This is a genomic window from Streptomyces sp. NPDC046985, assembly GCF_040644415.1.
Classification (GTDB): Bacteria; Actinomycetota; Actinomycetes; order Streptomycetales; family Streptomycetaceae; genus Streptomyces.
In genome coordinates, this window is the sequence record NZ_JBEYWK010000022.1 from 57,672 (window position 1) to 144,403 (window position 86,732).

The window sequence follows — 86,732 nt, forward strand, 5'->3', positions numbered from 1 at the left end:
TGGAACCGCTGGTTTCCCAGCGCGGACGACAGCGCCTGAGCGGCCTCGGGGGTTACGGCGCCGCCCGGGAACGACATGCTGGCATGCCACCAGTCCGGCTGCGCGGTGATCGGAAGGTTCTCGTCGTCGACGTCCATGATCGTGGGCACTCCTCGTCAGTAGGGGAGGACTGGGCTCGGGGGACTGGCGCGGTCAGGTGATCAACAGGGCTCTGGCCCAGCCCGTGGTGTTCGTGCCGTCCAGCGCCAGTCGCGCGCCGGTACGGCCTTCCATGAGGCCGGGCTTCGTCAGCCGCTCCAGGTCGGCGGCAAGGCGCTTGTTCATGTCTCTGATCAGCGGTGTGAACCGGTCAGGTGTGGGGCTGTCGTCGGCAACGGCGTGGGCCACGGTCACAAGGCCGGCCCAGCCGTGGCACAGCGAGGCGTCGGTGATCCGCCTCAGCAGGGCCGGGTCGGCGAGCGTGTGCGCGACGGTGTCCTCTGCCGCGAGCCTGCGGGCAGGGTCGTTCAGGGCGAGCGCGGCCAATTGCTGGGTACGGGCGATGCCGACTTGGCCGTAACACCAGGACGGGCGCGCGGTCTCCGGCTCGGGCGACTCCGGGGCCGACAACTGGTCGCGGGTGATCCAGTAGCGGGAGCCGTAGGTGTCCAGCCAGCGCGCGAACACCTCGATGGCCTCGTGCTGCCCCGGCACCCGGACGCCGTGCCTCACGGCGAGCGAGAGCGCCGCCAATGCCCCGGCGATGCCGTGTGCAACACCGTTGTTGGCGTGTCCGCCCGGCATCTCCTCGCCGGCGGGCCCGGCCGTGGACCACCATCCCGGCACCTGTCGGCCCTCGACGCGGACCGGCCGCGACAGGGAGATCAGGTAGGCCAGCACCCTCTCCAGCCGTGGCGAAGCCTCGCCGCGAGTCAGCAGCAGCGCGGCCAGCCCGGCAAGGCCCCGGATCAGGTCGAACTCAGCGAGATGCGGCAGCGCCCCGGAGGTCTGCCGCCGAGATGCTGCGGCCAGCCGGGTGTCCACGACACGGTCGACGGCGTCGCGGACATCCCGGCCGGCACTCCCGGCACAGTTGAGCACGAACTCCAGGGCCGGGGCGCCGTGAAACAGGGACGCATTGCCCCCGGCGCTGACGCCGCCCGCAACCGCCTGCGCGAGGTTGCTTCGCGTGGCGGCGAGGTCACCGCGCTCGATGTGCAGCAGCGCCATCCCGAGCGCGCCCTCGGAGAGGTCCTGCGTCCTGGGCATGGGCGTTGTCGCCGTCATGAGCGTGCCCGCAGCGGAACGACGAGGTCATGGGCCCGTCCGCCGATCCACCCGTCGGCGTCCGGCGGCGGCGCGTCGTGCAGGGTCGCGACTCCTGTCGGGCTGGCATCAAGATGGGCGCGCAAAAGGTCCAGGTGCATGTCCTGGCACAGGTCGAGGGGAAGGTGCTGGTCATCCTCGGCCAGGAGCACGCGGTCCGGCACGCGGAAGCGGCTCATCCAGGCCCGCAGTTGCCCAGCCCAATCATCCAGCGTCGCGGTACGGTCGGGCAGATCGCGAGCACGCACCTTCCATCGCGCGGACACCAGGATCGAACGGCGGTAGTGCAACGCCGGAGTGAACGGGAGGGTCCAGGCCGCACCCCAGTCGAACCACGTCACCTGCGGCGTGGCGGCCCGGCTGATTTCAGCCAGGAACCGGGCCAGTGGCGGGGTGTAGTTGTTCCACAGGAAGTTGAGCGCGGTCGGCGCGAGCAGTTCCAGGCGTGTGCCGGTGGCGGCCTCGGTGAGGTAGAGGCGGCCGTCGTGGATGCCGACGGCCAGGTCGGACGGGAACAGCACCCCTTTCCCGGGGTGGCGGAACTCGCCGACGCTGACCAGCCGGGGCAGCACGTGCGGGGCACGGGTGAGCAGGTCGGCCGGGACCCGGCCGGCGTGGAAGGAGAGCTGGGCCAGCTCCGCGCCGGGCTCGACCGTGGGCAGATCCGCGTACGTTGCACCGGCGTTGGGGAAGAGGTGCCAGAACCGGCCCGTCATCGAGCCGGCCGCGCGGGAGACGGTGGAGATGTGAAGGCGGAAGTTCCCGCCGCCCAGAGCACGCGTCGAGCGAGCGTGGATGCGCACGCCCAGTTCGAGGTGGGGCGCGAGGAGCGTGGGCGTGCCCGCAGCGGCCTCCAGCCCCTCGATCATCGCGCCGGTCAGGGCCACCGACCTGTTGCCCTCGACCGCCGCGGTACCGGCCAGCTCCAGCAGCAGCCGGTCGCGTCGGATCATCGGGCGGGGCGGCTCGGACACGTGGCCGAACCCGTCCGGAAAGCCCAAGCCCCTCTCGGGGTCCGTCACCACCTCCAGCGGCACCTCGACGTTCTCACCGAAACGGTCGGCGAACTTCTCGGCGTACCGGCGCCATACCGCGGTCCCCGTCGGATGCGCGGTGAGCCGGCTCAGGACCGTCGCCGCGGTCTCCGCCTCCGTCAGCACCGCCTGCGGCAGCCACACCGCGGCGTCCAGCCGCAGATCCGGCGCCGCCGAATTCCTCCGCGCGTCATCTCGCAGAGTGGGGGGCAAGGAGCTGGCTGGATCGATGACGGTGGCCGGAGCACGCAGTGAGGACCGCAGCAACCGCACCCGCAGCAGCTGAGCGAGCAGCCGGGATCGGCGGTGTGTGGCGGTGTCCGGGAACTCGGCGGCGAGCTTGTCCGCCAGCACCGAGTAGCGAATCGGTGAGCGTGCCACGTCGAGGACCAGCGCGACTGCGGGCGTCAGCGCGAGGGAGAACTCCGAGGCGCCATCGGAGGGAACGCATACGCGCTCGCCCCGCTGCCGTGCCAGGTTGTTGACGCAGACCTCGACGTCGGCCATCCGCTCGGCGTCGTCCTCCCAGTCGCTGATCGCCGCGTCCAGCGCCATCGGGTCCGGCCGAGCAACTGCCTCGTGGCGGTCCCCGACGCGGGCCTCAGTCCTGTCGCCGAACCCGATCAGCGCGACGCCCGCGAACATGCCGAACGGTGTGGAGCGGCGCGTGTATCTGATCGCGTACCGGGCGGTGGCCAGGGCCGCCCGCCTCACCCGGCGTACCTTCGGTGATCGCCCGTCGATGATCGCCCCGACCTGGCGGGCCAGGTCGGGGCTGGCGCTGGAGACAGCCTGCCGAAAGGTGTCATCGGCCCACACCGCAGTCAGCCACGAACGCCAGTGTTCGAGCGGAGCTGCGGGCCCCGGCCAAGGCGGCATGTCAGGCCCGGTGAGATTCACCGCGGCACGCAGCATCCCTTCACCAGCACCCCAGTACAGGCTGTGTCGTAAGCGCGTCATCGCCCACACTCCGTTCTTGGCAGAAAGGGCGCGGGCCGGACGGACAACTCCGTCCGGCCCGCGCCGCCGGACTGGCTTGGGCTACGAGGTGGTGCAGGCGCTCGGGCAGGAGCTCCCGCAGTTGTCGCCGGTGCTGCACATCAGCACCGTCTCGGTCGCCGGCGTGTTCTCGATGAACGTGATGTCGAGCTGGAACGGGTCGTCGGCCTTGTCGACGACGTCGGCGGTCGGCTGCGCGGGGGCAACCGGCTGCTCCAGGTGGACGGCGGTCATACGTACCTCCTTGACGGATGGTGCAGGGTTCCGGGGCCCGGTCGGGTCCCGGCGCTTTGGTGCCCGGTGGAGGGCCGTGTCGGCAGCCTGGGGCACGTGCCGGAAGGTCGAGGTGCGGTCGTGAGGGCGCCTGGCCGATTGGTCGGCTGTGACGCTAGCCAGGCCACCGCCCTTCCGGGGCGGCTATGCGCCAGTGGGCGGGATCGCTGTCGGGGTTCGGCTGGAACTGCACGCTCTTCCCTTCGCTCGCTCCGGTCGGGCGTGTGGGGAGGGCCAGTGGGAGGGGGACTCCTCCCCACACGCTTCCTCCGGCACCGAGCCTTGCTCCAGGCCCGGCTGCCGGGTCGTGCACCCGCCCGCCGTCCGGGACCGTCACGCACCGGACAGCGGGCAGGCGGTACAGCTTCCGGTCGGGGGCGGCGGGTTCCGGCCGGTCGCTGAGGAACTTCGTCGAGGGTGCCGATCAGGTCATCGCCGATGCCTTCGTCAGCCAGGGAGCGTGACAGAAGGCGGGCGATCCGGCGCTTCAGCTCGTCCTCAGCGTCGACCGGCCGGCCCGGCAGCCCGGCGGCGGTCACGTCGTCGACGGCCACCATCATGGCCTCCCTGAGGGAACACGGAAGGTGGCCCAGGTGGTGCGGCCGTCGTTGGTGACGCCCCATTTCCGCGCGAGCACCGTGACGAGCAGCAGTCCGCGCCCCGATTCGTCGTCGTCGCCAGCAGAGCGCATCCTGGCCGGAGCCGGGTTACCGTCGGTGACCTCGATGCGGATTTCGTCGTCGGGGTACTGGACGCGCAGCCCGACATCGCCTGCTCCGTGCTCGACGCCATTGCTCACCAGCTCGGAGACGACGAGCGCGATGTTGTCGGCCAGCGGCCCGCGCACGTGCCACAGCCCGAGAAAGGCCAGAGTGATCCGCCGTGCGTGGCCGACACACACCGGCTCCGGTTCGAAGGCCGCCTCGAAAGCGCGCGACGTCTGCGGCAGCCGCTTCGCAGCAACCGGTGCGACGGCTGTGGCGGGCCACATCAGCGGCCTCCCCGGTGAGCTGCGTGCCGACCCGGCTTCACGACGCCGCTCCCGCGGTCTCCGGGGTCACGAGCGCGACGAACCCGCCGCTCTCCTCGACCAGGGCGAGCTTGAGTTCGTACTCGTCCACGTGCGGGCTGATTACCGAGTACGTGAGCGCCACGACCCCGTCGACGAACCCGGCCCGGATCTGGTGCCGCACGGCGGACCAGCCGGGCCGCAGCAGCGGATCGGTCACACCGAAGCGGTCCGTGAACACCTGCAGCGTGCTGGTCTGCCAGCCCTCCTGAAGGGCGTAGTCCCGTGCCGCGTCGCAGGAGTGCGCGGGCTCGCAGCCGCGCGCCGCGAGCAGGTACAGGCACACTCGCGGGACGCGCCCGGCTGCCTCTATACGCGTCAGGCACCGGTCGAGCACATCGCGACGGTCGTTCATCAGACGGACCAGCGGGTCCGTCCCAACACGGATCTCGTCGGGACGGAACCGTGCGAGCCACGCTCCCGGTCCATCCAGTCCCTGCCCTTGTTAAGGGCAGTGATGCTCTGGCGCATTGCTGGCCTCGGCTCGTCAGGGGGCAGTATGGGGATGTCGGCCCGGTCCCAGAGGGCCTTGGTCGGGCCCTCACAGAGGCCGGGATCGCGCACGAATCCGGGGGCACACGCCCTCATCGGGCCGACGGAGACAGGCTCCGGTTCGGCCGCCGCAACCAGCTTGATGCGCCCGCTAGTTAACATTCAAGGGAATGCCCAGACGGGCACGAATTGGCAAGTGCCATCGAGTGGACAGAGGGTGTTGCAGAGAGGACGGACCGTGCCAAACTCTCGACGTAACCCTCTTCCTGACGGGCAGACACCTCGGTCCGGAGGACAGAGGCTCCGATCTGGCGAACAGCACACCGAAGTGAGGGGACAGTTGGCGGCACGACGGGGACCGACGTACCTGCGGGTCATGCTCGGCAAGGAGCTGCGCGAACTGCGCGAGCGGAAGAAGAAGCACGCTGAGGAGACAGCCGGGCCGGATGATGAGGTGGGCTCCTACACCGCCGAGGCCGTCTCCACGAAGCTGGGCTTCTCCCGATCGAAGCTGAGCCGCGTAGAGGCCGGCGAGATCCCGCTGCCCAAGCTGGCGGACCTCGAAGCGCTGATGGACGAGTACGACGTCATAGAGCCCGGCGACCGCGATGTCCTGCTGCAGATGCAGCGCGATTCCCTCAAGAGCGAGCCGCTGACGACCTTCAGGAACGTGCTCCCCTCCGGGATGCCGCGGTACCTGGGTCTGGAACGTGAGTCCGTGCGCATCCGGGGCTTCGAGAACAACGTGGTGCACGGGCTGCTCCAGGACGAGCAGTACGCGAACGCCCTCATGGGTTCAGCCAAGATCGTGGAGGAGAGAACGACCGACGCCGTCGAGCGCAGCGTCCAGGCCCGCATGGAACGCAAGACTCTGCTGGACGGCGCCCGAGAGGTCCACATCATCCTGACTGAGAGCACGCTGCGCACGAAGATCGGCAGCCCTGAGGTGATGCGCGCCCAGTACGCGGAGATCATCCGCCTCTGCGAGCAGGACAACGTAGAGGTGCAGGTCATCCCCGATGACCTGTCTACCTACCGTGCGGGGTTCTGCTTCACGGTGCTCGAGTTCGACGAGCTGGACCCGGTGGTTCAGAGCGACGGCTACCGATCCATCACCATGTGGTCGAAGCCCTCCGATGTTGGGCAGTACCAGCGGCAGTTCGATGCCATGGTAAAGGCGGCGCCAGGGCCCTCCCAGACGCCGTCATTCCTGATGGAACTCGAAGAGAAACTGTGGAAATGACTGATCACACGAAGCCCGTTCCCTCCACCGAGTTCGCGCCGGAAGGGTCGTGGTTCAAGTCGTCATACAGCGACCAGGGTGGCGGCAACTGCGTCGAGGTCGCCATCCGGCAGGCCCAGGTCGGCATCCGTGACTCCAAGGAGAAGAACGGCCCGGCTCTGGCCCTGCCCCGGTCCACCTACATCACGTTCATCGACACGGTGAAGTCCGGCGCCGTCGACTTCGGCGTACTCGACTGATCACCTGCGCAACAGATTGTGGCGTGGTCCTCCCCAGGGGATGTGGGGAGGACCACGCCACAATCTTTGTTCATCGTGCACCCCTGGTCGCGCAACCACCAGGAAGCGACTCCCGAGCGCACGTGCGAGAGGTGATGCTGTCCCGGCTCCCAGCGCGGTGTGTGAGCCATCGGCGTCTGAACAAACGGCGCCATACTTGCGCAGATAGAACCCGCCACACCTGCACCCGGCGGATCTGTCAGCGGGCTGCCGTAGCTTGGAGCGCATGGCCTTGAGTACCGATGAACGTGACCTGCTGCAGATGATCGCCGACTCGCCCAAGCCGGTGGCGATGTCCGACTACTTCCCCGTCCTCAACCCCGCCGAGCCGGGAATGGACGAGAACCACCCCGGCCACGAGGCGTGGACCGAGCGACAGATCGCCTGGCACGGCGTCTCGCTTCAGCTGTGGAAGCAGAGCCTCGTGCGTGTGGTGGTGCCCGCTGACGGCAGCCAAGGCGACCTCGTCGAGGTCACCGACGCCGGACGCCAAGCCCTCCGGGCCGCGGCGGCGCACGCGTGACGTCGCCCGAGCCGCGGGCGCTGCCCGGACCCGTCAGTGCGATCCGCCTCACCTACACCTGCGAGCAGGGGTGGTGGGACACCGGCGAGGACGAGCCGGAGATCTGGCACGTGGCCGCTGACCTGTACGACTCGGAAGCTGAACGCAGCGTCGAGCGCGTCGGCTACTTCGAGTTCTACCGCGCCGACCCCTATGCCACCCGTGACCTGTTCGGCGTCCTCGACGGCTATGACGGCGACGTCGGCGTGATAGCCGAGTCGATCCTGAACCCGGCCACCGGGCACTTCCGTGACGACCTGGACGAGTACGCCGAGCCGTTCGGGTCGGGCATGCTCCTGCTCAACTCCGCACAGCTGGCCCGCCCGTGGCGCGGGTTCGGTGTCGGAGCGGTGCTGGCAGGCAAGGCCATTGCCCGCCTGGGGTTTGGTGCCCGCGGGGCCGCCTGCTACCCGTCCCCGCTGGACCGCACCGGACTTGGGGACGACGACGCCCGCGACCGCGCTGTCAGCGCCCTGCAACGCACCTGGTCCAGCTTGGGGTTCCGCCCCTACCGCGACGGAGGCGTCTACGTCCTGAACCTCGCCACCACGGCCCTGAGCGAGGCCCTGTCGGCGCTGACCGACCGTATCGAGGCGCTGCCGCAGCCCGACCGTGAGGAGTGGGAGGCAAGAGTCGACCGGGGAGTATCCGGGGTATGACGCTGGTCGGTCCGCCGATGCAAACAGGTGCGGACCAGCGCCGAGCCGGTCAGTTGCAGGAGCCGAACGGCGCGTTTGGTCACCGGTGCCGCTAGCGGGGGTGAATGACTACCAGGTCCTGACCGTAGCGGGCGGTGAGCCGGTCGAGGACGGCTTTGACCGCGTGTGGCCAGGGCCAGCGCCCGCTTCCGCACACCAGCCCCCTTGGCTCACCCGCTCCAGCATCGCCCTCACCGCCTCTCTCCCCGCCAGCGTGTGACTGGATCCGGACATCACGCCGGAAGATCTCTGTTCGTCCGGCGAGGTTCGCAGGCGGCCGGTAGCGTCGCTCTGCGCCGAAGGGGTAGCCCTTGTATCGCCACAACGGACACGGGAGGGGAGATCGGTGGTCGACCGGATCTGGCTGGATGTTCCGTACGCGGAGAAGGACCAGGCGAAGGCGGCCGGGGCCCGGTGGGATCCGGCCGCCAAGCGCTGGTACGCACCCCGCAAGGGCATGACCGCCCTTGAGCTGTGGGCGGCGGCCCCTGACGTGCCGGACCTGCTGCCGGGCGAGGACCGCACGCTGGGCGAGGGCCTGTTCGTCGACCTGGTGCCCTCCAGCTGCTGGTTCACCAACGTCCGCTCCTGTGTCAGTCCGCGGGACTGGGAACGGCTCCGCCGGATGATCACCCGCCGGGCCGGGATGCGGTGCGAGGCATGCGGCGCCGCGGAGAACCGTGACGCCAAGCGGTGGCTGGAGGCCCACGAGCGGTGGGTGTACGACGACGCCGCCCGCGTTCAGCGTCTCAAAAGGCTGATCTGCCTTTGCACCGAATGCCACACCGTCACCCACTACGGATACGCCCAGGTCCGCGGCCTGGAGTCGAAAGCGTTCGCGCATCTGGTCAAGGTCACGGGGATGAGCCATGCCGAGGCCCGCAGCCACATCCGCTACGCGTTCAACGTGTGGGAGGCGCGTTCGGTCAGGGCCTGGACGCTGGATCTGAGCATTCTCACCGACGCCGGGGTCACCCTCCAGCGTCCGCCTCGCGCGGGCGAGCGGGGAGGCTTCGCCGCAGCGACGCTCGCTACGGAACGCGGCATCCCGCAGCCTGCCACCGCTGATGCGGGGGAGATCGTGGCGCGGATCGCCGTTGAACGCGGCATCGCGCTGCCCGCCGACACCCCTACCGCTACTCCGTCGGCGGCAGAACCGGCCCCGCACCGTACCCCGGCTGTGCCGGGTCCGCGGGAGGCGGCGGAGCCGTCGCTGTTGCGGCGGATCTTCCGCCGCGGTCGCTGAACTCACCTTCCCTGCCGATACTGCACTATCGTTCATGGCTATCTCTTCAGTGCGCCTGCTGGCATCACGAGGTGCCTCACAACGCTCCCCATCCACGACTGCAGGCTTTCGGTTTCGCGGTCCGTGACGCCCGGGAGAGCTGCGGGATGAGCATCGAGGCGCTTGCCGAGGCCGCCGATCTGTCCGCCCGCATGGTCATCGGCATCGAGCATGGCAAGCGGAACCCCTCACTGCTGACCATCCTGGCCCTGGCTCAGGGGCTGGGCGTCGCTCCGGGCCGTCTGCTCGAACCCGCGACGCCGCGGCGGGAGCCTGGGACATGAGTCCGCGCCGGCTCGCGCTCGTACCCGATCCCTATCCCGGTGAGTCTCTGATGAGCTGGGGGGACGCGCTCGCGCGGCTCAACCAGGTCTCCCGGACCGAGGCGCTACGCATGGCGGGTCTGATCAGTTCCAGCACGGTGTCGGCCGTGTTCGGCTACCGCGTCAGCGACGCCGTCGTGCATGCGGTGAACCAGAGCACCGGGGTGACAGGGCAGCGACTGCGGAGCATGACGCTCGCCTACTACGCGGGCAGCGCGCTGGAGCCGCTGCCGCCGGACGACGCGAAGGAGTACGGGGCCTGGGCCACGTGGCGGTACCGGCAGCGGACGGTGCTGCCCAAGCACTCCAACGCCTGTCCTTCGTGCCTGCGGGAGAACGGTGGCCGCTGGCTCCTGAAATGGCGGCTCGTCTGGTCGTTCGCGTGCGTGCGGCACCAGAGGTATTTGATTTCGCAGTGCTCCGGCTGCGGTTCCGCCCTGCACCGGGTGTGGCCCGGGGATCCGCAGTCCTGGATCTGTCCCGGGGCCTCCCGTGGGCTGGGGCTGCGTACGCCGGCACAGCCGTGCGGGCGCGACATCCGCCGCATGCGGGGCAGGCCGGTCCGCGACCTCCGGATCCTGGCCTGCCAGCGAGACATCGACCGTCTGCTCGGCGGCCCGCACATCACGACGCCGGAGGAGGCATGGGAAGTCCTCGGGGCGCTGTACCGCTCGATGCAGGACGCGTGGTCGCCGGTGCGGCCCCTTCGGCTGCCCGCGACGGACGAGGCGGTCCACGGGGCCTGGGACCGTCATCTCGCGCCTGGCGGGAGCGGCGAGCGGAACCGCCCTCTGCTCGTGGCCGCCGCTGTGAAGATCGCCACCGAGGCCGGCCCCGACGCCGCCGATGACGAGACGGCGGGAAGCGGACACGCACGGCCGAACTGGGGCGCCAGGAAGTTCGGGCAGCGCGGTGAGGTCGAACTGGCAGCGAACCGGTTCGGCGGCCGCTGCCGTCACAGCGGCTGCTCCGCCTGGGTGCCGGCCGGGCACGGCGTCGTGTTGGGCGACACCGACGGCTGGGACACCTACTGCCCGCGGCACGCTCAGGCGTTCACTCGGCGGGCGCGGTCGCGCGAGCACACCGGTGTGGACGCCTTCACCGAGCCGTGTCTGGGGTTCCTCGACGCGCGCCTCCGTGAGGAGGAACAGCGCCTGGGCGAGGAGGAAGACGATCTGCTCCGGCAGCGGATCGAGGCCCAGCGGCTGATCCTGGACGCCTGCGCGGCCACCGCTGCCCGTACACGCGAGGGCAGGTCCCTGCGGTACGCCGTACGGTGCCTGCTGCTGCCCTACGCGGGGCATCCGGACTTCCGTACGACGTGGCTGCCCCGCCAGGGCGAGAACCCGGCGAGCCCCCTCGTCGAGAGCGCGGCCGGGGAAGAGGGACGGGGAGGGACGGGCCGTGGCTGAGGAGGAGCCGGTCCGGCGGCTTGGGGTGGTTCCGGCCCCGTTTCCGGGGGAGGCGTTCGTCAGCTGGGTCGACACCGTCGCGGCGAGTCTGCGGGTGTCGCGGGCGGCGGCCCTGCGGACCCTGGGACTGCCGGGCAGCGCGAGTTTCAGCACCCACCAGTTCCATCTGAGCCCGGAGCAGTTGGAAGGACTGTGGCGGCGTACGGGTCTGAGGCCGGCGCAGGTGGAGCGGATGCTGTTCGGCTTCTACGCGCCGACGGTGCTGCCGCAGCTCGCTGAGGACAACGGGCGCGTCGGTCAGGGTGCGCGCGTGAGCCAGCCGTGGCTGCGCCGCGATCACTCGGCCGCGTGCCCGCTGTGCGTCGAGGCGTCGGGCGGCCGGTGGCTGCTCGGCTGGCGGCTGAAGTGGACCTTCCTGTGCGCGGACCATCTGGTGTATCTGGTGGACCGTTGTTCGCGCTGCGGCCTCAGGTTGTACTGGCGTCTGGAGGCGACCGGCGCCGGACAGCGGACGCACTGCATGCGTCCGGAGGCGCGGAACGGCCGCGGCGCACGGCGCCTTGGGGCGACGGTGTGCGGGTTCCCGGTGGCGGAGATGCCGGCGCTACCGGTGGGCGATGAGGAGGCCGTTCACGTCCAGCGCCGCGTCCAGGAGCTGTTGACCCCCGCCGACGTCGCGCACAACGAGACCTCGCGCCGCCTGCTGCAGCAGCTCGTCCTGATCATCCGCGATGTCACGCACCGCAAGACGTTGGCCGGTCTGCTCGACCGGATGGAGAGCACGGTCATCGACGCCGTGCACGAGACACAGGGGCAGCCGTGGCAGCCGCCGCTGTCGTGGACTTTGGAGAACGGGACGCCCGCCGCGGTGTCCGCCCTCGTGCGTATCGCCGCCCGGTCCGTACTGTGGGACACGTCCGGGGCGGGGCCGCCTGGCTGACGGATCGCTCACAACCACGAAGGCTACGTGGCCCGTTCCGCTGGGCCACGGCTTCGTCATCGAGCGGTGCTCAGGCGAAGCGCCGGGCGATGAGGTCTATGGCGCCTGGCGTTATGACGTGATCCGCGTGTACGGGGCACAGGACCTGTGTCTTCACCACGTGTCCCTGGCCGGGCGGTACCCAGGCCGCGCAGGCGATCGCGCGGCACGTGCCGCCGAAGCGGTTGGCCGGCGGTGCGCCGGTGCCCGGGGGAAGGAGGCCGTCGGCCGACCACGAGGCCATGTCGGCCTGTGTCCAGGGTTCCTGGGAGGCGCTGAGACCGCCCGCCGTCGCGATCTTGATGAGAGCGGCCGTCAGCAGTGGATCGTTCTGGTACCACAGGGCCCCGCCATGGCCGTGCCAGCGCCGGTGGAGGACGACGTCGGTGTCCGGAAGCGGCGGGACGTCGTCGTAGCCGATGCGGATGCCCTCCAGCGCTGTATGCAAAGAGCGGAGGATGTCCCGGCCGCCGTCACCGTGCGGGTTGTCGACGAGACGGTCGAGACGACGCTGGCACTGGAGCAGATGCGGGTCGGACAGCCGGGGAGGACGCATACGGGAGATGACCCGGAGACAGACGTGTCCCTGGCGGCTTCGGTCGTACTGGCCGCACACGACCGCGTCCGCCGGGCCGGGGCCGACCCGGTGTAGACCGTTGCCGCAGCCGCGGCAGGCGCCGAGGAGATAGACGCGGTGGCGAACGCAGGCGAAGGACCAGACAAGACGCCAGCGCAGCAGCCAGCGCCCGCCGCTCTCGCGCAGACACGCCGGGCACGCGCGCGACCGCACGGACAGGGCGAGATGAAGGCGGGCCAACCAGATGGCGGCGGTCCGCCAGTGTGGGGGAGAGGGAAACGAGGGCAGGACGCCACCGGTGTAGTGCGCGAGCGTCATCGCCTGCTGCCGGGCGGCGGACAGTCCGGTGGCGGCCTGCACGCGCGCTGTCGTCTCGCCGGTGATAGACGGCACCGAAGTGCACGGTAAGCCGGTACCCGGAGACATCGGGGCGGGCGAAGCCCGCGAGGCGAAGGGCTTGCAGGCGGCCGACACGGTTCAGGCGGGCCAGCGCGTCGACCCAGCTCAGGAGGGACTCACCGGGGTACGGCTCGGGCACCAGGGCGAGACGGCGCAGTGATGGGACTTGGAGCCGATCCTGCATGCGCGCATCGGGCCGTGTTCTGCCGGTCGCCTTACGCACTTCCGTCAGCCGCGGTCCGCTTACCGTTCTGCTTCTGCTTCGCTTGCCTCGCGTTCTGACGGTATTTCAGTTCCGTGACCTTGGCGTAGGCGCGTTCGTGGGCGTACGACAGGACGATGGAGTCCATGACCTCGCGTGTGATGGCCTCGGTGCCCCGCTGGACGGCGCGTACGGCGCTGCGGCGGATGAGGGCGTGCAGGCCGGCGATGCTGCCGTCGGTGCGTTCGTGCAGGTAGCGCCAGTGCCGACGGGTCAGGCTCTCCTCCTCGTGCCGGTACAGGGCGAGCGACCTCTCCAGGGAGCGGATGACGCCGACCCACTGGAGGATGCCGTCGTCGCTGTCGAGGGCGAAGGGCGCGAGTTCCTGACGGCTGAAGCGGCCGGCGGTCTGGGTCCGGACGTCGCCGACAGCAGCCGGAGCCGGGATCCTGGTGCGGCCGGAGCGTCTGCGGGGGATGGCGGGGCCGCCCTCGCTGAGCAGCGGGCTGTTCTCGAGGTCGACGCCGGTGCCGATGATGGTGCACGGGGCGTGGTTGGCGAGGAACTTGATGTGGTCGTTGGAGGCCCGGCCCTCCTTGAAGGAGCAGTCCAGGAAGTGCAGGTCGTCGAAGATGATCAGCTGGGTGCCGCACGCCGTGAGTGCTGTCAGGACGCGGTCGTCGATGGTGTCCTTGGTGCCGCTGGTGGGGACGTTGAGGTAGCGGGCGATCGCGAGGGAGATCTGTTTGGGGGTGACCTGGTCGGTGAGCGAGATGTAGACGACGGGGACGTAGTCGCCGAGCCGGTCGGGGTCGAACCGTTCGGGGAAGTCCTCCCGCAGTTCCTGCTCGAACTTCCGGGCGATCATCTTGACCAGGGTGGACTTGCCGACCGTCGGCGGACCGTCGATGAGCAGGCCGAGCCGGGCGCCGGGCGGCGCCATCTCGTTGGCGGCCAGCAGTTCCGTGATCTCGGTCTCGAAGTGCCGCACGGCCGGTGTCCAGGCCAGCACCAGGGCACTGTGGTAGCGGTTACGACTGCGGTTCAGGCGACGCCGTTCAGCATCATCCTCGTCCCTCGTCAGGAAGACCTCGTACGGCGGCAGCAGTGGCCGCGAAGGCGGCTCGTAGAACACGTAGCCGAACCAGTCCTCCTTGGTCCGGGGTTCGGCCAGCCCGGGATGCAGACCGTCGCCCGCTCCGGCGGGCGGCGGGGCCGTCACGGTGTGCCGTCCTTCTCCGGGCGGCCGCCCCACACCTCGTACGAGGGCAGGGCGTCGAAGTCGATCGTGACCTCTTCCTCGTCCTGGGAAGGCAGTGGTGGCACGGCCCGCAGGCGGGGCTCTGTGACGGGGGTGTCGGCGGCGGAGTCGACGAGTTCGGTGCGGGCCCTGTCCCGGGCCGCGGCTCTGGCGCGTTCGGCGTCGCGGGCGCGTGCCCGGCGGGAGCGGGCGGTGGACGCCTCGGCGGCGTCCGTGCGGTTCTGCAGGTCCAACAAAGCGTCCAGGACGGCTTCCTGGTCCTGCGGGTCGCGGCCACGCGCGCGCAGTTCCTGCTTGACCTGGCGCAGGGTGATGTCGGTGAACGGCTCCAGACCGGTCAGCGCGTGGCTCCAGCGCAGTGTGTGCCAGATGCCGGTGTAGGGATCGTGGAAGTAGACCTGGGTGACGTCCCGCGGGTCGTAGCGGATCGGCCAGGTGCCGTTTGCCTGCGGGTAGGGGGACTTGGTGCCGTTGTGGGCGCGCAAGACGGGCGCGCTGTAGTGCAGGTAGTCCTTCTGAATGCGTCGGTTGGTGATCGTGCACCAGTGGATCGGCAGGAGTTCCAGGAACAGGTTGGCGTCGCGCGGGGCGGCGATGTAGCCGCAACGGTGCACGGCCAGCCGGTAGGCGTCGTTCGGCGACAGGTTGATCTCCGGGAAGCCCGGCAGCACCAGCCCCTTGTGCCAGCGGCTCTGGTAGACCGCGACGACGTACTCGGCGAAGAACTCCTCCAGTTCCTCGATCGTCCAGCGGGCCACCGCGTCCACGTCCCGGCCGCGGTGCACCACGTGATTGCCCTTGTAGCCGGCGATGTGCTGGGAGAACTGGCTCCTGATCGTCTTGAACGCGGCCTCGACCTGCGGTTTGTCGGTGGGCCGGTACTTGCGGGTGTCCTGGATGGTGATCCCGTAGCGGCGGCACACGTTCTTCACCGCCTGCGAGGCGAACGCCTTGCCGTGGTCGATCACGATCTTCTCGGGAAACACCACCGGGCGGGCCGCGGCGGCGGCGAACCGCTCGTCCCGTGCGAGCAGCGGCTCGCACGGCAGCCGCAGCATCCGGTGCCGCAGCCCGTCGGGCCAGCCCGGACGCATGGGTTCCGGCATCATCGCGTCCGCGATCACCAGGCCCGCGTCCACCGCCTTCGTGCCCTTGGGCACCAGACGCCACCCCAGCAGGCTGCGGGTGCACACGTCGATGGCGATCGTCAGGTCCACCGAGATGACGACGTCCTCGACCGGATCGTAGGCACGCACGTCCAGCCAGCTGGTGTCGATCATCACCAGCTCGCCGGGACGGCTGGCGGTGATCGGCTGATAGTGCCCGTCCGGCCGGTTCGCCACCGACTGGCGTGTCGTGGCCTGTCCGGTGGTGTAGAGGCCGGGCAGAAGAGCGGCCACGTACCGGTTGAACGACTCTGCGACGGCATCTTCACGACGTCCGGGCCGTGGACGTCGGCCAGGCGGCGCTCCACCCGGCGCCGCAGCCGGTTCAGGCTGCCGGTCGAGTCATCGGCCTCCGTCACATGGTGCTGGGTGAGAACCGCGTCGATCAGCCGGGGATCCACACCCGCCAGCGGATCCGACGGGCGGTGGCTGCGCCTGTCCACCAACCCCCACGGACCCTCCTCCCGCCACCGGCGCAGCCGCCGCCAGATCTGCTGCTCGCTGTAGCCCAACCCCCGCGCCTTGCTCCGTACCCGCTGGACCAGTGGCACGTCCGGGGCGTACTCCGGCCTCGGCTCGCCGGGTTGCGCGTTCTCCGGACCCCCGCCGCGATAACCGGTGGTCATCTCCAGGATGTGCTCCTGGGCACTCTGGAGATCCTCCAGCTGTTTGTCGGTCAACTTGTCGAAAAGCGCGGCGGCATCCAACGACATTTTCCGCTCAGCAGAGTCGCTGTCACCGCCGGGTTCAGCCTCTGGGAGCTCGCTGTCGTCGCAGAGACGGAAGCCGGGGTCAGCGAGCAAGTGCCCCACGCCGATCACGGTCCACGCCCCGCTCTCCGAACGCAGCCGCACCCCATCGTCGGTCACCCCGGTCACGGTGTGCACCTCGTCGTCCAGCCACAGCCGCGTTCCCTGTCGCAGTCGCACAGCACCGCCAGCCGTCATGCCCCCACCTCCGCCGCGGTCTTCACCAGCGTTGCATCCCGCAGCGGACGATCCAGATCCGTGACGATCCGCTGATGCCACATCAAGTGGTACAGGACCCCGCGAGCCAGATCCGGGAACTCCATGAACCGCATCAGCTCCCCGATCTCCACCGGCTCACGAGCCAGCTCCAGCAGACGCGGCACCAGATCCGCACCCAGATGCAGCGGACGCCGGGCACTGGACAACAGGTCGACGTTCACCCACAGCTGCCCGCTCGGCTCCGACACCATCGCGTACTCCCAGCCCAGCCGCTCACACACACGGCGAGTGCGCTCCTCCTGCAGCAGCACCTTCGGGTCATTCCGCAGCTCGGGGTTCTTCACGTCCAGCAACAGCACGCTCCCGTCATGGCGGCGCGCGAAGACATCCGGCGTGTGCCGCCACGATCCCCGGGCGTCGATGGCATCGAACTCCAAAGGCTGAGTGACGAAGGCCGACACCCGCGGATCGAAGTCCAGCAGCGTCAGCCACCTCGACTCCAGCACGCTCTCGTACTCGACGAAGTCACCCCACTTCGCCACCCAGTACTGACCCGGCATGTGCCCCTGGTCCCGGTGGCTGGGAATGACCCGCGCCATCCGGCCGTCCTCGAACCGTACGCAGGCCGCTTCCTCTAACCGCACCAGACGCTCGACCCCCTCGGCATCGACGTACCGCACCCGCACCAGGTCGATATCCCGGACCAACGCCTCCGACGATTCCGGCAACTCCGCATCCCCGCTCACCGTGAACTCCCCTGCTGCCACGGACTCCTGGCCAAACGCCCCGCCGGCACCTGCGCCGCCACCGCCTCCGCGTACACATCTGGTACCACGAGCCGTGCCAACGGCCGAGCCGCCAGACCCCCTTCGTCCGCCGCTGTCCGTACCAGCGGCGCAAGCCGCCGCGACAACTCCCGCATGTTCTCCGCCGCCAGCAGGGGCATCACCACTGTGAGAAAGGCCGCTGCAGCCCCCGCCGAAGCGGGCCCCCATCCGAACTGACCCCGGTGAACTCCGCGCTCGCCGCGCTCCTCCAGCAGAGCCCGTGCGCACCAGGCAGGCACATCCGGTAGACGCCCCAAAACCCTCGGCAGCCCCAACCGCAACAAGATCACACACGCGCGAAACGCCGCGAACCACTCGCCCCTCGACACCTCCGCCTCTCCAAGAACCGGACGTGCCTGCCCGAAAGCGATGTCCAGCCATCGCCGCTGTGCGTCGACCGTCTCTCTATGCGCCTGGTTCACGCGAACTGTCGGTAGCCACTGCGAACAGGGCCTCCCGCGAATGGAGTTCGCGCAACAAGTCGGGGGCCTGACCCACAGCGCCGACACGACCCGGGGCCGGTTTCCACCCCACCGGAGCACCCCACCGCACGACGGACAACGATCCAGTAGCAGCACCTGGTGCTCGGGGCATACCGCCGCGCACGACAGCTTCCACCACAGCCGCCACACCCCACCCGAAACCAACAGACAACTTGGGCACGTACGGCTGCCGTACACCTCCGCCCACTCACGGCCCGCCGAGGGTCGATGCGATTTGCCTGCCGAGAGCACCGCCGACACGTTCAGCGGTCCGCCTTCGAAAACGGACAGATGCATGCCGTCCACCAGGCTGCCGGGAATACCCGTCGTCGCGTACAAGGTCCGCCGTAGTGATTCGTCCGATCGCACGCCGAAGACCGGCGGTCGCACATCCGCGGACGCCCCGCGCAGCCGCAGACCCAGCAGATCCGCCACCTCCGCGGGCGGGCAGCGGTTCAGCCGCGCCATCCGGTCCACCCACGACCCTAAGGCTTCTCCCGAACGCGGGGCCGTGACCAGTGCCAATCGTCGCGGCAGCACTGACCCCACCCCCAAGAAGCGATGCAGACCGCTCTCATGTAGGGGTACACGCTATCAAGTGCACTATCACGTTGGCGTTCACACTCTCATTTCCGTCCTCCGCCCTCACGCGCGGCGGCACTTGGCGCATCTCTTGCTCGTTCTGTATGACCTCATGCAGAGTTCTTGATGTCTGAATAGGAACTGGTCGGGGAGTACTCTCCCGGGGCGTCGACGACTTCTGGAGGGGGAGCACGTCATGAGCGTGACCGACAGCCCTGCCGCACGGCTTCAGGCGCTCTTCGAGGGGCACCGGCTCACGCCGACCCAGCGGCGCATCGCGCACAGCATGGTCCGGCGGGCCGCCGACGTGCCCTTCCTGTCCAGCGTCGAGCTGGCCGAGCTGGCCGGGGTCAGCCAGCCCTCGGTGACCCGGTTCGCGGTCGCCCTGGGCTTCGACGGCTATCCGGCGCTCCGCCGCCACCTGCGCGAGGTCGCGCCGGGCGAACCGGCCGCGCAGCCGGCGTCGTACAACGAGTACCAGGAGGCCGTCGAGGCCGAGATCGAGAACCTGCGGCACCTGGCGGAGGCGCTGGCCGACCCGGGTCCGGTGCGGGAGGCGGGCCGGGTCCTCGCCGCCTCGCGTCCGCTGCCGGTGCTCGGCCTGCGGGCCGCGGCGGCGCAGGCGTACGGGTTCGCCTACTTCGCGGGCAAGGTGCACCCGGACGTCCGGCTGCTCGACGAGGGCGGCACGATGATCCAGGACCGCATCGACGGCGCCGTGCGGGCGGGCGCCTCGGCGCTGCTGTGCTTCGCGCTGCCGCGCCATCCGCGCGAGGTGGTGGACACCCTCGCCTACGCCAAGGAGGCGGGGCTGACCGTCGTCACGGTCGCCGACTCGCCCTTCGCGCCCGTCGCCCGGCACTGCGACCTGCTGCTGCCCGGCGCCGTGGGCACCGGGCTCGCCTTCGACACCGCGTGCGCGCCGATGCTGCTCGGGCGGGTGCTGCTGGAGGCCATGTGCGACTGCCTGCCGGACGCCCAGGCCCGGCTGGAGGAGTTCGACGGCCGGGCGGCGGCCCGCGGGCTGTTCGTGGACTGACCCGGCGACGGCCGCCGTGCGGCACCCGCTGTCGCCGTGCGGCACCCGCTGTCGCCGTGCGGCACCGGCTGCCGCCGGGTGACGCCTGCTGCCGCGGAGGGGAGCCGGGCCGTCCCCCGGCGGTCCGGCTCCCCTGGGCGGGACAGTCCGCTCAGACCTCCAAGTCCTCCTCGATCCTGCGGAGCTGATGGCGGGCCATGGCGAGGTTGGCCCGCTTGGCGTCCAGGGCGAGATAGAGGAACAGCCCGTTGCCCCCGCGCCCGCCGATCAGGCGGATCAGGTGGTACTGGTCGCTCAGGGTGATCAGGATGTCCTCGATCTCGCTCTTGAGGCCGAGGTGCTCCATGGTGCGCATCTTGGCCCGTACGACGTCGGTGTTGCCCGCGGCGGCGACGTTCAGGTCGAACGTCTTGCTGCCGCCCATCGTGCCCAGCGCCATGCCGCTGGTGTAGTCGACGAGTGCGACGCCGGTCGCGCCCTCGATGGAGGCGAGGGCTTCCTTCAGGCAGGTCTCGGTGTTGGCCATGGCCGGTCTCCTTGTTCGGTCAACTCTCGGTGGTAGTGGGCGTACTGGCGCCCGTGGCGCGCGGCGTGCGAGCGGTCCTGGCGCGGTGGGCGGGGGGCCGGGCGGGCGGGCCCGGCTTCGGGTCCTTCGCCGGGGTGACCCGGCCCAGGCCGCGGGCCGCGGTCTCGGCGTCGACCAGCTCGCCGACGCGGGCGCCCGCCCTGCGGCCCTCCAGGTGGAGGCGGCCGACGTTGACGCGGTCCTGCGCGAGCAGCGTCAGGACGGCGGTGCGGCCCGCCGCGTAGACGGCGACGTAGCCGTGGACGCCCCGCACGAGGAGTTCGCGCAGTTCGCCCTGGCCGGTCGCGTCCGCCATGCGCACGGCGACGCCGAGCGCGGTCGCGGTCAGGGCCGCCACCCCCTCCGGCTCCACGCCCGGGGTGTCCTGGGCCAGGACCAGGCCGTCGACGCTGGCGGCGAGGGCGCCGGTGAGCTGGGGGACGCGGGCTCGCAGTCGGCGCAGTTCCTCCAGGATCTCTGGCTCGGCTGCCATCCGGTGTCTCCTCTCAAAGGGCCTCCAGCGCATCCCTGAGCCTCTTCAGCAAGGTGATGTGGGGGTCGGTGGTGCGGGCCAGCCGCTCGGCGGCGCCCGCCGCCGGGTCCGCGCCGGGGTCAGGCGGGGCGGGCTGCGGCGGCGCGGGCGCCGGGCGCGGGGCGATGAGTCCCGCCGACGCCAGCCGCCGCACGTCCACCAGGGTGTGGAACGCCTGGCGCCCCAGCTCGTGCGCCAGGTCGGTGGCCGTGCGGGCGCCGTCGACCCGGTCCAGGAGTCGCCGCTGACGGCTGGTCAGCTTCGGCGCCGCGCTGGCGTGGGTGCGCACCAGCGGGGCGCCGTCCGGGCCCGCGTGCGGCCAGATGCGGTCCAGCAGGTCGCGGCGGCGCAGCGTCTCGCGCTCCAGGGCGGCGACCGGGACCGGCAGGATCGGCCCGAGCCGGTGGGCGACGCCGTAGCGGAAGCGGCCGGGGGCGCTGCTCGGGGCGAGCGCGAAGTAGGCGGCGTCGTATAAGGCGCCCAGGTGGCACAGTTGCAGCGCTCCCTCGGTCAGACGGCCGTCGGCGAGCAGCAGGTGCGCGGCGCCGCGCCGGTCGTCGGCCCGGGACAGCGCGTCCCGCCAGACGTCGGCGGTGAGCGTGCCGTGCGCGGTGAGCAGGGCGTCCAGGCTCGGTGCCAGCGGGCTCTCGGCGTGCACCACGCGTCCCTCGGCGAGGTAGAGGGCGCCGCGCTCGCGGACGAGGACTCCGCTGGCGCGCTCGGCGGCGAGCCGGGTCAGCATCGGGGAGAGGCCGCCCCAGGCGCGGTCGGCGGCGGCTGCGCGGTCGCGCACCGGGAGCCGGGGCGGGGGAGGGGCGGGAGTGTGGACCACGGTCATCCCAGGACCAGCCGCTCGGCCATCTCGCCCAGGCGGATGCGCGCCAAGGCGAGGTTGCCCTCCGCCCGGGTCAGCCACAGGTGCAGGAACACGCTGCTGTCGAAGGAGGTGTCCACGAACCGCAGCAGGTGGTAGCTGTCCCGGTTGCTGACGATCACGTCCTCGACCGGGGGGCGGTCGCCGCCGTGGTCGTCGTCGGCGGCGAACGCGCCGTGCTCGGCGGCCAGCCGGGCCAGCTCGGCGGCCTCCGTCGCGGAGGTCTCGTGGTCGCCGCCCGGGGAGTCCCCGACGGCGCCCAGGGCCAGGCCGCTCGTCCAGTCGACCAGCGCGGCGCCGCGCGCGCCGGGCAGCCGCATGGCCTCCAGTAAGCACTCGTCGATTCCGGGCACCGCTGCTCCCCTCCTGCCTGGATCCCGCCTGATTCCGCCGGTGACTTCGGCTCGGTGACGCCGACGCTACTCACCGTGTGCGGAGGCGGAGGGGGTTCTGGCATTTTCCAGTGGAACATGCGGTCGAGGAGCTAGTGTGGGTCGGCTGTCCCGCATCCTCCCCCGTCGCCCGGCCGTCGTCCGGTGCGCGTCAGGCGCGTCCGGGAGCGTTCAGGGTGGTGAGAGCCGCGGCGTGCGCCCCGCCGGCCTCGGCCACGATCTCGTCCACCGTCTGCGCCGCGCGCACGGTCGCGAAGGCCACCGCGCCGGCGCCGTCCGGCGCGAAGCCGTGGATGCCGGGACGGGGCAGCGAGTTGTAGGCGTAGTGGTGGGCGAAGTAGTACGCGCCGGTGTCCAGCGCCGCCACCAGGTCGCCCGGCTCCAGGCGGGGGAGCGCGCGGGCCTCGGCGAGCAGATCGCCCGCGAAACAGGCCGGTCCGGCGACGTCCTGCACCAGTTCGGGGCCCGTCTTCGGCCGCCCCTCGGCGTCGTAGACGGCCAGCCGCAGCGGCCAGGCGCCCGGCGCGTACACCGTCCGGGTGGCCACCTGCACGCCCGCGTGCGTCACGGCGACGGGCCGCCCGCCGGCGCTCTTGGTGTACTCCACCCGCGCCACCACCAGGCCCTGCTTGGCCAGCAGCGACCGCCCGAACTCGGTCACCAGGCCATACCGCCCGCCCAGCAGCCCCGGCGCCGCCTCGCCCAGCAGCCGCGCGTACTGGGCGTACGTCGGCGCGGTCGTCTCCGAGCCGAAGTTGACCGGCAGGCCGCCGCCGATGTCCAGGGTGTCGATCTGCCGCCGCCCGGCCCGCGCGTTGACCTCCTCGGCCAGCGCGTACGCCTCCGCCACCCCGCGCGCCATCAGCGAGAGCGGAACGCCCTGCGAACCGGTGTGCGTGTGCAGCCGGGTCAGCCACGGCCGCTCCAGGTACGCCCGCACGACCCACTCGCGCGCCCCCGCGTCGCGCAGCGCCACCCCGAACTTCGAGGTCGCCGTCGCCGTCGACAGCGCCCCGATGGATCCGCCGCCCACCTGCGGATTCACCCGGATTCCGAGCGGCGAGCGGACGGCGCCGGGCCCGGCCGCGCCCACCAGGGCGTCGATGCGGTCCAGCTCCTGCGGGTTGTCCGCGTTGACGGCGATGCCCGCCTCCAGCGCGTCGCGCAGCTCGGCCGGGCTCTTGGCGGGCGAGTCCAGGACGGTGCGGGCGGGCGGCACCCCGGCGGCGCGCGCGAGGGCCAGCTCGCCCGGACTGGCCGCCTCCGCGCCGATGCCCTCCTCGCTGAGCAGCCGCAGCACGGGCACGAGCGGGGCCGCCTTCACCGCGAAGGCGTGCAGCACCGGCGTCCCCGGCGCCGTGGCCGCGGCGAAGGCGCCTGTCAGCTCCGCCGCCGCCTCTCTGATGCCGGTGACGTCGAGCAGGCAGACGAGCGGCGAGCCGGGGCCTAGCAGCCCCTGCCGCACGGCGGCCCGTACCGCCTCGTCCCGCCGCGCGGCCCGCCCGCCGTCCGCACGGCCCGCCCGTCCCTCGTGACCGTCTCCGTGTCCCATGCCCACGCCCCCCGTGTCGTTCAGGTCTTTCAGGTCTTTCAGATCCCTGTGGTCATGCACGTCGTGCGGGTCGTCCGTGTCGTATCCGTCGCCTGCGTCGCGTGCATCGCCTATGTCATCGATGCCGTCCGTGTCCTCTATGTCGTCGCTGTCGTCACTGTCGTCCATGGCGTCCCTGTCGCTCAGCCGCGCGTGCGCCCCTGCTCGTGCAGCTCGTCCGGCGCGTCCGGCGCGTTTGACTCGTCCGGCCCGTCCAGCCATACACCCCGGACGTGCCCCGTGTCGGCACACCGACGTATTGACTAGCTCTATTCAGAGGTTCAGGATGTGAATAGAGTCAGCAACAGTCCGCCGGGAGCAACCGCCAGGAGGCACACCATGTCAGGACCCCGCCCCGTTCGTTCCCCACACGGCACGGAACTGAGCGCCCTGGGATGGCAGCAGGAGGCCGCGCTGCGGATGCTCCAGAACAACCTGGACCCCGAGGTCGCCGAGCACCCCGACAAGCTCGTGGTCTACGGCGGCACCGGCAAGGCCGCCCGCGACTGGCGCTCCTTCGACGCCATGGTCCGCACCCTGAAGACCCTCAAGGCCGACGAGACGATGCTCGTCCAGTCCGGCCGCCCCGTCGGCGTCATGCAGACCCACGAGTGGGCCCCGCGCGTGCTGCTGGCCAACTCCAACCTCGTCGGCGACTGGGCCACCTGGGAGGAGTTCCGCCGCCTGGAGGCCCTCGGCCTGACCATGTACGGCCAGATGACCGCGGGCTCCTGGATCTACATCGGCACCCAGGGCATCCTCCAGGGCACCTACGAGACCTTCGCCGCCGTCGCCGCGAAGAAGTTCGGCGGCACCCTCGCCGGGACGATCACCCTCACCGCCGGCCTCGGCGGCATGGGCGGCGCCCAGCCGCTCGCCGTCACCATGAACGACGGCGTGGTCATCTGCGTCGACTGCGACCCGCGCGCCATCGAACGCCGCATCGAGCACCGCTACCTGGACGTGAAGGCCGACTCCCTCGACCACGCCCTGGCGCTGGCCGCCGAGGCGCGCGACCAGCGCAGGCCGCTGTCCATCGGCGTGCTCGGCAACGCCGCCGAAGCGGTCCCGCGACTGCTCGCCATGGGCGCGCCCATCGACATCGTCACCGACCAGACCTCCGCCCACGACCCGCTGTCCTACCTGCCGGTCGGCGTGGCCTTCGAGGACATGGCCGAGGAGGCGGCCAAGGACCCGGCGGGCTTCACCGTCCGCGCCCGCGAGTCCATGGCCCGGCACGTCGAGGCCATGGTCGGCTTCCAGGACGCCGGCGCCGAGGTCTTCGACTACGGCAACTCCCTCCGCGGCGAAGCGCGACTGGCCGGGTACGAGCGGGCCTTCGCCTTCCCCGGGTTCGTCCCCGCCTACATCCGGCCGCTGTTCTGCGAGGGCAAGGGGCCCTTCCGCTGGGCCGCCCTGTCCGGCGAGGCGTCCGACATCGCCAAGACCGACAAGGCGATCCTGGAGCTGTTCCCCGAGAACGAGTCGCTGGCCCGCTGGATCAAGCTGGCCGGTGAGCGCGTCCACTTCCAGGGCCTGCCCGCGCGCATCTGCTGGCTCGGCCACGGGGAGCGCGACAAGGCGGGCGAGCGGTTCAACGACATGGTCGCCGGCGGCGAGCTGAAGGCCCCGGTCGTCATCGGCCGCGACCACCTGGACTGCGGCTCCGTCGCCTCCCCGTACCGGGAGACCGAGGCCATGCTCGACGGCTCCGACGCCATCGCCGACTGGCCGCTGCTCAACGCCATGGTGAACGTGGCCTCGGGCGCCTCCTGGGTGTCGATCCACCACGGCGGCGGCGTCGGCATGGGCCGGTCCCTGCACGCCGGACAGGTCACGGTCGCCGACGGCACGGCGCTGGCCGGTGAGAAGATCCGCCGGGTGCTGACCAACGACCCGGGCATGGGCGTCATCCGGCACGTGGACGCCGGGTACGACATCGCGGAGCGGGTCGCCGCGGAGCGCGGGGTGCGGGTGCCGATGCGCGAGGGTGACCAGGCGTGAACGAGCCGAACGCCGATCACCGGGCGCGGGTTGCGGACGCGGGGGCCTGGGCGCGAAGCGGGGTCCCGAGTGTGGGCACCGACGCGGGTACGGGTGCGGGCGCCAACGTGGGCGCGGATTCCGGTGCGGGCGGGGGCGCCGACACGGCGGCCCCCGCCAGCGCGGTCGTCCCCGCCGACACAACCGCCCCCGCCTCCGCCGACGCAACCGCCGCCTCCGCCGACGCGGTCACCCCCACCCCCAGCTCCGCCGACGCAGTCACCCCCGCCTCCACGCCCGCCGTCTCGCGGAACGCGTGCCCACGTCCGGCGCCGGGGGCCCCGGACGGCAGCGTCTCCTACGGTCCCACCGGCGCCTCGTTCCACGAGATGTGGCGCGACCTGTCGCCCCTCGGTCGCCACGCCGACTCCGGCGGCTACCGCCGCTACGCCTGGACGGGCGCCGACGCCGAGTGCCGGGCCTGGTTCGAGGACCAGGCCGCTGCCCGCGGGCTGGCCTGCGAGGTCGACCGCAACGGCAACCAGTGGGCCTGGCTCGGCGATCCGGCCGCCTCAGACGCCGTGGTCACCGGGTCGCACCTCGACTCCGTGCCCGACGGCGGCGCCTTCGACGGCCCCCTCGGAGTCGTGTCGTCCTTCGCGGCGCTCGACGAACTGCGCCGCAGGGGCGCGCGGTTCGCCAAACCGCTGGCCATCGTCAACTTCGGCGACGAGGAGGGGGCGCGGTTCGGGCTCGCCTGTGTGGGATCACGGCTGACCGCCGGCCGGCTCACCGCCGAGCAGGCCCGTCGCCTCACCGACGGGGACGGCGTCACCCTGCCCCAGGCCATGGAGGCCGCCGGGTTCGACCCGGACGCCATCGGCCCGGACCCGGAGCGGCTGGCGCGGATCGGCGCCTTCGTCGAGCTGCACGTCGAGCAGGGCCGCGCCCTGGACCTCACCGGGGACGCCGTCGGAGTGGCCAGCGCGATCTGGCCGCACGGACGGTGGCGGTTCGACTTCCGCGGCGAGGCCAACCACGCCGGCACCACCCGCCTCGCCGACCGCCGCGACCCGATGCTGTCCTACGCCGAGACCGTGCTCGCCGCCCGCCGCGAGGCCCGGCTCGCCGGGGCCGTCGCCACCTTCGGCAAGATCGCGGTGGAGCCGAACGGCGTCAACGCGATCCCCTCCCTGGTGCGCGGCTGGCTCGACTCCCGCGCCGCCGACCAGCAGACCCTGGACACGGTGGTCTCCAGCGTCGAGAAGGCGGCCCGCGACGCGGCCGCGGAGCACGGCGTCGACCTCGACGTGGTCCGCGAGTCGTTCACCCCCGTCGTCGAGTTCGACCACGCCCTGCGCGACGAACTCGCCCGCATCCTGGGCCGGGACGCCCGTCTGACGGCGCCGGTGCTCGGCACCGGCGCCGGACACGACGCCGGGATCCTCTCCGAGAGCGTCCCCACCGCCATGCTGTTCGTGCGCAACCCCACCGGCGTCTCGCACTCCCCGGCCGAGTTCGCCGCCGAGGACGACTGCGCGGCCGGGGTGCTCGCCCTCGCCGACGTACTGGAAGGACTGGCGTGCCCGTGATGCCGGACCAGCGGAAGCGGACGTACTGGCTGGAGCACGCCTGGCTCGGCGCCCACGCCGAGCCGGGCGTGGCGCTCGACGTGGACGGCGGCCGCGTCGCGGCCGTCCGCACCGGCGTGCCCGCCCCGCCGCCGGGCGCGGAGGCGCTGCGCGGACTCACCCTCCCCGGCCTGGCCAACGCCCACTCGCACGCCTTCCACCGCGCCCTGCGCGGCGCCGTCCAGGCCGGCGCCGGGACCTTCTGGACCTGGCGCGAGACGATGTACGCCACCGCCGACCGGCTCACCCCGGAGACGTACCACGCGCTGGCCCGCGCGGTGTACGCCGAGATGGCCCTGGCGGGCGTCACCGCCGTCGGCGAGTTCCACTACGTCCACCACGCCCCGGGCGGCGCCCGGTACGCCGACCCCAACGCCATGGGCGAGGCGCTCATCGAGGCCGCCGCCGCGGCCGGGATCCGCATCACCCTGCTCGACGCCTGCTACCTCTCCTCGGGCTTCGGCCGGCCGCCGGACGCGCACCAGCTCCGCTTCTCCGACGGGACGGCGGAGGAGTGGGCCGCACGCTGTGCACTTCTCAAGGAACGGGATCACGCACGGATCGGGGCGGCCGTGCACTCGGTGCGGGCCGTGCCCGCGGACGAGCTGGCCACCGTCGCGCGGTGGGCGCGGGAGCGGCGGGCCCCGCTGCACGTGCACCTGTCGGAGCAGACCGCCGAGAACGACGCCTGCCTCCAGGCCCACGGGTGCACCCCCACCCGGCTGCTCGCCGACCACGGCGTCCTCGGCCCGCGCACCACCGGCGTGCACAACACCCACCTCACCGAGGAGGACGTCGCCCTGCTGGGCGGCGCGGGCGCCGGGACCTGCATGTGCCCGACCACCGAGCGGGACCTCGCCGACGGCATCGGGCCCGCCGTCGCGCTCCAGCGCGCCGGCTCCCCGCTCAGCCTCGGCTCCGACAGCCACGCGGTCATCGACCTCCTCGAAGAGGCCCGCGCCATGGAGCTGAACGAGCGGCTGCGCACCCGCACCCGCGGCCACTGGACGGCCGCGGCCCTGCTGCGCGCCGCGTCCGAGGACGGCCACCGGGCCCTGGGCTGGGACGACGCGGGCCGCCTCGCGCCGGGGGCGCTCGCCGACTTCACGACCGTCGCCCTGGACTCGGTCAGGACGGCGGGCACACGGCCGCGACTGGCCGCGGAGACCGCCGTATTCGCCGCCACCGCGGCGGACGTGCGCCATACGGTCGTGGGCGGGCGCCACATCGTCCGCGACGGCGCCCACACCCTCGTACCGGACGTGCCGGCGGCGCTTGCGGACGCCGTCGCGGACCTGCGCGGCTGACCTCCCGCACCGCCCGGCCGACCACCCACGCCATCTCCGAGGACGCCATGAGCAGCACAGTCATCAGCAACATCGCCACGCTGGTCACCAACGACCCCTCCCTCGGCGACGGATCTCCGCTCGGTCTGGTCCGGGACGCGGCCGTCGTCATCGACGGCGACCACGTCGTGTGGACCGGTGAGACAAGCAAAGCACCCGCCACTGACAACCGGGTCGACGCGGGCGGCCGGGCGGTGCTCCCGGGGTTCGTGGACTCCCACTCGCACCTCGTCTTCGCGGGCGACCGCACCGAGGAGTTCAACGCCCGCATGTCCGGCCGCGCCTACAGCGCCGGCGGCATCCGCACCACGGTGGCCGCCACCCGCGCCGCCGCCGACGCGGAACTGGAGGCCACCCTCACCCGTTACCTCGCCGAGGCGCTGCGCCAGGGCACCACCACGTTCGAGACCAAGTCCGGCTACGGCCTGACCGTCGCCGACGAGGCCCGCGCGCTGCGCATCGCCGCCGCGCACACCGACGAGGTCACCTATCTCGGCGCCCACATCGTCGCCCCCGAGCACGCCGAGGACCCGGCCGCGTACGTGGACCTGGTCACCGGGGAGATGCTGGACGCCTGCGCCCCGTACGCCCGCTGGATCGACGTCTTCTGCGAGAAGGGCGCCTTCGACGGCGACCAGGCCCGCGCGATCCTCACCGCGGGCAAGGCGCGCGGCCTGCACCCGCGCATCCACGCCAACCAGCTCTCCCACGGCCCCGGCGTGCAGCTCGCCGTCGAACTGGACGCGGCCAGCGCCGACCACTGCACCCACCTCACGGACGCGGACGTCGACGCCCTTGCGCACAGCGACACGGTCGCCACGCTGCTGCCCGGCGCCGAGTTCTCCACCCGGGCCGCCTGGCCGGACGCCCGCCGCCTCCTGGACGCCGGCGCCACGGTCGCCCTGTCCACCGACTGCAACCCCGGCTCGTCGTTCACGTCGTCGCTGCCGTTCTGCGTCGCGCTCGCCGTGCGCGACATGGGGATGACGCCGGACGAGGCGGTCTGGTCGGCCACCGCGGGCGGGGCCGCGGCGCTGCGCCGTACAGACGTGGGACGTCTCGCGCCCGGCGCCCGCGCCGACCTGATCCTGCTGGACGCCCCCAGCCACGTCCACCTCGCCTACCGGCCCGGCGTGCCCCTGGTCAGCGCGGTCTGGCGGCGCGGCGTACGCGAGGTCTGAGCCGAGGCCCGGCACGCCAGGCCCCCGGCACGCCAGGCCCGGCACGCGGCACGCCCGAAGCCCAGCCCTCGGTGCATCCGACCCCCGGCAGCCGGCCTACCCGGCACGCCTGGGGCCTGACGCCCGGGGCCCGACGCCCGGCACGCGGCCCGGGATCCGGCGCGCCCGGGGCTCGGCACCTGGCACCCGGCCCACCCGGGGCCCGGCGGGCCCGGGATCCGGCACGCCCGACGCCCGAAGCCCGGGATCCGGCGCGCCCGGCACCCGACACCGGGCACGCCCGATGCCCAGCCCCCGGTGCACCCGACGTCCGGCACCGGCCTACCCGGGCCCGACGCCCGGGACCCGGCGAGCCTGGGATCCGGCGCGCCCGGTACGCGCCCGGCGCCGACGCGGTGCCCCGCGCCTCATTCCTCCAGGGTGAGCCCCTTGCGCAGCCGGACCAGCGTGCGCGACAGGAGACGGGAGACGTGCATCTGCGAGATGCCCAGCTCCTCGCCGATCTCCGACTGGGTCATGTTGGCCACGAACCGCAGGGAGAGGATCGTGCGCTCGCGGGAGGGGAGCCCGGCGATCAGCGGCTTCAGCGACTCGACGAACTCGATGCCCTCGAGACCGTGGTCCTCGTAGCCGATGCGGTCCGCCAGCGCGCCCTCGGAGTCGTCCTCCTCGGGCTGGGCGTCCAGCGAGGAGGCGGTGTAGGCGTTGGACGCCGCCATGCCCTCGACCACCTCGTCGTTCGTCAGCCCGAGGCGCTCGGCCAGCTCCGCCACGGTCGGCGCGCGGTCCAGCCGCTGCGCCAGCTCGTCGCCGGCCTTGGCCAGGTCCAGCCGCAGTTCCTGGAGGCGCCGCGGCACCCGCACGGACCAGGAGGTGTCGCGGAAGAAGCGCTTGACCTCGCCGATGATGGTCGGCATCGCGAAGGTGGGGAACTCCACGCCGCGGGACAGCTCGAAGCGGTCGATGGCCTTGATCAGGCCGATGGTGCCGACCTGGATGATGTCCTCCATCGGCTCGCTGCGGGAGCGGAAGCGGGAGGCGGCGAACTTGACCAGGGCGAGGTTCAGCTCGACGAGGGTGTTGCGGACGTACGCGTGCTCGTGGGTGCCTTCCTCAAGGGTCTCCAGCCGCTCGAAGAGGGTCTTGGACAGCGCCCGCGCGTCGTCGGGGGCCACCTCGTCGTAGGGAGGGATGTCCGGGAGCCCCGCCAGAGCGTCTGCCACATCGGGCCGCGCGGCGCGCTCGGCGCGCGCGGCGCCGCCGAGGCCGGGACGCCCGCTCGGGTCCCGAGGGGCCGGAGGGGATGTCGACGTCGCCGTCCGGGTATGCGAGGCGTCGAGCCGGGGTGACATGATGTCCTCCATCGTTCTCGGCATACGGCTGCCGAAGCCAGGTCGTGCACTGCGGTGTGCGGCGCCTCCGAAGCCAGCCGTGTCGGGTGCGTGTACCTATTAGCCCTACCCGCTTTCCCAACACGACCGCAAGTGCGTTCTGTCGTCATATGTCCGTTTCTGTGCGGTTGTTCGGGTGTCGGAGGGGTGAGGGAGGGCGTAGTGTTCGAGGGCGTCAGTCAGCAGTCGAGACACCCGGGAGAGAGAGACGGCATGGACCGCGGGACGGTCGGCAGCGCACAGTCGGGCCGGCTTCTGGTGGAGGTTCGGCAAGAGGGGCCCAGTGCCGTCGTGACACCGGCGGGTGAGCTGGACCATCACACGGCCGACCTGCTGCGCGAGCCGCTTGACGAGTGCCTCGACAAGGGGCGCTCGCGCCTCGTCGTGGACTGTTCGCGCCTGGAGTTCTGCGACTCCACGGGGCTGAACGTCCTGCTGGGCGCGCGCCTGAAGGCGGAGGCCGCCGGGGGAGGCGTGCACCTCGCCGGAATGCTGCCTGTGGTGGCGCGCGTGTTCGAGATCACAGGGGCGGACGCCGTCTTCAGCGTGCACGACACGCTTGAGGACGCGCTGGCCGACGGGACCGGCTGAGCCGCCTCCAGGCCGTCGTGTCTCCCCTGGTCGCCCCCCTTCCGTTCCTCCGTGCTCCGCGCGCGGTCCGCTGCGCGTGCGGACCTGCGGTCGGACCGCTGCGGGCGCTCTGCCCCATGGGCCGGAAAACGGGGGTGTCCCACCGGATCGGTCGGGCAGGAGTCTTCCTGTGAACGGATCGACCGGCGACGCGACGGGAACCCGGCGATGCTCCTGCGTGTACAGGCGAGCAGTGACGTGTGCAGTGACTTTTGATGTGAATCGTGAACTGGTGAATCGGTGAGGTGAAGCGCTGATGAGCACCACCCGGCCTTACTCGCCGGGCGACCGCGGCCACGAGCCCTGCGGCGCTTCCGGAGTGTCCGAGGAGGGCGCGCCGGTGGACGGGACGTCCGCCGGAGTGGCGGCGGCCGTGCCTGCGGCGGCGCCGTCTGAGGGCCGTCAGGTCCGCAGGCTGAGCTTCGACGGCGAGAGCGGCGTCGTGCCGCTCGCCCGGGACTTCGCCCGGCAGGCGCTGTACGCCTGGGGCTGGCTGCCCGCCGAGGGCGCCGACCGGCGGGCCGCCGCGGAGGACGTCCTCCTCGTCGTCTCCGAGCTGGTGACGAACGCCTGCCTGCACGCCGAGGGCCCGGATCTGCTGGAGATCGCCTGCGACCGCAAGGTGATCCGCGTCGAGGTCTCCGACCGGGGCGCCGGCCAGCCGTCCCCGCGCACCCCGCACCGGGCCGGCCGCCCCGGCGGCCACGGCATGTTCATCGTGCAGCGCCTCTGCCTCGACTGGGGCGTCGTGCGCACCCCCGGCGTGGCGGGCAAGACGGTGTGGGCGGAGCTGGGCGTCCCCGCGTAGCGGAACCGGGCGCGCACCGCGTGGGCGACTGCGCGCGTGGGCGCCCGCCTGTGTGGGCGCCTGCCCTCCGCTCGCCCCCAGCGAGGTCTGCTCGCCCCAACGGCGCCCAGCGCCCCGGCCGCACACCCATGGCGCCCCGTCGCCCCCGTACGGCGCCCAGGCGCCCCGCCGCACCTCTACGGCGCCCCGCGCCCCCACCGCACCCCTAGGGCGCCCCGCGCCCCCGCAGGCAGCACCCCCGAAAACCCCGAAGGGCCCCCGCCCCCAAGTGGGTGCGGCGGCCCTCCGTGAGACCAGCTAGTACGTGCCGAGAGGCGGCGAAGACGTGCGGGTCAGTGCACGTCTCCCATCAGCTCCCTGACCTTCTTGCGGTACATCCACACCGCCGCGCCGGCGGCGACGGCGACGAACGCCTCCAGGGCGACGATGCCCGTCTTGTTCAGGTCGACGCCGGCGATGGACAGCAGACCGGTGGTCGCGTCGCCGGCGGTGACCGCCAGGAACCAGACGCCCATCATCTGCGAGGCGTACTTCACGGGCGCCATCTTCGTGGTGATCGACAGGCCGACCGGCGAGAGCGTCAGCTCGCCGACGGTCTGCACGAAGTAGATCGCCACCAGCCACAGCGCGGCCGCCTTGTGACCGCCGTCGGCGATGGCCAGCGGGGCCAGGAAGAGGAAGAAGGACGCGCCGATCAGCACCAGGCCCATCGCGAACTTCACCGCGGTGCTCGGCTCCTTGCCGCGCCGGGCGAGGGCCAGCCACATCCAGGCGAAGACCGGCGCGAGCGCCATGATCATGATCGGGTTGACCGACTGGTACCAGGAGACCGGGAACGCCCAGCCGAAGACGCTGTTCTTCGCCGACTCGTCGGCGAACAGCGACATGGTCGAGCCGCCCTGGTCGTAGATCATCCAGAACACGGCGGCGGCCACGAAGAACCAGATGTACGCCGTCATCTTGGACTGCTCGGTGCGGTCCAGGTCCTTGTCCCGCTTGATGCGGACGATGACCATGACGGGGATGAGCAGGCCGGCCACGGTGATCGGGATCAGCAGCCAGTTCAGGGTGTAGTGGCCGGAGAAGCCGACGACGGCGTAGAAGACCGCCGCGACGACCGCCCACAGGGCCGACTTGCGCAGCACGCGCGTCTTCTCCTGGGCGGACAGCGGCGTCGGGACGACGCTGGATTCGGCGTCCAGGTGGCGCGAGCCGAGCAGGAACTGGGCCAGGCCCAGGGCCATGCCGAACGCGGCGATGGCGAACCCGATGTGCCAGTTGACGCTCTCGCCGACCGTGCCGATGACCAGCGGGGCGATGAAGGCGCCCAGGTTGATCCCGATGTAGAAGATCGTGAAGCCGCCGTCACGGCGCGGGTCGTCGACGCCCTTGTACAGGTGGCCGACCATGGTGGAGATGTTGGCCTTGAGCAGACCGGAGCCGACGGCGACCAGGCCGAGGCCCGCGAAGAAGCTGCCGGACCACGGCAGGGCCAGCGTCAGGTGGCCGAGCACGATGACCGAGCCGGCCACGGCGACGGTCTTGCGGGGGCCGAGCACCCGGTCGGCGAACCAGCCGCCCGGCAGGGCGAGCAGGTACACGAGGGACAGGTAGACCGAGTAGATCGCGGTCGCGGCGGCCGCGTTCATGTGCAGGCCGCCCGGCGCCACCAGGTACAGCGGGAGCAGTGCCTTCATGCCGTAGTAGGAGAAGCGCTCCCACATCTCGGTCATGAAGAGGGTGGCCAGTCCGCGGGGGTGGCCGAAGAAGGTCTTCTCGGAGCCGGGGGTGCCCGGTTGAGCCGAGTCCTTCGTCAGGCTGGACGCCATGGTGGTTCCTTGCTGGTCGGGACGCGTCGCGTCGCGCGGATACGCGCCCGGTGGAGCGGCCGGCGCCGGGGACGCTCGCCCACCCCACGCCTGGGGGGATTCCGCCCCGGGTCACGGAGCGGCGGACGGCGGCCACCGGGATCCACGCCTCACGACGCGTCGATGCGTCCGCTGAGGCCCGGCCCTAGGTCATTCCTCTGCGAGCCGGTGCGGACCGGCCCGCGTACACAAAAGGGGACCTTCTGCGTCAGACGCGCGCTGAAGGTCCGCTGTGCACTACAGGCGTTCAGATCACCATACGGCAGGACACCGCCTGATATGGAAGGCGTTGAGAGGGGGATCACAGCAGGTGAGGGAACCGCGCGGGTGCTTTGGCGGGTGTAGTAAAGGATGACATCCGCGGAGCGCCGGCGCGGACCGGGCGGCCCGCGGGAGAGACTGGGCGGCGGCCGCGGCCCGGCCGGACGGCGGGCGGCGCCCGGCCGGAAGGTAAGAGCGGCGACGGACGATCACACCGCAGCACCGCCCCTGCCCCTGGCGGCGGCGGACTACCATCACCTCATGACCCGAGTACTGCTCGCCGAGGACGACGCGTCCATCTCGGAGCCGCTGGCCCGCGCACTGCGCCGGGAGGGCTACGAGGTCGAGGTCCGTGAGGACGGACCCACCGCACTCGACGCCGGAATGCAGGGGGGCGTCGACCTGGTCGTGCTGGACCTCGGTCTGCCGGGCATCGACGGCCTGGAGGTCGCCCGCCGGCTGCGCTCCGACGGGCACGCCGTGCCCATTCTGATCCTGACCGCGCGCGCCGACGAGGTGGACACCGTGGTCGGCCTGGACGCGGGCGCCGACGACTACGTCACCAAGCCGTTCCGGCTCGCCGAACTCCTCGCCCGGGTCCGGGCCCTGCTGCGCCGCGGCGCCGCCGAGCCGCAGCAGCCGCCCGCCACGCACGGCGTGCGCATCGACGTGGAGTCCCACCGGGCCTGGATGGGCGACGAGGAGCTTCAGCTCACCGCCAAGGAGTTCGACCTGCTGCGGGTGCTCGTACGGGACGCCGGCCGGGTCGTCACCCGGGACCAGTTGATGCGCGAGGTCTGGGACACCACCTGGTGGTCGTCGACCAAGACCCTCGACATGCACATCTCCTGGCTGCGCAAGAAGCTCGGCGACGACGCGGCGAACCCCCGCTACATCGCCACCGTGCGCGGCGTCGGCTTCCGGTTCGAGAAGAGCTGAGCGAGCCGCCCGCCGGGCGCCCGACCGTCCGCCCCCGCCCCGGCCGTCCGCAGGCCGGTCGCGAAGAGAGCCGAACGTAAGAGGTCATGCGCCGCCGACTGATCCAGTCCACGCTCGCCGTGGTGCTCGTGGTGATCGCCGTCTTCGGCGTCTCGCTGGTGATCGTGGAGACCCGCACGATCAGCAACAGCGCCCAGGAGCGGGTGGACTCCGAGGCGCTGCGGCTGGCCAGCATCGTCGACAGCCGGCTGCTCGGCGCGGAGGACGTCGACGCGGAGATCCTGAAGGAACAGGTGGCGCCGGGGCAGTACGCGGTGATCGGCATCCCCGGCCGGGCGCCCATCGCGGTCGGCGCCGAGCCGGCCGGCGACGTCATCCACTCCACCGCCCGCGGCGAGCAGGGCGAGACGGTCCGGATGGAGGAGTCCCGGTCCTCGGTGACCCGCGAGGTCGGCCGCACCCTGCTGATCATCGGCCTGGTGGCGCTGCTGGCGGTGGTGGCGGCGGTGCTGCTCGCGATCCGCCAGGCCAGCCGGCTGGCGTCCCCGCTCACCGACCTGGCCGAGACCGCCGAACGCCTCGGCTCCGGCGATCCGCGCCCCCGCCACAAGCGCTACGGCGTCCCCGAGCTGGACCGGGTCGCCGACGTGCTGGACTCCTCCGCCGAGCGCATCGGCCGCATGCTGACCGCCGAGCGCCGGCTGGCCGCGGACGCCTCCCACCAGCTCCGCACGCCGCTGACCGCGCTGTCCATGCGGCTGGAGGAGATCACCCTGACCGACGACCTGGACACGGTGAAGGAGGAGGCGAACGTCGCGCTCACCCAGGTGGAGCGGCTCACTGACGTGGTGGAGCGCCTGCTGACCAACGCCCGCGACCCGCGCACCGGCTCCGCGGTCTCCTTCGACCTGGACGAGGTCATCGAGCAGCAGATCGCCGAGTGGCGCCCCGCCTACCGCAGCGCCGGACGCGCCATCGTCTGCTCCGGGAAGCGGCATCTCCAGGCCGTGGGGACGCCGGGCGCGGTCGCGCAGGTGCTGGCCGCGCTGATCGAGAACTCCCTGATGCACGGCGGCGGCACCGTGGCGCTGCGCACCCGCGTGACCGGCAACCAGGCGGTCGTGGAGGTCACCGACGAGGGTCCTGGCGTCCCCGCCGACCTGGGCGCCCGGATCTTCGAGCGCACCATCAGCGGGCGCAACTCGACGGGGATCGGCCTCGCGGTCGCCCGCGACCTGGCGGAAGCCGACGGCGGCCGCCTGGAGCTGCTTCAGTCCCAGCCGCCGGTGTTCGGCCTGTTCCTGTCCCGTACGCCGCCGAAGAAGCCGTCGGACGCCGAGCCGACGGTGCGGTGAGCCGGCCGTGCGGTGAGCCGGCCGTGCGGTGAGCCGGCCGTGCGGTGAGCCGACCGTGCGGTGACTGGGCGGTGACCAAGCCCCGGACGCGCCCGGTACGCACGGCTCAGCTCAGCGGGAGACCTTCGGCCGCGGGCTCTTCGTCGCCTGCGCGCGCAGGAGGGCCTCCGCGCCGGTCACGGTCTCGGGGCGGGGGGCGGTGCGGAAGACCCAGGTGCGGTAGGACCAGAAGCGGAACAGGGTCGCGATGCCGATGCCGAGGAACTTGAAGACGTTGCTCTGCAGCGGGCTGTCCCAGCGGAAGCCGTAGGTGGCCAGGTACAGCACGCCGTTCTCGATCACCAGGCCGATCACGCTGAACAGCAGGAACAGCCCGAGTTCCCGGGTGCGGCCGCTCTTGTCGCGGTCCCGGTAGGTGAAGTAGCGGAACCCGACGTAGTTGAAGACGATCGAGACGATCGTGGCGATGACGCTCGCCCGCACCACCTGGAGATCGGTGACGTGCCGCACCAGGTTGAAGACGAGCAGGTTGACCAGGAGCCCCGCCCCGCCCACCGCGCCGAACTTGGCGGCCTCGCGCCATACCCGGCCGGCACGCCGCGCCAGCGTGCCCTGGGGGGCCGGGGGCGCCGATCGGCGCCCCGAGGAACCGTGTTCCATGGTCGTGCAGGCCCCCGTCCGGGTCGGTGTCGTCAACCCCGCCATGCTAACCAGCGGCCCGGCCGCGCGCCCGTGGACCGGCCACGCGTCGCGAAACCCGTCGGAAAGAGTCCGAAAGAGCCGAAGGCGACGGCGGAATCCAGCCTTCCTCGCGTGGCCGATACCCTGGGGGTGTGACGTTTCCGGTAGTCGGCATGGTCGGCGGTGGCCAGCTCGCTCGTATGACACACGAGGCGGGCATCCCGCTCGGCATCAAGTTCAAGCTCCTCAGTGACACTTCTCAGGACTCCGCGGCGCAGGTGGTGGGCGACGTCGTCGTCGGCGACTACCGCGACCTGGAGACGCTGCGCGCTTTCGCGCGGGGCTGCGACGTGATCACCTTCGATCACGAGCACGTCCCCACCGAGCACCTGCGGGCCCTGGAGGCGGACGGCGTCGCCGTGCGCCCCGGCCCCGACGCGCTCGTGCACGCCCAGGACAAAGGGGTGATGCGCGCGAAGCTGGAGGCGATCGGCGTGCCGTGCCCGCGGCACCGGATCGTCTCCGGACCCGAGGACGTGGCCGCCTTCGCCGCCGAGGGCGACGGCTTCCCCGTCGTGCTGAAGACGGTGCGCGGCGGCTACGACGGCAAGGGCGTGTGGGTCGTCGACTCCGCCGAGGAGGCCGCCGAGCCGTTCCGCGCCGGCGTCCCGGTGCTGGCCGAGGAAAAGGTCGACTTCGTCCGTGAGCTGGCCGCGAACGTCGTGCGCTCGCCGCACGGACAGGCCGTCGCCTACCCGGTGGTGGAGTCGCGGCAGGTCGCCGGCGTCTGCGACACCGTGATCGCCCCCGCGCCCGGCCTCGACGAGGCCCTGGCCCTCGAGGCCGAGGAGACGGCGCTGCGCATCGCCAAGGAACTGGGCGTCGTCGGCCACCTCGCCGTCGAGCTGTTCCAGACCCGCGACGGCCGGATCCTCGTCAACGAACTTGCGATGCGGCCGCACAACTCCGGCCACTGGTCGATGGACGGCGCGGTCACCTCGCAGTTCGCCAACCACGTCCGCGCGGTCCTCGACCTGCCGCTGGGCGACCCGCGCTCACGCGCCCCGTGGACGGTCATGGTGAACGTGCTCGGCGGCGACTACCCCGACATGTACGGCGCGTACCTGCACTGCATGGCCCGCGACCCGCAGCTCAAGATCCACATGTACGGCAAGGACGTGAAGCCCGGCCGCAAGGTCGGACACGTCAACACCTACGGCGACGACCTGGACGACGTGCTGGAGCGCGCTCGTCACGCAGCCGGCTACCTGAAAGGCACGATCACCGAATGAGCCCGGTCATCGGCATCGTCATGGGGTCGGACTCCGACTGGCCCGTCATGGAGGCCGCCGCCAAGGCGCTGGACGAGTTCGAGATCCCCTACGAGGTGGACGTCGTCTCCGCGCACCGGATGCCGCGCGAGATGATCTCCTACGGCGAGCGCGCGGCCGAGCGCGGCCTGAAGGCGATCATCGCGGGCGCGGGCGGCGCCGCCCACCTGCCCGGCATGCTCGCCTCGGTCACCCCGCTGCCGGTGATCGGCGTCCCCGTCCCGCTCAAGCACCTCGACGGGATGGACTCCCTGCTGTCCATCGTGCAGATGCCGGCCGGCGTGCCGGTCGCGACCGTCTCGGTGGGCGGCGCGCGCAACGCGGGCCTGCTGGCCGTCCGGATCCTCGCCGCCCACGACGAGGACCTGCGCGGTCGTATGAGCGAGTTCCAGCAGGACCTGAACGACCAGGCCGCCGAGAAGGGCAAGCGGCTGCGCGCCAAGGTCGAGGGCGCGGCCGGCTTCGGCTTCGGCACGGGGAAGTGACGCCGGTGACCTCCCCCTCCCTGGACGCGGCCCGTGAGCTGCTGCGCGAGTTCCCGGTCGTCGACGGCCACAACGACCTGCCCTGGGCGCTGCGCGAGCAGGTCGCCTACGACCTCGGCGCCCGTGACCTCGCCACGTCCCAGAGGGGTCGGCTGCACACCGACCTGCCCCGGCTGCGCGAGGGCGGCGTCGGCGCGCAGTACTGGTCGGTGTACATCCGCGCGGACCTGCCCGACCCGGTCCCGGCGACGCTGGAGCAGATCGACTGCGTACGGCGGCTGCTCGCCCGCCACCCGCGGGACCTGGCCCCGGCGCTGACCGCGGGCGACATGGAGGCGGCGCGCCGCGAGGGCCGCATCGCCTCGCTGATGGGCGCGGAGGGCGGTCACTCCATCGCGAACTCGCTGGGCGTCCTGCGCTCCCTGCACGCGCTCGGGGTGCGCTACCTGACCCTCACCCACAACTACAACGTGCCCTGGGCGGACTCGGCCACCGACGAGCCCGCCGTGGGCGGCCTGTCGGCCTTCGGCCGCGAGGTGGTCCGCGAGATGAACCGCCTGGGCATGCTGGTCGACCTCTCGCACGTGGCCGCGACGACCATGCGGGACGCGCTGGACGCCTCGGCGGCCCCGGTGATCTTCTCGCACTCCTCCGCGCGCGCCCTGTGCGACCACCCGCGCAACGTCCCGGACGACGTGCTCGAACGCCTCCCGGGCAACGGCGGCGTGGCCATGGCGACGTTCGTGCCGAAGTTCGTCCTCCAGGCCGCCGTCGACTGGACGGCCGCCGCCGACGAGAACATGCGCGCGCACGGCCTGCACCACCTGGACGCCTCCGCCGACGCGATGAAGATCCACCGCGCCTTCGAGGAGGCGCGCCCGCGGCCGATCGCCACGGTGTCCACGGTCGCCGACCACCTGGACCACCTGCGCGAGGTCGCCGGGATCGACCACGTCGGCGTCGGCGGCGACTACGACGGCACGCCCTTCACCCCCGAGGGCCTCGACGACGTCTCCGGCTACCCCCGCCTGATCGCCGAGCTGCTGGACCGCGGCTGGTCGAAGTCCGACCTGGCCAAGCTGACCTGGCAGAACGCGGTACGGGTGCTGGGCGCCGCGGAGGACGTGGCCCGCGAGCAGCAGGCCGCCCGGGGCCCGTCCCACGCGACGATCGAGGATCTGGACGGCTGACGGCGCGGCCGCCGCGGGGACGCTACGGGCGCTTGATCCGGCAGAGGCAGAACGGATGCCCTGCCGGATCGGCGTACACCCGGAAGTCGCGCGTGCGGTCCGCCGTGTCCAGCGGCTTCGCCCCAAGCGCGAGCACCGCCTCCTCGGCCGCGTCCAGGTCCGGCACGTTCAGGTCGAGGTGGAACTGCTGCGCGCCGTCGTCGCCCGGCCACCGCGGCGGCACGTAGCTGGGGGCCGCCTGGAACGCCAGCGCGACGCCGTCCGGCGTCTTCAGGTCGATCCAGTCGCCGTCCCCTTCGTCTCCCTCGTCCTCCTCCGCCGTCCCGCCGAGCACCTCGGCGTAGAAGGCGGCGAGTGCGCGCGGATCGGGGCAGTCCAGGACGACGGGGCCCAGCTCGGCGATGGCCATGACTTCCTCCCACAGGCGTGACGGCGACTGAGCGGCGCGCGAGGAGGCGCCGCTCGCAGGCGGAGGCACTGTATGCCGCGAGATCGCCGGCCGGAAAGGGGACCGGCGGTCGCCGCGCCGCGCGGTGGTGCAGAATGCGGGCGAGCGCCGGTTCGGCCGACTGAGCCTCGGCCGAACCGGCGCTTGCTCGCACGGTGCTTGCTCGCACGGCGCTTGCTCGCACGGCGCTTGCGGGAGCGAGCGTGCAGCGCTGACGCGGGGGCCCGCGCAGCGCGCTGACGTGAGCGCCCGCGCAGTGCCTATGTGGGCGCGCCCGCGCAGTAGCTGTGCGAGCGCCCGCGCAGTGGCTGTGCGAGCGCCCGCGCAGTGGCTGTGCGAGCGCCTGTGCAGCGCGCTTACGTGAGCGCCCATGCCGATGCGCGAGCGCCCAGCGCCCAGGTGAGCGGCCGCCCCGGTCCGCGCTGTCCGCGAGAGCGCCCGCGCCGAGGCGCCGTCACGCCGTGGGGCGGCCCATTGCCCGGTAGGTCCATCCGGCCTGCCGCCACACCTCCGCGTCGAGCGCGTTGCGCCCGTCCAGCACGAGCCGCGCCGCCGCGACCTCGCCGAGCGCGGCCGGGTCCAGCTCGCGGAACTCCCGCCACTCGGTCAGGTGCAGCACCACGTCCGCGCCCCGCGCCGCCTCCAGCGCGGAGGCGGCGTAGCCGAGCGTGGGGAAGACCCGGCGGGCGTTGTCCATGCCCTTGGGGTCGTAGACGGTCACCTGTCCGCCCTGGAGGTGGATCTGCCCGGCGACGTTGAGCGCGGGGGAGTCCCGCACGTCGTCGGAGTCGGGCTTGAACGTGGCGCCGAGCACCGCCACCCGCCTGCCCAGGAACGAGCCGCCGCCCAGCGCCTGCCGGGTCAGCTCCACCATCTGCCCGCGCTGGCGCATGTTGATGGAGTCGATCTCGCGCAGGAAGGTCAGCGCCTGGTCCGCGCCCAGCTCGCCGGCGCGCGCCATGAACGCCCGGATGTCCTTGGGCAGGCAGCCCCCGCCGAAGCCGATGCCAGCCCGCAGGAACTTGGGGCCGATCCGGTCGTCGTACCCGATCGCCTCGGCCAGCTTTGCCACGTCGCCGCCCGCCGCCTCGCACACCTCCGCCATGGCGTTGATGAAGGAGATCTTGGTGGCCAGGAAGGAGTTCGCCGAGGTCTTCACCAGCTCGGCGGTCGGGAAGTCCGTGACGACGAACGGCGAGCCCTCGCCGACGGGCGTGGCGTACACCTCGCGCAGCAGCTTCTCCGCCCGCTCGCTGCGCACGCCGACCACGATGCGGTCCGGGTGCAGCGTGTCCTGGACGGCGAAGCCCTCCCGCAGGAACTCCGGGTTCCAGGCCAGCTCGGCGTCCTCACCGGCCGGGGCGGCGGCCGCTATGACGCGGGCCAGCCGGTCCGCCGAGCCGACCGGCACCGTCGACTTGCCGACGACGAGCGCGGAACGGGTCAGATGCGGGGCGAGCGAGGCGACGGCGGAGTCCACGTAGGACATGTCGCAGGCGTACTCGCCGTGCCTCTGCGGCGTGTTCACGCAGAGGAAGTGGACGTCGCCGAAGGCGCCGACCTCGGCCCAGTCCCGGGTGAAGCGCAGCCGGCCGGTGGAGCCCTCCAGGCCCGCCACATGCCGGCGCAGCAGATCCTCCAGACCGGGCTCGTACATCGGGACCTCGCCCCGCTGGAGCATCTCGATCTTCTCGGGGACCACGTCGAGCCCCAGCACCTCGAAGCCCAGCTCGGCCATGGCCGCGGCGTGCGTCGCGCCGAGATAGCCGGTGCCGATCACGGTGATCTTCAGGCTCATGGGTGCTCCAGGAGGGATGATGGCGATGCGGTGCCCGAGCATATCGGGGGTGTGCGCGGGCCCGACGCCGGGCGAGGCCCCTCCTTGTCGCGAAGCTCACGTACCGCTCGCGTGGGCGGGGCCCCTAAAATTCGAGTTACTTAACGGTAATTAGCATTATCAGTGGTCGTCTATGGAGCGTGAGAGACCTTGGCCGGATCGGCTGACTTCGACCTGTATCGCCCGTCCGAGGAGCACGACATGCTCCGCGACGCCGTCCGCTCGCTGGCCGAGGCGAAGATCGCGCCGTATGCCGCCGTGGTCGACGAGGAGGCCCGCTTCCCCCAGGAGGCCCTCGAGGCCCTGGTCGCCAACGACCTGCACGCCGTGCACGTGCCCGAGAGCTACGGCGGCGCAGGCGCGGACGCGCTGGCGACGGTCATCGTGATCGAGGAGGTGGCCCGCGTCTGCGCGTCCTCCTCGCTCATCCCCGCGGTGAACAAGCTGGGCTCGCTCCCGGTGATCCTCTCCGGCTCCGAGGAGCTGAAGAAGAAGTACATGGCGCCGCTCGCCAAGGGCCACGGCATGTTCTCCTACTGCCTCTCCGAGCCGGACGCCGGCTCCGACGCCGCGGGCATGAAGACGAAGGCGGTCCGCGACGGCGACTACTGGGTGCTCAACGGCGTCAAGCGCTGGATCACCAACGCGGGCGTCTCCGACTTCTACACGGTGATGGCGGTCACCGACCCCGAGAAGCGCTCCAAGGGCATCTCCGCGTTCGTCGTGGAGAAGTCGGACCCGGGCGTCTCCTTCGGCGCCCCGGAGAAGAAGCTCGGCATCAAGGGCTCCCCGACCCGCGAGGTCTACCTCGACAACGTGCGCATCCCCGCCGACCGCATGATCGGCGCCGAGGGCACCGGCTTCGCCACCGCGATGAAGACCCTCGACCACACCCGCATCACCATCGCCGCCCAGGCCCTCGGCATCGCCCAGGGCGCCCTCGACTACGCCAAGGGCTACGTCAAGGAGCGCAAGCAGTTCGGCAAGCCGATCGCCGACTTCCAGGGCATCCAGTTCATGCTCGCCGACATGGCCATGAAGGTCTCGGCCGCCCGCGCCCTGACCTACCAGGCCGCCGCGGCCTCCGAGCGCGTCGACGCCGACCTCACCTACCAGGGCGCCGCCGCCAAGTGCTTCGCCTCCGACGTCGCCATGGAGGTCACCACGGACGCCGTGCAGCTCCTCGGCGGCTACGGCTACACCCGCGACTACCCGGTGGAGCGCATGATGCGCGACGCCAAGATCACCCAGATCTACGAGGGCACGAACCAGGTCCAGCGCATCGTGATGGCAAGGAACCTGCCTTAGCGGGGTTTTTGCAGCTCAGAAGCTGCCTGGAACGACCGGAGGGCCCCGGCTTCTGCCCGTCGCGGCCCGATCGGGCCTGTTCCTGGGCGTCATGCTGGGGGAATCCTGGGCGGATGCCAGACCGAGAACAGCCACTGACCTGCACAGACAGCACAGCCCCCGGCGTGACGCCGGGGGCTGTCGTCGTACGCGGATCAGGCGACCACTGACGCCTCCGAGATGCTGTCTGCCGCCCTCACCCTCGTTCATCGGTTCATACAGGACGCCGTCCGCATCGCCGAGGGAGCAACCTCCCCGAAGGCGAAGCGGCAGCCGCTCAGCCTCGAGGACAGGTGGCAGCATGTCGAATCGCCGCTATCTCTCCATCGACTTGAGACCCTGGAATGCCTCCCGAAGGTCGGCGCTCTCGGGCAGTTTTCGAGCTTCAACGGCCTTGACGACTTCCAGGGCACGCCAATGATTCGAGGGGACAACCCTGCCGGACAGAATGGCTTTCTGTACCGAATCGCATGCTTCGTCGAGCCGGTCTGCCTTGAGAAGGGTCAAAGCCAAATCAATATTCGCGGAAGCGACGCGCCGAGGCCACTGGCTCACATCGTCACTCGGGCTCAGTTTCTTAATCACTTCCCTCGCGTACGGCTCAGCCGCTGAATCCCCGAGCCATGCGAGTGTCGTAGCCGTATAGGACAGAGCCTTTCCGGGGTCGTAGCGGTAATGATGCTCCGGTGTATCAGGCGTGTCGAAAGCGGCAGAGAGACTCTGTACCCGTTCAACGGCCGAGTAGGTCTCTTTCCCGTTGCCCAGCCGTGCGCTTGCTCGGCCCTCTTGCGCTGTGGCCTGAATGATTGCGGAGCCACCTGCGGGCGCTGTCTCCTGTGCGGCTCGGGAGAGGTCAACGGCCTGGACGTAATCCCCGTCAGTGAGAACCCGCCAAGCCTCGGTCTCATAGCACCAGGCCTCGATCTCACGGTGCCCGGCCTCCCTGGAAAGCATTGCGGCCGTCTCTAGAAGAGCGGTAGCGGCGTCGTCTTGCATGAGGTCGATATGGGCTGTCGCGCCGAGTAAGGAAAACCATCCCCCGACGACCAGCAGCCGACGATGTTGCGAAAGCGTCTTGCGGCCGGCAAGTAATTTTTCGACATAAGCAGAGTGCTTGCGTACCTGCCTCAGCAAATCTTCTGGTTTCGCTTTCGGGTAGGCCATTGCCAAACCGTCGAAGGCGCGCTCTAGACGTTCAAGAGTGGCACTGCCCACATCGCTCGCCTGCGCGCGGCGGGCCAATTCCCACGCGTCCATCTCATCGTCGTGAGTGCTGCTGTCCTCTACTTCCAGGGACAGGCCGAGATATTCGTTAATGGCTTGTGTCAACTCGGAAGACGGAGCTTGTTTTCCATTGAGTACCCGACTCAGATAAGCAACGTCGTAATGGAGTTCCTTGGCCGCACCTCGCAGGCTCTTACCCTGCGCCTTGAGCGCCGTCCGTACCTCAGACCCGAAGTCGATCATGGTGCAGCTCCCGTTGACTGTTGACCGCCATCGTAGTCAACGCTGGTCAACTCCCCCGTGTATGCGCGGAATCGGTTAGGTGGGCAGACGCACCAACAGAAGACCCCCGCGACGGGCGAACGTCCGGGAGCCAGCAGTACAAGCGACTGACCGGCGGTGGGTACGGGGGCGCCCTTGATACGTGGAAGTGGCCGGGGTACCCGTCCGCACTCAGTACGGAATCAACTACCGCCGCACAAGCGGACAGTCCTATTCGGCTGCCGACCAGCGGGGAATTCACCACACGCGAAACCTCGGGATCGTCATGGAAGGCGCATGCGACAGAGAGGCGCGCGCCCTCACCCGGCAGACGGCAGAACGCTTCGGCGTGACGGAACCCTCAGACGCCCTCGGCGCGCTCGCGTTCCGGGACGCCACAGGAACGCTGACGACAGAGGACGCCGGGCGCGTGGCGCACGTGCCGGACAGCGAAGAACAGACCCGGTACGCGGCGGCACTGAGCGGCTATGAGACGGGCGTCAATCGCCGGTACAGCCACTTCCTTGAGGAGTTCGCCCCCGGAGAGGAGGACGAGTGCCACGTGCGGTCTCTCGTGGCCATGATCAGCGGTGACGCAACGACGCTCGGAACGTGGCTGGATGAACGACATGGCCCGGGTACCTTCATGGGCCTGTTCCGAACGCCGGGGTACTTCGACCCCGCCCTGACCGCCTGAGCGGCCCCCAGACGGCCCCGTCCGTGCGTCCATCCCCCGTGGCGCATGGGCGGGGCTCCCTGCACGCGCACCTAGATGATCATGGGGAAATCCTGAGGAAGACCCCTCTTGGAGGGGTGTTCGTGCAGGTCAGGTTGATGTGACCTGTAAAGCACCCAGATCTACGAGGGCACGAACCAGGTCCAGCGCATCGTGATGGCAAGGAACCTGCCCTAGCAACCGAACAAGCCTCGGCCGCTGTCAAGGCCGGGGCTTCTTCGTCGCTTCGACTATGCGACGGGGCAAGCTAGTTCAACGTTCGCGCGATTCGGGGAACAGCCGACCACTGCCAGGGACAGATACGAGGGACGTTCCAGGTAGAAGCCGTACGACAAATCAGCACCCGAGCGCAGTCGTTCGGCGGCGGCGTTCACCAGCCGAGCCAGGCGTGGGGCATCTCGTTCCCTCTCCGACGCGAACCGAGGCGCGTACTCGACCAGCCGCTCACCGAGCCATGACGCGGCCTCCTTCGCCTCCTCCCACGTGCCACGAACGAGGGAACGAGGCTTGATGAGCCAGTACGCCGTTTCCAGGGGCGGCAGGTCCACGGTCGGGAACACCGCCGCCACCTCGCGATACCGCTGAATCAGTTCCGGCCTGCTTCCGGCAGGGGGCGGCTCTGGATGCGGGGGCCGTCGTAGCGCTTCCTGGTCGCAACGCGCTTTCGGACCGGTCCATAAATAGCCGTGGTGGTGCACCTGTCGTTCCCGTTTCGTGGTGCCGGTCGAAAGACGAACCGGCTCCGATCCTGCGCAGGGGCGGACCGGAGCCGGTCTGAGAAACCTGATGATCAGGCGCTCAGGCCGAAGCGCGCGGGGTCGATCCCGACCGCGCCCAGCTCCTTGGCAGTGAATCGCAGCGGCTGCGCGTCGGGCCGCTTGCTGTCACCGAGCGCCCAGGCGTCGTCACCGATCCGGGCGAGGGTCACGCACGACTCGCCGTCCGGGTGGGTGCTTCCCCCGCACGCCTTCACGAAGGAGGCCCCGCCGATGTCGAGCGCGTAAAGGTCGATTCCGTTCTGCATCTCTGCACCTTCCTGCTCAACTGATCACGGCCATGACTGACCGCCGCCGCCCATGTCGGGCGGGAGTTCAAAGGGAGCCGGCATTCTCTCTGGCGACCGAATGAGAGAGGGAAACAGGGCAGTCGGACATTCACTGCGGTTCGCGATCTAGTGCGGTCGGGCTGCTTCCGTCAACGGGCTCGCCCTCGCCGGCGGGGTTTTCCGTTCGCTGTCCATAACTCCATGATGACCCCTCAATGGGCCCGCATGGAGCGCTAGTCGCGTTGACGCATAAAGCCGTCTGCTGCCTCTTCTAGGAAGGCGGAAGCGTCGTCACCGGTCAGAGCATGCGACCAGAAGAGTTCGAACAAGTCAAGGTGCTGGGTTATGTCCCGCGGATCACGCAACACGACTTCACCGGAGAACAGCTCGACGGTCACGAGGAGATCGTCGTAGACCACAAAGATGTTCATGGGGGTGCCGGGAACGTGCGTCCCCTGTGGGACTATCCCGATCTCGACGTTTGGTTTCCCGTTGACCTTGGCCATGTGTGAGCACTGGGCCGCCATGGCTTCGCTGCTCGCCCGTCGCCACTTGACGGCCTGTTCGGTCATCAAGAACCAGAATGAGCGCGATGTGTCGTCCAGGATGGCCTGACGGTCCATGCGCGCCTGCACGGCCCGTGCGACGTCCCTGGCCGGGTCACCGGTCACCGTGGGCGAAAGAGTCTCGAAGGCGTACTCGCGCACGTGCAGCAGGCCGGTGGGGATCGCTGGGAGGAAGTGCCGCATCACCCGCGAGGAAGACTCAAGGGACCTTAGCTCGGCCTGCTTGTGATACAGGCCCACGCGTGCGTAAGCCCGCCAGGACGCGTAGGCCACATTGGCTCGGCGCGCCAGTCCAAGAAGTTCGCCGGCCACCTCGTCAGGAACAGCGAGCGCCCTGAGAATGCGCTCGACGTCGATGACCGTTGGCAGAGCGCGGCCGGTCTCAATGCGGCTGATCTTCGTTTGGCTCATGTTGCAGCGCAGCGCCAGACGTTCGCCACTGAGACCGGAAGCGCGACGGAGACCTCGAAGGGCCTCCGCCAAATCCTTCCGCTCCCGTGCTTGCGTCTCAGGTTCGATAGGCACTGAACGGCACGGCATTTTCTAGCGCGAGATCCCGCCACGCGAGATACGTACTGATGTCCCGGTCCTGGATCAGTTCCCGATTGATCTGCGTTCCGTCGGGACGGTAGTTGAGATGAACCACGGTCGATTCGTCGAAAAGCCAGAAATCCTGCTCAGGAAGTCCGGGGTTCGGCCGCTCTGTCACATCGACTATGCGGTAGTCCTCACCGGCCGCGACATTTCCGGGGATGCACCACTCGAACAGGTAGCGGCTGTACGGCGTGAGCGGCCGACACACGATCTTGGCTCGGGTCATCGCCCGACCGGCCGCCGTGTGCTCGCGCACCGTCTGGTGCCATGGCGCGTTGAACCCCTCTGGCAGCGACGCCCCTGCGAGGAAGTCGCGGACCGCCTTAGCCTCCGCGGGCATGGTGTAGGTCTGGTGCACTTCCAGCCGGAACGCGGAGCGCTTGACCTCACGGAAGCACGCCTGCCACTCGTCGCCGTCCAGCAGAACGGGGCTAGAGCCATCCGCGGGCACGCGCAGCCTCCTTGAGGACGTCTTCCGGGATCAGCACGACTGACTCGCCTTCCGGCGTCGGGTGGGTCACGTCGTAGCCCTGGACGGCCAACATGCCCGGTTCCCGGGTGGCGTACACGGTGGGGCAGTCTCCGTTCCCGCACTTGTCGTCGTCGCCGCTCCCGCACGGCCCGCCCGCGATCACCCGCAGTTCCTCCACTGAGACCCCCTTCGGTCTGCGTGTTGAGCAAACTACGAACCGTGACGCCCGTCCGGCAAGGGTGGTCCACCGGCTAGTCACGAAGTCGCATAGCCCCGTAAGCGCTAGGCGTCAGTCCAGACTGCCTGAGCAGGGAAGAAGAGGGCCGGTCAGGCGCACTGTGCATGACCGGTCGCCAGGCCGCACGACCCCTGTCGCCGATCATGTGGAGGTGCCGGGGAGCCGGGGCGCGGGCTCACCTGAACGGCCCAGGTCGTGTCGGTTTGCGCCGGATGGCGGGTGGGGGGCGGGCGGCGTACGACGGAAGGGCACGAGGCCGCCGGTCTGCCCGCGGCCCTCCCCTCTCGTTCCCCTGGAGGAAGCCATGACCCACACCCAGCCCGGATCCATGACCGCCATGAGCCGGGAGATGCAGGAGTGCGTCAACGCCTGCATGAGCTGCCACACCGTCTGCGAGGAGGCCATGAGCTCCTGCCTCCAGATGGGCGGCCAGGCGCAGATGCAGATCATGCGCGCCCTCATGGACTGCTCGGAGATGACCCGCATGTGCGCGGACATGATGATGCGGCGCTCGCCGCTGTCGGCCGAGATGTGCGCGATGTGCGCCAAGGCCTGCGACATGTGCGCCGAGGCGTGTATGTCCCTGCCCGACGACCAGACGATGACGCGCTGCGCGGAGGCGTGTCGCCGCTGTGCGGAGATGTGCCGCAAGATGGCGGGCACCCGGATGTGACGTCCCCCTGAGACGGGGGCGGGGGCCCGCGGTCGCGCGCCGCGAGGCCCCCGCTGCTGCGCCGCCGTCCGGTCAGTTGCCGGAGACGGTCACCTTCTGGTCGTTCTTCAGCTCGTCCACCAGCGTCTTGACCTTGCTCTTGTCCCAGACGAGGTTGCCGCCCGTGGAGCCGGAGACCGGCATGTTCAGGGAGGCGCCGTCACCGCCGTTGACGCCCTTCATCGCCCAGAACATGGAGGCCAGGTCCCACAGGCTCATGTCCTTGTCGACGACCAGGGAGTCCAGGCCCGCGCCCATCGTGGGGTAGAGCTTGAACGGGTTCAGCACGGTCGACGGGGTGGCCACCTGGTGGGCCAGGGCCGACAGGAACTTCTGCTGGTTCTTGGTGCGCTGGAGGTCCGAGGCGGCGAAGGCGTGCCGGGTGCGGACGAAGGCCAGCGCCTGCTCGCCGTTCAGCGTCTGCGGGCCCGCCTTGAAGTCGGCGCCCGACCACTTGTCCTTGAACGGCTGGTCGATGGTCATCTGCACACCGCCGACCGCGTCCACGATGTCCGCGAACCCGGCGAAGCCGATCTCCGCGTAGTGGTCGATGTGCAGGCCGGTGTTGTACTCGACGGTGCGCACCAGCAGCGTCGGCCCGTCCTCCGCGTACGCGGCATTGAGCTTGGTGTGCCGCCCCGTGCCCGGGTACGTCTTGCCCGACTCGGCGCCCTTGTACGACGGTATCTCCACGTCGGAGTCGCGCGGCAGGGAGACCAGCGTGTCGCCGTTGTCGCCGACGTGCAGGATCATCATCGAGTCCGTGCGCTTGCCCTCGGCGGAGCCGGTGTGCAGCTTCTTCTTGTCCGCGGCGGACAACCCGTCCCGGCTGTCGGATCCGACGATCAGGTAGTTCGTGCCCTCGCCGCCGGCCGGCCGGTCGATGACCTTGCTCAGGTCGACGTCGCGGTGCAGCTTGGAGTCGGCCCAGAAGTAGGTGCCTATCGAGGCGGCCGCCACCAGGACGACCACGGTGATCGCCGTCCACTTGATCCGCCGGCCCCAGTTCGCCGCGGGCCGCGGGCCGCGCCCGGCGCCCTCGCCGGGGCCGCCCGGCCCGCCGGGACCGCCGCCCGCCGGCCGGCCGTAGACCTGGCCGGTGTTGTAGCCGCTGTCGTAGCCCTCGTCGGCCCCGCCGTCCACATAGGACGGCTGCCGGGGGACTCCGCTGTACGGCGGCGCCGCGGCGCCCTGGCCGCCGGGGCCGCCGCCCCGAGCGGGCGGCGCCGCCGGGCCGCCGCCGCGCCGCACCTGGCGCATCACGCGCGCGCCCTCCGGCTGCGCGTCGGCGCTGCCACGTCCGTACCGGGGTCCGCGGTCGCCGTCGGACCCCCCCTCGGGCCATTCATTCATGCGCCCCAGTGTGCAGGGGCCGCCCGCCCGCCCGACAAGGGGCGTCGGGAAATCAGGGCCTGCCTGTTGCGAAGCTGACACAAAAAGGCCGGGAAAGGCCGGGAAGTCGCCTCCGTTTAGGGTGGAGGCCATGACAGACCAGCCCCCGGTCGCGGCGCCCGGCGCCGACGACATCCCGGGCAAGCCGACCTCGGCGTCCCGGACCACGCTCAGCCACATCATGACCCACAACGACACCAACCTGCTGGGGTCCGTGCACGGCGGGGTGATCATGAAGCTGGTCGACGACGCGGCGGGCGCGGTGGCCGGGCGGCACAGCGGCGGTCCCGCCGTCACCGCCTCCATGGACGAGATGGCGTTCCTCGAACCGGTTCGCGTCGGCGACTTGGTGCATGTGAAGGCCCAGGTCAACTGGACCGGCCGGACCTCGATGGAGGTGGGCGTCCGGGTCCTTGCCGAGCGCTGGAACGAGTCCGCCCCGCCCACCCATGTCGGTTCCGCCTACCTGGTCTTCACGGCCGTGGACGCCGAGGGCAAGCCGCGCCTGGTGCCGCCGGTGCTGCCCGAGACCGGACGGGACGAGCGCCGCAGCCAGGAGGCCCAGATCCGCCGCACCCACCGCCTGGCCCGCCGCCGCGCCATCAAGGAGCTGCGGGAGCAGCGGGCGGCGGACGGCTTCGAACTCTGAGCGGACCGGCCCGGCCCGACGCGCGACTGGGGCGACTGGATGCCCTCAGCGGACCGGCGCAGGCCCCCCTGACCTGTCCATAGGCCCTCAGTGGATCGGCGCAAGACGCCTGATCCACCCGGACGCCCTCAGTCGCCCGGAGGCCCTTAAGTCGCCCGGCGCCAGCGCCGCCCCCGCAGGCGCCGCCCCCCGCAAGCGGCCGCCCGCCGGAACTCACCCGCACTGGACCTCGTCGCCCCGCACCACCTGGGCGGTGTTCTGGCCCGGCTCGTCCGACCGGACCGCCTGCACCGTGCGGTAGTCGCGGCCCACGATCACCCGGAGCGTGGGGCCCTGCCCCGGCGCCGCCCGCAGCTCGCTGCCCGGCAGCGCCGCGGCCAGCGACCTCGCCGAGCGGTCCCAGCGGGGGTCGTAGAGCACCACGGTCCGGCGCACGTCCCGCTCCTTGGCGTCCACCGGCGCCACGGCGGCGACGAACCCGGCCGAGGCCAGGGCCGCGTTCGCCCGGCGGCCGAGCCCGGCCGTGCCGGTGCCGTTCTCCACCCGCACCCGGATGTCCCGCGGGGACACCTCCACGGGGGCGGCCGGAGCGGAGCGCGGCGACGGCGTGCCCGGCGATGACGTGCTCGGCGATGGCGTGCCCGGCGAGAGCGTCCCCGGCGACGGCGTACGCGCCGACGGTGTCCGCGCCGACAGCGCACGGTCGTCGCGCAGCGCCTGGAAGAGCTGCTCCGCCCCGGCCTGGTCCCACTTGACCGTCGACCCGATCCCCTTGACGGGGAAGTCGGCCTGCGCGACCGGCACGGTGGCGAACTCCGAGGAGGAGGGCGAGAAGGAGCGCATCGCCCGCCCCAGGTCCAGCAGCTCGTCGGTGTGGAAGCCCTGGTCGGCCCGGACCGAGCCCAGCACGGCCTGGGTGACGTCCCGGAACTCCATCGGGTTCAGCAGCACCCCGGAGGAGGTCGCGCGCGCGATCAGCGCGGCCAGGAAACGCTGCTGGCGCTTCATCCGGCCGAAGTCGCTCGCCCCGTCCACGTGCCGGGAGCGCACGTACTGGAGCGCCTGCCCGCCGTCGAGGGTGTGCGTGCCGGCCGCCAGGTCCAGGCCGGTGTAGGAGTCCTTCAACGGCTGGGCGGTGCAGATCCGTACGCCGTGGAGCACGTCCACGGTGCGCATGAAGGCGGTGAAGTCCACCTCCAGATAGTGGTCGATCTTCAGCCGGGTCATGTTCTCGACCACGCGCACGGTGAGGCTGGGGCCGCCCTCGGCGTAGGCCGCGTTCAGCTTGACCGGGTGCGGGCCGTGCCGCCGGCCGGAGTTCTGGTCGACGTGCGGGGGCAGCTCGGCGTAGGAGTCCCGGGGCAGGCTGATCACACTGGCCCGCTCCCGGTCCTCCGACAGGTGGACGATCATCATGGTGTCGGTGCAGTGGCAGGGCTCGCCGCCCAGCCGGTACTGGCGCCGCTCCTGCTCGGTGATCTTGTCCCGGCCGTCGGTGCCGACCAGCAGCACGTTCATGCCGTGGCCCCGCGGCGGCCGGTTCTTCATGTCCTTGAAGGGGTCGATCCGGGTGATGCCGGCGTCCAGGCTGGAGACCACCGCGTGGCCGATCCCCGCCGAGGCGAGCACCACCACCGACAGCGTGGTCGCCGCCCGCATGGCCCAGCGCGGTCTGCGGCGGGGCACGGGCGCGTTCGGCATACGGGTCCGCCGGGGCGGCGGGGCCGGCCGCCGCGGCCCGGACCGGGACTGCACGGCGGCCCGGGGCGACCGGGGCTGCGTGGTGGACATGGGGGGACACCTCCGCATATGGCGTGGGTGGACACCGTGAGCACCGTAGGGCCATACGATCTGCGCACCGGTGCACCGCTCCCCGCGGCGCGCAACGGTGTCGCCCGTTAGCGGTAACGTGAGCACCGATGAACGCCAAGCCCGACGTGCGGCTCCCCGCCGTATCTGTGATCATGCCCGTCCTCAACGAGGAGCGGCATCTGCGCGGAGCCGTGGAAGCGATCCTCGCGCAGGAGTACGACGGCGAGACGGAGGTGGTGATCGCCCTGGGGCCGTCCGCGGACCGGACGGACGAGATCGCCGCCGCACTCGTCCGCGACCACCCGCGCGTGCACACGGTCCCGAACCCCTCCGGCCGCACCCCCGCCGCGCTGAACGCCGCCATCAAGGCGTCCCGCCATCCGGTGGTGGTCCGCGTCGACGGCCACGGGATGCTCTCGCCGGACTACATCGCCACCGCGGTACGGCTGCTGGAGGAGACCGGCGCGCAGAACGTGGGCGGCGTCATGCACGCCGAGGGCGAGAACGACTGGGAGCGCGCCGTCGCCGCCGCGATGACGTCGAAGATCGGCGTGGGCAACGCCGCCTTCCACACGGGCGGCGAGGCGGGCCCGGCCGAGACGGTCTACCTCGGGGTCTTCCGCCGGGACGCGCTGGAGCGACAGGGCGGCTACAACGAGGAGTTCGTCCGCGCCCAGGACTGGGAGCTGAACTTCCGCATCCGCGAGGCGGGCGGCCTGATCTGGTTCTCGCCGCGGTTGCGGGTCTCCTACCGCCCCCGCCCGACCGTGCGGGCGCTGGCCCGGCAGTACAAGGACTACGGCCGCTGGCGGCACGTCGTCGCCCGCTACCACGAGGGCTCGATCAACCTGCGCTACCTCGCCCCGCCGGCCGCCGTGTGCGCCATCGCGGCCGGGATCGCGGTGGGCGCGGTCCTTAGCCCGTGGGGCTTCGTGGCGCCGGGCGGCTACCTGGCGGCGATCGTCGCCGGGTCGGTCCCGGCCGGCCGGGGACTGCCGCCGCAGGCGCGGCTGCGCATACCGCTCGCCCTGGCCACCATGCACATGTCGTGGGGCTGGGGCTTCCTCACCAGCCCGAAGTCGCTGGCCCGCCGGGTCATCGCCTCGCGGCGGCCGGCGGTCGTCGCCGCCGGCTGACCGCCGCGCGGCGCGTCCGCACGTCCGAAGGGCTCCTCCCCCCAGCGGGAGGAGCCCTTCGCGTAGGGCGGGTCCGTCCGGACGGCCGCGGCGGGGCCGGTCCGTCCGGACGGCCGCGGCGGGAACAGTCCGTCCCGACGGCCGCGGCGGGAACGGTCCGTCCGGACGGCTGCCGCGCTACCAGCGGTAGGGCGCGTACACGTCCATGCACTGGCCGGCGTCGGCGCCGTTGATGGCGTCGGAGTTCTCCGGGATGTCGCCCGCCTTCGGCGCCTGCTGCTTCGGGTAGGACGTGCCCGTGCGCCAGTCCGCGCCCACGACCACCGTCACGCCGGTGACGTCGGTCGACTTCTCCACCGAGCCCGCGGGGATGCCGAGCGCCGTGGCCACCCGCTCGGCGTCGGCCTTCAGCTCCGCGCTCGGGTAGCGGACGACGGTCTCGGCGGCGGCGGCCGTCTGCGAGGCGTCGGCGGACGCCCTGGCGAAGCCCTTGCCCACGAGTTCCCGGCTGATCGCGCTCGCCCGGTGCGGCACCGGGGCCAGCGCGGACGTCCCGGTGCCGTTGCGCACCGCGACGCCGATCTGGTCGGCCGGATCGGCGGGGTCGGCGGAGGGCTTCGGGCCCTCGTCGGCGCCGGAACCGGCGGACGGCCGTCCGTGGGCGTCGAAGGCCACGTCGTCGCGGACCATCTTCCACATCTTCTGGGCGTTGGCGCCGTCCGGCACGACGTGGTCGCTGTTCCGCGGGTCCTGGACGTTGGGCATCGTCGTCATGGTGATGCGGTCGGTCGGGACGGTCTTGAGCTGCATCGCCAGGTCGTAGAGCTTCTTGACGGTGCCGATCTCCTCGGAGACCTGGAGCGAGCGGGTGGCCGCCTCGGCCAGGTCCATCAGGCGGCCGGTGTCGGTGAAGACGCTCTGGCTCTTGAGGGTGCGGATCATCGAGTTCAGGTACATGTGCTGAGCCCTGGCGCGCAGCAGGTCGCTGCCCCAGGCGTGCCGGGTGCGCAGCCACTGCAGGGCCTGCTTGCCCTGCACCTTGGTCGTGCCCGCCTTCAGCTTCAGACCGGAGCCGCCCGAAGCGGTGGGCAGCGGGCGGTCCCACACGTTCTGCTTCGTGCAGACCTCGACGCCGCCGATGGCGTCCGCCATCTTCACCACGCCCGCGAAGTCGATCGTCATCCAGTGGTCGATGAAGACGCCGGTGAGGTTCTGCCAGGTGGCGAGGGTGCAGCCGGCGCCGCCCCGGGCCAGCGACACGTTGATGATGTCGTTGGTGGGCGGATAGACCGTGCCGGTCTTCGGGTCGGTGCACTTGGGGATGTCGACGCGGGTGTCGCGGGGGATGCTCACCACGGCGGCGCTCTGGCGGTCCGCCGACAGGTGGATGAGCATCTGCACGTCGCCCAGCGGCGGGTCGCCGCGGTTCGCCCGGCTGCCGCCCAGCGCCACGTCCGCGTCGGAGTTGCGGCTGTCGGACCCGATCAGCAGGATGTTCACCGGCTTCTGGCCGGCCGCGTTCGGCTGTGACTGCAACGCCTTCGAGTCGCCGCTGCTGCGCTCGCCTTTGCGTATGTTGCCGTTCAGGTGCTGTAGGTAGAGGTATCCGGCGCCGGCCGCGCCGATTATGACCACCGCGAGCAGCGTCGCCGACCAGCGCAGCACGCGTCTCCTGGGACGTCTGCCCCCGCCGCCGCGCCGCCCGCGGCCGCCCGCCTCCGGGCCGCGGCCCCCTTGGCCGCGACGGCCCCGGCCGCCCGACGCGCCTCTGCCGCCCGACGCGCTCCTGCCGCCCGAGGTGCTTCTGCCGTGCGCGGTCGACGGCGCCGTGTTTCCGACGGCCGCCCCCTCCCCGCGCAGATCGCTCTGCGTCAAATCCCCATCCTCCCACCCTGTCCCGTCGCACGGGCCTGCCCTGCGCCTTGTGAGACGCAGGGCAGGCCCGTTCGGTCGCACTGTCGGCTCAACCGGCGCACTGAACCTTGTCAGCCGTGGACTTGACCACGTCCGGGGCCTTAGCTGGAGCGGTGACCGAGACGCCCGCGCCCTTGAAGTCCGCGCCCAGCGTCAGCGTCATGGCGGGCAGCCCCTGGGAGTTGGACACGCTCTGGCCCGGCTTGAGCGCGGCGCCGGGCAGTCCCATCAGCGCGGCGAGCTTACGGGCCTGGTCCGCCTGGTCCGGCGCGTATTCAAGCGTGGTCTTGTCCAGGGTCCGCGGCGCGTTGCCCGCGTTCTCCGACTTGGTGACGCCCTCGGTGTTCTGCATCCAGCTCAGCGTCTCCTGCGCGGAGCCGGCCGGCGCCCCGCCGTTGAGGATCCGCACCCGCACGTCGGAGGCCGCGGACTGGGGGCCCTTCAGCCGGGCCGCCTCGGCGTCCTTCTGCGCCTGCTGCTTCTTCTTCACCGCGGTGAAGGAGACGTCGCCGCGGATGGCGTCGAAGACCTGGGGCGCGGCGCTCGGGTTGACGATGACCGTCTTGTGCACGACGCCGTCCTCCGGGTTGTCGAGCACCGGCGTGGTGAGGAAGGTGATGTTCTTCGTCGGCACCTTCTTCAGCTCCAGGGCCATGTCCTTGAGCGTGCTCACCTTGCTTATGCCCTGGTCGACCGTCAGCGCCTTGGTGGCGGCGTCGGCGAGGTCGTAGAGCTTGGCCGGGTCGGTGAGGGTGTCGCCGGAGGACATCTTGCGCATCAGCGAGCTGAGGAACTGCTGCTGCACCTTGATGCGGTCCAGGTCGCCGTGGTTGCCGAAGCTGTGCCGGGTGCGCACGAACGCCAGCGCCTGCTCGCCCTCGATCTTGGAGGAGCCGGCGGGCAGCGACAGGTGCGACTCCTTGTCGTGCACCGCGTGCTTGAGGCACACCTCGACGCCGCCCACGGCCGTCGACAGCGTCTTCACCGCGTTGAAGTCGGCCATCATGAAGTGGTCGGGCGCGACGCCGGTGACTTCCTTGACCGTGCGCATGGTGCAGCCGGGGTCACGGCCGTCCTGGCCGAGGCTGGTGTTGAAGCGCGTGTCGGGCGTGCCCGGGATGACCTTCGTGGTGCCGTCGGGCTGCTTGGTGGGGCAGTCCGGCACGTTCACGATCAGGTCGCGGGGGATGCTCAACGCGGTGGCGTTCGTCCGGTCCTTGGAGACGTGCAGCAGGATGTTGGTGTCGGCGTGGCCCACGCTGCCCTTGTCGCCGTAGCCCTCGTTGCCCTTGCCGGTCCGCTTGTCGGTGCCGATGATCAATATGTTGAACGCTTCGTCCTTGCTGAAGCCGTTCTTGGCCGCGCTGCCCACGTCGGTGGTGGTGACGTTGCCCTCAAGGTGCTGAAGGACCAGGTAGCCCGCCGTGCCGGCGCCCACCAGAACGAGCGCGAGGACGCCGCCGGTCCACGCCAGGATCTTCTTGGTCTTCGACTTCTTCTTCTCCGGACGGCGTCCCCGGCGGCCGGGCGGCGGCGCCTCCGGCGGCGCGTTCCTGCGGCGGCGCTGCCCGGGGACCGCGCCGCCCGGCGCGGCCGTCTCCCGCGACTGCTGCCGCGAGGACGGGCGCTCCGGCGCGTCGGCGCGACGGCCGCCGGGGGGCGGGCCGCTGCCCGTGCCGTGCGAGGTGGCCCTGCGCGGGCCGGGCACCTGCGACTGCGCAGAGGAAGCGCCCAGTCGCAGTTCGTATTCGCCGGTGTTCGGGTTGAGCACCCATTGGTCTGCGGGGTCGATGTCGTCCGCCCGCCCACGGCCTTGCGCGTCCACGGTTGTCCGATCCTCCGTCGGGGCCACGCGGCGCCTCCCCCCTCAAAGGCGCTCAAGTCTGGTTCACACAGTGCTCGACCCCAGGGTGACCTCGCGGTCGGCAGCACCGGATCGCTCACACTATCCGCCTTGTTGAGGATTGAGCGACGCCGGTGACGCATCGCACGTCCCTACAACCGGGCAATCCGCCCATATCCTTTGAGGACGGGACGGCTTTGGCCGCGGCTTTACCCGGAGGAGTCCCGTGAGGCCGTGGCGCCGGGGCGGCCGACGACGGTCTCACGGGGGCCGCGGCCGGTCCGCCGGACTCCGGAACGCCGCCGGGAACCTACGCAGCGTCATCGGACGGTTGCGTACGCGCACGGACCGGCGCCCGGAATCCGGGGCCGGTGAAGGGCCCTCCGGCGGCTCGGCGAAGAGGCCGGACGGGGAGCCGTCGGGGTCCGGCCGTACGGCGTCAGGGCTGGCCGCGGGTGTCGGGGCCCGGCCGTACGGCGTCGGGGCCTGGTCACGCGACGTCTGGGCCCGTCCGCGGGGCGTCGGGCCCGGCTGCGCGGGCGCTCCGGTCAGCGGGCGGTCGCCGTGACCCGTTCGGCCTCGATGCGCCGGGCCAGCGCGTCCCCGTCCAGCCGGTCCAGGCCGCGGCACAGCACGACCGAGCCCCCGGCGGCGAGCGGCGCGTACAGTCCCGCGCTCAGCCCCTCCCAGGTGCCGTACGGCAGCCCCGACAGCAGCCGGGCGCCGGGCCCCGTCAGATTCAGCTCCGGGGCGTCCCGCCGGGCCCGCTCGACCGTCTCCGCCGCCGTGTACTCCGCGCCGGCCACGATCAGCGCCGGGGCCTCGGGGTCCACGGGCGCGAACGGGGCGAACGCGTCCGCCTGCCCCGGAACCTCGACGGCGTAGTCGAGGAAGCCCTCCGGTGGCTGCGGGAACCGGCCGCCCAGCGGCCTGAGCGCCAGCGCCACCCGCTCCCCGGAGCAGGCGCGGGCCTCGGCGAGCGCGTCCGGCCCGCTCACCACGACGTCGGCCGCCGCCGCCGGTCCGCCGACGTCCGCGACCACGCCCACCGACGCGCACGCCAGCAGCCACACCGCCGTCTGCCAGTGCGCCGGCAGCAGCAGCGCGACCCGGTCGCCGGGCCCGGCGGCGAGGTCGCCCTGGAGCAGGTTGGCGGTCTTGGTCACCCAGTTGGCGAAGGTGGCGACGGACAGTTCGACGCGCTCGCCCGTGGCGTCGTCGTAGAAGGTCACCAGGGGGCGTCCGGGGTCCGCGGCGAGCGCGGAACGCAGCAGGTCGGCTGGGGTGCGTTCGGTGGCGTTCACCCGCACCAGCGTACGCGGCGCCGCACGCCCCCACCGGAGGCGCCCTTGGGCCGAACCGGTGGCCGATCGCCGGTGCGGCCCACAGATTCGACGACTCGTCAGTTCTGTTATAGACATGAATGTCTGACTATGTCCAAGATCGGGGGCATGCCTCGACACGGATTCCTCGCGTCCGCGATCGGCCTCGCCGGCGCCGCGTCCCTCGTCCTCGCCCCGGCCCCCTCAGCGGTCGCGGCGCCGGCGCCGGCGAGCCCGGCGGCGGCCGCACCGGCGGCTCCGGAGCAGGCGGCCGTCCCCGGCAGCACCCAGTCGCTTCCCCTCGTCCCCCTCGCCCCGGCCGCCCGGAGCCACGGCCACCGCCGGAAGGCCGGCCCGCGCTTCGCACAGGGCCTGCACCGGTCGCACGTACGGCGCTTCTCCCTGCTCGGCGTCGTGTGGCACGACCCCGGGACCGAACTGCGCGGCCAGGTGCAGGCCCGCACCCGCTCCGTCGCCACCGGCCGCTGGTCGGCCTGGCAGGACGTCGACACCCACAACGCCGACCACGGAGCGGACCCCGGCACCGCCGAACGCGCCGCCGGACGCGTCCGCGGCGCCACCGCACCGCTGTGGGTGGGCGACTCGGACGGCGTGGACGTACGCGTCCGCGCGGAGACCGGCCGCCGGGCCGCCCCGCTGCCCTCCGGGCTGCGCCTGGAACTCGTCGACCCCGGTTCGGAGTCCGCGCCGGCCGCCGGAGCGCCGGCCGGACAGGGACGGACCGGGCAGGGGCGCACCGGGCAGGGGCGCACCGGTGACGCGAGCGAGGCGGCGTGGGCCGCCTCCGCCGCCAACGCCGAACTCGTCCCGCAGGGCGCCACCGTGATCCCGGCGCTGAACCGCCAGGACACCGAGCACGAGATGCTCGCGCTGCGCGGCCGCTATCTGACGGAGCACCAGCGCCGCAACCCGTACGTCGGACCGCGCCCGAGCATCGTCACCCGCAGCGGCTGGGGCGCCGACGAGTCGCTGCGCGAACCGGACTTCGCCTACACCGACACGGTGAAGGCGGTCTTCGTCCACCACACCGCCACCGGCAACAACTACCGCTGCGCGGAGTCCGCCTCGATCATCCGCGGCATCTACCGCTACCACGTCAAGAGCATGGGCTGGCGCGACATCGGCTACAACTTCCTGGTCGACAAGTGCGGCAAGATCTACGAGGGCCGCGCCGGCGGGGTGGCCAAGCCGGTGATGGGCGCCCACACCCTGGGCTTCAACACCGACAGCACGGGCGTCGCCGTGATCGGCAGCTTCGACGAGACCAGGCCCGCCTCGGCCGCGCTGAAGGCCGTCGAGCGGCTGACCGCCTGGAAGCTGGGTCTGTACGGCGTGGACCCGCGCGGCACGACCTATCTGACGTCGGCCGGTGGCAACCTTTACCCGCAAGGGACGAGCGCGCGCCTGAACGTGATCTCCGGCCACCGGGACGGCTTCGCCACCACCTGCCCCGGATGGCAGCTCTACGCCAGGCTCGGCACGATCCGCTCCGCCGCCGCGCGACTCCAGGGCCGTTGACGGCGGAGCCGTCGACAGCGGAGCCGGCACGGCCGCACGGAACGGCGCGGCGCTGGACCGGGCTGCACACACTGGCCGGCCGAAGGACAGATCGGCCGGTCCCGGCAGGAAGCAGAGACGACAGGTGAAAGAAGCGATCCTCCTGGTCGGCGGCAAGGGCACCCGGCTGCGTCCGCTCACGGTGCACACTCCCAAGCCCATGGTGCCGGCGGCCGGGGTGCCGTTCCTCACGCACCAACTGGCGCGGGCGAGAGCGGCGGGCGTCGAGCACATCGTGCTCGCCACGTCCTATCTGGCCGAGGTCTTCGAGCCGTACTTCGGCGACGGCTCCGCGCTCGGACTCCACCTGGAGTACGTGACCGAGGAGGAGCCCCTGGGCACCGGCGGCGCCCTGCGCAACGTCGCCACCCGGCTGTGCTCCGGCGCCGACGACCCGGTGCTCGTCTTCAACGGCGACATCCTGACCGGGCTGGACATCCGGGCGCTGGTGCGCGCCCACGAGGACAGCGGCGCGGACGTCTCGCTGCACCTGACGAGGGTGGCCGACCCCCGGGCGTATGGCCTGGTGCCCACCGACGGCGCCGGGCGGGTGCTGGCCTTCCTGGAGAAGCCGCAGACCCCGGAGGAGATCGTCACCGACCAGATCAACGCGGGGGCGTACGTCTTCCGTCGCTCGGTCATCGACGCCATCCCGCAGGGCCGCCCGGTCTCCGTGGAGCGCGAGACCTTCCCGGACCTGCTGTCCGCCGGCGCCCACCTGCACGGCATGGTCGACTCCACCTACTGGCTGGACCTGGGCACCCCGGCCGCCTTCGTGCGCGGCTCGGCGGACCTGGTGACGGGGCGCGCCCCGTCCCCGGCCGTGCCGGGCCGCTGCGGCGACCGCCTGGTGCTGCCCACCGCCGTCGTCGCCGCGGACGCCAAGCTGACCGGCGGCACGGTGGTCGGCGAGGGCGCGTTCGTCGCCGAGGGCGCGCGGGTGTCCGGCAGCACGCTGCTGCCCGGCGCCGTCATCGAGCCCGGCGCGGTCGTCACCGACTCGCTGATCGGCGTCCGGGCGCGGATCGGCGCCCGCTCCGTGCTGTCCGGCGCGGTCGTCGGCGACGGCGCGACGGTCGGCGCCGACAACGAGCTGCGCGACGGCGTGCGGGTGTGGTGCGACGCGCTGATCCCGGCGGGCGCGGTGAGGTTCTCCTCCGACCAGTGACCGCGCGGGGACGGGGGCGCGACACCCAGCGGGCCGCGCCCCGGCCGCCGAGCCCGGCGCCTGCGGGACGCCGTTCGCTCGTCGAAGCCCGGTGCCTGCGGGATGCCCTGCGCCTGCGGGACACCGCCCGCCTGCCGAAGTCTGGCACCTGCGGGACGTCGCTCGCCCGCGAAGCCCGGCGCCTGCGGGACGCCGCTCGCCCGCCGAAGCCCGGCCTCTGCGAGGACTCGCTACGGTCGCCGGTCCCGGCCAGGCGTCACAGGCGTCCGATGTCGCCCCGGGGCATCCGCGGGCCGCGCCGCTCCGGGATCCGCCCGCTCAGCAGGATCAGCCGCGCCGCCCGGTGCCGCTGGCCCGCGTAGGGCTCCAGCAGCCGCAGCATCTCCGTGTCGTCGGCGTCCCGGTTCCCGGCCAGCGCGTAGCCCACGATCCCCGGCAGGTGCAGGTCCCCGACCGTCACCGCGTCCGGGTCCCCGTGGCTGCGCTGCACGGTCTCGGCCGACGTCCAGGGGCCGATCCCGGAGACCAGCTCCAGCCGCTCCCGCGCCGCCGCCGGGAGCATCAGCGCCGTCTCCTCCAGCCGCGCGGCGACCCGCGCCGCACGCAGCACCGTGGACGCCCGCTTGTCGTCGACCCCGGCCCGGCGCCACTCCCACGACGGGATCAGCGCCCAGGCTCTCGGTCCCGGCGGGACGTGCAGCCGTACGGGCGTCGGGCCCGGCGCCGGCTCCCCGAACCCGCGCACCAGGCTCCGCCAGGCCGCGTACGCCTCGACCGTGGTGACCTTCTGCTCCAGAATCGAGGGGATCAGCGACTCCAGCACCAGTCCCGTCCGGGTCAGCCGCAGCCCCGGGCGCCGGTGCCGGGTCAGCGCGAGCAGCCGGTGCCGCGGCTCGAAGCGCGACGGGTCGTCAGCGGCCCCGAGCAGGTCGGGCAGCCGCTCCAGCAGCCACTCGGCCCCCGGCCCCCAGGACTGGCCGCACACCTGCCCGCCGCGCGCGAAGACGCGCAGCGTGCCGGGCCCCAGCGGGGTGAGGCAGGCACGCCACACCGAGCCGTCGGGCGTCGCGCGGAAGGTCGGATCGCCCGCCCCGCGCCGCAGCGGCCCGAGCACCAGTCCCAGGTTCAGCGGGCCGTCCGGGACCCAGTCGCGGCTCAGACCGGGCCCGGCGGCCTGCCGCGGCACGCCCGCGGGCACGCGGACGTCCCCGCCGCGCACGGTGGTGCGGGTGGGTCGCGGAGCGAAACGTCCTGCCACGAGGAATATCCCAGGAACTGCCGGAAGCGCCGGGGCGCCGGAATACAGGGAAACCGGAATGCGGGAAAAGGGGAGAGATAGGGGGAGATAGGGCGAGTAAGCAGAAGTAAAGGAGAGAGGAGCGCCCTACGAGCGTATGCGGTCGCCTGGCGAACCGCGCGGACTCACCTCACCTCACCTCACCTCACCTCACCTCACCGCACCTCGACGAACGCCGCCGCGTCCCGCGCCGGCCGCGGCGCGGGCGGTCCCGCGGGGTGGCCGACCGCCACCGCGCCCATCGGGTCCCAGTCGTCCGGCAGCGCCAGCACCTCGCGCACGACCTCCCGGCAGAACATCGTCGAGGACACCCACGCCGAGCCGAGCCGCTCCCCGGCCAGCGCGACCAGGAAGTTCTGCACCCCGGCGCCGGCGGCGACCACGAACATCTCCCGCTCGGCGCCGTCGCGCCGCGCGTCGCCGTAGGTGTGCGAGCCGTCCATGACCAGGCACGGCACCGCCAGATACGGGGCGTCGCGCAGCACGTCGCCGCGGCGGACCCGCCGGGCGATCGACTCCTCGCTCTTGCCGTCGCGGCGCAGGTCCGCGATCCAGGCGTCCCGCATCGCGTCGAGCAGCCGCGTGCGCGACTCCCGCGACTCCAGCAGCACGAACCGCCAGGGCGTGGTGTGGTGCGGGGCCGGCGCGGTCACGGCCGCGGCCACCGCCCGCCGCACCGCGCCGGGGTCGACCGGCTCGGCGGTGAAGGACCGCACGGTGCGCCGCTGGGTCACCGCCTCCCGTACGGCCTCGGAGGCGCCCAGCCGGAACATGTCGTCGCGGGCGTCGCGCACCAGGGCCCGCGCGCCGGCGCCGTGCTCCTCGGTCGCCAGGCGCCCGAGTCCGCGCACCACGGCGACGGGCAGCCCGGCGGCCTTGCCCTTGACCAGGTCGCCCGCGGCGGCCAGTTCGTCGGCGGCGGCCACGACGGTGGCGCTGAGCGGGTTGCCGTGCGCGTCGGCGCCGCCGCGCAGGTCGTCTAGGACGCGCAGCCCGGCGGCGCCGACGGCGACGTCGGTGAGTCCGGCCCGCCAGGGGCGGCCGAAGGTGTCGGTGACGACCACCGCGACCTCGACGCCGAGGGCGTCGCGCAGTCCGTCGCGGATCGCCCGCGCGGAGGCGTCGGGGTCCTCGGGCAGCAGCAGCACGGTGCCGGCGGGCGTGTTGGAGGCGTCGACGCCGGCCGCCGCCATGACCAGCCCCTGCCGGTTCTCCACGATGCGCAGCGCTCCGCGCCGGGCCACCACCCGCACGGTCTCGGCGTCGATCGCGGCCTCCCGGTCTGCCGCCTCGACGATCCGGCCCTCCGCCTTGGAGACGATCTTCGAGGTGACGAGCAGCACGTCCCCCTCGGCCAGTCCCGGCTCGGCGGCGGCGATCAGCTTGGCCAGGTCGTCCCCGGAGACGACCTCGGGGATCCCGTCCAGGGCCCAGACCCGGTAGCCGGGGGCGAGGCCGTCGCCGTACCGGTCCGGCGGCGCGTCACCCGGCGTGCCCGCGGGCGGTCGTCCGCTCACGCTCCCCGCACCTCCTCGGCGAGCGCCAGCGCCTCGCGCGCCATCTGCGCGGCGGCGTCGACGTCGGTCATCATCAGCGGCACCGCGCGGCACCGGATCCCGGCCGACTCGACCCGGTCCACCGAGGCGGCGTCCACCGTGTCCACCAGCCAGCCGTCGAGCAGCCCCGAGCCGTAGTGCTCGGCCACCGCGGCCGCCGTGGACTCCACGCCCACCGCGGCGAGCACCTTGTCGGCCATCCCGCGCACCGGCGCGTCCCCGACGATGGGGGACAGGCCGACCACCGGAACCCCGGCGTCGGCGATGGCCTCCCTGATGCCGGGCACCGCCAGGATGGTCCCGACGGAGACGACCGGATTGGACGGCGGGAAGAGGATCGCGTCCGCCTCGGCGACGGCCTCCAGCACGCCCGGCGCGGGCTTGGCCCGCTCCGCGCCGACCGGCACGACCGCCTCGGCGGGGACCGACGCCCGCAGCCGCACCCAGTACTCCTGGAAGTGCACCGCCTTGCGCTCGCCGTCGACCTCGACCGCCACATGGGTCTCCACGCGGTCGTCGGTCATCGGGATCAGCCGCACGCCGGGCTTCCACCGGTCGCACAGCGCCTCGGTCACCGCGCTGAGCGGGAACCCGGCGCCCAGCATCTGGGTGCGCACGATGTGCGTGGCGAAGTCGCGGTCGCCGAGCCCGAACCAGTCCGGTCCGACGCCGTAGGCCGCCAGCTCCTCCTTGAGGTGGAAGGTCTCCTGCGACCTGCCCCACCCCTGCTCCTCGTCGATGCCGCCGCCGAGCGTGTACATCACCGTGTCCAGGTCCGGGCACACCTTCAGCCCGAACAGGTGAATGTCGTCGCCGGTGTTGCCGATGACGGTGACGTCGGCGTCCGGCGCCGCCCGCTTCAGACCGCGCAGGAACCGGGCGCCGCCGATGCCGCCTGCCAGAACCACAATCCGCATGGGCCCAAGTCTGGCAGGCCGGTCGGACAACGCGGCGCCAGCCCGGCTGCCGGGCCCGGCGGCCGGGCTTTCCGCACGCCGACGGCCGCGCGCTCGGCGGCCGTGCCTCGGCGCCCCGGCGGCCATGCGCTCGGCGGCCCGACGGCCGCGCCCCGTCCGCCTCGGCTACGCCCCGAGCGCCTCGGCGGCGGCCTGAGCGCAGGCGGCGACGGCCTCCGCCGAGGACCGCGGGAGCATGGTCATCTCGGTCAGGCCGGGGAAGTACACGTGCAGGCTGACGGCCGGGCCCAGTGTGTCGTTGACGACCTCGTGCGCGTAGCCGGGCGCGAACACGCGCTGCGCGCCCGCCTCCAGCGCGCGCGTGCCGTGCCGGGTGTGCTCGGTCAGGGCGCCGTCCAGGACGGTGAGCACACCGCTGGACGGGCCGTGGTCGTGCCGCCCGCTGCCCTGTCCGGGCACCCAGGACAGCAGCCACACCTCGTAGCCGGGGCCGGTGCGCAGCCGGTGGTACCAGCGGGCCGCGGCGTCGTAGCGGACCAGGTGCTCCCACTGAGCGCGATCGGCAGCGAGGGAGCGGGCCAGGCCGGCGAACTCGGCGACGGTGGCCGGGTGCTCGCGCGGAGGCTGGAGCAGGTGGGGGACTTCGAGGAGGTCGCCTGCGATCTGGAGGTCGCTGTCGCTGTTCATGGAGTGTGGTCGTCCCTCGGTGGAGGCGGCGGGGGAGTGCGCGGTGCGCGGCGAGGAAGGGGAGGAAGCGGGAGAGCGCTTACGCACGCTCAAGGACGCGAAACGAAGCCGAGCGAAGCTGAACGAAAGGGAGTGCCGGTTCTCCGCAAGCCTGCGGGAGAGGTCCGGACGGCGGCTGGAGCGCGCTCAGGCGCGTGGCTCAACAGCAGCGAAGACAACAGCTACAGCGGGCGCGGGCAGCACCGTGCGACCCGGCGGTGCGGGTCGAGGTGGATGCGGGGTGCGCCGACATACCCACAAGAACACCGGCTCACACCACCCCTGTCAACTCACCGCCCGAAATATGGGACATGTTTCACCTCATCCGGTTCACCTACTAGGTGAAAGGTTTGCTCACCGGGGAGCCGGGACACATGGCGCACATGCCGGGCGCGCAAACGCCGTCGCCATCCCGTGATCAGACTGTGATCCGGTTCGCTTCGCCGTGCGTGTCGGAACGAGTTCGAAGGCCAGCGCGTCCTTTCGCTCGCGGGCTCCTCGGGAGCGCCGCGCAGGACCCGACGTCTTCGGGGCGTCGGCTGCGTGTCAAGGTTTATGCCGATTTGAACACTTTCTGCATGGCCTTGGTTCCGCAGAGTGAATAAGGGGCCCAATAGCAGATCTCAGCTTGACTCGCCCGGAGCAGCACACTTGTAATTTCACTCGTGTCGTTCAGCCGCGATCGGTGACGGCCACATCACGGGGACGCGAAAGAACAGACGAGGGGCGCACATGACCGAGCTGGTGCAGGAACTGCTGGTCGACGACGCGGACGAGGAACTCGGCTGGCAGGAGCGCGCACTGTGCGCCCAGACCGACCCCGAGTCCTTCTTCCCCGAGAAGGGCGGCTCCACCAGAGAGGCCAAGAAGGTCTGCCTCGCCTGCGAGGTCCGCTCCGAGTGTCTTGAGTACGCCCTGGCCAACGACGAGCGCTTCGGCATCTGGGGCGGCCTGTCCGAGCGCGAGCGGCGCCGCCTGAAGAAGGCGGCCGTCTGACCCTTCGCCACCGGCGCCCGGCGCCGACCGTGTGCACGCATCCCCCAGAGAACGTCACGAACGGCCCGTCGCGAGTGGGTTATCCACAGGCGGCGGGCCGCCGTCCTGGTCAGCCAGTAGTGTGGTCGCTCGTCCGAGAGGCCCGCTCCTCTTGCGGGAGACCCTCCCCAGGGAGCGCGGGCGTCCACCGCAGTCCACCGAACCGGGGCCGTGTATCTCGATGTCCGTGCACAGCCATACGGCAGCCCACTACGACGACGTCCCCTCCGCGCCGTCCGACCCCGCGCGCGCGACGCGGTCCGCCCCGGAGGCCGACCCGAACCGCCCGCCGGACTTCCCGCGGCACGTCGTCACCGCCGTCCTCGTCTCCCACGACGGCGCCCGCTGGCTGCCCGACGCGGTCGCCGGCCTGCTCGGCCAGGAGCGTCCGGTGCAGGACGCGGTGGCGGCCGACACCGGCAGCGCGGACGCCTCCGCCCAGGTGCTCACCGACGCCCTCGGCGCCGACCGCGTCCTGCACCTCGCCCGGCGCACCGGCTTCGGCCAGGCCGTCGAGGAGGCCGCCCGCGCCGTCCCCCGCCTCACCCCGGACCACCTGCCCTACCTCAAACGCCCCAGCGGCTGGGACCCCGTCACCCGCAGTTGGCGCGACGACGCCTACGACCTGCCCGAACTCCCCTACGGAGAACCGGTGCAGTGGCTGTGGCTGCTGCACGACGACTGCGCCCCCGAAGCGGGCGCCCTGGCCGAGATGCTGCGCCTCGTGGACGCGGAGGCCGAACTCGGCCGCGACGACGTGGCGGTGGTCGGCCCCAAGCTGCGCGGCTGGTACGACCGCCGCCAGCTCCTCGAAGTGGGCGTCAGCATCGCGCACTCCGGCCGCCGTTGGACCGGTCTTGACCGTCGCGAACAGGACCAGGGACAGCACGACCACGTCCGCTCCGTGCTGTCCGTGTCCACCGCCGGGATGCTGATCCGGCGTGATGTCTTCGAGCGACTGGGCGGGTTCGACCGCAGGCTGCCCCTGATGCGCGACGACGTCGACCTGTGCTGGCGCGTCCACGCCGCGGGCCACCGCGTCCTCGTCGCGCCCGAGGCCGTCGTCCGGCACGCCGAGGCCGCCTCGCGCGAGCGCCGCGCCGTCGACTGCGTGGGGCGCACCGCGGCCTCCCCGCACAAGGTCGACAAGGCGGGCGCCGTCTACACCCTCCTCGTCAACACCCGCACCGCGGCGCTGCCCTGGGTGCTGCTGCGCCTGATCCTCGGCACGCTGCTGCGCACCGTCGCCTACCTCGTCGGCAAGGTCCCCGGCCAGGCGCTCGACGAGATCCGCGGCCTGGCGGGCACGCTGCTGCGGCCCGAGCGGATCCTCGCGGGACGCCGCGCCCGCGGCAGGCCGCAGATCGACCAGAGCGAGCTGCGGCCCCTGTTCCCGCCGCCCGGAGCGACCATCCGCGCCACCGTCGAACAGGTCGCCGGCAATCTCGTCGGCCGCTCCGACCCGGAGGTCTCCTCCGCCGGCCGGCACGGCGGCGCGGTGGAGTCCGGGCCCGGCGGCGACGACGCGGACTTCCTGGAGATCGAGCAGTTCGCCCGGCTCAAGCGCATTGCCCGCAAGCCCGGCCCGGTGCTCTTCCTGGTGCTGCTGGCCGTCTCCCTGGCCGCCTGCCGCAACCTGCTGGGCGGCGGCGCGCTCGCGGGCGGCGCCCTGCTGCCCGCACCGGCCGACGCCTCCGAGCTGTGGTCGCGCTACCTCGACTCCTGGCACCCGGTCGGCGCCGGGGGGACCCCGTCCGCGCCGCCGTACCTGGCGCTCATGGCGACGCTCGCCTCCCTGCTGCTCGGCTCGACCGGCCTCGCGGTCACCGTGCTGCTGGTCGGCTCGGTGCCGCTGGCCGGGTTCACCGCCTACTTCGCCTCCCGCCCGCTCGTCCCCTCCCGGCTGCTGCGCGCCTGGGCGGCCGTCGTCTACGCCGTCCTGCCCGCCGTCACCGGCGCGCTGGCCGGCGGACGGATCGGCACCGCCGTCCTGGCCGTGCTGCTGCCCCTGATCGCCCGCGCGGCCCTCGCGGCCAGCGGCCTGGCCCGCCGCTCCGGGGCGCGCGGGAGCTGGCGCGCCACCTGGGCGTACGCCCTGCTGCTGACGATCACCACCGCCTTCACGCCCCTCGTCTGGCCCCTCGCGTTCGTCCTCGGCGCCGCCGTGCTCGTCGTGCGCCGACGCGACCTCGTGGCCTACGGGCTGCGCTTCCTGGCCCAGACGGGCACCCCGCTGCTGGTCCTGGCGCCCTGGTCGCTGACGCTGCTGCCGTTCGGCTTCTTCCACGAGGCCGGCCTGGACTACGGCCCGTCGGCCGCGTCCGCCCTCGACCTGCTGGGCGCCGCGCCGGGCGGGCCGGGCGCCCCGCACGGGCTGATGCTCCTCGGCATCGTCCTGGCCGCGCTGGCCGCCCTGCTGCGCGGACAGCGCCGACGGGCCGTCCTGACCGCCTGGGCCGTCGCCCTGACCGCTCTCGTCTTCGCGGTCCTGTCCAACCGGTCCGCCTGGGCCGGACCCGCCGCCCTCGTCTACGGCCTCGCCCTGCTGGCCGCCGCCGCGCTCGGCGCCGACGGAGCGCGCTCCCGCGTGGCCGAACAGAGCTTCGGCTGGCGCCAGCCGGTCGCCGCGCTGATCGCGTTGGCCTCGGCCGCCGGTCCCCTGCTCCTCCTCGCGGGCTGGGTGATCCGCGGCGCCGACGGCCCGGTGGAGCGCCGCGACCCGGTGCAGGTGCCCGCGTTCGTCGCCGAGGAGAGCGGCACCCGCGACCAGGCGCGCACCCTGGTCCTCGACAGCGACTCCCCCGCCCACGTCGGCTACATGCTGGTCCGCGGCTCCGGTGTGCGCATGGGCGACGCCGAGGCGGCCGCCGCGGGCGGCGACGCCCGGCTCGACAAGGTCGTCGCCAACCTGGTCGCCGGTTCCGGCGCGGACCAGGCCGGCCAGCTCGGCGGCTTCGCCGTGCGGTACGTCCTCGTCCACCAGGGCGCCCCCCGCGAGATCAGCCGCGTCCTCGACGCCACTCCGGGACTGAGCCGGCTCAGCCGTCAGGACGGCGCCGCCCTGTGGCGGGTGGACCGGGAGGTCTCGCGCGCCGCCGTCGTGCCCGCCGCTCCCGGCTCGGGCGCCGGGGGCGGCGACACGACCACGCCGCAGCCCGTCGCCGCCGGACCCGTCGAGATCCACACCACGATCCCGTCCGGCGCCGCGGGCCGCACCCTGCGCCTGGCCGACTCGGCCGACCCGGGCTGGACGGCGACCCTGGACGGCAAGCCGCTGACCCGCACCACCCTCGACGGATGGGCCCAGGGCTTCGCGCTGCCCGCCTCCGGCGGTCGGCTCGACGTCGCCTTCGACGACCCGTTCGGCCACACCGCCTGGCTGTGGGTCCAGGGCGCCCTGGCCGTCGTCCTCGTCGTCCTCGCCCTGCCCGGCCGCAGGATCCGGGTCGACGACGACCTGCCCGAGGAGCAGCCCGTGGCCGCCCCGTCCGGCGGCGACGGGGAGGGCCGTCGCGCGCGCCGACTGCGCGCCCAGGCCGAGGCCGAGGAGGCCGCGCAGCAGCAGCCCCCGGCCGCTCCCGGCACCCCGCCCGCGCCCCCCGCGCAGGACCCCGTCGCCGTGCCGCACCAGGCGTCCTACGACGCGTACGCGTACGGCGACTCCGGAACCGGCGCCGGTTCCGACTCCGATTCCGGCTCCGCCGACTCTGACTCCGATGACTGGGACGCCGCCGTCGCCTACGCCGGGGCGCAGCACGCGCAGCACCAGCAGCCCGCGCCGGGCGCGGCCGACGAGTACGGCGCCTACGGCGGGCAGCCGTACCCGGCCGACCCGGCCCACGCCCACCCCTACCAAGGGGGCGGCTACGACCAGGCGTACCAGGGCGTCCACGGCGACCCGTATCAAGGCGCCCAAGGCGACCAGGCCGCCCCCTACCAGGGCGACCCGTACGACCCCTACGCCTACGGCGCCCAGCCGCCGACGGCGCCCTACGACCCCGCGACGTACCACCAGGGCTACGAGGAGCCGTACGACCCGGCGCAGCACCCCTCGCACCCCTCGCACGGCATGGGCGGCGAGCGCCCCGACGGGAGCCAGCAGTGAACCGCACCACCCTGTCCCTGATCGCCGGTGTGACCGCGCTGGCCGCCGTCACCGGATTCGCCGCGCTGGACACCCCGGACGCGTCCGGCGCCGGGGCCGGCGCCGTGGCGGCGGCCCGGCTGCCCGTCGAGCGGACCACCCTGGTCTGCCCGGCGCCCAGCGACTCCGACATAGCCGATACCTCCTACGCGTCCTTCACCCCCGTGACCCAGGGCGCGGGCGGCGACGGCACGGCCACGCTCCGGGCGGCCGCCGGGGATTCGGCCGCCTCGGCCGCCGGCGGCAAGGGCGGCAGCGGCGGGAAGGCCGGCAAGGGCGCGCAGAAGGCCGCCAAGCCCGTGCTCGCGCCCAGGGCCCCCGGCGCGCCGGTCACCGGCGACGCCTCGGGCGGAGACGCGCCCGCGCTGGTCGGCACGGCCGAGGGCAGGTTCGCGCCCGGCTGGACCCTCCAGCAGACCACCGAGGTCGCCGCGGGCACCGGCCGCGGGCTGCTCGGCGTCGACTGCACCGCGCCCGACACCGACTTCTGGTTCCCCGGCGCGAGCACCGCCGACCACCGCACCGACTACCTGAACCTGACCAACCCCGACGACTCCTCCGCGGTCGTCGACATCGAGCTGTACGGCAAGGACGGCGCCGTGAAGTCGCAGGTGGGCGAGGGCATCACGGTCGCCCCGCACGCCAGTGAACGCGTCCTGCTGTCCACCCTCGCCGACGCGCCGCAGGAGAACCTGACGGCGCACGTCAGCGTGCGCAGCGGGCGGGTCGGCGCGGCGGTCCAGGCCCTGGACGACAAGATCGGCGGGGACTGGCTGACCGCCGCCGAGCCCGCGGAGGCGCTGGTGCTGCCGGGCATCCCCAAGGACGCGACCTCGGTCCGGCTGATCGCCTTCACGCCCGCCGACGCCGACGCCGACCTGAAGGTGCGGCTCGCCTCCCCGTCCGGGCTGATCGCCCCGGCGGGCCACGACAGCGTGCACCTGAAGGGCGGCGCGACGACCGCCGTCGACCTAGGCGACCTCACCCGTGGAGAGGCGGGCGCCCTGGTGCTGACCCAGTCCGGGCCGCCCGTGCCGGTGACCGCCGCGCTCCAGGTGACCCGGGGCAAGGGCGGCAAGCAGGAGACGGCGTTCATCCCGGCGACCGCACCCGTCACCGCGCGCGCCAGCTCGGCCGACGGCGGCGAGAAGGGCTCCACGCTGTCGCTGACCGCGCCCACCGCCGCCGCACAGGTCAGGGTCACCGCCTCGGCCGGCAGCGGAGGCGGTACGGCGGCGTCGAAGACGTACACGATCAAGGCGGGCGCCACGGAGGACGTCACCGCGCCGGTCCCCTCCGGCCTGAAGGGCGCCTACGCCCTGACGGTGGAGCACCTGTCCGGCGGCCCGGTCTACGGGGCGCGCATCCTCACCGCCACGGAGGAGGGCGTCCCCGGCGTCACGGTCCAGACCCTGCCGGACGACCGGGGAACGGTGTTCGTCCCGCACGCGGACCAGGACGTGTCCGTGCTGCAACGGTCCTGACGGACGGAACGGGGTTCTGTCGCGGGGGTCGCGGTTCCCGTCGCGGGGGAGGGGCGGGACCCGGCTCGGCGGGGCGTGGCGTGGGCGTCCCAGGGGAGTGCGGCGAGAAGGCGTTCCCGCGAAGGGGGGCGGGAGCTGTTCCCGTCGAGGGGGCCTTCCCGATGAGGGCCCGTGCGAGGGCCCGTGCCGAGGAGCGCCCGTGCTGGTGGAGCCTGGCCGCGCGCGTGCCGCGCTGGCGCAGGGCGCCGACGGGAGCGCCCGTGCTGGTGGAGCCCGGTCGGGGGCCCGGCTGGTGCGGGCGGGAACCCTGGTTCGGTCCTCGGTTCAGTCCTCGCCGTAGCGGGGGTCCACCGTCTCCGGCGTCAGCCCGAGCAGCTCGGCCACCTGCTCGACCACGATCTCGTGCACAAGCGCGGCCCGCTCCTCGCGGCCCTTGCTGCGGATCTCCACCGGCCGCCGATAGACGACCACCCGCGCCCGCTCCCCGTCCTGGGCCGCGACCGTGCCGCCGAGCGGCACCGGCTCGTCGCTGAAGGAGTCCTTCGGGCCGTCCAGCCGCGGCACCTCGAGCACCAGGAAGTCGATCTCGGTCAACTGCGGCCACCGCCGTTCCAGGCGGTCCACGGAGTCCTGCACGAGATCCGCGAACGCGTCGGCGCGGCTCGCGGCCAGCGGCACCTGGGGCGGCGCGATCGGGCCGCGCATGCCCCGGCCGTGGCGATCACGTCGTCGGGGCCCCGGGCCTGCGGCACGGGGCGGAACACGGTTGTCCATCACCGCTGAAGCGTAGTCCCCGCCGCCCCGCCGCGCCCGGCTCCCCGCGTCGCCGCGGACACGCGCCGGACGCGGACGCGCAGCGGCCGGTCTCCGCCGGATCCCTCCAGGATCCCTCCCCAAGCGATCTCTCTGACGACTCCGGAGCACCTGGAGAATGGCGCCGTTTGTGCCGGATCGCGACCGGAGCGGCGAGCGCCCCGGCCTTGCCTCGGCGGCCGTTCGTGCAGGTCAGCAAGGGGTGCTGGAGGGAGGGTGTGAGGCGTCTCACGGCACGACACGGCGGGGCGGCCTGGCGCGGAGTCGTCGCGGCCCGCTCAAGAGTGCGGTACCGTCCAACGTCGTGAGCCCTGTACGTCGCTGTTCGCGCACCGCTTGCGGCCGTCCTGCCGTAGCGACGCTGACGTACGTCTACGCCGACTCGACCGCGGTCCTCGGCCCGCTCGCCACCTACGCCGAACCCCACTGCTACGACCTGTGCGCCGAGCACTCCGAGCGCCTCACCGCCCCGCGCGGCTGGGAGGTGGTCCGGCTCCTCGACGGCTCGGCGCCCGCCCGCCCCAGCGGCGACGATCTGGAGGCGCTCGCCAACGCGGTGCGCGAGGCGGCCCGGCCCCAGGAGCGCGCGGCGCAGGCCGGAGGCGGCGGGGCGCGCGGCGCGGACCCGATGGAGGTCGCGCGGCGCGGCCATCTGCGGGTCCTGCGGTCCCCCGACAACTGACGAGCCGTCAGCCGCACGGCGAGTCGGCGCCCTTGCGACGCGACTGCCTCTCCGGGGCACTCCCCGGCGCTGCATCCCTACCTTGCGACGCGACTGCCTCTCCGCGGCACTCCCCGGCGCTACATGCCTTCCCGGCGCGGCAACCCGCCCGCAGGCACGGCAGACAGCCCGCCCCAGCCCCCCGAGTCCGACGGCGACCGGCTGCACGTTCAAACCCTCGGTTGTCAGGCTGCCCAGCCCCCCGAGGCCGACGGCGACCGCGCACGTGACCTGACAAGTCCGCGCGGCGCCCGTCCAGTTGCACGCGGGTGTGCGCGCCGGGCCGGTCGTGGGCCGGTCGGGCCGTCTCGGACCGGTAGTTTGTGGGGACCGATTGGGACGTCAGAAGGGTTGGCCGTGGCTGCTGATCTCTCGCAGATCGTGAAGGCGTACGACGTGCGGGGGGTGGTCCCGGACCAGTGGGACGAGTCCCTGGCCGAGTTGTTCGGGGCCGCCTTCGCCGAGGTGACCGGCGCCGCCGCGCTCGTGACCGGTCACGACATGAGGCCGTCGTCGCCGGGCCTGTCCCGCGCCTTCGCCCGGGGCGCGGCGCGGCGCGGCGCCGACGTCACCGAGATCGGGCTCTGCTCGACCGACCAGCTCTACTACGCCTCCGGCGCGCTCGGCCTGCCCGGCGCGATGTTCACCGCCTCGCACAACCCGGCCCAGTACAACGGCATCAAAATGTGCCGGGCGGGCGCGGCCCCCGTCGGCCAGGACTCGGGCCTGGCCGAGATCCGCGAACTGGTCGAGCGGTGGCGCGCGTCGGGCGCCCCGGCGCCGGCCGCCCGCACCGGCGCGGTCAGCCAGCGCGACACGCTGGAGGACTACGCGGCGCACCTGCGCTCCCTCGTCGACGTGACCGCCATCCGTCCGCTGAAGGTCGTCGTCGACGCGGGCAACGGCATGGGCGGGCTCACCGTCCCGCCGGTCCTGAACGGGCTGCCCGTCGACCTCGTCCCGATGTACTTCGAACTCGACGGCACCTTTCCCCACCACGAGGCGAACCCGCTCGACCCGGCCAACCTCGTCGACCTCCAGCGGCGGGTCCGCGAGGAGCGCGCCGACCTCGGCCTGGCCTTCGACGGCGACGCCGACCGCTGCTTCGCCGTCGACGAGCGCGGCGAGCCGGTCTCGCCGTCCGCGATCACCGCGCTGGTGGCCGCCCGCGAACTGGCCCGGCACGGCGGCCGAGGCGTCGTCATCCACAACCTCATCACCTCCCTCTCGGTCCCCGAGGTGGTGCGGGAGAACGGTGGCACGCCCGTGCGCACCCGCGTGGGCCACTCCTTCATCAAGGGCGAGATGGCGCGCACCGGCGCGATCTTCGGCGGCGAGCACTCCGCGCACTACTACTTCAAGGACTTCTGGAACGCCGACACCGGCATGCTGGCCGCCCTGCACGTCCTCGCCGCCCTCGGCGGCCAGGAGCGGCCCCTGTCGGCCCTGGTGGCCCAGTACGACCGCTACGCCGGCTCCGGCGAGATCAACTCCACGGTCGCCGACCAGCCCGGCCGCCTCGCCGCGATCAGGACCCGCTACACCGGCCGCGAGGACGTCGTCCTCGACGAACTCGACGGCCTCACCGTCACCGGCCCCGACTGGTGGTTCAACGTCCGCCCGTCCAACACCGAACCCCTGCTCCGCCTGAACGCCGAGGCCAAGGACGAGGCGACCATGGCCAAGGTGCGCGACGAGGCCCTGGCCGTCATCCGCGGCTGAGCCGCGCACCGCACCGCCGCCGGTCTCCCACCGGCGGTACCCTGACCAGGCACGTCCGTACCCGCCGTGCCCCCAGTACCGCTGAACAGTCCCTATCCGCCTCTCACGCCCCGGAGGGAACGCCATGCCGCTCGAAGCCGGCCTCCTGGAGATCCTCGCCTGCCCTGCCTGCCACGCCCCGCTCCGGGAGCAGGAGGCCGAGCTGATCTGCACCGGTCAGGGCTGCGGCCTGGCCTACCCGGTCCGCGACGGCATCCCCGTCCTGCTCGTCGACGAGGCCCGCCGCCCCGCGTGACCGCCGCCCCGACGGCCTGACGTCCCGCGCGAGCGGCGGCCGCCGCGACCGGCGTCCCGCGACCGCTGCCCGGCGAGAGCGCGCCCCCTCGCCGTGGCTCGCGTTCCGTGACCGCGGTCCAGCGCCGCTGGCGCTGCGGCGGCGTGACGTCCCCGCCGTCCCGGCGCTGTTCCGGCAATCCCGCCGTCTCGGCAATCCCGCCGTTCCGGCGAACCTGCCGTTCCGGCAATCCCGCCGTTCCGGCAAACCGCCGCCCCGAGGACCGCCGTCTCGACGTCTTCACGCCCCGGCGCTCGGAGCCCGATCGGAGGCCGCCCATGCTCGACGAATCGCTGCTCGACGCCCCGGAGACGCTCGCCGAGGCCGACCGCCGCGGACTCCTCCGCGGCGCCGCCGAGGCCGGCGCCCGGGTCCGCACCGCCGCCCGGCTCGCCGCCGAGGCGGGCGTGGGCGACCTGAAACCCGACGGCCGCCCCCGCTCCGTGCTGATCGCCGGACCCGGCGCCGCCGCCACCCATGCCGCCGACCTGCTCGGCGCCCTCGCCGGCGCCGGCAGCCCCGTCACCCGGCTCGCGCCCACCGGCGTCGCCTCCGCCTCCGGCGCCCTGCGCTGGGAGCTGCCCGGCTGGACCGGCTCCGTGGACCTGCTGCTGATCGCCACCCCGGACGGCGCCGAGCCGAGCCTCGGCCTGCTCGCCGAACAGGCGTACCGGCGCGGCTGCGCCGTCGTCGCCGTCGCCCCGGCCGGCACCCCGCTCGCCGAGGCCGTCAGCGGCGCCCACGGCCTGTTCCTCCCCATGGCGACCGCTCCCTACGACCACGGCGAACCCCTCGCCGGGTCCGCCCCCGGCGTGCTGTGGGCGCTGCTCACCCCGCTGCTCGTGCTCCTGGACCGCGTCGGCCTGCTCACCGCGCCCCCGGACGCCCTGGCGGCGGTCGCGGACCGCCTCGACGCCGTGGCCGAGCGCTGCGGCCCCGCCATCGCCACGTACAGCAACCCGGCCAAGACCCTCGCCGCCGAACTCGCCGAGGCGCTGCCCGTGGTGTGGACCGAGGGCGTCTCCGCCGGTCCCGCCGGCCGCCGCTTCGCCGCCGGGCTGGCCGAACTGGCCGGGCTCCCCTCCGTCGTCGCCGAGCTGCCCGAGGCGCTGGCCGAGCACAACGCCCTGCTCGCCGGGCCGCTGGCCGCCCGCGCCGACCCGGACGACTTCTTCCGCGACCGCGTCGACGAGTCGCCCGCCTGGCACGCGCGCGTGGTGCTGCTCCGCGACCGGCCCCTCAGCGGTCTCACCGCCGCTCCCGCCGCCCGCGACCTGGCCCTCAGCCACGACACGCCGATCAGCGAGCTGGAGCCGGAACCGGGCGGCGAGATCGAGACCCTCGCGGAACTGATCGCCGTCACCGATTTCACCGCCGTTTACCTGGCGCTCGCCTCCGGGGCCTGATCTGTCCTGGGCGCCCGCCCCGCCCCAGAGGCGCGGCGGTGGCGGAGCGGCGCCCCGCGAGCGCCCCGCGCCGCCCGCCTCCCCGCGCGCCGCCCGCTTCCCCGCATACCGCGCGACACCGCCGTGACGAGACCCCGCAGAAAGAAGCGCATGGACCGCCTGGACAACACCATCCGCCCCTACGCCTGGGGTTCCACCACCGCCCTCGCCCGCCTGCTCGGCGCCGAACCGACCGGCGAACCCCAGGCGGAGATGTGGATGGGCGCCCACCCCGGCGCGCCGTCCGGCACCGCCCGCGGCGCCCTCGACGACGTCATCGCGGCCGATCCCGAAGGCGAACTCGGCGCCCAGGCCGTCGCCGCGTTCGGACCGCGCCTGCCCTTCCTGTTCAAGATCCTCGCCGCCGCCGCCCCCCTCTCCCTCCAGGTGCACCCCGACCTCGGACAGGCCGCGGCGGGCTACGCCGACGAGGAGCGCCGCAGCGTCCCCGTGGACGCCCCGTACCGCAACTACAAGGACGCCAACCACAAGCCCGAACTGATCTGCGCGCTCACCGAGTTCGACGGCCTGTGCGGCTTCCGCGAGCCCCGGCAGGCCGCCGCCCTGCTCGACGCCCTAGGCGTCGACTCCCTCAAGCCCTACGTCGGCCTGCTGCACGCCCGCCCCGAAGAGGCGGCCCTGCGCGAGGCGCTGACCGCGATGCTCACCGCCGACCGCGAGGAGATGGCCCGCACGGTCGCCGAGACCGCGGCCGCCTGCGCCCGCCTCGGCGGCGACCACGCCCCCTACGCGGACCTCGCCCGCCACTACCCCGGCGATCCGGGCGTCCTGGCCGCCATGCTCCTGCACCACGTCCGCCTCCAGCCCGGCGAGGCCCTGTTCCTCGGCGCCGGCATCCCGCACGCCTACCTGAACGGCCTGGGCGTGGAGATCATGGCCAACTCCGACAACGTCCTGCGCTGCGGCCTGACCCCCAAGCACGTCGACGTCCCCGAACTCCTGCGCGTCGTCCGCTTCCAGCCCGGTGACCCCGGCGTGCTGCGCCCGGAGGCGGCCGCGGACGGCGAGGAGGTCTACCCGACCCCCATCGACGAGTTCCGCCTCTCCCGCTTCGTCCTCCCCGAAGGCGCCCCGGCCCATGACCTCACCCGGAACGCCCCGCAGATCCTGCTCTGCACCGCCGGTTCGCTCCGCGCGGGGGAGTGCGAGCTGACTCCGGGACAGTCGGTGTTCGTCCCGGCGGGGGAGAAGGCCGAGATCTCCGGGACCGGCACGCTCTTCAGGGCCACCGTCCGCGTCTGAACCGCCGTGTCCGCCGCCGCACGGGGCTGCAACAATGACCCACCGGCAAAGGGCGGGCAAAAGGCCGCGACGGGCCGACGGCGACCGGCGCAGAACGGCTGGCGCCGGGACGAACCCGGACACGGGCATCGGCGCGGACATGGACACGAAGGCGAAGGGACACGCGACCACATGAGCGCGTCAGGCGGCACCAGGGCGATCGTGGCGGCACTCGGCGCCAACCTCGCGATCGCCGTAACGAAGTTCGTGGCCTTCGCCTTCAGCGGCTCCTCCTCGATGCTCGCCGAGGGCGTGCACTCGCTCGCCGACTCCGGCAACCAGTTCCTGCTGCTGATCGGCGGCAGGAAGGCCCAGCGCGAGGCGACCCCGCAGCATCCCTTCGGCTACGGCCGCGAGCGCTACGTCTACGCCTTCCTGGTCTCCATCGTCCTGTTCTCCGTCGGCGGCATGTTCGCCGTCTACGAGGGCTTCGAGAAGATCCGCCACCCGCACCCGCTGGAGCACTGGTACTGGCCGGTCGCCGTGCTCGTCTTCGCGGTCGTCGCCGAGGGCTTCTCCTTCCGCACGGCCATCAAGGAGTCCAGCGAACTGCGCGGCACGCTGTCCTGGGCGCAGTTCATCCGCCGCGCCAAGGCGCCCGAGCTGCCGGTCGTCCTGCTGGAGGACTTCGGCGCGCTGATCGGTCTGGTGCTCGCCCTCGTCGGCGTCGGCCTCGCCCTGCTCACCGGCGACGGCGTCTGGGACGGCGCCGGCACCGTCTGCATCGGCGTCCTGCTCGTGCTGATCGCCCTCGTCCTGGCCGCCGAGACCAAGTCGCTGCTGCTCGGCGAGGCCGCCGGCGCCGACGTGATCCGGCAGATCGAGGCGGCCGTCGTCGACGGCGACACCGTCCCCCGCCTCATCCACATGCGCACGCTCCACCTCGGCCCCGAGGAACTGCTCGTCGCCGCCAAGATCGCCGTACGGCACGACGACACCGCCGCCCAGGTCGCCGCCGCCATCGACGCCGCCGAGGCCCGCGTCCGCGCCGCCGTGCCCATCGCCCGCGTCATCTACCTGGAGCCCGACGTCTACAGCGAGGCCGAGGCGGCCAAGGGCCCGGACCGCGACGCCACCCCGGGCGGCCCGACGCCCCACCCGGCCCCCGGCCACTGACGCCCCCAGCCCCCCGGTCGACGGGCCCGCCGCCCGCCCTCGCCCCGCCCCGGCGGCGCGGGCCGCCCTGATCCGCGGTTCTCGCACGCCGGTCACCGCGCCCCCGGCGTGCGGGGCTTAGTGCGAATGGCCCGATGTGAGCGAAGGCGGGCTGGGGCCGTCCGGCTCTCCGGTGTAGCTTGGGACGGAGCCAGACGTCGCTGCTGATGGCGGTCGGGCGGCCTCACAGTGGGCCGGCCGAGGGAGAGAGGGCCTCCGACGGACTGCGCTGCGCGCACGCGGGCACGCCTGTGTCCACTGTCGGCACCCTTGTGTCCGCCGTCGCGCGAGCCAGCCGTACCCACCCTCGCCCCGATTACCGAGGAGCAGCCCGTAATGACGAGTGTCGACAACCGACAGGACTTCAAGGTCGCCGACCTGTCCCTTGCCGAGTTCGGCCGCAAGGAGATCTCCCTCGCCGAGCACGAGATGCCTGGCCTGATGGCGCTCCGCGAGGAGCACGCCGAGGCGCAGCCCCTGAAGGGCGCCCGCGTCACCGGCTCCCTGCACATGACCGTCCAGACCGCCGTGCTGATCGAGACCCTGGTGGCCCTCGGCGCCCGGGTGCGCTGGGCGTCCTGCAACATCTTCTCCACCCAGGACCACGCCGCCGCCGCCATCGCCGTCGGCCCGAACGGCACCCCGGACGACCCCCAGGGCGTCCCGGTCTACGCCTGGAAGGGCGAGACCCTGGAGGAGTACTGGTGGTGCACGGAGCAGGCGCTGACCTGGCCTGACAGCCCCACCGGCGGCCCGAACATGATCCTGGACGACGGCGGCGACGCCACCCTCCTGGTGCACAAGGGCGTCGAGTACGAGAAGGACGGCAAGGTCCCCTCGCCCGACACCGCCGAGTCCGACGAGCACCGCGTCATCCTCCAGTTGCTGAACCGCACCCTGGGCGAGGACCCCCAGAAGTGGACGCAGCTCTCCTCCGAGATCCGCGGTGTGACGGAGGAGACCACCACGGGCGTGCACCGCCTGTACGAGATGCAGCGCGACGGACTGCTCCTCTTCCCCGCGATCAACGTCAACGACGCCGTGACGAAGTCGAAGTTCGACAACAAATACGGCTGCCGGCACTCGCTGGTGGACGGCATCAACCGCGCCACCGACGTCCTGATCGGCGGCAAGACCGCCGTGGTGTGCGGCTACGGCGACGTGGGCAAGGGCTGCGCGGAGTCGCTGCGCGGCCAGGGCGCCCGTGTGATCATCACGGAGATCGACCCGATCTGCGCGCTCCAGGCGGCGATGGACGGCTACCAGGTGACCACCCTGGACGACGTCGTGGAGACGGCTGACATCTTCGTCACCACCACCGGCAACAAGGACATCATCATGGCCTCGGACATGGCCAGGATGAAGCACCAGGCGATCGTCGGGAACATCGGCCACTTCGACAACGAGATCGACATGGCCGGCCTGGCGAAGATCCCGGGCGTCGTCAAGGACGAGGTCAAGCCGCAGGTCCACACCTGGACGTTCCCCGAGGGCAAGAAGATCATCGTCCTGTCCGAGGGCCGCCTGCTGAACCTGGGCAACGCCACCGGTCACCCGTCGTTCGTGATGTCCAACTCCTTCGCGGACCAGACCCTGGCCCAGATCGAGCTGTTCACCAAGCCCGACGCGTACCCGACCGGCGTCTACGTGCTGCCCAAGCACCTCGACGAGAAGGTCGCCCGCCTCCACCTGGACGCGCTCGGCGTCAAGCTGACCAAGCTGCGCCCGGAGCAGGCCGCCTACATCGGCGTCGACGTCGACGGCCCGTTCAAGGCGGACCACTACCGCTACTGACCGACCGCCGAGCCGCGCCCGCGTCTCACCCCGGTCCTCCGAGGCAGGCCCCCGCACCCCCGTGCCGGGGGCCTGCCCCTTTGGCCCGGCGAACGGACCGCTCCGTCAAGCCCCAGGAACCCCATGCCCCGCGGCCGCTATTCGCTCCATGATCCGCACGATCGCACCCCCTTCGCAGAAGAGCACTTCCAGTGCGCCCCCGGCCCCTCCGGCTGGCGCTACGTCTCTCAGGTCACCACCCCCTCGGGCGATCACCGCGGCTCCGTGGACCTCGCACTCGACGCACTCGGCCGCCCTCTCCGCCTCGAACTCCACACCGGAGGCTGGCAGGTGCGCGGCGCCGCCCTCGACGGCGTCACCTGGGTCCGCACCGACCCCACCGGAACCCACGCCACCGAAGGCAATGCGCGCGCCCACGCCTTCACCGGCACGTCCCCCGCGTTCCTCGTCGCCACCGCCCGTCTGCTGCGCCTCACCCCCTCTGACTCCGCCACCCGCGTCCGCCTCGTCACCTTCACCGAACCGGTCCTCGCCCCCCGCACCGTGGACCAGTCCTGGGCCCTGAGAGAAAGAGAAGCACACGCCACTGACAACGACCCCCTGATCGTGGAGGAGTACCAGGTCACAGCCCTGGACACGGGCGAACGGCACACCGTTCACCTCGCCGGCGACGTCGTCCTCGCCGCTCCCGGCGTCGAGCTGGAAGACCTCCAGTCACCGCCCTCCGCCTTCGCCACCTGACCGGGACGCGGACGCGTTAAGACGCGCAAGACGTACAAGTGGAAAGACCCGCCGCCAGCCGCCGAACCGGTGAACGCCTTTCGACGGCTCCGTGGGCGGCCTACGCGGGCGGTGCGAACCCGGTGGCAGGCGGCTTGGCACGCCCCGACGAGGGCTCGGCGTCCGCCGTGTTCCGGAAAGGACCGGATGCGCCGACCGCGGGCTGAGCGACGGGACTGGAGTGCCCCTGGCCGCCGGGAACGCCACCCACTGGCGGTGGGGGATACGAAGCTGCCGAGGGCAGGGGCTGCGGCGCCGAAAGGGCGGAATGCGGCTCCGGAGACGGCGGGTACGTCAGGTGGCTCGGGTAGGCCGGGTGAGCTGGGTACGCCGGGTAGTCCGGGTGAGCCGAGTAGGTCGGGTGAGGCGCCGGGTAGGCCGCGTACCCGGGACGCCCCGGATAAGGGAGCGCGCTCCCTGGCCCGGCCCCCGCAGGGCCGTGCCCGAACGCCCGCCGCGCCTCCCGCACCTGCCGCTCCCGCAGCACCGCCGCGAGATACGCGGCCGGCGGGACGTCCGGCGGCGCCGGAGTCCCGGTGGCAGCCGAGAGATCCGCGGCCAGCCGCTGCGCCATGGCCCCGCCCACCTGGGGATCCAGCTCCCGCATCCGCGCCAGGTACTGCCGGATCTCCAGCCACAGCCTGTCGGGCACCGCCGAAAGGTCCAGCGCGGAGAACCGCTCGGCCAGCCAGGGCGGCGGCGGGGGCAGGAACGACGCCTGCCCGGCCGGGACCCGCTCCCGCACCACCAGCGTGCCCGCGAAGACGTCCCCCAGCCGACGCCCCCGCGCCGACACGAGGGACGCGACGCAGGCGACGATCCCGAACGTCATCAGGATCTCCACCACGCCCAGCGCACCGCGCACCAGAGCGTGCCGGAACCGGATCGGACCCCCGTCGTCCCGGACCACCCGCAACCCGCACGCCAGCTTCCCCAGCGACCGCCCGTGGCTGAGCGTCTCCACCGCGATCGGCCCGCCGATCAGCACGAGCAGGAACGCGGCGATCGACACCGCCACCTTCGCCGCGTCGTCCAGCGACGCCGTGGCAGCCACCAAGACCAGAGTCACCGTGAGGTAGACGGCCACCGCCACGGCCAGATCGAGCAGCACCGCCAAAGCCCTGCTGGGCAGCTTCGCAGGACGCAACTCCAGCGCCACCGCCTCGCCCGTCACCAGCTCGTTCACGCCCGCCGCCCTTCCCCCGCCCCGCCTTGACCCGTTCCGCAGACGGCCAGTCTGCCAAGCTGTGGGCATTCGCGCCGCAGTACGACAAGCTGATGCGTTCGACGCGTGATCGAACCGTCAGCCGAAGACGAGCCGAGGAGCAGGCTGAAGCGATGGACCTGGACGTCTTCGTCTCCGCCCACCGAGCCGAGTGGGACCGTCTCGACACCTTGCTACGCCGCCGTCGCCGCCTCACCGGAGCGGAGGCCGACGAACTCGTCGCCCTCTACCAGCGCACCGCCACCCATCTCTCACTCATCCAGTCCAGCGCCCCTGACCCGCAGCTCACCGGCAGGCTCAGCCAACTGGTCGCCCGCGCGCGCAGCGCGGTGACGGGCGCCCGCCGCGCCTCGTGGCGCGACGTGACTCGCTTCCTGCTGGAGGGCTTTCCCGCAGCGGTCTACCGGGCACGGCACTGGTGGGTCCCCACGGCGGTGGCGTCCCTCGCCGTCGCGGCCCTGCTCGGCTGGTGGATCGGCGCCCACCCGGAGGTGCAGGCCACGATCGCGGCCCCAGGCGAACTCCGGCGGCTCACGCGGCCCGGCGGAGAGTACGAGACGTATTACTCCAGCCATCCCGCTGCGGCCTTCGCGGCTCAGGTGTGGACGAACAACGCGCAGGCCACGGCCACGTGCCTGGTCCTGGGGGTCTTTCTGGGACTGCCGGTCCTGTGGATCCTCTTCGAGAACATGCTCAACCTGGGCGTCGGCCTCGGGCTGATGTCCTCAGCGGGACGCCTCGACACGTTCCTCGGCCTCGTCCTGCCGCATGGTCTGCTCGAGCTGACCGCTGTCTTCGTCGCCGCCGGCACGGGACTGCGCCTGGGCTGGACTCTCATCGACCCCGGACCGCGCCCGCGCCGGAGCGCGCTGGCCGAGGAGGGCAGAGCCGCCCTGGGCATGGCGATCGGCCTCGCCCTGGTCCTCTTCGTGTCGGGCGCGATCGAAGGCTTCGTGACCCCCTCGGGCCTGCCCACCTGGGCCCGCATAGGGATCGGAATCGCCGTCGAGCTGTCCTTCCTGGCCTACGTCTACGTCCTGGGCGGACGGGCCGCGCGCGCGGGCGGCACAGGAGACGTGACTGCATCCGAGCGAAGCGCCGACGTGCCCACGGCCGCTTGATGTGCGCAGGGGGCTCTTGAGCTGCTACTGTCCTCTTCGCCCCACCGGAGCTGTTGACACGGCTCTAAGGGGGAGGTAGGTTAGAGCGGTTGCTTGCAGATGGACATCGTCCGCCGAGCAACAGTGAACATCTACTTCGCTTCCGAAGTCATCGATTTCGCAGAAGCCACCGATGAATCGGAAACAGCAGCCGGTCAGACCGGCCCAAAACTTCTGATAAAGTCGGAACCGCCGGAAGGGAAAACGCGAAAGCGAAAGCCCGGAAAGCACCGAGGAAATCGGATCGGAAACGGTCTGATAGAGTCGGAGACACCGAAGGGAAGCGCCCGGAGGAAAGCCCGAGAGGGTGAGTACGAAGGAAGCGTCCGTTCCTTGAGA

At 72.3% G+C, this 86,732-nt stretch carries 80 protein-coding genes (1 of these 80 only partly in view); 41 read left to right on the forward strand and 39 right to left on the reverse strand.

The window, feature by feature from the left end:
• From fxlM to ABZ861_RS25850, 6 genes are all read right to left on the reverse strand, one after another.
• Positions 1-137 carry the 5' portion of a methyltransferase, FxLD system gene (gene fxlM / locus ABZ861_RS25825; RefSeq protein WP_361634475.1) on the reverse strand. 1,915 nt of this gene lie to the left of the window's left edge, so only the first 137 of its 2,052 coding nucleotides appear in the window; its start codon is at positions 135-137; the stop codon falls past the left edge of the window.
• A 55-nt stretch (positions 138-192) separates the two neighbouring features.
• Entirely contained in the window at positions 193-1,248 is a 1,056-nt protein-coding gene (locus tag ABZ861_RS25830; protein WP_361634478.1) for a lanthionine synthetase C family protein, read from the reverse strand.
• Between the two features lie 14 nt (positions 1,249-1,262).
• The gene (locus ABZ861_RS25835) at positions 1,263-3,218 is read right to left on the reverse strand and encodes a lantibiotic dehydratase family protein (RefSeq protein WP_361634481.1); all 1,956 of its coding nucleotides are present in this window, start codon (positions 3,216-3,218) and stop codon (positions 1,263-1,265) included.
• A gap of 162 nt (positions 3,219-3,380) precedes the next feature.
• A complete protein-coding gene (locus tag ABZ861_RS25840; protein ID WP_127151617.1) occupies positions 3,381-3,572 on the reverse strand; it encodes an FxLD family lanthipeptide in 192 nt (63 codons plus the stop codon).
• A gap of 595 nt (positions 3,573-4,167) precedes the next feature.
• Positions 4,168-4,602, reverse strand: a complete 435-nt coding sequence (locus ABZ861_RS25845; protein ID WP_361634484.1) for an ATP-binding protein — start codon at positions 4,600-4,602, stop codon at positions 4,168-4,170.
• A gap of 37 nt (positions 4,603-4,639) precedes the next feature.
• Positions 4,640-5,035 (reverse strand): hypothetical protein, encoded by a 396-nt coding sequence (locus tag ABZ861_RS25850; protein WP_361634487.1) that lies wholly within the window; start codon positions 5,033-5,035, stop codon positions 4,640-4,642.
• Positions 5,036-5,548: 513 nt separating this feature from the next.
• Here ABZ861_RS25850 and ABZ861_RS25855 point away from each other — a divergent pair.
• The 8 genes from ABZ861_RS25855 (at position 5,549) to ABZ861_RS25890 (ending at position 11,913) form a co-directional block, all read left to right on the forward strand.
• Positions 5,549-6,415, forward strand: coding sequence for a helix-turn-helix transcriptional regulator (locus ABZ861_RS25855; protein ID WP_361634489.1), 867 nt, complete (start codon positions 5,549-5,551; stop codon positions 6,413-6,415).
• Positions 6,412-6,654, forward strand: a complete 243-nt coding sequence (locus ABZ861_RS25860; RefSeq protein ID WP_361634492.1) for a DUF397 domain-containing protein — start codon at positions 6,412-6,414, stop codon at positions 6,652-6,654. Before ABZ861_RS25855 ends, ABZ861_RS25860 begins: the two co-directional genes overlap by 4 nt.
• 271 nt (positions 6,655-6,925) lie before the next feature.
• Positions 6,926-7,216, forward strand: a complete 291-nt coding sequence (locus ABZ861_RS25865; RefSeq protein WP_361634495.1) for a hypothetical protein — start codon at positions 6,926-6,928, stop codon at positions 7,214-7,216.
• Entirely contained in the window at positions 7,213-7,914 is a 702-nt protein-coding gene (locus ABZ861_RS25870) for a hypothetical protein (RefSeq protein ID WP_361634498.1), read from the forward strand. Before ABZ861_RS25865 ends, ABZ861_RS25870 begins: the two co-directional genes overlap by 4 nt.
• A 385-nt stretch (positions 7,915-8,299) precedes the next feature.
• The gene (locus tag ABZ861_RS25875; RefSeq protein WP_361634500.1) at positions 8,300-9,199 is read left to right on the forward strand and encodes a DUF5710 domain-containing protein; all 900 of its coding nucleotides are present in this window, start codon (positions 8,300-8,302) and stop codon (positions 9,197-9,199) included.
• A 71-nt stretch (positions 9,200-9,270) separates the two neighbouring features.
• Complete coding sequence (locus ABZ861_RS25880) at positions 9,271-9,522, forward strand: helix-turn-helix transcriptional regulator (protein ID WP_361634503.1); 252 nt, start codon at positions 9,271-9,273, stop codon at positions 9,520-9,522.
• Positions 9,519-10,973, forward strand: a complete 1,455-nt coding sequence (locus ABZ861_RS25885) for a DUF6221 family protein (protein WP_361634506.1) — start codon at positions 9,519-9,521, stop codon at positions 10,971-10,973. Before ABZ861_RS25880 ends, ABZ861_RS25885 begins: the two co-directional genes overlap by 4 nt.
• Positions 10,966-11,913 carry a TniQ family protein gene (locus ABZ861_RS25890; RefSeq protein WP_361634509.1) on the forward strand — a complete coding sequence of 316 codons (948 nt, stop codon included), beginning with the start codon at positions 10,966-10,968 and terminating at the stop codon, positions 11,911-11,913. The genes ABZ861_RS25885 and ABZ861_RS25890 overlap by 8 nt, the downstream gene beginning before the upstream one ends.
• 70 nt (positions 11,914-11,983) lie before the next feature.
• Here ABZ861_RS25890 and ABZ861_RS25895 read toward each other — a convergent pair whose 3' ends face one another.
• Positions 11,984-12,922 carry a TniQ family protein gene (locus tag ABZ861_RS25895; RefSeq protein ID WP_361634512.1) on the reverse strand — a complete coding sequence of 313 codons (939 nt, stop codon included), beginning with the start codon at positions 12,920-12,922 and terminating at the stop codon, positions 11,984-11,986.
• On the opposite strand from ABZ861_RS25895, the gene ABZ861_RS25900 reads away from it, so the two are divergent.
• Positions 12,909-13,088, forward strand: coding sequence for a hypothetical protein (locus ABZ861_RS25900; RefSeq protein ID WP_361634515.1), 180 nt, complete (start codon positions 12,909-12,911; stop codon positions 13,086-13,088). The genes ABZ861_RS25895 and ABZ861_RS25900 overlap by 14 nt on opposite strands.
• Positions 13,089-13,143: 55 nt before the next feature.
• Here the strand turns inward: ABZ861_RS25900 and ABZ861_RS25905 are convergent, their stop codons facing one another.
• The 5 genes from ABZ861_RS25905 to ABZ861_RS25925 are packed head-to-tail and all read right to left on the reverse strand — an operon-like array spanning position 13,144 to position 18,383.
• Entirely contained in the window at positions 13,144-14,352 is a 1,209-nt protein-coding gene (locus ABZ861_RS25905) for a TniB family NTP-binding protein (RefSeq protein ID WP_361634518.1), read from the reverse strand.
• Positions 14,349-15,671, reverse strand: coding sequence for a Mu transposase C-terminal domain-containing protein (locus ABZ861_RS25910; protein WP_361634668.1), 1,323 nt, complete (start codon positions 15,669-15,671; stop codon positions 14,349-14,351). The genes ABZ861_RS25905 and ABZ861_RS25910 overlap by 4 nt, the downstream gene beginning before the upstream one ends.
• Entirely contained in the window at positions 15,671-16,504 is an 834-nt protein-coding gene (locus ABZ861_RS25915) for a hypothetical protein (RefSeq protein WP_361634520.1), read from the reverse strand. The genes ABZ861_RS25910 and ABZ861_RS25915 overlap by 1 nt, the downstream gene beginning before the upstream one ends.
• Complete coding sequence (locus ABZ861_RS25920) at positions 16,501-17,292, reverse strand: TnsA-like heteromeric transposase endonuclease subunit (RefSeq protein ID WP_361634522.1); 792 nt, start codon at positions 17,290-17,292, stop codon at positions 16,501-16,503. Before ABZ861_RS25920 ends, ABZ861_RS25915 begins: the two co-directional genes overlap by 4 nt.
• The gene (locus ABZ861_RS25925) at positions 17,268-18,383 is read right to left on the reverse strand and encodes a TniQ family protein (RefSeq protein WP_361634524.1); all 1,116 of its coding nucleotides are present in this window, start codon (positions 18,381-18,383) and stop codon (positions 17,268-17,270) included. The genes ABZ861_RS25920 and ABZ861_RS25925 overlap by 25 nt, the downstream gene beginning before the upstream one ends.
• A 229-nt stretch (positions 18,384-18,612) precedes the next feature.
• On the opposite strand from ABZ861_RS25925, the gene ABZ861_RS25930 reads away from it, so the two are divergent.
• Positions 18,613-19,455, forward strand: a complete 843-nt coding sequence (locus ABZ861_RS25930) for a MurR/RpiR family transcriptional regulator (RefSeq protein ID WP_361634527.1) — start codon at positions 18,613-18,615, stop codon at positions 19,453-19,455.
• 151 nt (positions 19,456-19,606) lie between these two features.
• On the opposite strand, the gene ABZ861_RS25935 is transcribed toward ABZ861_RS25930, so the two are convergent.
• From ABZ861_RS25935 to ABZ861_RS25955, 5 genes are all read right to left on the reverse strand, one after another.
• Entirely contained in the window at positions 19,607-19,981 is a 375-nt protein-coding gene (locus ABZ861_RS25935; RefSeq protein ID WP_361634529.1) for a hypothetical protein, read from the reverse strand.
• A gap of 19 nt (positions 19,982-20,000) precedes the next feature.
• Positions 20,001-20,513, reverse strand: coding sequence for a roadblock/LC7 domain-containing protein (locus tag ABZ861_RS25940; RefSeq protein WP_361634532.1), 513 nt, complete (start codon positions 20,511-20,513; stop codon positions 20,001-20,003).
• Positions 20,514-20,526: 13 nt separating this feature from the next.
• Positions 20,527-21,390: a transcriptional regulator gene (locus tag ABZ861_RS25945; protein ID WP_361634535.1), complete on the reverse strand. Its 864-nt coding sequence runs from the start codon at positions 21,388-21,390 to the stop codon at positions 20,527-20,529.
• On the reverse strand, positions 21,387-21,779 hold the full coding sequence (locus tag ABZ861_RS25950; protein WP_361634538.1) for a hypothetical protein: 393 nt from the start codon (positions 21,777-21,779) through the stop codon (positions 21,387-21,389). Before ABZ861_RS25950 ends, ABZ861_RS25945 begins: the two co-directional genes overlap by 4 nt.
• A gap of 190 nt (positions 21,780-21,969) precedes the next feature.
• Positions 21,970-23,370, reverse strand: coding sequence for a diaminopimelate decarboxylase (locus ABZ861_RS25955; RefSeq protein WP_361634671.1), 1,401 nt, complete (start codon positions 23,368-23,370; stop codon positions 21,970-21,972).
• Between the two features lie 378 nt (positions 23,371-23,748).
• Between ABZ861_RS25955 and hutU the strand changes: the two genes are divergently transcribed.
• The 4 genes from hutU to hutI all read left to right on the forward strand — a co-directional run bounded on the left by hutU (position 23,749) and on the right by hutI (position 29,550).
• Positions 23,749-25,413 carry a urocanate hydratase gene (gene hutU / locus ABZ861_RS25960; RefSeq protein ID WP_361634540.1) on the forward strand — a complete coding sequence of 555 codons (1,665 nt, stop codon included), beginning with the start codon at positions 23,749-23,751 and terminating at the stop codon, positions 25,411-25,413.
• A gap of 368 nt (positions 25,414-25,781) precedes the next feature.
• Positions 25,782-26,984 carry an allantoate amidohydrolase gene (locus ABZ861_RS25965; protein ID WP_361634674.1) on the forward strand — a complete coding sequence of 401 codons (1,203 nt, stop codon included), beginning with the start codon at positions 25,782-25,784 and terminating at the stop codon, positions 26,982-26,984.
• A complete protein-coding gene (locus ABZ861_RS25970; protein WP_361634677.1) occupies positions 26,984-28,330 on the forward strand; it encodes a formimidoylglutamate deiminase in 1,347 nt (448 codons plus the stop codon). Before ABZ861_RS25965 ends, ABZ861_RS25970 begins: the two co-directional genes overlap by 1 nt.
• Before the next feature lie 47 nt (positions 28,331-28,377).
• The gene (hutI, locus tag ABZ861_RS25975; RefSeq protein WP_361634543.1) at positions 28,378-29,550 is read left to right on the forward strand and encodes an imidazolonepropionase; all 1,173 of its coding nucleotides are present in this window, start codon (positions 28,378-28,380) and stop codon (positions 29,548-29,550) included.
• Between the two features lie 407 nt (positions 29,551-29,957).
• Here the strand turns inward: hutI and ABZ861_RS25980 are convergent, their stop codons facing one another.
• Positions 29,958-30,914, reverse strand: coding sequence for an RNA polymerase sigma factor SigF (locus tag ABZ861_RS25980; RefSeq protein ID WP_361634546.1), 957 nt, complete (start codon positions 30,912-30,914; stop codon positions 29,958-29,960).
• Positions 30,915-31,154: 240 nt separating this feature from the next.
• Between ABZ861_RS25980 and ABZ861_RS25985 the strand changes: the two genes are divergently transcribed.
• The gene (locus tag ABZ861_RS25985) at positions 31,155-31,532 is read left to right on the forward strand and encodes an STAS domain-containing protein (protein WP_361634679.1); all 378 of its coding nucleotides are present in this window, start codon (positions 31,155-31,157) and stop codon (positions 31,530-31,532) included.
• Between the two features lie 295 nt (positions 31,533-31,827).
• A complete protein-coding gene (locus tag ABZ861_RS25990) occupies positions 31,828-32,379 on the forward strand; it encodes an ATP-binding protein (protein WP_361634548.1) in 552 nt (183 codons plus the stop codon).
• Between the two features lie 332 nt (positions 32,380-32,711).
• On the opposite strand, the gene ABZ861_RS25995 is transcribed toward ABZ861_RS25990, so the two are convergent.
• Positions 32,712-34,208, reverse strand: coding sequence for an oligopeptide:H+ symporter (locus ABZ861_RS25995; RefSeq protein ID WP_361634551.1), 1,497 nt, complete (start codon positions 34,206-34,208; stop codon positions 32,712-32,714).
• Between the two features lie 561 nt (positions 34,209-34,769).
• Here ABZ861_RS25995 and ABZ861_RS26000 point away from each other — a divergent pair.
• The gene (locus ABZ861_RS26000) at positions 34,770-35,447 is read left to right on the forward strand and encodes a response regulator transcription factor (protein ID WP_361634553.1); all 678 of its coding nucleotides are present in this window, start codon (positions 34,770-34,772) and stop codon (positions 35,445-35,447) included.
• Positions 35,448-35,533: 86 nt separating this feature from the next.
• A complete protein-coding gene (locus ABZ861_RS26005; RefSeq protein WP_361634556.1) occupies positions 35,534-36,802 on the forward strand; it encodes an ATP-binding protein in 1,269 nt (422 codons plus the stop codon).
• 111 nt (positions 36,803-36,913) lie between these two features.
• Here the strand turns inward: ABZ861_RS26005 and ABZ861_RS26010 are convergent, their stop codons facing one another.
• Positions 36,914-37,462, reverse strand: coding sequence for a GtrA family protein (locus ABZ861_RS26010; RefSeq protein WP_361634682.1), 549 nt, complete (start codon positions 37,460-37,462; stop codon positions 36,914-36,916).
• A 173-nt stretch (positions 37,463-37,635) separates the two neighbouring features.
• Here ABZ861_RS26010 and ABZ861_RS26015 point away from each other — a divergent pair, with 173 nt between their 5' ends.
• The 3 genes from ABZ861_RS26015 to ABZ861_RS26025 are packed head-to-tail and all read left to right on the forward strand — an operon-like array spanning position 37,636 to position 40,489.
• A complete protein-coding gene (locus tag ABZ861_RS26015) occupies positions 37,636-38,775 on the forward strand; it encodes a 5-(carboxyamino)imidazole ribonucleotide synthase (RefSeq protein WP_361634559.1) in 1,140 nt (379 codons plus the stop codon).
• The gene (purE, locus tag ABZ861_RS26020; protein WP_361634562.1) at positions 38,772-39,299 is read left to right on the forward strand and encodes a 5-(carboxyamino)imidazole ribonucleotide mutase; all 528 of its coding nucleotides are present in this window, start codon (positions 38,772-38,774) and stop codon (positions 39,297-39,299) included. The genes ABZ861_RS26015 and purE overlap by 4 nt, the downstream gene beginning before the upstream one ends.
• Complete coding sequence (locus ABZ861_RS26025) at positions 39,296-40,489, forward strand: dipeptidase (RefSeq protein WP_361634565.1); 1,194 nt, start codon at positions 39,296-39,298, stop codon at positions 40,487-40,489. Before purE ends, ABZ861_RS26025 begins: the two co-directional genes overlap by 4 nt.
• Positions 40,490-40,511: 22 nt before the next feature.
• Here the strand turns inward: ABZ861_RS26025 and ABZ861_RS26030 are convergent, their stop codons facing one another.
• Complete coding sequence (locus tag ABZ861_RS26030; protein ID WP_361634568.1) at positions 40,512-40,898, reverse strand: VOC family protein; 387 nt, start codon at positions 40,896-40,898, stop codon at positions 40,512-40,514.
• Between the two features lie 493 nt (positions 40,899-41,391).
• Complete coding sequence (locus tag ABZ861_RS26035) at positions 41,392-42,735, reverse strand: UDP-glucose/GDP-mannose dehydrogenase family protein (protein ID WP_361634571.1); 1,344 nt, start codon at positions 42,733-42,735, stop codon at positions 41,392-41,394.
• Between the two features lie 189 nt (positions 42,736-42,924).
• On the opposite strand from ABZ861_RS26035, the gene ABZ861_RS26040 reads away from it, so the two are divergent.
• On the forward strand, positions 42,925-44,082 hold the full coding sequence (locus ABZ861_RS26040) for an acyl-CoA dehydrogenase family protein (protein WP_361634574.1): 1,158 nt from the start codon (positions 42,925-42,927) through the stop codon (positions 44,080-44,082).
• 354 nt (positions 44,083-44,436) lie between these two features.
• On the opposite strand, the gene ABZ861_RS26045 is transcribed toward ABZ861_RS26040, so the two are convergent.
• Positions 44,437-45,588 (reverse strand): helix-turn-helix transcriptional regulator, encoded by a 1,152-nt coding sequence (locus ABZ861_RS26045; protein ID WP_361634577.1) that lies wholly within the window; start codon positions 45,586-45,588, stop codon positions 44,437-44,439.
• 181 nt (positions 45,589-45,769) lie between these two features.
• On the opposite strand from ABZ861_RS26045, the gene ABZ861_RS26050 reads away from it, so the two are divergent.
• Positions 45,770-46,303, forward strand: coding sequence for a hypothetical protein (locus ABZ861_RS26050; RefSeq protein ID WP_361634580.1), 534 nt, complete (start codon positions 45,770-45,772; stop codon positions 46,301-46,303).
• Between the two features lie 269 nt (positions 46,304-46,572).
• Here ABZ861_RS26050 and ABZ861_RS26055 read toward each other — a convergent pair whose 3' ends face one another.
• The 5 genes from ABZ861_RS26055 to ABZ861_RS26075 all read right to left on the reverse strand — a co-directional run bounded on the left by ABZ861_RS26055 (position 46,573) and on the right by ABZ861_RS26075 (position 49,182).
• Positions 46,573-47,040 carry a hypothetical protein gene (locus ABZ861_RS26055; protein WP_361634583.1) on the reverse strand — a complete coding sequence of 156 codons (468 nt, stop codon included), beginning with the start codon at positions 47,038-47,040 and terminating at the stop codon, positions 46,573-46,575.
• A gap of 92 nt (positions 47,041-47,132) precedes the next feature.
• Positions 47,133-47,366 carry a DUF397 domain-containing protein gene (locus tag ABZ861_RS26060; protein ID WP_361634586.1) on the reverse strand — a complete coding sequence of 78 codons (234 nt, stop codon included), beginning with the start codon at positions 47,364-47,366 and terminating at the stop codon, positions 47,133-47,135.
• A gap of 254 nt (positions 47,367-47,620) precedes the next feature.
• Positions 47,621-48,493: a helix-turn-helix transcriptional regulator gene (locus tag ABZ861_RS26065; protein WP_361634589.1), complete on the reverse strand. Its 873-nt coding sequence runs from the start codon at positions 48,491-48,493 to the stop codon at positions 47,621-47,623.
• Positions 48,462-48,998 carry a DUF6879 family protein gene (locus tag ABZ861_RS26070; RefSeq protein WP_361634592.1) on the reverse strand — a complete coding sequence of 179 codons (537 nt, stop codon included), beginning with the start codon at positions 48,996-48,998 and terminating at the stop codon, positions 48,462-48,464. The genes ABZ861_RS26065 and ABZ861_RS26070 overlap by 32 nt, the downstream gene beginning before the upstream one ends.
• A complete protein-coding gene (locus tag ABZ861_RS26075) occupies positions 48,979-49,182 on the reverse strand; it encodes a hypothetical protein (protein WP_361634685.1) in 204 nt (67 codons plus the stop codon). Before ABZ861_RS26075 ends, ABZ861_RS26070 begins: the two co-directional genes overlap by 20 nt.
• 379 nt (positions 49,183-49,561) lie before the next feature.
• Here ABZ861_RS26075 and ABZ861_RS26080 point away from each other — a divergent pair, with 379 nt between their 5' ends.
• The gene (locus tag ABZ861_RS26080) at positions 49,562-49,930 is read left to right on the forward strand and encodes a four-helix bundle copper-binding protein (RefSeq protein ID WP_361634595.1); all 369 of its coding nucleotides are present in this window, start codon (positions 49,562-49,564) and stop codon (positions 49,928-49,930) included.
• A 72-nt stretch (positions 49,931-50,002) separates the two neighbouring features.
• Here ABZ861_RS26080 and ABZ861_RS26085 read toward each other — a convergent pair whose 3' ends face one another.
• Entirely contained in the window at positions 50,003-51,322 is a 1,320-nt protein-coding gene (locus tag ABZ861_RS26085) for an LCP family protein (RefSeq protein WP_361634598.1), read from the reverse strand.
• A 130-nt stretch (positions 51,323-51,452) separates the two neighbouring features.
• Between ABZ861_RS26085 and ABZ861_RS26090 the strand changes: the two genes are divergently transcribed.
• Positions 51,453-52,010, forward strand: a complete 558-nt coding sequence (locus ABZ861_RS26090) for an acyl-CoA thioesterase (protein ID WP_361634601.1) — start codon at positions 51,453-51,455, stop codon at positions 52,008-52,010.
• Between the two features lie 213 nt (positions 52,011-52,223).
• On the opposite strand, the gene ABZ861_RS26095 is transcribed toward ABZ861_RS26090, so the two are convergent.
• The gene (locus tag ABZ861_RS26095) at positions 52,224-53,801 is read right to left on the reverse strand and encodes an LCP family protein (protein ID WP_361634604.1); all 1,578 of its coding nucleotides are present in this window, start codon (positions 53,799-53,801) and stop codon (positions 52,224-52,226) included.
• A 128-nt stretch (positions 53,802-53,929) separates the two neighbouring features.
• Here ABZ861_RS26095 and ABZ861_RS26100 point away from each other — a divergent pair, with 128 nt between their 5' ends.
• The gene (locus ABZ861_RS26100; RefSeq protein WP_361634606.1) at positions 53,930-54,958 is read left to right on the forward strand and encodes a glycosyltransferase family 2 protein; all 1,029 of its coding nucleotides are present in this window, start codon (positions 53,930-53,932) and stop codon (positions 54,956-54,958) included.
• Positions 54,959-55,135: 177 nt separating this feature from the next.
• On the opposite strand, the gene ABZ861_RS26105 is transcribed toward ABZ861_RS26100, so the two are convergent.
• The 3 genes from ABZ861_RS26105 to ABZ861_RS26115 form a co-directional block, all read right to left on the reverse strand.
• Positions 55,136-56,833, reverse strand: a complete 1,698-nt coding sequence (locus ABZ861_RS26105; protein WP_361634609.1) for an LCP family protein — start codon at positions 56,831-56,833, stop codon at positions 55,136-55,138.
• A gap of 88 nt (positions 56,834-56,921) precedes the next feature.
• The gene (locus ABZ861_RS26110) at positions 56,922-58,697 is read right to left on the reverse strand and encodes an LCP family protein (protein WP_361634611.1); all 1,776 of its coding nucleotides are present in this window, start codon (positions 58,695-58,697) and stop codon (positions 56,922-56,924) included.
• A gap of 566 nt (positions 58,698-59,263) precedes the next feature.
• A complete protein-coding gene (locus tag ABZ861_RS26115) occupies positions 59,264-60,019 on the reverse strand; it encodes a TIGR03089 family protein (protein ID WP_361634614.1) in 756 nt (251 codons plus the stop codon).
• A gap of 147 nt (positions 60,020-60,166) precedes the next feature.
• On the opposite strand from ABZ861_RS26115, the gene ABZ861_RS26120 reads away from it, so the two are divergent.
• Entirely contained in the window at positions 60,167-61,576 is a 1,410-nt protein-coding gene (locus tag ABZ861_RS26120) for a peptidoglycan recognition protein (RefSeq protein WP_361634617.1), read from the forward strand.
• Positions 61,577-61,700: 124 nt separating this feature from the next.
• A complete protein-coding gene (locus ABZ861_RS26125; RefSeq protein ID WP_361634620.1) occupies positions 61,701-62,783 on the forward strand; it encodes an NDP-sugar synthase in 1,083 nt (360 codons plus the stop codon).
• Between the two features lie 256 nt (positions 62,784-63,039).
• Here the strand turns inward: ABZ861_RS26125 and ABZ861_RS26130 are convergent, their stop codons facing one another.
• From ABZ861_RS26130 to ABZ861_RS26145, 4 genes are all read right to left on the reverse strand, one after another.
• Positions 63,040-64,041 (reverse strand): DNA-3-methyladenine glycosylase 2 family protein, encoded by a 1,002-nt coding sequence (locus ABZ861_RS26130; RefSeq protein WP_361634622.1) that lies wholly within the window; start codon positions 64,039-64,041, stop codon positions 63,040-63,042.
• Positions 64,042-64,235: 194 nt separating this feature from the next.
• Entirely contained in the window at positions 64,236-65,597 is a 1,362-nt protein-coding gene (locus ABZ861_RS26135) for a coenzyme F420-0:L-glutamate ligase (RefSeq protein ID WP_361634625.1), read from the reverse strand.
• A complete protein-coding gene (gene cofD / locus ABZ861_RS26140; protein ID WP_361634627.1) occupies positions 65,594-66,553 on the reverse strand; it encodes a 2-phospho-L-lactate transferase in 960 nt (319 codons plus the stop codon). Before cofD ends, ABZ861_RS26135 begins: the two co-directional genes overlap by 4 nt.
• Positions 66,554-66,718: 165 nt before the next feature.
• Complete coding sequence (locus ABZ861_RS26145; protein WP_361634630.1) at positions 66,719-67,240, reverse strand: cysteine dioxygenase family protein; 522 nt, start codon at positions 67,238-67,240, stop codon at positions 66,719-66,721.
• 771 nt (positions 67,241-68,011) lie between these two features.
• Between ABZ861_RS26145 and ABZ861_RS26150 the strand changes: the two genes are divergently transcribed.
• The 3 genes from ABZ861_RS26150 (at position 68,012) to ABZ861_RS26160 (ending at position 73,942) form a co-directional block, all read left to right on the forward strand.
• Positions 68,012-68,275, forward strand: coding sequence for a WhiB family transcriptional regulator (locus tag ABZ861_RS26150; protein WP_164338682.1), 264 nt, complete (start codon positions 68,012-68,014; stop codon positions 68,273-68,275).
• 220 nt (positions 68,276-68,495) lie between these two features.
• Positions 68,496-72,419, forward strand: coding sequence for a glycosyltransferase (locus ABZ861_RS26155; protein ID WP_361634634.1), 3,924 nt, complete (start codon positions 68,496-68,498; stop codon positions 72,417-72,419).
• Positions 72,416-73,942: a DUF5719 family protein gene (locus tag ABZ861_RS26160; protein ID WP_361634637.1), complete on the forward strand. Its 1,527-nt coding sequence runs from the start codon at positions 72,416-72,418 to the stop codon at positions 73,940-73,942. Before ABZ861_RS26155 ends, ABZ861_RS26160 begins: the two co-directional genes overlap by 4 nt.
• 324 nt (positions 73,943-74,266) lie before the next feature.
• Here the strand turns inward: ABZ861_RS26160 and ABZ861_RS26165 are convergent, their stop codons facing one another.
• Entirely contained in the window at positions 74,267-74,716 is a 450-nt protein-coding gene (locus ABZ861_RS26165; protein ID WP_361634688.1) for a metallopeptidase family protein, read from the reverse strand.
• A gap of 343 nt (positions 74,717-75,059) precedes the next feature.
• Between ABZ861_RS26165 and ABZ861_RS26170 the strand changes: the two genes are divergently transcribed.
• The 8 genes from ABZ861_RS26170 to ABZ861_RS26205 all read left to right on the forward strand — a co-directional run bounded on the left by ABZ861_RS26170 (position 75,060) and on the right by ABZ861_RS26205 (position 83,969).
• Complete coding sequence (locus ABZ861_RS26170; protein ID WP_031481227.1) at positions 75,060-75,437, forward strand: DUF3499 domain-containing protein; 378 nt, start codon at positions 75,060-75,062, stop codon at positions 75,435-75,437.
• Positions 75,438-75,833: 396 nt separating this feature from the next.
• Positions 75,834-77,198, forward strand: coding sequence for a phosphomannomutase/phosphoglucomutase (locus ABZ861_RS26175; RefSeq protein WP_361634640.1), 1,365 nt, complete (start codon positions 75,834-75,836; stop codon positions 77,196-77,198).
• A 124-nt stretch (positions 77,199-77,322) separates the two neighbouring features.
• Entirely contained in the window at positions 77,323-77,493 is a 171-nt protein-coding gene (locus ABZ861_RS26180) for a Trm112 family protein (protein ID WP_361634643.1), read from the forward strand.
• Positions 77,494-77,810: 317 nt separating this feature from the next.
• Entirely contained in the window at positions 77,811-78,938 is a 1,128-nt protein-coding gene (locus tag ABZ861_RS26185; RefSeq protein WP_361634646.1) for an SIS domain-containing protein, read from the forward strand.
• Positions 78,939-79,088: 150 nt separating this feature from the next.
• Positions 79,089-80,240, forward strand: coding sequence for a mannose-6-phosphate isomerase, class I (gene manA, locus ABZ861_RS26190; protein WP_361634649.1), 1,152 nt, complete (start codon positions 79,089-79,091; stop codon positions 80,238-80,240).
• A 171-nt stretch (positions 80,241-80,411) separates the two neighbouring features.
• The gene (locus ABZ861_RS26195; protein WP_361634651.1) at positions 80,412-81,395 is read left to right on the forward strand and encodes a cation diffusion facilitator family transporter; all 984 of its coding nucleotides are present in this window, start codon (positions 80,412-80,414) and stop codon (positions 81,393-81,395) included.
• 375 nt (positions 81,396-81,770) lie between these two features.
• Entirely contained in the window at positions 81,771-83,228 is a 1,458-nt protein-coding gene (gene ahcY / locus ABZ861_RS26200; protein WP_361634654.1) for an adenosylhomocysteinase, read from the forward strand.
• Positions 83,229-83,351: 123 nt separating this feature from the next.
• A complete protein-coding gene (locus tag ABZ861_RS26205) occupies positions 83,352-83,969 on the forward strand; it encodes a hypothetical protein (RefSeq protein ID WP_361634656.1) in 618 nt (205 codons plus the stop codon).
• Positions 83,970-84,069: 100 nt separating this feature from the next.
• Here the strand turns inward: ABZ861_RS26205 and ABZ861_RS26210 are convergent, their stop codons facing one another.
• On the reverse strand, positions 84,070-85,194 hold the full coding sequence (locus ABZ861_RS26210; RefSeq protein WP_361634659.1) for an RDD family protein: 1,125 nt from the start codon (positions 85,192-85,194) through the stop codon (positions 84,070-84,072).
• A gap of 152 nt (positions 85,195-85,346) precedes the next feature.
• Here ABZ861_RS26210 and ABZ861_RS26215 point away from each other — a divergent pair, with 152 nt between their 5' ends.
• Together ABZ861_RS26215 and ABZ861_RS26220 are read left to right on the forward strand one after the other, a co-directional pair.
• Positions 85,347-86,354: a stage II sporulation protein M gene (locus ABZ861_RS26215; RefSeq protein ID WP_361634691.1), complete on the forward strand. Its 1,008-nt coding sequence runs from the start codon at positions 85,347-85,349 to the stop codon at positions 86,352-86,354.
• 93 nt (positions 86,355-86,447) lie between these two features.
• Positions 86,448-86,732 (forward strand): hypothetical protein (locus ABZ861_RS26220; protein ID WP_361634662.1); only part of this gene is annotated, 285 nt, incomplete at its 3' end.

What these genes read in the sequence shown, in the direction of transcription:
- ABZ861_RS25885 (WP_361634506.1), top strand. Translation starts at nt 9,519, where the DNA reads ATGAGTCCGCGCCGGCTCGCGCTCGTACCCGATCCCTATCCCGGTGAG.
- ABZ861_RS25845 (WP_361634484.1), bottom strand. Translation starts at nt 4,602, where the DNA reads ATGTGGCCCGCCACAGCCGTCGCACCGGTTGCTGCGAAGCGGCTGCCG.
- ABZ861_RS25945 (WP_361634535.1), bottom strand. Translation starts at nt 21,390, where the DNA reads ATGACCGTGGTCCACACTCCCGCCCCTCCCCCGCCCCGGCTCCCGGTG.
- ABZ861_RS26150 (WP_164338682.1), top strand. Translation starts at nt 68,012, where the DNA reads ATGACCGAGCTGGTGCAGGAACTGCTGGTCGACGACGCGGACGAGGAA.
- ABZ861_RS26035 (WP_361634571.1), bottom strand. Translation starts at nt 42,735, where the DNA reads ATGAGCCTGAAGATCACCGTGATCGGCACCGGCTATCTCGGCGCGACG.
- ABZ861_RS25835 (WP_361634481.1), bottom strand. Translation starts at nt 3,218, where the DNA reads ATGCCGCCTTGGCCGGGGCCCGCAGCTCCGCTCGAACACTGGCGTTCG.
- ABZ861_RS25970 (WP_361634677.1), top strand. Translation starts at nt 26,984, where the DNA reads ATGCCGGACCAGCGGAAGCGGACGTACTGGCTGGAGCACGCCTGGCTC.
- ABZ861_RS25955 (WP_361634671.1), bottom strand. Translation starts at nt 23,370, where the DNA reads ATGGGACACGGAGACGGTCACGAGGGACGGGCGGGCCGTGCGGACGGC.
- ABZ861_RS25830 (WP_361634478.1), bottom strand. Translation starts at nt 1,248, where the DNA reads ATGCCCAGGACGCAGGACCTCTCCGAGGGCGCGCTCGGGATGGCGCTG.
- ABZ861_RS25940 (WP_361634532.1), bottom strand. Translation starts at nt 20,513, where the DNA reads ATGGCAGCCGAGCCAGAGATCCTGGAGGAACTGCGCCGACTGCGAGCC.
- ABZ861_RS26045 (WP_361634577.1), bottom strand. Translation starts at nt 45,588, where the DNA reads ATGATCGACTTCGGGTCTGAGGTACGGACGGCGCTCAAGGCGCAGGGT.
- ABZ861_RS26100 (WP_361634606.1), top strand. Translation starts at nt 53,930, where the DNA reads ATGAACGCCAAGCCCGACGTGCGGCTCCCCGCCGTATCTGTGATCATG.
- ABZ861_RS25990 (WP_361634548.1), top strand. Translation starts at nt 31,828, where the DNA reads ATGAGCACCACCCGGCCTTACTCGCCGGGCGACCGCGGCCACGAGCCC.
- ABZ861_RS25980 (WP_361634546.1), bottom strand. Translation starts at nt 30,914, where the DNA reads ATGGAGGACATCATGTCACCCCGGCTCGACGCCTCGCATACCCGGACG.
- hutI (WP_361634543.1), top strand. Translation starts at nt 28,378, where the DNA reads ATGAGCAGCACAGTCATCAGCAACATCGCCACGCTGGTCACCAACGAC.
- ABZ861_RS25915 (WP_361634520.1), bottom strand. Translation starts at nt 16,504, where the DNA reads ATGACGGCTGGCGGTGCTGTGCGACTGCGACAGGGAACGCGGCTGTGG.
- ABZ861_RS26120 (WP_361634617.1), top strand. Translation starts at nt 60,167, where the DNA reads ATGCCTCGACACGGATTCCTCGCGTCCGCGATCGGCCTCGCCGGCGCC.
- ABZ861_RS26215 (WP_361634691.1), top strand. Translation starts at nt 85,347, where the DNA reads ATGGACCTGGACGTCTTCGTCTCCGCCCACCGAGCCGAGTGGGACCGT.
- ABZ861_RS25930 (WP_361634527.1), top strand. Translation starts at nt 18,613, where the DNA reads ATGAGCGTGACCGACAGCCCTGCCGCACGGCTTCAGGCGCTCTTCGAG.
- ABZ861_RS25850 (WP_361634487.1), bottom strand. Translation starts at nt 5,035, where the DNA reads ATGAACGACCGTCGCGATGTGCTCGACCGGTGCCTGACGCGTATAGAG.
- ABZ861_RS26010 (WP_361634682.1), bottom strand. Translation starts at nt 37,462, where the DNA reads ATGGAACACGGTTCCTCGGGGCGCCGATCGGCGCCCCCGGCCCCCCAG.
- cofD (WP_361634627.1), bottom strand. Translation starts at nt 66,553, where the DNA reads ATGCGGATTGTGGTTCTGGCAGGCGGCATCGGCGGCGCCCGGTTCCTG.
- ABZ861_RS26080 (WP_361634595.1), top strand. Translation starts at nt 49,562, where the DNA reads ATGACCCACACCCAGCCCGGATCCATGACCGCCATGAGCCGGGAGATG.
- ABZ861_RS26085 (WP_361634598.1), bottom strand. Translation starts at nt 51,322, where the DNA reads ATGAATGAATGGCCCGAGGGGGGGTCCGACGGCGACCGCGGACCCCGG.
- ABZ861_RS26095 (WP_361634604.1), bottom strand. Translation starts at nt 53,801, where the DNA reads ATGTCCACCACGCAGCCCCGGTCGCCCCGGGCCGCCGTGCAGTCCCGG.
- ABZ861_RS26065 (WP_361634589.1), bottom strand. Translation starts at nt 48,493, where the DNA reads ATGCCGTGCCGTTCAGTGCCTATCGAACCTGAGACGCAAGCACGGGAG.
- ABZ861_RS26155 (WP_361634634.1), top strand. Translation starts at nt 68,496, where the DNA reads ATGTCCGTGCACAGCCATACGGCAGCCCACTACGACGACGTCCCCTCC.
- ABZ861_RS26005 (WP_361634556.1), top strand. Translation starts at nt 35,534, where the DNA reads ATGCGCCGCCGACTGATCCAGTCCACGCTCGCCGTGGTGCTCGTGGTG.
- ABZ861_RS25910 (WP_361634668.1), bottom strand. Translation starts at nt 15,671, where the DNA reads ATGATCGACACCAGCTGGCTGGACGTGCGTGCCTACGATCCGGTCGAG.
- manA (WP_361634649.1), top strand. Translation starts at nt 79,089, where the DNA reads ATGGACCGCCTGGACAACACCATCCGCCCCTACGCCTGGGGTTCCACC.
- ABZ861_RS26205 (WP_361634656.1), top strand. Translation starts at nt 83,352, where the DNA reads ATGCCCCGCGGCCGCTATTCGCTCCATGATCCGCACGATCGCACCCCC.
- ABZ861_RS26195 (WP_361634651.1), top strand. Translation starts at nt 80,412, where the DNA reads ATGAGCGCGTCAGGCGGCACCAGGGCGATCGTGGCGGCACTCGGCGCC.
- ABZ861_RS25985 (WP_361634679.1), top strand. Translation starts at nt 31,155, where the DNA reads ATGGACCGCGGGACGGTCGGCAGCGCACAGTCGGGCCGGCTTCTGGTG.
- ABZ861_RS26090 (WP_361634601.1), top strand. Translation starts at nt 51,453, where the DNA reads ATGACAGACCAGCCCCCGGTCGCGGCGCCCGGCGCCGACGACATCCCG.
- ABZ861_RS26145 (WP_361634630.1), bottom strand. Translation starts at nt 67,240, where the DNA reads ATGAACAGCGACAGCGACCTCCAGATCGCAGGCGACCTCCTCGAAGTC.
- ABZ861_RS26165 (WP_361634688.1), bottom strand. Translation starts at nt 74,716, where the DNA reads ATGGACAACCGTGTTCCGCCCCGTGCCGCAGGCCCGGGGCCCCGACGA.
- ABZ861_RS26180 (WP_361634643.1), top strand. Translation starts at nt 77,323, where the DNA reads ATGCCGCTCGAAGCCGGCCTCCTGGAGATCCTCGCCTGCCCTGCCTGC.
- ABZ861_RS26030 (WP_361634568.1), bottom strand. Translation starts at nt 40,898, where the DNA reads ATGGCCATCGCCGAGCTGGGCCCCGTCGTCCTGGACTGCCCCGATCCG.
- ABZ861_RS26000 (WP_361634553.1), top strand. Translation starts at nt 34,770, where the DNA reads ATGACCCGAGTACTGCTCGCCGAGGACGACGCGTCCATCTCGGAGCCG.
- ABZ861_RS25855 (WP_361634489.1), top strand. Translation starts at nt 5,549, where the DNA reads ATGCTCGGCAAGGAGCTGCGCGAACTGCGCGAGCGGAAGAAGAAGCAC.
- ABZ861_RS26185 (WP_361634646.1), top strand. Translation starts at nt 77,811, where the DNA reads ATGCTCGACGAATCGCTGCTCGACGCCCCGGAGACGCTCGCCGAGGCC.
- hutU (WP_361634540.1), top strand. Translation starts at nt 23,749, where the DNA reads ATGTCAGGACCCCGCCCCGTTCGTTCCCCACACGGCACGGAACTGAGC.
- ABZ861_RS25995 (WP_361634551.1), bottom strand. Translation starts at nt 34,208, where the DNA reads ATGGCGTCCAGCCTGACGAAGGACTCGGCTCAACCGGGCACCCCCGGC.
- ABZ861_RS25935 (WP_361634529.1), bottom strand. Translation starts at nt 19,981, where the DNA reads ATGGCCAACACCGAGACCTGCCTGAAGGAAGCCCTCGCCTCCATCGAG.
- ABZ861_RS25840 (WP_127151617.1), bottom strand. Translation starts at nt 3,572, where the DNA reads ATGACCGCCGTCCACCTGGAGCAGCCGGTTGCCCCCGCGCAGCCGACC.
- ABZ861_RS26060 (WP_361634586.1), bottom strand. Translation starts at nt 47,366, where the DNA reads ATGCAGAACGGAATCGACCTTTACGCGCTCGACATCGGCGGGGCCTCC.
- purE (WP_361634562.1), top strand. Translation starts at nt 38,772, where the DNA reads ATGAGCCCGGTCATCGGCATCGTCATGGGGTCGGACTCCGACTGGCCC.
- ABZ861_RS25965 (WP_361634674.1), top strand. Translation starts at nt 25,782, where the DNA reads ATGTGGCGCGACCTGTCGCCCCTCGGTCGCCACGCCGACTCCGGCGGC.
- ABZ861_RS25860 (WP_361634492.1), top strand. Translation starts at nt 6,412, where the DNA reads ATGACTGATCACACGAAGCCCGTTCCCTCCACCGAGTTCGCGCCGGAA.
- ahcY (WP_361634654.1), top strand. Translation starts at nt 81,771, where the DNA reads ATGACGAGTGTCGACAACCGACAGGACTTCAAGGTCGCCGACCTGTCC.